Raw genomic sequence first — 115,343 nt, 5'->3', positions numbered from 1 at the left:
GTTTCAAAGCAAAACACAACTGACTTTCCTCAATAATAACGATAGCGCCCTCAATACTGGCACAATAAACGCTCAAATTGAGCGTATAAGATAATTTATTGACATCACGCAACAGACAATCACTTAATCCTTTACCCCTATAAATGATAGTTTTATATTCGCTACATAAAAAAGCCACTCATTATTGAGTGGCTTTGCGTTCTTATACAAACTATCTAGTTCCAAATGACTCAATCGTGCTTATTTGATGAGCTCGAGTGGCATAGGCCTATCACCTGCTTGAACTTGATGTTGAACATGGCGCCACCCTTGAGTGAGCTCACTTAGATGTGCTTTTCTCTCGGGGAAATGTGTAGCAAGTTTTTCGATAACATCGATTTGCTTCTTACACAATAATGACCAACGATCTGCATTTGATAAGTACATGGCGTTTTCCTTAACTGAGGGGTTACTTTTCCTTAGCCAGTTAAGTCTAGGCTGGAATCATTTTATTGCCAATTCAAAATTGCGCGTTAGCGCACTGTTAAAACAACTAACTCGGGAGTATCTTGGTTCTATAAACATAAGATAGGAGGCGTTATGACAGCCGATATTTTCAAACTCATTTTTGTCGCTATTGGTATATTTCTCGTTTACAAACTGATATTTGGTGGCAAGAAAGGTCTGACTATTTTTGAAATGCATTTTAAAGATGGCCGTATGACTCAGCATAAGGGCAAGATCCCCGAACGATTCGAACGGGAATGCCGCCAAATCGCTAAAACCGAAAAACTGACTTGTACTGTTAGGGCTGAAAAATCAGGAGATGTACGCTTACACATTTCTGCCAACGTGAGTGACAATGTAAAGCAAAGGATTCGTAATCTGTTTCCGTTTGAATATTATGACAAAAAATCGATAGATAACAGTCGTCAAGCGGGTTAGTTCTTCGCCTCTCCCCTAGCAACCTTAATACTTGCTATTGATAGTTAAGTATTGAGGTTGCAGTGAGTTCCTAACACATTTTCTTATTTAAACTTAACTGGATACCTAGGTTTTAGAAAATCGGATTCTAACTGACCGTCTTTTCTCGCATCTCGAATACGACGTTCATTATCTTGCACCATAGGATCGCTTGCGGGTTGATGAGGATCGACTTGTTTCTCAGAATGATCCTCAAACTTAAAGTCAAAAGATGAACAAGCAGTTAACGACAGACTAAAAAATACTCCCCATAAAACAACGTGTTTATTCATCGACTACCCCCTATCTATTTAGACTTAGACTTAAGCTCAGATTAATTAAATTTTAACAATGGGTTGCAATAACCTTACCCCCATATATCACTTATGCCACTAGCAAAAATGCCTAGCTGCAACTTTGGTTTGACTTCAACACTTTAATGCAGAAAAAAGGGGGTTATTAGCCAAGCTATTCTGTTTAAGCCAATTTAAGTCTTAATCAACATTTAAGCCTTAATCAACAGAGTGAATCCAAGACAAACTGGGGTAAGCCAACTTAACTAAAAATTGCTGAGACTATTTTTGAATAACTAAAGTGACTTTAGCAACTGTGATGCCAAACTTAATAATATCGCTCTGATTTATAATAGTATTATCATTCACTAAGAACATCCAATCGTCGAAATGAACTTGATATTCCTCGCCATCCACGGGTAATAACATATCGTATTTCCAACGTAGCGCACTGCCGCTAGATTGGCCATCGGCAGTCCCGATAATGTCACCTGCAGTTCCTGAGTATCGCCCTTCCCCTAGTGCCTTGATGCGCCACACACGAGTTTGAGTTTCACCATCATCATACACAAACCATTCATTAATGACCCCATCACTTCCCTGCCAACTGGCTTCCATAATGACATTGAATTTGCGGATTACTTTGCCACTAAAATCTTGTACGACCCCAGAGGCTTTTAATGGTCCATTAAAAAATGACTCCAAAACCAATGTCGGATGAGTATCTTTATAATCAGTCACTTCCACCGATGAACAACTCGACAACAGCCCTATCATTATTAAACCTAAAAATAACTTTCGGCCGACAAGCCGTTTCAACAATCGCATGGTTTTTCTCCGAGTAATTGCGCCCGTAAACTCGGACGGCTAGTGTCTTTCGATAACCAAATCGCTAAAAATGCCTCAGCAAAATTAGCATCATTGATAATGTCGAGTGGTTGATGATTAAAGAAAAACTGACTCGTTTGTCCATCTATCACCTTAAAACTTAAATGGTCGCCCTGCTTCACATCGGGCCAAGTCGCATTTAATAAACCCAACCAACGTTGGATATCATTTTCGGCAAACGCTAGATGCTGCCATTGATCTTTTGTCGCTTCGAGCAAATCCTCTGACTCAATATCTCGATAATATTCAATATCTAGCAGCAGAGGATATTGCCCCTGTTGATAACGGCCATTTACCGTCATCAGTCTCGCCTTATACAAACTAAACCACAGCCAATCCATTTCTCCGCGGCCCACTTCCTGAAAAGTCTGCGTCACATCGGCGGCATCATTCAGTTCGATAGTAATGTTTTCAAAATCAGGCGTTTTCGCCTCTAACGCTTTTAAAGGTGCGGCCAATAAACTAAGGGCCAATAGACTTAAGCAGCTTGAATTCAAAAATGAAAAACCAAGATTTGGGCTACGATTACGAACTGACGACATGGGATCCCCCTTTTACTGCATGATGTCTTACAACAGGTACTTAACTAAAAACGGCATAATGACTTAACCGCGATCAATTCCTACAACTCAATAATTAACGCCCAAACACAGTAAAAGAACGCGCTTTAGTGCTTCGATTAAATCCATAGGGATTAGCAAGTTGGATTAAAAATGGCAGCAAGACTAGCCAAACCAAAAATAACACCACAGCAGAAATGACATTACCATAGGGCAAACTCACGGCATTAAATTGTGCGCCAGCCAAATAGCTTAACCCGCCAAAAATGCCCCCGAGTAACGCCTGAAATATCAGCGGTAAAGGTCGCATAAAGGCCAAACTATGATTCAGGGTCAAAGCAAAATGCAGCCACAGGCAACCAAGCCACCAAGGGAAAAGAGCAAACTCAAACACCCCTAAAACAGAGAGTACTGTATCTACGCCTATTCCTAAGGCTGCAACCTTTAGCATCAATAGCAAATCCACTTTGCGATACTCGTGCTTACCTAATGAAGCTAGCAGGATAAAGTGAGCTAATAACAAAGGGATAGTTAACAACAGTGAGGTGTTAAGCCAAAGTACGCTAGACCACCACACAGCCTGAAAACTCAAGGCGTTATAGAGAATAAAGCCCTGATGTTTAAAAGGAACCCGAGAGTTAGCTAACATGGACTTCATCTTTGCCTCACTTTTATCTTGCTGCAAACAAAGCGGCTCATTCCAACGAAAATGGTTATTTCCACTAAAGTGACTGCTTAATCAAAACAAATTAAGTCGCATTAGGGCTATTGCTTGGGAGATGATGGCTAGCAATGCGATAGTCCGGACGCACAGCCACTAAATGCACAGTGCTTGTGGTACGTTCTAAAAATCCACCTTCACAATAACTTAGGTAAAATTTCCACATCCGAATAAAATCATCGCCATAACCTAAAGCTTGGATTTCGCCTATCGCATGATCAAAATTCTCATGCCAATGTTTTAAGGTTTTAGCGTAATCGAGCCCCATATCATTGAGCGACCAGACCACCATGTCCGTCTGTTTGGCAATGTGACCGACCATTTGGCTCACTGAGGGTAAGCAGCCTCCGGGGAAAATATAACGCTGAATAAAATCCACACTTTTGCGATAACTGTCGTAACGTTGATCGGCAATCGTTATCGCCTGTAGCAGCATGCGCCCATTGGGTTTTAACAATGTTTCCAGCTTTTTAAAGAAGCCTGGTAAATACTCATGCCCCACAGCTTCAATCATCTCGATAGAAACAACCCTGTCGTATTCCCCAGTGAGATTGCGATAGTCCTCAGTCAGCAGCGTCACTTTATCGCTTAGCCCTTCGCGTTCGACACGGGCTTTGGTATAGGCGTATTGCGCATCTGAAATCGTTGTTGTTGTCACGTGCACGCCATAATGCTTAGCCGCATATATAGCCAGCGCGCCCCAGCCAGTACCAATCTCAAGCAAGGTTTGACCCGGCTGTAAATCCAGCCGCTCACAAATAGTCATCAGCTTAAACAACTGCGCTTCCTGCAAACTGGCTTCCTCATGGGGATAAAGCGCGCTCGAATACAACATTTCACGGTCGAGGAATTGCTCATACATAGCATTACCCAAATCATAGTGGGCGAGAATATTCCGCTTTGAGCCCTCTTGAGAATTGCGATTCAGCACATGCTTCACACGGTTTATCGTGCCAGTTAACCAAGAGAATTTGGCTTCAATCTTATCGAGTAAGGCTAAATTACGGGCAAACAGTTGTACGACTTTGGTGAGATCAGGGCTCGTCCAATGGCCTTGAATATAACCTTCACCCGCACCAATGGAGCCAGAAAGCATGATTTGACGATAAAAACTCGGGTGTTTAACCACAAGCGTAGCGTGCAAGTCGGTATGACTCTCACCAAAACGATAACTCTTGTCGCCCTCAACCAAGGTCAAGCAGCCATGTGGGAGACTTTCCAGCGCCTTAAGCAATACTTTACGCGCAATACTGTCGGGCAGTTTCCCTGTGGTGACTGAGGTTTGCGAAGCCGTATTTTCCATGTTATTTCTCCATCTGAGCTGGATGCGGCACAAAGGGCACACGTTTAAAAAAGAGTTTTAGCGCTTGCCAATAAATCCCGAAGAAAATCTTGAGAGTCATAAAAGGGAAGCGAAACAAAAGCGTCCGTAAATTAGCCGCCGTGATCGGTTGGCGTTTCATCACTAAATTGGCATTAAACAGTTTTTTGCCATTCTCTTGGATCGATTTGTTTTCAATACCGATGTTTAAGTCTTCACTCGGCGCAGACACATGCCAGAGATAACGCATATCGAGAGTCATAAAGGGAGACACGTGAAACACTTTGTCAGAAGGTTTGGGCGCGGCTAAATCGACTAAATAGCAATGGCGCTGATCCCAAGGCGTGTTACTCACCTCGGCCAACATGTATAAAGGCGTTTGATCTTGATAACAAAAGTAGAAATTTACTGGGCTAAAATACACGCCAAAATGACGGATCTGACCCACAAACAAAACTCGATCGCACAGTTTATCTGCGCCTAACGCTGCCACTTGAGTCAATACGCGACTCTTGAGTGCAGCTGCGCTCGGATCGACAACAGCCACTTCACCGCTGTCATTGGATGTAGTCGTAAAAGAAGTTAAATAGTCTTTAGGATTGAATCTCAGTAAAGCGTGGCGCTGGCTGGCAAAAACTCGCCCCATGGCACTGATCTTATCGACTTCATCTAAATCAATCGCCAACAGCGCCATGGCATAACTAAAACTATGTTTAATCGGCGTAAAACGGCTGTGGGATACAGTGCCGTAATAAATACCGCTATTGAGCTCTGTCATATTTAGACCTGTCACATTTAAACCTGTCATAGGCTGACACCAAAATGGGCACACACATCAAGTGCACTGCGAACGCCATCTTCATGGAAACCATTGTGCCAATAGGCGCCAGCAAAATGGGTATGATTTTGCCCGGATATTTCCTCACGGCGGCCCTGAGCCTTAAGACTGGCTTCGTTAAACACTGGGTGGGCATAATTGAAGCGGCGTATCACTTTCGCCTCATCAATCAACTCTGACTGATTCAAGGTGACACAAAAGGTCGGCGCATTGGCTGGCAACTGTTGCAGTATGTTCATGTTATAAGTCACTGACGCTGGACGTTTTAGGTTACCATCTAACCTATAATTCCAACTCGCCCAAGCGGCTTTTCGCTTCGGTAAAATACGTGTATCCATGTGCAGCACCACATCGTTATTCTGGTAGCTGAGGTCGCCTAAAATGGCGCGTTCTGTTGGCGTAGGATCGTTTAACATCCGCAGTGCTTGGTCACTATGACAGGCTAAAATCACCTCATCAAATTCCAACCATTCACCGTGAACTTGTAACTTCACCCCATTGCCATGGCGCTCAATACCTGTCACGGGTGAGTTAAGGCGGATATTGTCTTTAAAGGGCGCAATAAGATCAGGAATATAGCTACGCGAGCCCCCCTTTAGCACATACCACTGGGGTCTATCACTGACATTTAATAAACCATGGTGCTGGAAGAAACGAATAAAAAACTTCAACGAAAACGCGCGCATATCTTCTATGCTCGAAGACCAAATCGCTGCGCCCATGGGCAAAATGTAATGCTCAGCGAAAAATGGTGAGAAGTGTTCATTGTCTAAATAATCACCTAAGTTACCTTCGGGATAAATATCCTGTTGATAGAGTGCCTTACAGCCTTTATTGAAGCGCAAAATTTCTTTTAAAAAGGCCCAAAAGCGTGGATTCAGGAGGTTACGCTTTTGGGCAAACAAACTACCTAAATTGTGGCCGTTGTATTCAAGCCCAGTCAGCGCATTGTGCACGCTAAAACTCATCTCAGTCGGTAATATGGTGACATTAAGGCGAGCCAATAAACGTTCAAATCGTGGATATGTTCTGTCATTAAACACGATGAAACCTGTGTCTATAGCGTAGGTTTGCCCTTGATGCTCCACATCGACTGTCGCCGTGTGGCCGCCGATATAGTCATTGGCCTCAAACACTGTAACCCTGTGCGACTCACTTAATAGATGGCCACAGGTTAATCCAGAAATGCCGGTGCCGATGATGGCGATATTTTTCATAAACTATTGTCCTTTAGCGGCTTGGCTTGAGTATCGTTTGCAATCATTTTTTGCCACACAAAGGCAGGTAAAAACGACATCAACTTCAATAGATAAGTAAAGCGTCGCGGAAAATGGATCTCGCGCTTGCCACCTTTCAGCCCATTACGTATCGCCTTAGAAGCGGTTTGTACACTCACTTGCATTGGCATAGAAAAATCATTTTTTGCGGTCAGTGGTGTCGCCACAAAACCAGGGCAAATCAAGCTCACGCCTATGTCGTTCTTGGCAAGATCGAGCGCAAGACTCGAGGCTAAATACTGCACGCCGGCTTTAGAGGCGCCGTAAGCTTCAGCGCGAGGGAAAGGTAAATAAATAGCGCTGGAACTCATTAAGCCAATACGTGAACCCCTTGGCATTAAAGGTAAAAATGCCCCGAGGCAATATCCCATTGCAATTAGATTGGTATGGATAACGCGCTCGAACAACACATCATCGAAAGCCTTAGCATCATCAATATATTCACAACTGCCCGCATTCAAAATGACCAAATCGAGCTGAGAATCTGTTTTCGCCAATAGCTCAGCTACATTTTGGCCAGCTTGTTGAACTTGGTCGCGCTGGGATATATCGAAGATAAACAACGTAGCACCGACTAGTTCATTCAAGGCTAACGACTCTAACCTTTCTTGCGATCGGCCACAGGCAATGACATGCCAACCTAAGGCTAAATAATCCTGAGCCAGTCGCAGCCCAATGCCTGAGCTTGCACCCGTAATCAGCACGGTATTTATTTTCAATGGCTTAACAGCGCTCATTATTTTGCCGCCCTATCTTTGAGCAAACGGATAAGCCCGCCCATGCAAGGCAAATGCTCGTACAACATTTGCCCTAAGTCGAAGTAATCCCTGTGAAAATAAATCTTGTCGTCGAACTTAAGTTGACTCATGCCGTCAACACGGATAAGTTCGCCTTTATTCAACTTAGGGTGGCAATATTGCATCTGCCAAAACAGCGCGGCTTGGTTCGCATCCTGCTGCACTTCTTTGATCTCAAACTGAATATGCTTAACATTCTTATATAACTTCGCGAAGTACTGAGTTAACGACGCTAGCCCTGTGATTTGATGCATAGGATCGGTAAAACTAATACTGTCGTCGTAAACCCGACCTAACAGATGCAAGTTATCTTTATTCAAAGCTTGATAAAGCTGAATAAAATCATCAACAAGCGTATTAGTCTCAGTCGTCGCTTGGTTTATCATCTTGTTATTGCTCCTGATCCTATTTATTGGGCCGTGGCCTTTTTCAATACGCCTAATACGGTTAATGCCCTTGCTCTTGCTGCACTGTGCTCGACAATCGCACTTGGATAAGCCGTTTTAGTGTTGAATAACGGCGGTTCAAACAAGGACGGTGTCTGCGCTGTACTGGGTTGATGTAATTGCTTAATTCCCCAAGATGCGAGCTCTGGTAAATACTTACGGATAAAGCTGCCATCTGGATCAAACTTTTCACTCTGGCTTATAGGATTAAAAATACGGAAATAAGGCTGAGCATCGCAGCCACAACCCGCAGACCACTGCCAGCCGCCATTATTCGCGGCTAAGTCACCATCAATCAGTTTTTGGCGGAAATAGCGCTCGCCCCAGCGCCAGTCAATCAGCAGATGTTTAGTCAGGAAACTCGCCACCACCATACGCAGCCGATTGTGCATCCAACCCGTTTGATTGAGTTGGCGCATAGCCGCATCCACAATCGGATAGCCAGTACGACCTTCACACCAAGCAGCAAACTCCTGCGGGTTATTACGCCACTGCACATGGTCGGCTTGACGATTGAAATTGTGATTCTTAGATAAATCGGGAAATGCCACCAGCAAATGACGGTAAAACTCACGCCAAGTAAGCTCATTTAACCAAGTACGAGAAGGGCTAGTGTCGTCGACAATCACCTCAGGGAATTGATGCAGTAGCGCGGCAACGCATTGTCTTGGGCTCACCACACCAATGGCAAGATAAGGTGAAATTGAGCTAGTACCATCAATGGCGGGGAAATCCCTATCTTGCTTATAATCCTGCACTTTCTGCTGAATAAATGCCGAGAGCAAACGCTTTGCCTGCCCTTCTCCCGCAGCCCAAAGTTCACTCGACACTTTAGTGACATTGTTAAACAAAAGCGGCTTTGGCTCGGCCAACACAGGTCCAAGTGGCGCCGGAACAGGAAGCGGCAAAATGGCATAGCGGGCGGCAATTTCTCGCCACTTACGGCTAAAAGGAGTGAAAACCTTGTACATGTCGCCGGACAAATTCAGCACAGTGCCCGGCTTAAGCAAACAATGCTCATCGGTTAACACCAGAGGAATCCCCGATTGAATACAGGCTTGGTCGCGCTGTTGCTCGTTAATCTCAGGCTCGCGACCAGCAAACACTCGACCAATCCCCAGTTGCTGGCAATAGTGACCGATAAACTCAGGTACATCAGCAAAGGTATCTAACTGAATTAACTCGAATCCAATACCAAGACTCGCCAGTCCTTGGGCAAGTAAATTGATATGACGTTCGATAAAATCCAACTGAATGGGCGCAACGTCATGGCGCTGCCACTGAGCTGGCGTAGCAATGTAAATGGCCTTAAGTGCCACGCCATTCTCCCGCGCCCAATCGCAAGCGGCGGTTAATGCCTGATTATCGGCAAGGCGTAAATCTTGGCGAAACCACATCAGCGCATTATTGCCCTGCACTTTTATTGGAATTGAATCTATTGGCATTGAATCGTTAGCTAATGTCATTGTTTTTCTCGCTATTTATCTGCTCGCTTTGATTCACGGTATTCATCTTTCCACTGTACTTAAGGCTTCTATTCACCTTCCCCGCTAAACGAGATGACATTTTTCCAATCAAGTCCGTCGTCGAAGACGCCAAAAAAGCAGATAAAGAGCTTAACGTTGGCGCAAAAGGACCCATAAACCAGCATGGGAAAGTCATTTGTTCCAATACAGTCAGCATTTCAGTCTGTTCAGAACCCGAATGATTTGAGTCGGGAATAAGCAAAAGTGCATCGACGTTAAGCCTGCCTCGCAGCAAAGGTAAACTGCCCATGGCTTGCTCGCCAAGATCAATAACCGATACCCGCAGCGACGCTAACTCGAGCGATAGAAGTAGAGAAAACAAAATGTTAGTGCGGGTGGAATTAAGCGAGGTATGTACCCCACGGGATAGACTCACCACAGCGATTCTCGCCGTCACGGCCTGTCCATTAAAGGCATGACGTCCACCCACTCGGTTAAGTAACTCGCTCTTTAACCAAGCAATAATTAACTCGGCATCAAGCCGCTCATTCACTAAGTCCTCGAGTTGATTAAGCCAAGGTTGTAGCAACTTTTCTTTCACCAATTGGAAAGGATATAAGCCAAATGCATCATCTAATATCTGCTGTAATTTGTGCTGATTGAAATCGAATAATGCCGTATTGAGCGCAGTGACTTGCTCGCACCATAAATCAATGGCTTGAGTTTGAACTATTTCTGTAAATGAAGATTTAGCAGCACTCATCAGCAAAGGTTTAACCTTACTGATCGCAACACCTTTAGCTAGCCATGCATTAATCTCATGGATTTCTTGGATATTTTCGCTCGTATATAATCTGTGTCCCTTGGGTGTACGTGCAGGGATCACTAAACCAAAACGGCGCTGCCATGCCCTTAAGGTCACGGCATTCACGCCCGTTAAGGCCGACACTTCACCGATGGGGAGTAATATCTCACCATTGGGTTCTGTGTGGGCCGTGTTCTCTATAGTTTGTTTCATATTTCAGTAATAACTCACTAAATCAAAAGCTAAAATCAACTGAATGCGATTTGGTAAACGTTAATAGGCATAGCGCAGCTTTAACGCCTCAGGATGAGGGTTTAAGTACACTTGCTCTTCAATATAAGGTGTTGGAAATTCGCGTAAATAATGGTTAATGAGCGTGATAGGTACTAATAACGGCAATAGACCTTGGCGATATTTCATAATCGCTTCAGACAGTTCTATCTTTTGCTCTTTGCTCAAATGCTTTTTAAAGTAACCCTGAATATGCTGCAGCGTACTGGTATGATTTTTACGGGTCGCATTAATTTTCAGCGCCGTCATAAAGCCTTCAAAGTAGCGGGTCGCGCTTTGCTCAAGATCCTCAATATTGGCCACTATCGGCCCAAGCTCGCGATACCATGTCGGGCTGTGTGCCATTAATAGGTATTTATAGCGGGAATGAAACTTCACTAACTTATGCTTAGTCAGCCCTTCATGTTTCATCAGGTGCCAATCGTGATAGGCATAAACGCGGGTGAAAAAGTTCTCCCGCAGCACCATGTCATGCAAGCGGCCTTCTTCTTCCACGGGCAATAGTGGATACCGTTCCATCAACTTGCGAGCAAATACACCAATGCCAGACTTAGAACCATTGTTAGTGCCAATTTTATACTCTGTTACCCGCTCCATGCCGCAGGTTGGCGACTTAGCGCAAAGTAAGTATCCTCCGAGGAAATCGAGCTCTTCAACCTTGTTTTCGCTGTATTCATTGAGCTTATCGGTCACATCTAAGCTACCGTCACCACTCTGAACTAAGATGGTTTCCCCATCACGGACTAGTCGGATACTTTTACGGGGCGCACCTAAGCCAATCGCTATTTCTGGACAGATAGGCACATAATCGAAAAATTGCTTAATCTCTTGATTACAATAGGTCGAATTTTTATGTCCGCCATCAAAACGAACCTTCTCCCCCAATAGACAAGCGCTGATCCCAATCTGAATTCGCTGCGGGTTAAACTTGTACATAAGTAGACTCCTTGTATCACTATGCCTTTAATTACGGACCATAGTTGTACAAGGATCAAGTTTTTGTATAAATATTTTTAAAAGTATCGTTTAACAGTGACTCCTGATAAATCAACCACAAATAAACCTAACTTGGCCTATAACTTGCTAATTCAAATTGCAAAGTTGTCATCAGATAATATTGAAACGTCCAGCAACACCCATTAGTTAACCGCTCAACATTTTAAACCGCTGGTGGCCAAGGGACAGATTCATATATAAAGGAGTCGGATATGAGCACAATTAACCCTAATAGTTATACCAATACCTTTGCGAAAAGTTATGCCAATGTGCCACTCAAGCAAGTCGAGCCGAGCACAAATGGCCTAGGAACTCGTGCAAATTCAATGACGGCGACGAATCTAACATCATCAATAAGCCAAGATACTGTAACGCTCTCCTCTGCAGCATCGGTAACGACTGCCGATACCTATAGCCATCTGGCCCCTAACGCTAAACAAGGCTACACGGGTAATCTGCAAGCCATTGCAGGCACGCCTGAACCAGACAAAAGCATCAACAGGTTGGACAAAGCCATGCAGGCTATTTTAGATAACCGTACAGGAGTCGATAGGGATAAAATTAATAAGATAGATGAAGAAATGGCGAAGGTTGCAGCCGATGAAAATCTATCTGAAGAACAAAAAGCCAAGCAACTAGAATTACTGCAAGCGCAAAAATTGGATCTGATTAAGGAATCATCGGAGAAAAATGAAGAGCGGCAACGTCGTATCGAGCCCGAGGTGTATTACAGCTAACGAAGAAATGACCCGCAAAGGAAAAATTTGGCAGTGAAGGAAGTAACAAGTGGGATACAGAGTGTATTTTCTCGGTGAAATATCAGTCTAATCATTTAAAACTAGACTGATATTTTATAATGTCGCTCAATCTGTTACTAAAGACACCAACGCTTAGGATTGTTTTTCTACCTTATTAATACTGCCCTTATACCCAGTTTCGTCGACAGCCTTAAGCAAACTATCTAGATTAAAATCCTCTGGCACTGTCACTAAGGCTTGCTCAGTTTTTAACGAAGCCTTAGCCTTAATCACCCCATCGGTTTTACGCAGCGCTTTATTCACGACAGTGACACACAGCGGACAAGTCATGCCCTTAACATCTAAGGTGACCAGCACGTTTGCCGCCCAGCTCGACGCTGAACACAGACTTAAGGCGAGAAATAACACTAACTTCATTCAAGCACCTCTAATAACCAAGGTAATACAAAAGGATATGACTGAAATGCCAGCACAACAGGTACAGTTAACCAGTACAGCCACAGCATCTGAGTACGACTCAACGTCGCGGTACACAGTGGCTTTTTAGCAAAATAGAGCCGCCAAAATCCCATCAGAATCAGCCCAGACGACAGTATCAACATGGGTACTTGCAGCCAGCTAAGTTGCTCAATCCCCGATAGACTTGCGGCCGACACCCCGAACACCAGATAAATAAGCGGTGCAATACAGCATAGGCTTGAAGCAACCGCAGCAACCACTGCGGCGGCCATAGTCGCGAAGAGGCCCTTAGCGTTGTTCGGTTGACTGGTAGTCATAGGCAAACACTTTAGGCTCATAATAGTTCACGGGATCGCCATCAACTTCGGCATACGGGTAGCCAAAATTATTCAGTGGTGTCTGTTCGGCTGTAGGGAATAAATCAAAGTCACGGCCATAGTTAAAGCCAACCCAGTTCATTTCCCAATTGCCAAAGAGGTAATCATTCACGGCCTGAACTGCGGGATCGTTGTGTTCCTTTTTCTCCGTCAAACGCATTTTTGTCACATCAGCAGGATCGGCTGGCAACCAACCATAACCCGCTAAATAGAACATAGCGCGACAATGTTGACCACCACTGACATCGGCAACCCCTTTGTCATCGGCACTACCAAAGGCCTTTTTAGAGTATTCGCCCATCTTGATCGCCTGACCTAAGCGAATCCCAAACATCTCACGGGCAGGGATCCCCACTGCGCGCATTAGCGCCACAAATACTGAGTTAATATCAGTACACTTACCGCCTAACTTGCCACTTTCGAGGATACTTGCTACATCACCCGTACCACAGCCAATCACGCTATTATCGCGAAACATATTAGCGCTAACCCAAAGATAAATCAGTCGTGCTTGCTTCAGTGGTTCAGTCTCGCTACCAACGATCTTATCTGCTGTTTGCTTCACAATACCATTAAGCGGCATGTGTTTAGTCGGCAGCAAATAACGTTCAACATCTGCAGGATAATGTATCTGCTCTGGGGTGCGGTAATGGGTTAAGGCACCGCTTTTAACGGGTTCCCAATCTATCGTTTCAATATCAAGCTCAACCGTTATTGTCATGTTCGCTTTGGCATCGGGCCAAGTCGCAAACAGGGTTTTGGCGCCATAACTGTTGTTTGAGCTGATATAGGCGTCTTTAAAACTACCCGTAAAATTCAGCTGACTCACCAATTGGAATTGCGTGTCTTCGGGCAAAGGGATCCACAACTTAACCACACCCTCAGACCCTTCTGGGGCAATAAGATGGTAAGTATTGATTAAGGTAAAACGGCGGCGTCCATCGCTTGAGCCATGTTCAACGACACTCGATTTAGAGGAAGATGCCAGTACTGGCGTGATAAAACCCGCAGTCGACAAAATAGCCGCACTTTTTAAAAAATTGCGTCTTTGCATTATGACATTCCTTTTATTGGATCATGTTTAGGAAGAAGAGAAACTCAACATAAGAGAGCAAGATTATAGGTGCTATAGCACTGTGCAGCAATCAAGCTGCTAACCATACAGTATAAAACCACTACATCGGAGAAAAAGACTCAGTAAAATATGCTACAGCGTTGGCATACACATGAAAATGGAATAAATATCGACGTTGACTTAACAAGCATAATCAATGATAGATTTAGAGCATTTTTATGTAAAAAGCCCAATTTTAGTTTAATAAAAAAGTATCAATTGCGTTATCTTTATAATCTAAAGGCTAAATAACAACCATATTTAGCTTTGGCTAATATTGTTAATAAAAATAATTATCTCACCACTTTTCACTCAAGCTTTGAGTCTCTCATTTAGCAAAATCAGTAATATTCTTTGGCAAATATTACCTAACGCTTTTTACTCATAAGATATCAAACTTATCTTTCAAAATGGGAGTTAGACCACCATGTTGCAAAAATGTTTAATAAAAGTTTGCGTATGTTTATACCTGTTCTAGGCTTAAAAACGAATATACTCACTTAAAGGGCTTTTTTATGAAACATAAGCTTTCATTAGGTCTTTGCTCACTTTTGCTCAGCTCTACCGCTTATGCAGAAGTCAACATTTCAGGTTTTGCCTCAGTTGTTGCAGGTCAAGTTCTCGAAGGTTCGGGCGTTGCAGAGTTTGATTTAGGCCCCACCTTTCTCGCCGACTATCCACTCGTTGGCGCCTATGATGAAGATATTAGTTTCAAACCCGATACCTTATTTGGTATTCAATTCTCAGCGGATTTGCTCGAAGGTTTATCTGCCACTGCACAGGTTGTTTCCCGGGGGGCTGATGACTTTTCGGCAAGTTTTGAATGGGCTTATCTGTCCTATGAGATCAATGAGCATTGGACAGTACAAGGAGGTAAAAAACGCTTACCGCTCTACTATTACAGTGACTTTTTTGATGTTGGATATGCTTATCCTTGGATACGTCCACCCGCAGATAATTACACATGGCAAATATTTAACTACACAGGTGTCAGCGCCTTATATAACTATTTAATTGGCGACTGGACTATGTCTGGACAAGTCTATTACGGTAGCGAAGATAGCGAACCTAATAAGCTTTTATCTGATTTTTTCTTCCTCGAAAATACCCGAGAAGTATGGAAGGATATAGGCGGTATTGTTGTTCAATTCAACAAAGATTGGTTAGATATTCGCCTCACGCATATGCAATACACTAACGAACGTTATATTGGTGGTATTCAGCAGGAATGGAATGGTAGCAACCAACGTACGGGTAAGTTTTATGGCCTATCCGTTAATATAGATTATGAGAATTTCCTTTTTTTATCTGAGCTTAACCGCTTAGATCTCGATGGGAGTAATCTAGATACTTATCTTCTCTCGTTCGGCTATCGTATCGATTCAGTGATGCCTTACATTTCCTATTCAGACTTCAATGATGGTGAAGGCGGTGAAGTTCACCATACAAGTTCTGCAGGTATACGTTGGGATTTCCATCCTTCGGCGGCCTTTAAAATTCAGTATGATGACGTTAAAGATGACGGTGGCCCAGGTATGAAAGTCGCAGGGGATTCGAAATCCATCAGTCTTGGCATTGACTTAGTATTTTAGGAGAGAGAAATGAATAAGTTACTTTGCTTAATCCTACTCAGCTTAGTCTCAATGCCACTATTTGCGGGTGTGGTTGTCATCGTTCATCCCAGTAATGCAGACACTGTCGACCAAAAGGTTATTGAAAATATTTTTCTAGGGAAAACAAAGACCTTTCCTGGTGGAGCGCAAGCCGTGCCGGTCAATCTTGACAGTGCTATGCCCTTAAGGGAAACCTTTGATACTAAAGTGCTGGGCAAGTCATCCAGCCAACTTAAGTCATATTGGTCACAAAAAGTATTTACAGGCAAAGGAACGCCACCCAAGGAAGTCACTAGTGGGGCGGAGATGATAAAATTAGTTGCATCGAACCCCAATATTATTGGCTATATTGATAGTAGTGAGGCCAATGATTCGGTAAAAGTTATTGCCGAGTTTTAGATTGGAGTGCCGAGCTCAAGCTCGGCACAACTTGGGGGCAAGGGATGAATTTCTTTAATGATATTTCTATTTTTAAAAAAGTTATCGCGATATTTATTTTAGCAGTCATCATTTTCGCTTTAAACTTAAGCATTAGTGTCATCTCCATAAATAAAAATCGCACCACACTTAATTATATGGAGCAGCAAGTTTACCAAAGAGTTGAACTCGCCAATCAAAACGTGTTTTTTATCCAACGACTCGATGAACTTTATACTCAATCGGTTTCTTTTGCCGACGAAGACCTGTTAACAAATGCAGGTACTATGTATGAATCTTTACGTAAAAACCTACAACAATTAGATAGTGTCGATCCCTCGCAAGCCAATAAACTCAGTAATCTATCCGCTAAATTAACCCGCTATAACGACATGACGATTAAGCTGGCTAAAGGCATGTTGGCGGGTACGATTGATATGGCAAACATTGGCCAGATCAGCCAAGAAAAATCCCAAGCCTATGAAGCTGTACTTAATGAAATACAAGATTACAAACAAAGCAAAGTACTCGAATTTAAACAATCGATAAAAGAAGCTGGCGACAGATCTGCGCAAAGTTTGTGGCTCACCCTCTCCATCGGCATCGCTTTGCTGATCGTGATGTTGATTGTCACTATTGCCATTGCACGTGCTATCAGCTCATCTGCGCGTAATGTCGCCCAGTCACTGAGTGAGCTGGCCGATGGAAAAGGCGATCTTAGTCATCAGCTCAAAGTATCTGGTAGTGATGAACTCGGCCAAGTATCAAGTAACTTCAATCGATTTCTTCGCTTGCTCGGAGATTCTATTCGAAGGGTGGTGAATGTTACCGATCCCTTGCTTGATAGCTCGCGCTCACTGAAACAGCGCATGGAAGATGCGACGCATGCCACCCAGCGGCAAAGCCATGATGCCAGCGCAGTACAAGTCTCAATGGAAGACATGCGTCACTCTGTCATCGAAATCTCACAAAATGCCCGCCAAGCCGCCAGTGCAGCACAGGTCGCGGAGAAAGAAGCGATGCAAGGTATGACAGTCGTTCAGCGCACAATCGATATTTCACAGCAATTAAATACAGGAATTCAGGCGGCTTCTAACTCGATCAACGAGCTCGCCAGAGATACTGAAAATGTCACTTCTATCTTAAATGTGATTACCTCTATTGCCGAGCAAACCAACCTGTTGGCACTTAATGCCGCCATCGAAGCCGCCCGCGCGGGTGAGCAAGGACGAGGCTTTGCCGTAGTCGCTGATGAGGTCCGCGCTCTCGCCTCTAAAACAGCCGATGCAACCACTGAAATTCGTCATGTGTTACAAAACCTTAAAACGGCGGCCATTTCCTCGGTCAATACCATGAATGTGGCGATGTCGAAGTCATCGGAAAATGAAACCAATGCTCAAAATACAGGGAGTGCACTGAAATCAATTCAACAGCAGATTGTCAGTATCAATAGTATGAATACTCACATCGCCTCGGCAACGGAGGAGCAAGCCTCGGTTGCTTCTCAAGTGGTCGATAACGTCGTCAATATGAACGCTTCATTTGAACAGACATTGCAAATTCTGTCGCAGGTTCGCAATGTTTCTGAGGGATTAGTCGATTTTGCCAATGAACTGAAAAACGCCACATCTCAATTCAAACTTTGACCATAGAGCATTATCGAGATGATGACTTAACACAGAAAACCGGTATTGAGTTTACACTAAATACCGGTTTTTTAATTCCTTAAAGCTTATCTTTTTGTACCACTTTATCCGTGTTAACTAAACGCTAAGAAGGGGGATACACACAGCAATAAGCCTGTGATAATAATGATATACAGCGACACCCCCTTGTACTTATGTAATGCAGGTACTTGGTACACTAAATAAGCGGGTATCAAACAACCGACTAAACCAAAAATTGGACTACAAATCGACGTAAAGCTTAGCACTGGCGCATTCAACACAATCGCGCCCCAAGATAATAGAATGGTAAAAATCATGATGCCGTAACCAACAAGCTTTTTGTTGATACGATCTTCAGGCATATAACGGCGCAGCATGTTCATGGTCAATCCTTGGCAAGCTTCCCTAAAACCAAGATATACGCCAAAGTAAGCCGTCATCACCGCAAAAATATTCAAGGTTAAACTCAGCAATTTCAGTGTTTGTCCCTGCATACCTTGGGCAACCATAGCAAGAGCCGAGATATTTTCTTCCGATGCACGCACAGCCTGATCATGTCCCATTGCTAGGGTGAATGACACAGCATAAAAGAACACCACGACAAACAAGACGCCAAAGGCAATATTCATAGCGCGCATCGCTTTAAAGCGCGCTACCGCAAGGGATTTTTCCCGCGAACGGTATGAAATCACCATAGGGCTTAAACTTTGAATAAACAGAATCGATGTTAGCGTAAAGGGCAGCATAACGACCGCATCTTTTAACCAATCTCCCGTTGCTGGGATAGCGCCGATATTATTGATATCCCATTTATCCACCATCAATAACCCTAGCACGGCGACAACGCCCAACTTAGTCAGTACCATAAAAGTAGAGATCTTAAACAAAAGATTCTCACCGCGGGAGGCTAAAGCAACAAGACCGCAGATCAAGGCTAAACCATAGAAAGGATTTTCTGACAATAACGCTTTAGTGACCCCAAAACTTTGCAAAAATGAAGCACTGTCGTTTGTAATGGCCGTTGAATAAACGAACACCCAAATGACCAGCATGATGAAATACAAACCACCCAACAACATACCCCAGTTTTTACCTAAGTAACCCGAAATCACACTCGGGTAATCCTTACATTCTGGAGATTCTGCTAAGGTATTGATAAACAACCGTTGGAACATATACATGGCAGGATAGCCAATAATGCCAGACAGTAAGAAAACCCATAACCCCATCAAACCGACCTGCACAGGCAAGAATACGATCCCCGCGCCAATCGCCATTCCTATACTCATGATAATCCAGCCCCAATCCGTACTATCGAAGCGGGTATCTGCTTTCCACTGTGCAGCAGTAATTGTTGCATCCATCATTTCACCTTTACCTAGTTGGTATTATTTTGTGCAAATATATTTGAACAAAACAAACTCAGCAATCAAAATACTCAACTTTTGTTGAACAAAGAGTTAAAGCTCACAACTTGACTGAAAACGAGATAAATAGCGCACAAACTGCAGTGACAAATGAAATTCATTAAAAAATAATTGCAATAAAACATAAAAATACAAATAATGTTGCACATACGCCGACCTAGGCATTCAATTTTATTTGCAAGTTGGAGAGACTATGAAAACCATTATTCACGCAGAACGTGCACCCGCGGCCATTGGCCCTTATTCCCATGGCACAGCCTATGGCAACCTCATTTTTACCTCTGGCCAACTCCCAGTTTGTAAAAAGAAAGGCAGCGTAGTTGACGGTGGGATTACTGAGCAATCGATTCAATCATTAGAGAATCTCAAATACGTACTCGAAGCGGGTGGTGGCAGCTTAGAAACGATTCTTAAAACCACTTGTTATCTTGCAGAGATCAATGACTTTGCCGCCTTTAACGAAGTGTATAAAACCTATTTTAAAACCGACTGCCCAGCTCGTAGCTGTTTTGCAGTGAAGGACCTTCCGCTGGGCGTTAAAGTAGAAGTTGAAGCGATAGCACACGTTAAAATCTAAGCATTAACATAAGGTTGTAAGCTCATGAAACCCCAATGGCAGCAGTATATTCAAATCATTAAACAAGTGGTTAAGCCCGCATTAGGCTGCACAGAGCCCATCGCCGCCGCTTACGCCGCCGCCGTCGCCCGCGCCTTGCTGGGTGTTGAACCCGATTCAATTGCAGTACAAGTGTCTGACAATCTTTATAAAAACTCTATGGGCGTGTTTGTGCCTGGCACAGGCAAAATCGGTCTGGCAATTGCCGCTGCAGCAGGCGCCATTGCGGGTAATCCTGATGCGGGCTTAGAAGTATTGGCCGTGATCACGCCAGAACAAGTCGCCAGAGCACAGGCATTGATTGATGCAGGCAAAGTGACGGTCGAGCGCACCGAAACAGCAGAATTTATCTATTGTTGTGTCATCGCGAAAAAAGGCGACCGCGAAGCCTTAGTGAAAATCTGCGGCGGCCATACGCTTATTGCCGAGAAGCGCCTCAATGGCGAATCCGTCTTCAGTGTCGATAGCACGCAAGCCAAAGCCACTGGTTCCATCTGTGAAGGGGTGGACATCACGATCGAATCCATTTATCGCTTCGCCGAAGACGTCCCCTTCGAAGAGATTAAATTCATTCTTGAAGCCTCTGAGTTAAATGGCAAATTATCCGATGAAGGCATGGCGAATCCCTATGGGCTGGAAGTCGGCCGCACCATGAAAAGCGGCATAGCCGCGGGCATTATCGGTGAAGACTTACTGAATAAAATCGTCATGTTAACTGCTGCAGCATCCGATGCTCGCATGGGCGGGGCAAACTTGCCCGCCATGAGTAATCTTGGCAGTGGTAATCAAGGCATAGCGGCAACTATTCCTGTGGTATTGACGGCACAATGTTATAAGGTTTCGGAAGAAAAACTCGCCCGCGCCTTGATTATGAGCCATCTAGGGGCGATTTATATCAAGTCCCATTATCCACCACTGTCGGCATTTTGTGGCAATACCGTCACCAGCGCAGCCGCTTCTATGGCCATGGTGTATTTAGCCGGTGGCTCGTTCGAACAATCCTGTTTCGCGATTCAAAACGTGATCAGCGACAGCTCTGGTATGGTATGTGACGGCGCTAAAGCGTCCTGCGCCATGAAGGTTAGCACTTCATCCAGTGCGGCCGTGCGCTCATTTTTGATGGCGCTCAGTAGTCACAATGTCTCAGGCCAAGGTATTATTGCTACCGATGTAGAGAAAACCATTAAAAACATTGGCAAAATGATCCTCAATGGCATGTCATCCACAGATGTCACTATTATCGATATTATGTCGGCATGATGATTTTAACCCGCTGAATATTTGCGGGTTAATAACTAAAGGTTGAAATTGTGAAACTGCAAGATTTAACGCAAAGTGATCTGGATATTCTGAAATCCATCGAAAATATCGTCGATGGCATCGCTGCCATGTATGGTCAACACACAGAAGTGGTATTGCACAGCCTAGATGCGAAACATCCGTCTGTGGTCAAAATTGCCAATGGCCATGTCACAGGCCGTGAAGTGGGTGCTCCAATAACCAACCTTGCCTTGCTCAAGCTCAAAACCGGTCAGGATATTTCCAACTCTTACCTGACTAAATGTGCCAATGGTAAGACGCTAAGATCAATTACGACGGTGATCCGTAACAGTAAAAATCAACCCATAGGGTTACTGTGTATTAACAGCGACATGGATGCACCACTGCAATCAGTACTGCGCACTATGATGCCAGAGCAACTCCTTGGCAGCGAACTGACCAGCTCGCCCGAAGTGTTTGCCCGCAATATCGATGAAGCGCTCCATAGCACTATCGACAGTGTGAACCATGAGGTTCGCGCGAATCCCGCGATTTCACCTTCACAAAAGAGTCGCGAAATCGTCAATCAATTGCATGAGTTAGGGATTTTCGAACTCAAGGACAGTGCCCAAGTCGCGGCCACTCGATTGGGGATTTCAGTGCATTCGATTTATCGCTATCTGCGGGAAATCAAAGCCAATCAAGCTTAAAGCGAGAAAAAACTCGCCTAAATAGAAAGGGCTAAGGTGTAAATAACCTTAGCCCTTTGGTTTTATTATTTTTGCACTTGTGATTGCGCTTGTTATTGCGCAGCTTGTCCGCTAAAGCCCATCATATTCCATGCCTGCACTGTGCCATCGGCCATTAAGGCAATGGCATCGAGCAAATTGCTGCGAATGTCGCGCATTTGGCTCAAATCAACGGCTTGTTTATCTAATGTTAACGCAGCCTCGCCTCCCATCCACACCGCAATCGAACCATCTTGGCGTTTAACCGTAAACCCTAAGCCTGTCGGGAAAATATCCGTTGCTTGGGTAATTTCAGTTTTGGGTCCAGAGTGGCCATCAACCACAGTGCCATCCTGTTTTAAAAAGGCAAACTCCCGCTCATAGGTCACCACTTTGCTCACCTGAGTGACTTCTTGATAACGTGGTTGCTTGTCTACCAAGTCCCAACCTTCCCAAGCAATGGCCGTATTATCCTTGCGTAGCGCGACAAACCCCTCCTCAAAGGGATAAACCTTGTGCACTTTTTGCAACTTATCCTGTAGGACTGATGTATCGGCACCATTGAATTTACTGCCCCATACGTGCAGTTGACGACTGATGGTTAAGGCGGCAAATGCGCCACGATTTGCATAAATATCAATCACTTTATTGGCGCGTTTTGTAGTAGATAAACGAGCTGGAAACGCGACGTGATGCTCAGTCAATTCGCCCTCACCCCAGGTATATACGCTGCCATCCGCCAGCAGCGCCGCAAACCCATGATCCGTGTTGACAACTTTCACTGCAGGCGCTAATTGGCTGAGTTTTGCCAGTTGTTCGCGGCCTTTTTGATCATCGCTGACCCCGCCCCAAGACACTAATTTTCCCGTCGCCGTCCTCGCGGTAAAAGCATTATTGTTGGCATAGAGCAGATCAACATGGTTAAGCTCAGAGGCCACGTGGCGACTATCGCCACCATAAGCGGCATCGCCCCAAGTCACTACTGCTCCCCCCAGCTTTAAAGCAGCAAAGGCACCTTTATTAATCAACACAAAATCAATATTGGTCATCGCAGGCGCAGCATATTGACCCGAGAGCAGTTCGGCTGGTGTTGAATCCAGATTAGACCAACTGACTACACTACCATCTTGTTTGATGGCCGCATAAAGCCCTTCTGCCAACACAAAAGAACGAACGCCTGTCAGCACTTGCTTCATCCCCATCCCCCAAGGGATAAGTTTGTCATCACGGGTTAAGGCCGCAAAACCACAGGTATTCTCCGCCGCATATAACTCTTTTACATTGACCAGAGGCTCTGCGGCATTATTGATATCGCCACCACATTCAGCATCGCCCCATGCCACCACAGTACCGTCTTGCTTGAGTGCCGCAAATGCACTGAGATTACTGTAGATTTGACTCACTTGGGCTAACTGGGCAGGCATAGGGATTTTGGTAGAATCGTCGGCCACCTCAAGATTGCTCGGGATGGACGTTAATGAATTATTCGCGGTGGATGGTGATCTGTGAGCCAAGATCGTGTCAGAAATTTGCTGTTTTAATTCGGGCGATATATCAGAATCCTGTTTATCTATGAGTAAGTTAACCACATGACCCAAAGCAAAAATCGCCAGCGCTACACCGCCCCACGAGACCTGTTTTTTATCCACAAGTATATCCTTATCGTAACTGCAAACTCTCACTGAGTTTAAACTGGAACATAACGTCGACTGAGTACGCTAAATGTGAACTGTGATTGTAACCAAAACAGGGCTAAAATGACATTGCCCTAAAGTCGAAAGCTGACCTGATTCAAGTAAGATGAGCATATGAGCAAAAAAATAAAAGCAGCGTATCTCGCTGCTTTTATTGAATATGATGTTGAGGTAACAAAGGGCTAATCTCTTTTGCCCACTTTCTCTAACCCCCAAACCAGTGCAATCGCCGCTAACATACACACAATGGCTAACATCAGTTGTGAAGGCTGACCCGTTACTTGCTCAAAATTAAGCGGGGAAATATTTTGCTCCAGCAAAGGTACTTGTTCGCCGTGGGAGTTGGTCCGCCAAGTTAAGATTTCTTTCCATGGCCAAATTTTACCTAAGGTACCTAACATTAATCCGGTTAGAAACACGATAGTGGCATCATGGTATTTACGCAGCAGCGCCGACAATAAATGGCTGAACGTCAATAATCCCATCACGGCACCAGCAGCAAAACAGGCCAAAATATCCAGCTGAATATTTTTAGCGGCAGCGAGGACCACAGGATATAACCCTAACAATAATAAGATGAAACTGCCTGAAATTCCTGGCAATACCATAGCGCAAATCGCAATCGCGCCGCCGAAAAAGATATTCATGTAACTGGCTTCTACCGCGACCGGATTCAGCACAGTAATCGCCCATGCAGCCAGCACACCAAGCGCAAATAAACCTAAACGTGCTACAGTGAAACCACTCACTTGCTTAAGCATATGCACGACAGAGATAAGAATAAGCCCAAAAAAGAACGACCAGATCGGGATGGGATGTACCGCCAACAACCAAGAAATCAGCTTCGCAAAGGTAAAAATACTGGTCAGGATCCCCGCCAGCAGACTCACTAAAAAGCCACCATTAATATGGGCAAATGCCCCTTTTATGCCCTGCGACTTGATTACGCCCCAAAGGGAAGGATTAATGCGTTTTACACTATCGAGCAAAGTATCGAGAATACCGGTAATAAACGCTATGGTGCCGCCCGAAACGCCAGGCACAACATCAGCAGCGCCCATGGCCATTCCCTTAAAATACGTCAGCAAATATTTCACTGTGAGTCCTTGTAGTTAAATCAACATGCCATTGCCGCTACACGACAAATTGGCCGCAATTATACGGTGTTACACTTAAAACCGCGAAATGAAGTTTACTTAATTAAGCCGACTGGTATTTGTTGTTATCCTAATGTTACACTCATCCGACCAGAGCAACCCAAGCTCAACTTGGAACAGGCTCAAGATAACAACACCCCTTTGCACCATTATTAAGGATGACCATGAGCCAGACAGACTCTTCTAGCACTGCAGAACAAAAACCTAATAAAGTGCTCGCGCTCTACCACAAAACTCGCCGTTATCCCTTCGGCCAAAAACTGTTTTCAATCATGGTTTCACGCATGGCGCCCTATTTCGGCACCATCAAACCACTGATCACTGAATTACGCCTTAATCATTGCGCCTGTTTAATTAAAAAACGCCATGCCGTTCATAATCATATAAAAACTGTGCATGTGATTGCGATTTGTAATGGTCTAGAAATGGCCATGGGCGTGATGGCCGAAGCCTCTATTCCAAAACATTTACGTTGGATACCTAAGGGCATGAGTTTGGATTATACGGCTAAAGCAGGCAGCGATATTTTATGTGTCGCCGAAGTGACCCCAGAGCAATGGACTCCTGGCGATATGCTGGTCCCCGTTACCGCCTACGACACCCAAGGAGTGGTTGTGGTGAAAGGACATATCAAATTGTGGATTTCAGAAAAACCGCAAAAATAAACGCTTTGAATCAAGACTTACACTTAATGTCAGCATTTAAAAAAGGGAGCTTCGCTCCCTTTACTTTTTAACCTCCCGCCGTATTTCGCAAAAACATTCGGAGAACTGAATTGTGCGGCGCCTTGCTCGCTCACGTTTAAGTACGAACTGTTAGATACGAGCTTTTAAAATCGCAGCCCTATCGCAATATAGCAGCACAGTTATGCAAAATATTAAGCAAAATGGCTTGCAGTAAAACGCTCAATTAAACGGATAAAGTCGGCTTCAGCAAGCTTGGCACATTTTAAGGTTTGTTCATGGGATAACTGCACGTCCCCCAACCCTTCTGCCATATTGGTAATGGCGCACACAGCCAACACGGGCAAACCACAATGCGCCGCCGAAATCACCTCTGGCACCACGGACATTCCCACTACATCGCCACCGATGATTTGCATCATGCGGATTTCAGCCGCGGTTTCAAAACACGGGCCAGAGTAAGACACAAAGACCCCTTGATTCACTTCAATGCCGGCGGCTTTTGCGACACTTAAGGCTTCTGATCTCAGGTCTTTATCATAAGCATTGGCTAGGCTAAAAAAGCGTGGGCCGTAGCTATCATCATTCGCGCCCGTCATGGGCGTACCCGGCATAGTGTTGATGTGATCGCTGAAAATAACTAATGATCCCACGCCGATCCGCTCTGGCCGTAATGACCCCGCAGCGTTAGTCACGAGTAACAATTCACACCCTAAACGTTTGAAAGTACGCACAGGCGTCGTCATCACCTTCATACTTTGGTGCTCGTAAAAATGCCCGCGGCCTTTCATGCACACTATATCGATGCCATGTAAGCTGCCGAGCACAAGCTCTCCAGAGTGGCCGACGACGGTACTCACAGGAAAACCGTCTAACTCTTCATAGGGGATCACTACTTTGTTATCTAAATTATCGGCAAACGCGCCAAGCCCTGAGCCCAAAATCATAGCAGCACGGGGAGAGAAATTCGGTTTACAGGCTCGAATCGTCGCAAGGGCATTAATAACAGGATCATGGCTCATACAAGGTACCTCATAGCAAAAGAATGAAAGAGTAAGCGACCCTCAGTATAAGCGGGCTTAGGATTGCAAATAATCGCGATTAACCGCACTATTGTGCTGATAAAAAGGACAATAGCTGAAAATAGTGAGCCTAAAATGAGCACGATAAACGCATCAGAACTCGTCACCTTGAAGATGCTGCGGTATTTTCATCGAGTGGCTGAAGTGAAAAACTTTACCGCTGCCGCCGAACAACTGCATCTATCGAAATCTCCGCTGAGCGCACAAATCAAAGAGTTAGAATCGCTCCTTGGCGTTGAGCTGTTCACCCGCAGCACTCGTCAGGTCGAGCTCACGCCCTATGGCCAATTGTTAAGAGAGAAGTGCGAACAAATATTCGAGCTGGTGAATACCTCATTGGAACAAGTGGCTCAGCTTGGGCGACTCGATAGAAACCATATTCGGATTGGCATCATGAGCTCGCTGTTTTGGATGGGATTTGGTGACATACTGAAAAGCTTTCGCAAGCAACGCCCTGATAATGAGCTGATATTTCAAGAGTTATCACCTGAAACTCAAAAAGTCGCCTTAGCACATCAAGAAATCGATTTTGGCCTAGTGCGCTACGCCGACACCTTAAATTTGCCGCACCTTCTCGCCGAAACCATCACCAGCGAACCTATGGTGTTAGCACTGGCAAGTAAGCATCCCTTAGCCAGACGTAAAAGCATCGACTTGAGTGAACTCAAAGATGAGCCTTTTACCTTACTCAGCCGTGCCAATTCCGCCTCTAGCGATTTGATTATCGCCAGCTGTCAGGCCGCAGGATTTATGCCGCAATTAGTACAGGAAATGGTCGAGCCCAATAGCTTGATGGCTATCATCGCTGGCGATAACAGGGTATCCATAGTGCCGCAAAGTTATGCTTCACAACCTTGGCCTAGGGTAAAGTTTATTAAGTTAAAACAAACCATCTCCGCCGATATCTGCCTGATTTATCGGCCAGAAATGGCTTCGCTGCCAATTCTCGATAGCCTGAGGGACTTATTGAAGCAACAAATCAAAACCATCTAGATTGTCTCCCAAACGAGTGCTATGCTGAGTTCAATACTCAGGGTTCATATTTTAAGGATATCAAGATGGATGAATTTTTAGCGGCAGCCATTGAAGAAGCTAAGCAAGGACTCGCCGAGGGCGGCATCCCCATTGGTTCGGTATTAGTGATCGATGGCAAAATCGTCGGGCGCGGCCACAATAAACGGGTACAAAAAGGCAGTTCAGTACTGCATGCCGAAATGGATTGTCTCGAAAATGCCGGCCGATTTAGCGCCGCCGAGTACCAAAGGGCGACCTTGTATTCCACCCTATCGCCCTGCGATATGTGCAGCGGCGCAGTATTACTTTATGGCATACCAAAAGTCATCGTCGGTGAAAACGCTACCTTCCAAGGGCCAGAAGCCTATGTAAAATCCCGCGGCGTGGATGTCACTGTGGTCGATAATGCCGAGTGCAAACAATTGATGCAGGACTTTATCGCCAGTAATCCCACACTCTGGAACGAAGATATCGGCGAGTAATGGTTCGACAGTCTTCTCAATCCGTTTCTGCATTTTTGTATTTCACTTTTTACATTGGCGCTAATTCACTTTCTACCTTTCCTGTATTTTACTTTTTGTGTTGGCTGTATTTCATTGGAGGCTAGCGCCTGCTAGGCTAGCCCTCCCAAATTCCAGTGAAAAGTGGAACATGTCTACTAGCGAAAGGAACTCAGCTAACGTGTCAGCAAACTTACCTAAAGACCCTTGGTCAAGATCAGACTCCACGCAGCCTGTTGTAATGACGATACCCGCACAGCGTAATGCCAACCTCGATGCTATTCGCGGCTTAGCCGTGTTGGGGATATTTTTTATGAATATCTATTTTATGGGCATTACTTTTTTTGGCTATGCGCCCCATGAAACACAGCCGCTGTCGGATCACATTATCAAAGTGTTCAGTAACTTTTTCATCGAGGCACGCTTTATCAGTCTGTTTTCCATCTTGTTTGGTGTCGGGCTTTTTATTCAATATCAGCGATTTAGCGCCAAAGGCCTAGAAGCTTATTCCCTACTGCGATCACGTTTAAAATGGTTAATTGTATTTGGCCTACTCCACGGCATTTTTATTTGGTCAGGTGATATTTTATTCACCTATGGCATCAGCGGATTTTTAGCTTTGTGTTACAAAGATTTAAGTGTTGAAGCCCTTAAGCGCAAAGCGAATATTTTTATTTTAAGCGCCTTAGTTATCATTACGCTGGTTAGCCTTACGGGCAGCGATGAACCTTTCACTCGAGAATCGAGTCTATTTGCAGAGCAATACAGTGCATGGACCTCTGGCTATGCCGACCAACTATTACTGCAATTGATGCAAGTTGGCTATATGGCACTGGTGATCCCTTTTACCATAATGTGGTTTACGGCTGGCTTGATGTTGCTCGGAATGGCTTTGTATCAACAAGGGACTTTTGAGCAAGGTTTTAGTAAATCGGTACTGGTAAAGTTAGTGCTAGCAAGCGTAACGCTATCACTGCTTGATACCATCTTAAGTTTAACGAAAAATACTATTCTCGTTGCGTTTTCAGATGTGTTAATCATGCTAAGTGCTATTCCTATGGCGCTGATTTACATCCACATTATAGTTAAGGTTTGCCAGAATAATCCTAATATACTGACTTCGTTGCAAAATGTAGGCAAACTCGCGTTTAGTCTCTATATTCTGCAATCCATCATTGGCGTGTTAGTGTTTAGACACTTAGCTCCCGAATTGCTATTGAGCTTAGATAGATGGGGATACATGGCCATGGCGCTGGTTTATTCAGTAGTGCAATTACTGTTAGCCAGCCTGTACTTACGCTATTTCAAGCAAGGGCCGCTGGAGAAACTGTGGCGCCACCTCGTGTTAAAAAAATACACGGCATCACAAGAACACAAGCAAGCTTAAAAACACTGACACGAGATTGATACCAGATAATGACAAACAAAAAAACTACCAAAACGGGCAACAGCGCTTCACCTCAAACCAATCGCCCGCAAAAGAGTCGAGCACAAAGCGGTCGCACACAGAACAATCGCGCCCAAAGTAGCCGCACTCAAAAATCCAATACAGCAGCTTCAGGCTCAAGCCTTATGCCGCTGTTATTGGTGGTAATTTTTCTTGCTGGCTTAATCGGCGCAGCGCAGCAACATATGCTGCCAGTCGGGATTGCGGGTATATACCTCACGCTAAGCCTGCTCACCTTTATCGCCTATGCCATCGATAAATCCGCCGCTAAACGTAATAAATGGCGCACTAAAGAAAGCACATTACATCTGCTCGCTCTCATGGGCGGTTGGCCCGGCGCTCTATTTGCCCAAAACCTGTTAAGACACAAGTCCATTAAAGCCTCATTTAGAAACGTCTTTTGGCTCACCGTTGTCGCCAACTTAGCCGTGCTGGGTTATGGCATAAAAACTGGCGCCGTAGATATGTTTATCTAGCAAGCAATGGATTCTATGAAAATCAAAAGTTTGTCACTAAAACGCTTTAACTTATTTTAATATAAAAACAAAAGGTTAAATTATGAAAAAATTTTTAGTTGCAGTTTTGGGTGTTGCAATACTATCGGGTTGTGCCGCACCTCGCTATACAGCAAAACCAATAGAAACAAATACTAACAATGTAGAAATAGTCATTATTAAGGATAAAGAAACACGTGACGGCTTCCAAGAAACAATGGAGACATGGCTAAAAGCAAATAATTACACCTACACAGTGCAGCCTGATGGTTCTAAACATGATTTAAATAAACTCACATTAGAATATGAAGGTAATTGGACTTGGGACTTGGCATTATATTTAAAAAGCGCTGAAATTAACGCATTTCAGAATGGCCAAAGAGTTGGCAGTGTTAAGTTTCAAGTACCCTATACTGCGAACCCGAGTAAGTTTGGTAATGCTGCGAATCGTATTAGCTATATGATGTCAGCTCTATTTGGTCAAATCACCGCTGATGAAGCAACAAAAAAAGTAAATGGTTCAAGCGATTAATATCATTGAAACCTTAACTAAAAAACAGGGTAATCATTGAATTACCCTGTTTAGTTTTGCACTGTTTATTATCTTTAAAACCAGCTCAACGCGATACTGATAATCACGCCAGTGATCATCAATTGCATTAAACAAAAACCCATAATATCCCGTGCTTTTAAGCCTGCAATCGCCAGCACAGGCAGTGCCCAGAAAGGTTGAATCAAATTAGTCCACGCATCTCCCCAAGCAACGGCCATTGCGACCCGAGCGACATCTGCACCTAAAGCCTGTGCGGCGGGTAACATAATCGGTGCCTGCACGGCCCATTGGCCACCTCCCGATGGCACAAAAATATTCACAATTCCTGCACTGATAAAGCTCCAAAATGGCAGGCTCTCGGCGCTAGCGATGGCCACAAAACCTTCCGAAATACTTTGGGCTAAACCCGATTGCACCATCACAGCCATAATGCCCGCATAAAAGGGAAATTGGATAACAATCCCTGCGCCGCCCTTAATGGCCTCATTCAAGCTGGTTAATAAACTGCGTGGTGTTTGATGTAACAGTATGGCGAGGAACAGAAATAAGAAATTCACTAAATTGAGATTTAAGCTGCCGCCCTGCACCCAAAAGTAATAACCTAAATATACAAGCCCAGCGCCACCTACACTCCAGCCGAGTAAACGGCTATTTTCTAACTTATCCGCAGGACGGCTTTCAGGCTGACGATCACTCACATTTGCAGAGTTAAGCTCTAACGCCAAAGCATCAAGTTCAGCGCCTTTGTCATCAAGGGCGCTTGGGTCGACATAAACACTGTCTTTTTCTTCTGGCAACATAAAGCGATTTACTAAGGGCATGACCACAAACAGAATTGCCACTAACAATAAATTATAACTCGCGAAAATGGTGTCACTGGTGGGGATGATACCGATTTGCGATTCAGAGAAATGCCCCACCGTCGCTATGGTTAATGGGATCGAACCCGCAAGCCCACCATGCCAAACCACAAAGCCGGAATAGGCGCTGGCGACCAGCAGTCGATAATCCACTTTCACTTTGCGAGCTAAGGCTTTGGCAAATAACGCGCCCACCACTAGCCCAAAACCCCAGTTAATCCAACTGGCGGCCAGTGACACCAAAGTCACTAAAATAATGGCTTGTGGTGCCGACTTAGCCAATCCAGCAATGGCATCGAGCAGCTTTTTAATCGGCGGCGAGCTTGCCAACATAAATCCTGCCACCAGCACTAACAGCATCTGCATCGAAAAACTTAACAGCGTCCAAAAGCCATCGCCCCAATAATTGATGACTTCCAGCGGGGTTTTATGTTCGGCGACCACAGCAGCAATTAATACGACTAAGGTAAGTAAAAGCACGAAAATATAGGGATCGGGTAGATATCGGTCGACGAGTTTGACCAAAGGTTTTGCCGCTTTGTTTAACATAGACTTTCCTTGTTTATTATCTGAACTAAAACGTCAACACGCCCTAGTTCTTATTTGTTTTTATTGAATTTTTATTGAGTCTTAAGCCCACAGATTAAGCGATCTCTAAAGCAGGATAAAGTCTTGAGGGAGTTTTTAACGGTTTGAACTGGTAGCACCAGATATCCCGCTCAACGCACACGCGAGTGCCGATAGCATCTGATGCTAAAAAACTGATAATATGGCAAAAATTAACTAAGGTGCTCTTTATATGAAAATGTTACTTGCCGTTGTGGTGATTGCTGGGGTGATTTTTTACTTCTTTACCTCGATGAACGGCCAAAAAGCCGCCCAAGAAAATATCCGTTTAGGCAATGAGTTTTTAACACAAAACAAAACCAAAGAAGGTGTGATCACCACAGCTTCAGGTTTGCAATATCAAGTATTAACTCAGGGCGATGGCACAGTTCATCCTAAAGCCAGCGATACAGTGACAGTCCATTACCATGGCACTTTGATTGACGGTACTGTGTTTGACAGTTCGGTTGATCGCGGCGAACCCATCGCATTTCCGCTTAATAGGGTGATTAAAGGTTGGACCGAGGGCGTACAGCTTATGGTTGTTGGCGATAAAATGCGTTTTTTTATTCCCAGTGAACTCGCCTACGGTAACCGTAGTACGGGCAAGATTGGTGGTGGTTCTGTGTTAATTTTTGATGTGGAACTGCTTAAGATTGATTAAATCAGTCTTCAATGAGTCTGTCTTAACGCATTCGGCTGTATTCATAAAAAAACCTAACGCTTAATAAAGAAAAAAGCCCTGAATCTTCGCAGGGCTTTATTTTTTAACCAATAATATCAAAGTTTTGGATGATTACTGGCAGGTTGCCGCGCCAATATCAACCCATACCGCCGCAACGCCCGGTACATCACCTTTAGTCCAGTAACTCGCCTTCCATACACGACCGTTATAGCTGGTGGTTTGACCGCCATTATACACCACACCCGCATCCCAACCGAGATCAACTTGGCTGAGTAGCTGCCATTGGTCTGCGATGCGAGATGGCGTATTACCCTGCGTCCAATACTTTGCTTTCCATACCAACTGACTATGACTCACAGTATCGCCCGTGTTATACACCACACTGGTTTGCCAAGCAGGATAGTTACCGGCATTGGGATCGGTTGCATCGCACCCACCACCTACCACTTTTGGCGTCACGGTCAGATTCGTCGATGCACTCGCATCTAAGGCACCATCGGAAACCAGCACGCTCAAACCATAGAGGGTCGCTTCGGTAACATTGGGGCCAGTAACGACTAACGTGGCACTATTTGGTCCGATTGCCGACACGCCTGCGGGCACAGTCCAAGCGTAGGTTAAGGCATCACCATCTGCATCGAAGGCATTCGCCACTATACTGACGGTTTTACCCGCTTCAACTGTCGCAGTCGGAGCCAGAGTCACTACAGGTGCTTGATTAGGCGTATCAGCCTTGTTCGTCACCAGCACAGTATCGCTGGCAAATAGCCCTTCAGGATCGGTGACTTTAAGGCTAAAACCATAGGCGACATCGGTTTGGGTTGCTCCCAGTTGAATAGTCGCATTCGCCATATCCGCATTCGCGATGGTAATTGTTGGGCCAGACACTTGCGTCCAAAAATACGTCAGCGCGCTATTCTCAGGATCGCGCGAACCGCTACCATTGAGCGTCACATCGGCGGGACCGGTGACATTCACATCCGCGCCAGCATTGGCAATGGGCGCTTTATTCACTGGCGGAGTGGTGCCTTCACCATGGCCTAAACCTTCGTGCATGGCATTCAGAATGTCACCATTATCGGCATCAAGTTCCCACGCAAAAAGCCCACCAAGTTGATTAGAAAGCACATATTGCCCTTTAGCTTTAACTGAACGAGCATCATCGAAAGTGATTAAATCGCCAGTAGATGCCTTGAACAAAGATGGCGCCTCGGCCGTTTCGTCATAGCTGTAAGTCCAACCACTTCCCATGTAATCGTTCGCTATCTGACGATAATCCACCACACCAGCTTCCCAAGTACCTTTTACTTTGCCCGTTGCCGTCCCCGTGAAAGGATTATTACCACTGTAGCCATTCACACCTGTCCAGCCGCGGCCATACATAGCGGCACCGACCACAATTTTCCCTGGGGTCACACCTTGGCCTAACAGCGCATTAACGCCATTAGCTGTGGTGTAACGAGTATTGGGATCCCAACTCGCTTCATACAGATTGGTTTGATGGCCGAGTTCAGTATTAGTCCAACCACCATTAAAGTCGTAACTCATCAAGAAGATGTAATCCATGTACTGCTGAGCAGCCTGATAATCGACTTTTTGAATTTTATCGTCACCTGCGCTAATAGCAGAGGTCAGCTCATAGGTACGACCCGTTTCGGCGCTTAGTTCATCAAGCATTGCCCGCAGTTCACGCATCAGAGTCACATAGGTTTCACCGTCATTGGCATTACCTAAATTTGGGTTAGCGCCATTCCCCCCTGGAAATTCCCAGTCGATATCAACGCCATCGAAGAATTTCCATGTCTGTAGAAACTCTTTCACCGAAGCGACAAAGATATCGCGCTTGGTTTTATCACCAAAGAAAAAGAAGGGATCCGAGAGGGTCCAACCACCGACCGAAGGTAAAATCTTCAAATCTGGATGTGCTTGCTTAAGTGCCATCAATTGACCGAAGTTACCTTTGTAAGGATCTGAATGCTCACTCACTCCCGCCTGCGGTATTTGAATCGCCGCCCAAGGATCGTGAATCGCAACTTTAAAATCACCACGACCACTACAAGCACGTTGCAACGCTTCGAAACTGCCTTCGATTTCTTTCAAGCTATCATTGATGCCATCACCACCACAAATTGGGGTAAAGCCATATAAAATATGGGTTAAGTTTTGCGCAGGTATCTTATCGACCGGAAATTTACGGCCGTATACGCCCCATTCGACAAAGTAACCTCCCACCACTTTGCCTGATTTATTAGCATAGGGACGGTTGTTTTCTTTTAGGGGAGCATTGAGTGGCACTAAATGGCTGCCGTCAGTATCAGCCACGAGGATTTGTTTAGCATCACTCGCCGTACAACCATCGCTGTTACACAGTTGTACTTGCATCTGATAACGGCCGCCCTTGTTCACCTTAAAGTTAGCGGTTCCCGACGCGCCAGATGGGCCTTCCCAAACCACATTGCCGTTGAGCAACACTTGGGCTTTATTGCCCACATCGCCACTCCAAAGGTTCCAACTGACGGAGACGTCGGCGGCATCTTTCACCGTAACTAATTGATTGTAAGCGGTAGCCGCTTGATTCACTTCAATAATAGCGAACTTAGTTTCGCCCCAACCTAAAGTCGGTTTACCGGGCGCTGCTGCAAAAACGCTGGCACTGATGGTAGATGCCAGCGCTGATGCCACTAGCAAGGCTGATGTTGAAATTTGAGTCTTGAACATGAGATATCCCTATTGAATTTTTATATGAATCAATAAGGCAAACAAAGCGTAAACAGGAAACAACACTCTCTTAAAACCATGCAAAACGACTGACAACTGCACGAAGAAAAACCTGTGGTATCCCCGCTATCATAGGTACAGACGAACCCTTAGACCGGAGGCTTTGCGTCCCAGTTTTTCAACTGGTTTGCCTTTTACACACAATGACAACGTTGTCATTGCAAATATCAGCATAAGCGTAAGCGCAATAAAATTGCAACAAAATATTATCAACTGTGTTATTGGCTAAAATCGTAAATAGAACTAGGCATCTGATAGGAAAGGAATTATGCAAATTAAACTATCGCTAATATTTACTTTGGATAATGAGGATTATCTGAATACTTTAAGAATAAAAAAAACAGGACTCGATATGCCAAAGGCATCATAAGTCCTGCTTTATATTTCACAATTTACGTCGCTTATGCAGCTAAACCTCAATCACTAAACATTCATGGCGCAAACCATTGTCGAGCAACATTATGATCCTTATGCGCGGGGCATTTATTATTCTTATGCGCGGGGGTAGTCCCTTGCGAGCATCACAGATAAACCGCGGCAAACCAAGGTTTCCATATCATCGACACGATTGATTTTCATCTCTGCTAAGGGCGCGCTCAATGCCATTTTCTTTAAGCTTTCGAGACAGCCTTTGTAGTAAGGAGCGCTATTCATCATACCGCCAGCGAGCCAAATTCGATTGGGATTAAATAAATTAACCGCCCACGCTAATCCCATGCCGAGATAACTGCCCGCGCGATATAAATCATCCTGAGTGGAGATTTTGCGGCTGCGCACTGAATCGCCACTGGCCAGTTGCTCTAAACTAAACTCGCCAGATTCGGTCATCACGCGACAAGGCCCCAACTCCCCCGCCACGCCCGTCGCTCCCGTAAAGACTTGTCCATTAAAGGCAATAGACATACCGATCCCAGTGCCGCACATGACCAATAACTCACAGGCATATTTGGCATCACAAGTCGCTTGCATACCCGCATCGATATCGTTGCAGATAAACTTAAGCTCACCCTGGGTTTTGACTGTATCGAAGCTCAATCCATTGAGTCCAGGTAAAGATTTACAAGAAACCAAACGATTATTTTGTACCAGTCCAGGTACGGCAATCGCTAGTTGGTAATGCTGTAAATCATAATCACGTTCAAACGCCGCGATTTGATTATTTAACTCTTCAATTTTAAAACCTTCACCTGTGGGGATTTTATATTGTTCTGTATGTCCCGCGAGATGAAGTTCGAACAGGGCTTTGGTACCGCCCACATCTATTGTTAGTATTTGCATCGCTTACTCCACTGATACATGTGCCCCACTCTGACCCCGAGTAGAGATGGCAAATGTTAGCATAGGGTCCAAATGTTAGCGATTGAATAAAACTTAAGTTGCTAATTTTTAAGGAACAAGTCCTAATTAAAACATGACCAACCTTTTATTTAATTCACTTTTCATGCTCAAAATCACATAAATAAATTAACAATAAACTCCATAACCTCAAGCGTCTTACCTGCACAAATTCACGATTGTATACAAAATCCTTTATTCGCTACCCTTGCATCTAGCGCGCTAGACTTGCGATAATCCGAGCCGGTTAAAACTCAAATCAACATAAACCTACTCATCCTTAGGCGATCTTCGCCTACCGACTCGCATAGCATGCCAGTCTTAATTGGAGCCCTTATGTCACAATCAATCGCTAACCGTCTCGGTGCTATTCGTAACGAATTAACATCTGCTAATCTCGATGCTTTTATTATTCCCCGTGCCGACGAATATCTGGGCGAATATGTGCCGGCACATAACGAACGTTTGTACTGGGCAACCAACTTTACCGGTTCGGCGGGTATGGCTATCGTATTGAAAGATAAAGCCGCAATATTTACCGATGGCCGCTATACGGTTCAAGTTCGTTTGCAAGTCGATGCCACACTTTTCAGTTATGAAAGCCTAACCGATACACCACAAATTGAGTGGTTATGTGACACGCTACCAGCAGGGTCTCGCGTTGGTTTCGATGCGCGCTTACACACCTTAGCTTGGTATGACAATGCCAAAGCAACCTTAAATAAATCCCAAATCGAATTAGTTGCAGTTGAACAAAACCCTATCGATTTGCATTGGCAGAATCGGCCAGCACAGTCGAACGCGCCTATCACTTTGTTTAGCAACGAGAGTGCTGGTAAAACCAGCCTGCAAAAACGCATTGAAATTGGTGCATTAGTAAAAAAAGCCGGTGGTGATGTCGCCTTAATCGCCGCCTTAGATTCTTTCTGCTGGCTACTCAATATTCGCGGCAATGATGTACCACGCCTGCCCGTTGTACTCGGCAGTGCCCTGCTCCACGCCAATGGCGATATGCAGCTTTTCACCGATTTAAGCAAACTCCCAGAGGGCATTGAGGAGCATGTTGGTGCTGGCGTAAGCTTTAAGGACGAGGCATCTCTTGCCGATACACTCGCCAGCATGCAGGATGTAAAACTACTTGCCGATCCGAATTCTGCAAACGCTTGGGCACAAAACATTGCCCGTGAGGCAGGAGCAAAATTAATTGCTGGAATCGATCCTGTCGCTTTACCTAAAGCGCAGAAAAACGCCGCAGAACTGGCCGGCATGCGTGCCTGTCATATCCGCGATGGCGTCGCAGTGAGTCGATTCCTTGCATGGCTCGATGCCGAAGTGGCAGCCAATCGTATGCACGATGAAGGCACCCTTGCGGATAAATTGGAAAGCTTTCGCCTAGAAGATGAGCGTTACCGCGAGCCAAGTTTCGACACGATTTCAGCTGCCGGTCCTAATGCCGCTATGTGCCATTACAATCACAACAATGGCACACCAGCCATGATGACAATGGACAGCATCTACTTAGTGGATTCTGGCGCTCAGTATATTGATGGCACGACAGATGTGACCCGTACCATTGCGATAGGTGAAGTGACCGATGAGCATAAAAAAATGGTTACGCTGGTGCTAAAAGGTCATATTGCCCTCGACCAAGCTCGCTTCCCGAAAGGCACCTCAGGCCAGCAGCTCGATGCATTCGCCCGCCAATATTTATGGCAACATGGTTTTGATTACGATCACGGCACAGGCCATGGCGTGGGTCACTTTTTAAGTGTGCACGAAGGTCCGCAGCGCATAGGTAAAAATGTCAACGGTATCGCATTGATGCCCGGCATGGTGCTTTCCAACGAGCCGGGTTACTACCGCACCGACGATTTCGGTATTCGCCTAGAAAACCTCGTCGTAGTGCAACACTGTGAAGCACTTAAAGGGGCTGAGCGTGAAATGTATGAATTCGATGCGTTGACTATGATCCCTATGGATGCGCGCCTTATTGATAAGAGCCTGTTAACGCAAGGGGAAATAGACTGGTTTAATGCTTATCATCAGCAAGTATTCAATACACTTTCTCCGTTGATGTCAGGGGATGAATTGGCTTGGTTAACTCAAGTGACTAAAGCAATTTAGCACTCCGCTGATAAGTAGCAATTTAAGTCGTTATTTTAGTCACTTACGCGCTATAAAATAGAACGCCCAAGGCAATTAGCATTGGGCGTTTTTTTAGCGCTATCTGTGTGTTTTAAAACCCACGTCTTATTTCAAAACCATGATTTCAAAACACGATTTCAAAACACGATTTAAAAACATGAGTCGCTAAACCATAGTAGGTTGTGCCATCGGCTGATAAGCATCATCCAGCGATGCTTTAGACAACACTTCAAAGTCCTGATGAATTTCAATAAAACAATCGACTAATTCAGGGTCGAAATGCTGACCTTTGCCTTCAATAATTAAGTCGATAGCCTCTTGGTGGCTAAAGGGCCGCTTATAACATCGGGGAGAAGTCAGCGCGTCATAAACATCAACTAGGGCCACTATCCTCGCCGAAAGCGGAATATCTTCACCTTTCAAACCAAGGGGATAACCACTACCATCCCACTTTTCATGGTGACCCGAAGCAATATCGCGGCCCATCTGAATAAAAGTACATTGGGGCGCATATTCCAACAAACTGCGTAGCACTTGTCCCCCGATCACAGGATGAGCTTTAATTTGTTCAAACTCCTGCGGCGTTAGTTTACCCGGTTTAAGCAAAATCGCATCGGCAATACCGACCTTACCTATATCGTGCAAAATGGCCGACAAACTAATGTCTTGAATATAATCTTCGTTCAATTCTGCAGGAGGATTGGCGGCCAGTAGTCGCTGCGACGCGAGCATTTTCGAATACTGCCGCATACGTAGCAAATGCGCGCCCGTTTCGTTATCTCTGTATTCGGCGAGTTTAGCTAAGCCTAATACGGTAGCTTGGCGTGATGCTAAGGTTGAATCGAGTGCGTCAGCCAACTTACCTAATAAATAAGTAATAGTTAACGTCAACATGGCATTGGTCACGATAAAATTGACCACCACAACGGCCCAAATACCGACGCTATAACCTTGGGTTTCAGGCCAATTGAGCCAATTAAAATGATAGGCAAAACCAATCAATACCAAACTTAGCCCATTCAAACACTGGGCATATAAGCTGGCTCGATTTCCTAAAAATATACCGACTAACGGCGGGAAAATAAATAACCAGAAAAAACCTGCTCCCGAAGGGCCAATCGCAATTAAAAAACCGATGCCAATTGCATAACCCAGCAAGCAGCCACAGCCAAAACGCGTACTATCAGCAAGCTTAGGAAAATACAGTAAAAGCAGTAAAAACAGATAAGCCAGCGTATCAAATACCACCATAAACCAGAGATCGGCGATGACGCATAAATACACACTAGTGATGTATACAGGCACGCAGAGAATCGCTAGAAAGCCAAATAAACGTTCAAAAATCAAACGTCGCCAATGTGGCAGTGCCGCCGCTGTTCCCAAGGACGCTGTGGCTAATTTAGTTACACCACGCCTAAGTGATATCGCCATGGGAAGTTCCTCTTATGTAGCATTCCCGCTGTGAGCTAATAAACTAGAAGAGCAAAATCAAGATACACCACTGAAGCAAGGAAAAATAAACCATCTTTTGTTGCCCATTAAAGAATAGACTAAGGCCAATAAAGCGCTCCATGAATACTGCGATATCAAGCCGAATCAACGACATTAGTCCAATATCATCGAACATAATTTATATTTAAGATGAATGACAAATACCCACTCAAGACATAAAAGAATAACCCTATACAAAATACTAGAATTAACGATTTAACAGGATAAACGCTCGTTTAACTCCACATTCTCGCTACTTAAAAACTTTATATATTGCAATAGCTTATAAATACGACGAACGATTGATTTTCACCAGTCAGCCATGAGAAACCGCTCTCCTATACCCACACAAAAATGATACTCTTATCACATAACAAGCTTACTCCGATGAGAGTCAGCACAATAAAATTCGCGCCTAACACCGCGTCCTGAACCCTAATGAACCACATCGGCCCTGAATGGACACACTAAATGAGCCAGAGTAACGCCTCAGCAAATAAAATAGTTAATACACAGAGATCAGATCAAGAAATCCGCTTAACACCACAAGATGAACTCATTTCCACCACTGATACTCGCGGTATCATCACTTACGTCAATGCCCGCTTTGCCGAAGTATCAGGCTATAGCGATCAAGAATTAATTGGCAGTGCCCATAATATGGTGCGCCATCCGGATATGCCGAGCGCCGCCTTTAAAGAAATGTGGGAAAAACTTAAGTCAGGCCAATCTTGGCGCGGCATAGTCAAAAACCGCTGTAAAAATGGTGGCTTCTATTGGGTCGATGCCTTTGTTTCGCCCTTGTTTGAAAACGGCACTATTGTCGGTTACCAATCGGTGCGCATTCAGCCTCAAGCCGCCTACGTCACGAAAGCTAATGAGATTTACCAAAGACTCAAATTAGACAAATCCATTCCTAAACCCTTAAGTTTAATGCAAAAACGTATCGTATCTGCGGTTGTCGCCTCCACAGGTTTACTGATCGCTGGCTACTTTTGGGGCTGGGGCGTGATTATCGCAGGGGCGATTCTGATGAGTTTAAACCTCGCCATTTTCTACGATGAGGCTTTTCGTATTCCCGCTAAACTGATTGAAATGCAAACCAAATATGACTCTATCAGTCGTTACATTTACTCGGGTGCAGATACCTCTTCTATTCTCGATTTCCAGCTCATCATGCTACAGGCCAAAATGAATGGCGTACTTGGGCGCACCCAAGATCAAGCCAATCAATTACATGCCATTGCCGATCAATTAGTGGTCGCGACCGAGCAAACCTATGTCAGCCTAGATCAAGAGAAAAGTCAGCTAGAACAGCTCTCTGGCGCGATGGAAGAAATGAGTTCAACCATCACAGAAGTGGCGCAGAATACACATCTCACGTCCACCAGCATCAATACCGCCTATGATCTCTGCCTTAAAAGCAGTGCCAACATGAAGGCCAACACTCAAAAAATGGAGCAACTGGCAAAGTCTGTTGCCGATGCCACCAACAATGCCCATCAATTAAATAAAGAAGCCGAGCAAGTCGCTAATGCGATGGGCGAAATTGACTCTATTGCCGAGCAAACGAATCTCCTCGCCCTCAATGCCGCGATTGAAGCTGCCCGTGCGGGTGAACAAGGCCGTGGATTTGCCGTGGTTGCCGATGAGGTTCGCGCGCTATCGAGCAGAACCCAGCTATCAACGAACAGTATTTCTAAGAGTGTCGATAAGATGTTCACTATGCTCAACGCATGGGCCAAAGAAATGGAACAAAGCCGTCAACATGCGGAGCGTTGTGCCAGCGATATTCAGCTGTCCGCCGACAATGTAAACACCATTTACCAAGAAGTGAGTGACATCCACACCTTTGCCCAACAAAATGCAGTGGCAGCCGATCAACAGCGTCAAGTGGTCAATGAGATCGCCAGTAATATTCACTCCATCACCCATGCCAGCGCCGAGAACTTAGCTGCAACCCATCTGATTGGTGATGCCGCCCATCTTCTTAAACACAATGCCGAAAAAGCCCTTGGCCTGAGGCGCACCTTCGGTTAAACATAAATGCAAGATCCAAAATACCGCAGCCTAGGTTGCGGTATTTTCTAATATAGCGAGCTTTAATCCGTATTGTTGAGTCCATATTTTACTCAACCCTTGTATAGATCAATAAGACCTAGCCCACCTGAACCAGTACCAAGCCTTTTATCCCCTCCTGATGAAATGATGCAGATAAAATGCCAAAACACTAAAAAGTACAGGTTTTAACCGAAATTTTTGCTATACTCCGCGCCCGCCATTTTTCTTATAAAATCTGTGTGGAAGAATGAGCCAGCCGGTACACCTCTCTCCTTTAGACGAGTGATAAAGAGGCTAGTGGCGCTTGAATGTTTGAATAAGTGAACGATAGGAATCCAAAATGAGATTTGAATCTTTTAGTTTTTCCCCCGAGATTTTGCGCGCTATCTCAGATTGCGGTTATCAACAAATGACGCCTATTCAGCAGCAAGCGATACCTGCTATCCGCCGCGGCCAAGATGTCTTAGCCAGTGCCCAAACCGGTACGGGTAAAACCGCCGCTTTCGCGCTGCCGATCCTGCAAAAGATGGTTGAAAAGCCAAGCGAAACGCTAAAGTCGAATGCCCGCGTATTGATCCTTACGCCGACCCGTGAGCTTGCAGCTCAAGTGGCTGACAACGTTACGGCTTACTGCAAATACTTAAACTTTAGCGTATTAACCATTTACGGTGGCGTAAAGATTGAGACTCAAGCGCAAAAGCTGAAACGCGGCGCCGATGTGATTGTTGCCACCCCTGGTCGTTTACTTGAGCACCTTACCGCCTGTAACTTAAGCCTGTCGAACGTCGACTTTTTAGTGCTAGACGAAGCCGATCGCATGCTCGACATGGGCTTTAGCGCCGATATCCAAAAAATCCTTCAAGCGGTAAATAAGAAACGTCAAAACTTGTTATTCTCGGCCACTTTCTCAAGTGCGGTGAAAAAACTCGCCAACGACATGATGGTTAAACCGCAAGTAATCAGCGTTGATAAACAAAACACTACAGCCGACACCGTTAGCCAAGTAGTTTATCCGGTTGAACAACGCCGTAAACGCGAACTGCTTTCTGAGCTTATCGGCAAGAAAAACTGGCAACAGGTATTGGTATTTACTGCGACCCGTGAAGCCGCCGATACGCTAGTCAAAGAATTAAACTTAGATGGTATCCCATCTGAAGTGGTCCACGGTGAAAAAGGCCAAGGCAGTCGTCGCCGCGCACTGCGTGAGTTTGTGGCGGGTGATGTTCGGGTGCTGGTTGCCACCGAAGTCGCCGCCCGTGGTCTGGATATTCCAAGCCTTGAATACGTAGTCAACTATGACTTACCTTTCCTCGCCGAAGATTATGTACACCGTATCGGTCGTACAGGCCGTGCAGGTAAAACTGGCGTAGCCATTTCATTTGTGAGCCGCGAAGAAGAGCGCACCTTAGCCGATATCGAAAAATTGATTGGTCAACAGATTCGCCGCGTCACTGTGCCAGGTTATGAAGTTGGCAGCCGCGAATTGCTATTAAAGCAATTGCAAACCCGCCGCAGTTTTGCCAAAAAGCAACAAAGAACCGACAACGTCGGCGCTCAAGTTGCTGCTGAGAAAAACATGCAGGGCCGCCGCGTAAAAATGAAGGTGGGTCAAGCACCGAGCAAAGCGAAAAAGCTGAAATAAACAACTAACATAGGCAATGCACCTCGCCTATCAGTCTCGTTATTAAAGCAAAAAGCGTCCCAAGGGACGCTTTTTTATTGAGCCGAATTAATGAGCTATAAACCATAGGCTATAAGAGTGACTCGCTCTCAAAGATGGCTTATCTCAGTCCGAACTCTGTGACGAAGTCAATACTTAGCCTACATAACTGAGGCCGATCACTTATTCGAAAAAACCACCAAATAACTGTTTAAGCCTTTGCTCATCAATGGGATTTTCGCCGCGCCAACCCGCTAGCGGTAAGATGATGTCAGAGCGGATACTGCCCGAGTATTTGATATTGCAGATCGCTTCAAATGGCGTAAATGCTTCATAAAGCGGCGTAACATAGGAATTTGGCATGATGCCAAGCTCAGCTAACACCGTCAGTTGGCCACGGAAACTGTACTTTTTAAATTGAGGAATAATCTTGGCTTTCTTCACCCTTTGCTCGAGTTTTCCGGGTGTTTCATCTAAAGGAGCCTGACGGATAGCTTCAATTAATGCACTGAAGATGGCCACATCCTCTATACTGGGTTTACAAGGCGATAGCGTACAAAACTCTTGTAATTCTATGAGATTGTGCGCCCAGCGCTCGTTCCACACACTGCCAGCGTAACAGGAAAAGATTTCTTGTCCCTGCTCAATCCAGTTAACGCGCTTGATGGAACACACAGGACAAATGTCACTATCGGTTGCCATCGAATGTTCTGGTAGCGCCTTAGCAAACAAATAACTGAGAATGGGTTGACGACCGCGAGGGAAGCTTGAAAAACCACATAAATAGGCCGCCAGTAAATTCTCCAGCGCAAGATTCGGCTGCTTTAGTATCGCTTTATAGCCGAGCACCACATCATCATGACTCAGCTTAACTCGGTCGTTGACCGGATAGCCACTCTGTTCAATCAATGCGATTTCAGCATCAGATAGGCCTTGATAGGAGTAGATATAAGTTCCCGTATCGACATCAAACACATCGCCATTATCGATTCTTTGTTGATAACCATGCTCGTCTTTGCGGTACGACTTTTTATAATAGACTTTCTTTAACGCCTTAAATAATCCCTTATCCATTTACCACTTTCCTATTGAAAAAATTACCAAACATCACTTCAACCTTTCAAGGCTGTGGCAATACTATCACTTTCGCGTTCAGCGCCCCACCTTATCTCAGTTAATTAGCAGACTCGATTAGCTTACTCAATTAGCCCATGTTATCGGCTCACACCATTGACTCATATGAGACTAAAACGAGCTTTTGGGTGATTGAGCAATCATTGCTTTAAAAACACCACGATATCTGGATACACACTGCAATAAATTGCAGCATTCGCCGTTCTTATAGCTGTCATCCCCATTCACGACCCAACAAGCGTACAAACCAGAGCCAATCGCTTGAATTGATAGAATAACCCATAACTAAGAGAGATTACTTATGCCGTCCCTACTACAGCGCTTTTTATTGACCACCAGCCTACTGCTTGGCAGTTTTACCACGCTAGCTCAACCTATCGCTAAGGATGAATATTCGGTTAGCCCACTGCTCAATGGCGAACAAATTCCCGCAATTACCTTACAAGATATGAATGGCCAAAGCGTTGATTTAGCAAAATTAACCGCACAAAAACCAACCATTTTCTTTTTTTACCGTGGCGGCTGGTGCCCCTTTTGCAACAACCAAATGGGGCAACTAAAAGCCATCGAACCTAAACTTATCGACATGGGCTTTCAACTGGTGGGGATTTCCACTGATACACCCGCACAGCTAAAGGCATCGGCCGCTAAAAACGAACTCAAATATCAGCTACTTTCCGATGAAAAAATGCAGGCATCGCAAGCCTTTGGTCTTGCCTTTTACACTAGCAAACAAGTCACTGATACTTATCTGAGTCGCTTAAAACTGGATAACCCACTGTGGACAACGCCCGAAGGCGATAAACGCTTAGTTCTGCCAGTGCCGGCAATTTATATTGCTGATACTCAAGGATTAATCCACTTCCAATATGTGAATCCCAACTATAAGGTGAGACCCGCACCTAAATTGATTCTGACGGCTGCCAGCCTCGTCGGTGCACCAGAATAATCCATCCCTCATCAAAGCAGCCGTTAAGAATCGTTATCGATTTAGCGGCCGCTTTGCTAAACTAGCTCCGCCGCAATCAATATCGTCCAAGTTCAAATAGATAACATCACTTCAGCCCGCGGCGGAGTCATAATGAATTCTCAAACCTATAACCAAGCTGTGCTCGAACTCGCCCTTGCGGGTCTTGCCGATTTAACCGCTTCAGCACAGACCAAGAAAGCCCAGCGCACCTCTGCGCAGGAAAGTCATTTTTTGTGTAATTGGATGGTCGAGTCCTTAAAGGAAAAACGCTTTTCTAAACTGGTAGCCGACGATCTCACGGCTTGGATACGTTTGGCTCGCAGCCAAGGTGCGGGCGCCGAACTCAAGCGTTTACTAGAAAGGATAGTGTATCAATATCAATCAATTGAGACATCTGAGCCCGCTTTAGGCACGGCATTAAATGCCATGATAGAAACCTTAAAACAAGCCGATTGGTTAGTCTTTACTGACACTGAAATCAGTGCCAAGCTGAAACTCGATGGTGATGGTCAATCTAGCTTAGTGATTGATGCCAAAGAATTTAATCAACATATTAAAGACAATCAGCTGATCAAGCCAATCAACTTATATGTCCGCGCCGATGAACAGACACTAACGCGTATCGCCCTGTCCCATGGGTTATTGCTCAGTCAAGGCAATAAAAAAACTAGCTTGATTAAGCACCATAAAACCTATCAAATTTTCCCTAATAATCAGCAACCAGCTTTGTGTCAGCTATTGGCTTAAGGTAATACCAATCGTATTAAATATCTGTTCATTCAGCGGGAGTTCAACGCGCTTTAGATAAGGCGAAGGCTTTCGGCATAGTGGTGCTCTGCCGAAAGCCTTAAACGCAGTATAAAGCGCGTTGCCATGTAGTGAACATCAGCCGCCCTTCGGGAGCCACACAGGCATCCCACTCCGGTGTTGCATTGACTTAAAAGGGAATAACCATTTCTGCGTCAATGCGCCTTGGATTGAGATGCCTGTGAGGCTCTGAACTGATTAGATATTTAATGTGATTGGTATAACAGCGAAAAGCAGAAAATAGCTTGAATATGGCGGATGTGACTGATTGTGATCCAATAAACAATTCATTCACATAGTTTAGGTAGAATGGCCATCGGATAGGCCTTGGCTAAAGCAGAGATAACAAGGATAAAAGCAATATGGTTAAGCGATGTTTGCAGTATAAACACTTAGTTCGATTTGCCTTGTTCACCCTTTGCTTGACTCAACAGCACGCCTTTGCGGAACAGCTCAAATACAATATCACTGGCTCCTATTCTTGGTATCCGTATTTTATCGGTGATCAAGCCGAGGCGCCGGGGATGATCACTGAGCTTATTCCGATGATTTTATCTATGGCTGAAATCAAAGGTGAAATCCTCGCCCTGCCGCCCAAGCGCACCAATAATGCGCTAGAAACCGGTCAACTCGACTTTGATATCGTCAGCCCCAGTTGGTTTGAAAAGCAGGATTTAGGGCCGCTGTTTGTCAAATCGGCCCCCATAATGCAAATCACTGAATATGTGGTCACATTACCAGAGAATGTCAGTAAATATAAAGATATCAGCCAGATAAAAGGCCAAGAAATAGGTACAGTGCGCGGTTATTTATATCACGACGATAAAGATTTTATCCGCGCAGACTTTACCTCAGAGCAGGAGCTGATCAAAGCCTTAGATAAACACAGAGTCAATGCCGTTATTGCTGGTAATTACCCGGCGTTGTATTGGTCGACTCAGTTGCGGATCCCAGTTGCACTGGCGGCAGTGCATTCTGATGGTGACTTAGTGTTTAGGTTGCGAAAAGAACATGCCGATTTGCTTCCTGCCATCAATCAAGCCATAGCGACACTGAAGGCCAATGGTAAAATTGACGAAATCATCAAAAAGTACACTCAAACGCTGGCAAGCTAATTTCACGCTAGCTATATGAGATATTTGCGATAAAAAAGCGCCCGAAGGCGCTTAATCAATATCAATAAGGTAGCAGAATCTCAGTTTGACCATTCACAAGGATCATAATTAGCGAGTACGGCCGCATAACTGTGACTCAATCCCAGAGTCGAGTAGTAATAACCTTTCCCCTGATTGTCCACTGCATAATGGATATCCTCGGCCCCAAGCTGTTGCGGCAATTGCTCACGCACATTGGCTAATGTAGGCTCATCATAAAGATAGGGGGCAAACGTCAGTACACTCTCCAGATAGACCTCAGTATGGCGGCAGCTATTGCGACGGATCTGGGCAATAATGGCCTCAAACGCTTCACCCCGCTCCAATGCTAACCATTGCTCAGCGTAACGTTCAACTATGCTTCTGTCGGAATAGAAGAAATACCGCTTATCCGACAAACGCATCTGCACATCCTTGTAAGCCTCATTGAGGATTAGGCGAATATAACTGTTAACCGTTTGCTCACTATCCCACTCGAGCCCTGCCACGGCGGCGATTTGCTCCGCCGTGACTAAGCGTCCGTGTTGGCTAAATACCCTGATATAACCGACAAGTTCAATCATAGTGTCCAACTATAGTGTTCAACTGGGTAACAGGCCTCGCGCCGCCAATCTATCGGCAACAAAACCTAGGCTAAACTTGTCGAGCGTGGCCCGAGTTGGCGCACCGGTTTGAATATCCCAACCAAAGGCTTCATAGAACATGTCCAGCGCCGTTTGCATGTCTGCGCGGTCCATCTTGATGGTGCCCTCTTGACCGAAGTTTTTATCTGGATTCAAATCATAAACCCAGTCACTGAGCACATCATGCTCTTCGCGCATATTGCTTTCATTCATTTGCAATACGGTTAAGGCACGGTGTAAATGCAGCACTCTTTCCGCCTTAAAGTCCAATTCCGTTTCTGTGGTTTCAATCCCAGTCACTAAACTGAACATCTGCGATTCAATAGTGCTATCGCCTTCATAGTTGCGATTTTTATCCGGTGATGCCAACAATGGGAACATCCAGTTACACAGTGTCAGAGAGTCATGTAATACGTTTTTCACCAGCGACCATTTTGCAAAACGGATCTTAGCCGCATTGATTGGGGTATACCAATTCACCTTATCGAATGCACCTTCACCCCATTTTTTCTCGGCAATCGCCACTGTCATATCGTGTGGCAAACCACTGTTAACTATGTTGATGTGGGAATGGCACTGAGCATCACGATTAAAGACGACGTTGATTAACGTACCCACCTGGCCCGCGGTTTCACTGGCATGGTGCACGGCAGCATTGGTTTTCTTGTTGAATACCTTAGTGGCACTTTCTTTATGAATATCCCAATGACCTAACTTGGGATTGGTTCCATCTAAACCCCAGCGTTTGATCAAATCATATAAGCCGTCGGCCATATGGGAAATTTCACCTTCTTTAAACGCCACTCGGCGATAAAAATCAAGTAAGAAAGCGGGATCTTGGTTATCCCAGAGCGCCCAAGGAATACTGTTAAATTCATCTTCAGGTAATAAATGCTTAAACATATCCTTTGTTTTTAGGAATTTAAATAGATGAGAAATGGAGCCATAGTTACACCAAATACCATAGTCATCGAGAATATGAGCCCCTAAAGCACCCGCCATCGCATGTGCTTCTGTACCATTTTTGGTGCCCATTAAATACTGTGGTACGAGGAATCCCATACAGACGTTAGATATATGTTCGGTTTTACGACCGTATTTGCTTTTCAATTCAGGGACTTTTAGCTCGCAGAAGCAACGTATTGGGCATGAATGACAGCCTCCCGTACGCTTCATCCACTTATTGGCATATTCCACACCTATGTAGCTTTCTGCCATTGAAGTTCGAAACCCAATACGATTGCGTTCATTCCATGGCACTTCGCCTAAATCAATTTCTTGATCGGCAGCGCCCCACTTCAAACCGGGCCGAGATTTCCAGCGGCTGATGGGTGCTGAGTACTCAGCCCAAGATTGCGGCGTTGAAGGAACGACACCATTATTATTGGCACCGATAATACCTAAAATATGGTCATCTAAGGCACGCATCTTTTCATTATTGGCGGCGATTTTAACGGCGCCAGTGCCGATAATGCCGATCCCTTTACAATTTTTGGACCCCATTACCGAGCCATGACCACCTGCTGAATGCCCGCCCTGAGTCATAATGACAGAAAGAGGCACTTGGTTTTCACCCGCTTGGCCAATCGCAGCGACTTGTGCATTGGGTCCCATCATTTGCGCGATCATAGCGTGGGTATCAAATATACCTTTACCCCATAGGGCGTCAGCAGGTTCAATCGTGACCTTATCATCCACAATTTTAAGCCACACAGGACTGCTCGCTTTGCCTTCTATTGCAATCGCATCGAACCCCGCAAATTTCATTGCGGGTGAAAAATGCCCACCAAAGTGACCATCGGCAATCAGATGTTTTTCAATTACGGGACTACGGGAAGTAATGGTTGTTCGTCCAGTACAAATAACGCCTGAACCCGTTAATGGTCCGGCAGAAAAGACAATAATATTATCTGGGTCGATTGCTGTAATATTATCCTTATGATCATCCCACAATATTTTATAACCAATCCCCATACCACCGATATAGTCATAATATTTATTGATTGGCTCATACCATATATGATTAGTTGTTAAATTAATTCTGAGGACTTTACCCGCCCAACCACCTATTTTATCACTCATATTATTTCTCCTGAATTTAAGAAACTAAGCCGGTATATTTTTCGTATTGTTCTAATGCAGCTTCAGCCTCTTCCCAGTTATAAAATTTAATTGCACCTGTAGGACAAACTTGCGCGCAGGCAGGTTTACCGTTACATAAATCACATTTGACGGCTTTCATTTTACTGCGAACAACTTTAATGACTTGCTGAGGACACTTATCTGCACAATAACCACATCCGACACAACGTTCTTCATCAATCACTTTGGCGCCAGTCTGTTCATTCGTTGAAATAGCTTGCTGTGGACAAACTTCAGTGCAAACTTCGCAGTGGCGACAAGTAGAAGGAACAACGGTTTTATCGCCGCATTCTCCTCGTTGTATTTCATAGTCAAATTGCACACCATGTGGGCCATAGTTCATATTTCTTTCTACTTTGACGCGGGCAAGTGTCGGACTGCTATCCCCTTCATGGTTCCAACCACAGGCAATTTCACAGCGTCTACAGCTAACACAAACCGTAGGGTTCACCACCATGAGTCCACCAGGCATGACCTCTACTATCTCTTGGCTATTACTGTCACTGCCACAACCGGTCAGAAAACTTATTAATGTTCCGCTATAAACTGTACCGACAGCAACGCCCATACCGCCTTTAAGCATTCCTCTTCTGGTAATCATATTTGATCCTTTATTAGTCAAAGCAATATAATTAAAATATGCATACACTTTGATTCCCGACAATTTATGCTAAAGTAATTATGTCTTTGATTTTTAACCTGCGTCACAATTACCCATATTGGGGCATTATTAGATCAAGTTACACGACATGCGTCAGAGTAACGTTTTCAAGAATTAACAATTCAACATCTAGCAAATTTAAATAATGCCTCACATCAAATTACCTTAATATAATTAACAAATAACTTTTAAATTTGGTTAATTAAGTGCAACTCGACTCATAACTAAGTTAATATCTATACCGCATACATTCCGATTAGAGTCCCGACAGAATCTAATTAAAAAGGAATGGAAAATGATGAAAACGAATACCCGTTCTCAATGGAAAATCTTTACGCCAATGGCAGTCGCAGTCTGTCTGATGACAGCCTGTTCCGATGGTGACGATGGGAAAGAAGGTCCACCAGGGATTGTGAGTATCAGCATTGAACAAGCGGATACACTCAAAGCGACAATAGAAAATGTGGTTATCGATGCGCAAACCCATGTACAGGTCGATTTCTTCCTCAGCAATGCCAATGGTATTGCGGTCACAGGGCTAGAAAACCTGAAGGAGCTAGATACCTTAGGTGTCGGTATTGCCAAATTAGCACCGCCGCAGGAGCACTATCAAATCACCCAAGCCGCGGCGAATGCTATGGCAACAACTGGCACAGAAGTCACTAACTCTGCAGCAAGCGCGACAGATGCTGCGTTGCAATGGACCAGTTACATCAATAATCAAGTAGAACCTGCCACAAATGCCCAAGCGAATGCACAGACTCAGTGGCAAGCAGGCATTGAAAGCAACTGTAAAACGGCGTGTCTAACCTCCTTAGGCGCGGGCCAATACCGTTACACTTTGAGTAAACCACTCACGGGTTACTCCCAATTTACGGGGATAGATACCCAGTACTCGCCTGAGCTCACCCACAGGATTTACCTAGAGTTAAAACCGTTCGCAAATAGCCCAATCGACACTCAGTTGATCAACAGCGTGTACGATTTTGTGCCCGCCACAGGACAGACAGTCGCGGCGGATATGAGCCGTAAAGTGATCGCGCCGGAACAAGCCTGTTTTCGTTGTCATAACTCAGACTTAGCCAATACCGATACTCGCCTTTTGATGCACGGCAATAAACGTTTTGCCTTTGAGGGCTGCGTTGTCTGTCACACGACTTACTCTGGCGATCCTGAAACGGGTAATAGCCTTGATATGGCGACATTGACACACCAGATCCACCAAGCCAAATATCAAATTGTAGGTTACAAGGGACAGCTATATGACTACGCCAATGTGACCTTTCCCGGTGATATGACCCAATGTCAGCAATGCCATATTCCCGGCGCAACGGCGCAAAGTGGCAATAGTAATATCCCCAGTAAAACCGCGTGTCTTGACTGTCACAAAGCGCAAATCCCCGCAGATTGGAATGGTACTGTAGCGGGTTTATTCCACAACAGGGAAATTTTTGCCAACCCATGGGCACTGGGCTGTAGCGGCTGCCACCCTGATAGCACTAATCCTGAAGGTGTCGGGCTTTTCCACAATGCCGCCATGAAAACAGCCACTAAGCTGGTGAGCGATTACCAAGTTAAGTTACTGAGTTCGCAGCTAAGCGTTGAAGCTAAGACCCTTGCGGTGACATTGCAAGTGCAGCAAATGGAGCAACTGCCCGCCAGTCAACCTATGATAAAATCCTTCTGGTTGATTGCCACAGGTGAAACAAATAGCGCGAACATGCCAATCAATAACGGCCAGCGTAAAGTGTGGGATTTATTAGCAAACACGAGCGACGTCGCCTTAAAAATTACCTCGCCCAATCAGCTAACCGTCACTATATCTAACCTGTCGGCTGCCGATTTTGGCGATCTGAGTCAGTCAAAACTCTACAGTAAACTGGTGCTCTGTGCCGATAAAAATACCGGCTTTGCCGTTAACTGTAATATCGCAAATCAAGAGGTGAGTCTCAGTGCCATTAATTCGCTAAGCCTGCAAGGTCAAGCTGTTACGGCAAAAGCTAAGGTCGATGAACAGGCCTGTCGCCAATGTCATGATCAAGGATTAGAAGATAGAGTTCTGTCAGCGCATCAAATGAAAGGAATTTTTGAACCCAATAGCAGCTGTGGCACCTGTCATGCACCGCAAACAGCAACCGCACTGACCGATGGGCAATGTCAAAGTTGCCACAGTAATGATGCAATTATGTATCTCAATGCCAATGTGATGCATACTCCTGGGGCCAGCCAAATCAAGCCCTATCGCACCATCAACAATACTTTGAGCTACAGGGAAATGGTGCATTCACTGCATGCGGGAACCCGCACTGTAGTGGGTTTTGATAATCCACGTCCCGAACTCACTTACCCTAATGCAAAAAATAACTGTAGTGTTTGCCATAGCGCAGGACAGCTCAGTCTCGAGGGGCTAAGTGCACAGCAATCCCTGTTAGTTGCGACACCCGATGCAGCCAACATAGGGCAAATTGCCGAGTACTCACCAACCTTAGCAACCTGCACGGCATGTCACACGCTTATCGATAGTTTAGTCGTCCATGCACGCAGCTTTGGCGGAGTTTACCAAAGTGATGCCAGCGGTGGTCGAATTTACCAATCAGGACAGGAATCATGCGCAACCTGTCATGCCGAAGGTCGCTCATCGGGGGTCGACAAGGTACACAAATAAGCCGTTAGATTTGATTTAATACCCCAAAAAAAACCGCTCACCATACATAATAGTGAGCGGTTTTATTTCATTCGTCCTATTTATCAATCTTTTATCCGCACAAGGCTCAAAAGAGCAACGGCGAGTGCTTTACTTGATTTGACTTAGTTTAATGTCGTTGAGATTAAGGCTTTAGCACACTTTGGCTCTCTACTACCTGCGTTTGGCTATAGTCCTTAGGTCTAGAGTTCGACAAGGTCACACCACTTAAGGCTTCGGCGGTTAAGGTGTTATTACCGTTCAATAAATCATTCAAGGTTCCAGAGTCGCCATTCACTAACCCTAACTCCCTGAGCATGGCATCGATAACAGGCGCATTGGCGCGATAGTTTAACGCTGCACTGGTCACTTGCTCTGCGATGCCACCTTGATGGTGAGCACCTTCGCCACCCGCAGCAAATTGATGACCTGCACCATAACCTTGAAGAATCTTAATACCTTCGATGTTTTCTAACGGCTTAACGGCTTGGGCCACAATTTCAGGCAAGGCCTTCAAAATGGCGAGGGATTTTTGCAGGGCGATCTGCTCATCACTCAAGACGTTTTCTGCTTCATAAAGTGCTTGTTTACCTGCAGCTTCAACGGCATAGACTTTTTCATCCGCTTCAGCCTGCAGTTTTTTCGCATCGGCACTGGCGCGCGCTTCAATCAGAATCGCACTCGATCTGTCTTCAGCGGCACGTTTCTCAGCTTCGGCCTGCACTGTTACGCCGACTGCATCACGCTCAGCTTCCTTACGAGCATCAATCACTTCAATCTCTTTGCGACGATTAGCTTCTGCCACTTGGCGCGCTGTGATTACCGCTTCTTCTTTTTCAACTTTCAGTTTTTCGGCTTCAGCTGCACGGGCACGAGCTGCTGATTCTTCTTCAGATTTGGCCGCAACCGCAATGCGTTTTTCCTGCTCAGAAACTTCGATATCCCTTTGCTGTTGAATGCGCGATTGCTCAATCGACTTATACTTTTCAATCTCACGGGTTTCGATATCTTTGGTCTTTTCGATTTCAGCGGTTTCAATGGCGCGCTCTTTGGCAATCTCGGCTTCGCGTTCTTCACGGGCCTTGTTTTCTTTCTGCTTAATAATCTCCGCTTTTTGATCGGCGCGTTTAAATTCTAACGACTGTTGCTGGATCAGGCGCGCTTCTTCTTCCGACTTTTCAATCTCTAAGGATTCCTTTTCAGCTTCGAGGTTACGCTGCTCGATCTTAATGCGGTTTTCCTGCTGAATATCGTTGGTTTCTTTGCGTTTCTCTTCGATAATCTTCGCCAGACGCGCACGACCTTCGGCGTCAAATGCGTTGTTTTCATTAAAAAACTGCAAATCAGTTTGATCGAAACCCGTTAATGAAACCGATTCGAGTTCGAGACCGTTTTTCTCCAGATCGTTGGCGACGTTATTTTGCACCCGTTGCACAAAATCGGCACGCTGCTCATGCATTTCTGTCATGGTCATTTCGGCGGCCACGGCACGCAGCACGTCAACAAACTTAGACTCCATCAGCTTTTTAAGCTCTTCAACACGGTTTGTACGCGTGCCTAAGGTTTGAGCTGCCATTGAAATACCATCGGAATGTGGGGCTACACGCAAGTAAAAATCGGCCTTCACATCGACACGCATTCTGTCCTTAGTGATTAGCGCATCTTTCTGGGTTTTCTCCACTTCGATACGCAGAGTGTTCATGTTTACCGAGATGGTTTCATGTAATACAGGCAACACAATAGCGCCGCCATCTTTAATGATTTTCTCACCACCAAAGCCGGTACGCACAAAGGCCATTTCTTTGGTTGCACGTTTATATAGCTTGGCGAAAATTAACCCGATCACAATCAGGCCGAGTAGCACCATACCCGCAACGAGCAAAATAAAACTACCGGATGAACCTACGTTTGTTAACACATCCATTTGATTTCCTTTCAATTGATTTATGGCTTGGGAAGATTAATTATCAAAACGCGTAGCAGACCAGACTCGGCCTTCTCGCTTAAGCAGCACGACTTGAGTGCCTGAGGCAAACTCGATATCCGAAGTTTCGGGCTCGACTAAAACGTAATGTTTTTGTTGATGTTTATCACGAACGACGGCTTCAGAGGGCATGCCTTTAATTGCGCAACCTAAAGTAATAGTGCCGACATAGCCGCTAAGATCATCTAGCGAGATCGCACTCGATTCATTTTTAGGTAAATGATCAGCAAGCACTCGGCCAAAATAACGGCAAGAAAATGCACTGGCGACAATAGCAATAGGTAAAGTAAACAGTTGCGGCAATAAAAAACCGGCAAGACTAACACTGATAAAATTGACGATATAACCCGCAATCGCAAAACTGGTCAGCGCAAGCACAAACCAAATAAGTAATGGGAGTCTATTTAGACACAGCCAACCGGCAATGCCCGTGAGTCCACCCGCGCCCACATCAGCATCATATTCCACATCAGCAGGCACCCATTGGTCTAACGCACTTAACATGCTTAAACCTATGAATAATGCGAAGACTTCAAACACACCAAGGGCCAGTACGCAGGCAAAAGCTATGGTGTAAGGTAAATTAGGCTGTTCAACTAAAAACGCCCACATAGTCATCTCCTTTAACAATACAGCATTCCATTTATTTCACTGTAATTATCGACTTAACCACAACAGAATAGCAAGGCAAGCACAATTTCCAAACTAAAAATTGTCCCTAAAATAGATTTTGACTATCACTCTGCTGCGCCAAAATCGCGTGGCCATCTTCGCTACGAGTACCCTATCGAAAACCACTTTAACACTGCAACTCTCTTTTTAACTTAGCCCGCTAGCGCTGCAAATAGCCGTAATCGCCATATATGGCGTGGATGCCATTTATTCAGGAGCAATAAATGGCCTTGCCTCAAGTGCGTTACTATAGCGTTAATATCAGCCCACTGAGTCCTGCATCTTCAGGTTGTTTGAGTATACTGTTGACGTCATTGTATTATCATCCTGTTATTGTTATTTATTCGCGCAGAATTTGATGCGCCAGAAGGGAAATTCCATGGACTCACCCAAGAGCAAAGTACCAACACCAAGTTACGATAAACTGACAGCACATTTTCAAAAAATTTCTCACTTTGAACATTTCAGCGCTCTTGGTGACTGGGATCAAGCAGCCATGATGCCTATGGGCGGTAATAGCGATCGCGGCGATGCAATGGCTGAACTGGCGCGACATATCCACACACTCAAAACCTCAACCATATTAGCTGAACACTTACACGGCGCGACGGACGAATCTCTCACAACGGAACAACAAGCTAACCTGCGGGAAATGCAGTACCAATATCAACAGGCAAATTTAGTGCCCGGCGATCTCGTGCAAGCCAAAACTAAAATGGCCTATCAATGTGAGAATGCGTGGCGTGAACAACGTAAAAATAATGACTGGCAAGGCTTTAAACCAAACCTTAAAGCCGTAATTGCACTTGCTAAGGAAGAAGCGCAGATCCGCGGCGAAGCCCAGAATATTTCCCCCTATGATGCCCTGCTCAATAAATTTGAGCCGGGAATGACCTCGGCAAAGCTGGAGCAAACCTTTGGCGGACTGAAAGATTGGCTACCGGCACTCATCCAAGAAGTGCTGGCTAAACAGGCAAACGAGCCTAAGTTAACGCTAAATGGTCCCTTCGATGTTAGCGCGCAGCAAGCCCTTGGCCGAGACGTAATGGATTTTCTGGGGTTTGACTTTAATCACGGTAGGCTGGATATCAGCAGCCATCCATTCTGTGGCGGCGTGCCAAGCGATGTACGGATAACGACTCGCTACAATGAGGCTGATTTCAGTAGTGCAATCATGGGCATAGTTCATGAAACAGGCCATGCCAGATACGAGCAAGGTTTACCTCAAGCGTGGCGCGGACAACCTGCGGGACTGGCGCGTTCTATGGGTATCCACGAGAGCCAGAGTCTATTCTGCGAAATGCAACTCGGGGCAAATCCGGCATTTTTACGCCAATTGCAGCCTAAAATTGCGCAACATCTTCATTGTCATTTTAGCGCCCAAGAATTAGCACAGCATTACACCCGCGTAGCGCCGGGACTTATCCGTGTAGATGCTGATGAAGTCACCTATCCTTGCCACATTTTACTGCGCTTTGAGGCAGAAAAAGCCTTTATCGACGGCAGCTTAACCGTAGATGATTTACCTGATTTTTGGTCGACGCAGATGCAACAACTACTGGGGATTAATACCGATGGCAACTACCGAGACGGTTGCATGCAGGATATCCATTGGGCCGTTGGTGAACTAGGGTATTTTCCCAGCTATACCTTAGGCGCCATGTATGCCGCCCAATGCCGTTTTGCGATGGAAAAAGCCTTAGGGCCAATTGAAACCCTGATCGATGCAGGCAAGTTGAACTCTGTATTCCAATGGTTGAGTGAACACATTTGGTCTAAGGGATCTTTGCTCACAACCGATGAACTGATACGCCAAGCAACGGGCGAAACCCTAAATGGTCAATATCTTGAGCGTCACCTGCGCCAACGATATCTGGGTATTTAACCGCTGCTAATGCTTATACCCAAGCTACCTGAAGAGTCGAGTTTCAGAGCGCCTAGGGTGCATCAATTCAAGGCGCATCAATGACAGAATGTCGGCCACCTTTTGAATTGATGCAACACGGAAGTGAAGTGCCCTAGGCGCTCCGTCCCGGCGGGTTTTAACGCACTTTATGCTGCGTTGGTTATTTTTAACTTAGCCCACTAGGTCTGCAAATAACCGCCTTGCCTAAAGTGCGTTAAATTACCGCTGAATCCTGCATCTTCAGGTTGTTTGGGTATACAAGCACTGAAAGCTCAGTTTATACGGGTTTTAAAGCGCTTTATATTACCGCTGGAGCCTGCATTTTAACGCTGCTTGAGGTTATAATGCCGAGCTTATTTGAATCAGGACTCTTTCCACGGAGTTCCTTCAACAGGACTCTTGAAACAGGATAAATGTCGGCCATGTTACTGCGTGCAATCACCCCAGAGGATTGGGATGCCATTTTAGCGATCCAAGACGAGTGTTACTCACAACTGGATCCTGAGCCACTGCACGTACTGCAAAGTAAATGGCAGGTATCACCTCAGTCCTGTTTTGTGTTCGAAGTGGATAAGTCGGTTGTCGGTTATTGCTTGGCTCACCCATGGACCGCCAATATGCCGCCCGCGCTATATCAGCCCATCACCCATTTACCCAAGGCTGATACCTTATACCTACACGATATTGCGATTTCAGCCAAAGCCCAAGGTTTAGGCGCTGGCGCTAAGGCGCTGACCCGCCTAACACTACTGGCTGATCGCTATAATCTCAATTCCTTATCCCTCGTAGCCGTACAAGGTGCCGACAGCTATTGGCTTAAAATGGGTTTTAAACCTAAGGCAATCGATAAATGCCTTGGCAGCTATACTGACGATGCTATGTATATGATTTATAAATTTAATCATAGAGATGAAAAATGAATCCAACCCTAACCACTATCGGTTTACTTTGCTTAAGTAATATTTTTATGACCTTTGCTTGGTACGGGCATTTGAAAACGCTAGGCTCAAAACCTTGGATTATTGCGGCCTTAGTGAGCTGGGGTATCGCCCTATTTGAATACTTGCTGCAAGTGCCTGCTAACCGTATCGGCTACACAGTAATGAATGTCGGCCAGTTAAAAATTTTACAAGAAGTCATCACCTTAAGTTTGTTTGTCCCCTTTGCCTATTTCTATATGAAAGAACCATTGAAGCTCGATTATCTGTGGGCAGGACTGTGCATCTTAGGTGCTGTGTATTTTATTTTTAGAAGTGAATTTAATTAATTTCAGACTTATTTCAGGAGAGCTCCCCCATGGCCCGTCAAGTCACTTATACCTTCAAAGGTAAGACTAAAACTATCGCCTTTAGCTACGACAAACACCATGATTTATATGAAGCTGTGGCCGAAGCCGAGGGCATAGATCTGACCAAATTTTTGGCTATGGAACAACAAGTCGCCATGACATCTCGTAAAGGTGCCAAGGCTGAAAAAGAATTCAGGAAAGTAGAGTTTGCCCGCTTTGGTTTTAGCAATATCCACTTTGTCAGAGATGAAGAACCTGAAGCCTAGGCTAATGTATTAATTGTTTTTTGTATTAGCTGTAAGCACTTCAATAACAGGACACTGTAATGCTCAATACCGAACATGCTAACTTTCCCCGCGCAGGATTCTTCCGCCGCCTAGGCGCTGCAATTTACGATTCGATGTTAGCCGTGGCCGTCTATATGGTTGCGGGCGCAATGGGCTTTGGGATTTTCTACGGCCTCACCGCTTCAGGACTGGCTGGCATGAATGGCTTTGAACATGTCTCAGATGCACTCAATGGCACGCCGGTTTATCAGGGAATTTATCAACTCTGGCTTGCCTTGTGTGTCGGCACTTTCTACGCATTATTCTGGAGTAAGGGCGGTCAAACCTTAGGGATGCGCGCTTGGCGGCTTAAAATTCAACATCCTAATGGCCAAAACTTAAGCCTGATCACTGCCTATGCTCGCATCATTTGGTCACTGCTCGGCATTGGCAATTTATGGATTTTAATCAATGATGATAAACGCGCACTGCAGGATATGATGACTCGCTCAGAAGTGGTCGTGCTGTCTAAAGAAGCCAACCAAATGCGTAACTGGCATGGGGCATAAGTTTATTCTTAAGTAAATCCGAAATACAAAAAACGACGCAACAGCGTCGTTTTTTATGGGCTATTTTTAATTGACGGAATCCGGAGTAAGGAGTAATAAGCTGCGTATCATCGCCGGATAAAGTAGAAGGCAACGCCAGTAAACAACAAGCTTGGCGTAACAGCCCCCACATAAGCGGGTAGCTCATACACTATACTCATGGGGCCAAAAATCTCATTACTGATATAAAAGCTAAAACCTGCTACGACCCCAAGTAATACGCGCGCGCCCATAGTCACAGTCCGCAGCGGACCAAATACAAACGACAGTGCCACTAACATCATCACTGCGACCGTCACGGGTTGCATCACCTTGCGCCATAAAGCAAGCTCATAACGGCTGGGATCTTGACTGTTAGTTTTAAGGTAATCAAGATAACCGACCAGACCACGTATAGATAACGCCTCGGGTTTAATCGAAACCACACTGAGCTTATCTGGCGTTAAACTCGACTGCCATTGGTCTTCTTCAAGATACTCAAGCACGACTTTTTCATAGCTTAAATCAGTACGTTTAACGTCAAATAAACGCCAGCGATCTTGGGAAAATACCGCTCGGTCTGCGTGAACCACGTTGGTGAGCTTAAGTTCGCTATTGAATTTATAAAGCGTGATATTGCTGAGTTTATTGATGTTTTCAACTTCACCAATATTAACGAACAAATCACCATCCTTTGCCCAAATTCCACGATGGGACTTAATTAAACTCCCGCCAGAGAGTTTAACAGCTTGTAACTCATTCGCTTTTTGCTCAGCAATCGGTGCGCCCCACTCCCCTAAAACCATCACCAATAACATCAAAGGCACAGCAGTTTTCATCGCCGACATAGTGATCTGCAAACGTGACATGCCAGAAGCTTGCATCACCACAAGTTCGGAATTCGATGCCAACATTCCCATACCAATCAAAGCGCCTAGCAAGACGGCCATAGGGAAAAACATTTCAATATCCCGTGGCACTAAAAATAAAACATAGATGCCAGCATCCATCATGCTGTAGGTGCCACGGCCAACTAAACGCAGCTGATCAACCCATTTGATAATCCCTGATAAACCAGTCAACACCAGCAAACAAAGCGCTGAAGTGCTTAACAATATTCTGGCGATATAAAGGTCTAATATCTTCATGCTGCCACCTTCTTATTGGCAAACAAGGACGATATACGACTGAAAATAGGCCTATCTTTGCCGAGCAAGAATAACCCCATCAAGAGCGCAGAAACATGGATCCACCACATACCTAAATACAGTGGAATAATCCCATCTTGCAATGCCTTACGTCCCGCGACCATTAGTCCAAAATAGCCAAGGTACAAAAGAACTGCCGGGAACATCTTAGCAAACTTACCTTGGCGCACATTCACCCGCGCTAACGGCACAGCAATCAGTGTCATAATTGGAATCGCGAGTGGGATAGCAAGACGCCAATGGAATTCAGCCGCGGCTTCAGCACCTTCAATTTTCACGAGTTCATCAACGGGCAGTGCAGATAACTTACGGCGACGCTCATCAACTTGCTGCTCTTTAATTTGCATTTTATAACCACCAAATTCGATCATTTGGTAGTCCTTTGCCTTCGGGCTGCCTTGATAACGCACGCCGTCATTCAAGTTCAATTGTTGAGCACCTGAACTATCTTCCTGTACTCGTCCACCTTTAGCCACCACGACATTGGTCACGCCAGTTTCATCATCAGGATCTGGCAACTGGGCTACAAACACTTTATCTAACTCGTTATCTTTACCAATACGCTCAACAAATAATACCGCGCGACCATTGGGACTCGCCTGAAAACGCCCTTGGATTAAGGCAGCAAGACCCGCTTCGGACTGGGCTTTTTCGAGCACTTGGTTTTGCTGTTCTTCTGCCCAGGGGGCAACATAAAGGGATAAATAGCCAGTAAACAGCATATTGATCACGGCGAGGATCAGCGTCACGCGGGTGACATACCACTCACTAACCCCAACACCGTGGAGAATGACCATTTCATTTTCGGAATACATACGGCCGTGGGCCAGTAAAATACCCAAGAACAAACTTAGCGGCAGCACTAAGATCACCAGATAAGGCAAGTTAAGCCCAATCAGAGTCATGATTAAAGAGGCGGGAAAATCGCCGTCGGAGGCATCGGCCAGTATACGCACGAAATGCTGGCTAATAAAAATAGTTAACAGCACTAAAAGTACCGCAATTTGTGCCTTTAAAACTTCTCGAATAAGGTATTTAAATACAATCACAGGCAGGATCCGGTCTCTAAACTTATCTTTTTGCTGGTAACAGACTAACTTTCATGTAAACTGTTTACTTTTGATAGTTTTCTGACCAGCTTCAGGGGTTCTTGGTAAACTTAACGTCACGAAATGCGTGACTCAAGCGCCGAGAATAAATCACCTTTGGAGTAATAACTTAGGCCCTTTTCGGGACAAGCAGACATTATCCAATAAATATAAAAATTTGTCTTTAAGAATCTAGGAGTGCTCATGGAGTTTAGCGTAAAGAGCGGTAGCCCCGAAAAACAACGCTCAGCCTGTATCGTGGTCGGTGTTTATGAACCCCGTCGTCTGTCGGGTATCGCGGAGCAATTAGATAAAATTAGCGAAGGTTATATCAGTAACCTACTGCGTCGCGGCGATCTGGAAGGTAAACCTGGCCAGATGTTATTGCTGCACCATGTTCCTAACGTATTGAGTGAACGTGTATTATTAGTAGGTTGTGGCAAAGAACGAGAATTAGACGAACGCCAATACAAACAAATCATCACTAAGACAATCAACACCCTTAACGAAACGGGTTCAATGGAAGCCGTTTGCTTCTTAACTGAACTGCACGTGAAAGGACGCGATACGTATTGGAAAGTACGTCAAGCGGTTGAAACCACTAATAGCAGTCTTTATAGCTTTGATGCCCTGAAGACCCGCAAAGGTGAAACTCGCCGTCCACTGCGTAAATTAGTATTCAATGTCCCGACTCGCCGTGAATTAACCTTAGGTGAGCGCGCCATCGAGCATGGTATGGCAGTATCTGCTGGCATGCATTTATGTCGCGATGTAGCAAACATGCCACCGAACATCTGTAATCCAGCCTATTTAGCTTCTCAAGCTCGCCAAATGGCTGAAATACACGACACTCTGCATGTCACCACTATCGGTGAAGAGCAAATGGCCAAACTGGGCATGAACTCATACCTTGCAGTCGGTCGCGCCAGTGCCAATGAATCCATCATGACTGTGATGGAATACAAGGGCGCTGTCGATAGCACAGAAAAACCCATCGTATTAGTCGGTAAAGGGTTAACCTTCGACTCGGGTGGTATTTCATTGAAGCCTGGCGAAGCCATGGACGAAATGAAGTACGACATGGGCGGCGCAGCAGGTGTTATCGGCACCATGAAAGCCATCTGTGATATGAAGTTACCTATCAACGTTGTGGGTATTCTGGCTGGCTGTGAAAACATGCCATCGGGTAATGCTTACCGTCCAGGTGACATTCTGACCACTATGTCAGGTCAAACCGTTGAAGTGTTAAATACCGATGCGGAAGGCCGTCTAGTCCTATGTGACGTATTAACCTATGTTGAGCGTTTCGATCCTGAATTAGTTATCGATACTGCAACCCTGACTGGTGCGTGTGTGATTGCCCTTGGTAAACACGCATCGGGTCTGTTCTCATCCCATAACCCTCTGGCACACGAGCTATTAAGTGCCGGTGAGCAAAGTGGTGACCGCGCATGGCGCATGCCATTGTGGGATGAGTATCAAGATATGCTCGACAGCCCATTTGCTGACATGACCAACTTAGGTGGCCGTCCTGCTGGAGCTATCACAGCAGCATGTTTCCTTTCGCGCTTTGCTAAAAAGTACAACTGGGCTCACTTAGACGTTGCAGGCACAGCTTGGAATAGCGGTGCTAACAAAGGTTCTACGGGCCGTCCAGTGCCACTATTGACTCAGTTCCTGATCAATCGTGCTGGCGTCGAACTCGGCGAATAACCAACTATCCGGCCTTAGTGTGTTAAAGGCTCGATAAATGAAAGGCGAAGATGAAAATCTTCGCCTTTTTTATTTTCTTAATTTAATCAGAAAATCGATTTCCTGAATAAATTAAGAAAATAAAAAAACTGAACAACTAATGGTTTTAGAATCATTTTTCAAAGAGTTATAGTTCTACCCTCTTCATCTCCAACGGTTTTAAAGCATCCCATTAAGTCCCGCCAGACAGTGATAGATAAAACCTCACCGTAAGGTTTGCCCTAAGCATTAACCCATACTGACTTTTAGTGTAAACTGCTGCTCTCGTTCGCCACTAAAACAAGTGAAGCAAGGCATTGAAATCATGACTCAAGTGCTGTTTTATCTTATGCCGCCAGTGGCATCGCCTGCCAAAACCAAGGCTGATTCCCCTGTTGCAACCGCGAATGCGAACCCTGCACTTTGCGAGATGCATCTTCTGGCATGCCAACTGGCGCAGCAGGCTTTTGTGAAGCAACAATGGGTCTATATCCATTGCCAAGATAAACAGCAAGCCCATGCAATTGATGAACTTTTATGGCAGTTTGAGCCAAGTGCCTTTGTACCCCATAACCTCAAAGGTGAAGGCCCGATGACGGGATCGCCGGTTGAAATCGGTTTTGATCGCCTCGGCGCCAACAAAAGTCGCCAAGTTCTGATTAATCTTGCAGACCAAGCGCCCCCATTTGCGGTAAACTTTGGCCACATTATCGATTTTGTTGCCAATGACGATCAGCATAAAGCGGTCGCTCGCGAACGTTATCGACAGTATCGCGGCTTAGGGGTCAATTTACAGACCCAAGACTTAGCAACACATCCACTTAATTAGTTTGAGACAGACACGTTCCCATGGAAAAAACATACGATCCGCAGTCCATCGAGCAAACGCTTTACCAAAACTGGGAAGAGCAAGGTTACTTCAAGCCACACGGCGATGAATCCAAAGGCAATTATTGCATTATGATCCCGCCACCTAACGTGACGGGCAGCTTGCACATGGGCCACGCCTTCCAAGACACCATTATGGATACCTTAACCCGTTACCAACGGATGAAAGGCAAAAATACCCTATGGCAAGTCGGTACTGACCATGCGGGTATCGCCACCCAAATGTTGGTTGAGCGTAAGCTTGAAGCCGAAGAAGGCAAAAATCGCCATGACCTAGGTCGCGATGCCTTTATGGATAAAGTGTGGGAATGGAAAGCGCAATCGGGCGGCACTATCACTAAGCAGCTACGTCGTATGGGCGCTTCTGTTGATTGGGACCGCGAGCGTTTCACTATGGACGAAGGCTTGTCCAAGGCCGTGCAAGAAGTGTTTGTACGTCTGTACGAAGACGAGTTGATTTATCGCGGTAAGCGTTTGGTCAACTGGGATCCAAAGCTGCACACGGCTATCTCTGATTTAGAAGTGGAAAGCAAAGAAAAACAGGGCCATATGTGGCACCTGCGTTATCCACTGGCCGACGGTGAACTGACGGCCGATGGTAAAGACTATTTAGAAGTCGCTACCACGCGCCCAGAAACCATGCTCGGCGACAGTGCGGTTGCAGTGCATCCCGATGATGAACGCTATCAAGCGCTGGTCGGTAAGTTTATTCTGTTGCCGATTGTTAACCGCCGCATTCCTATCGTGGCCGACGATTACGTCGACATGTCCTTTGGTACAGGTTGCGTGAAGATCACCCCGGCCCATGACTTTAACGACTATGAAGTCGGTAAACGTCACAACCTACCCATGTTCAACGTGCTGACCTTAGATGCCGCCATTCGTGCAAGCGCCGAAGTGGTGAACTCTGACGGTACCTTTAACAAAACGCTCGATGGCAGCCTGCCTGAACGCTTTGCCGGACTTGACCGTTTTAAAGCCCGCGATGCTATCGTCGCTGAATTTGACACTTTAGGGCTGCTCGAAAAAATCGCGCCTCACGCCTTGAAAGTGCCTTACGGTGATCGCTCCGGTGTGGTTATCGAGCCGATGCTGACCGACCAATGGTATGTAGCTGTTGCGCCAATGGCGAAAACCGCTATCGAAGCCGTTGAAAATGGCAGCATTAAATTTGTACCACAGCAATATGAGAACATGTACTTCTCGTGGATGCGCGACATTCAAGACTGGTGTATTTCGCGCCAATTGTGGTGGGGTCACCGCATCCCAGCTTGGTACGACGAAAACGGCAAAGTCTATGTCGGCCGCAACGAAGCCGAGGTACGTGCTAAGCACAATATTGCCGACTCAATGACATTACGCCAAGACGAAGACGTACTGGACACTTGGTTCAGCTCAGCCCTGTGGACCTTCTCAACCTTAGGTTGGCCTGACAATTTAGAAGATTTAAAAACCTTCCACCCAACCGACGTGTTGGTGACAGGTTTTGACATCATCTTCTTCTGGGTTGCCCGTATGATCATGATGACCATGCACTTCATCAAAGATGAAGACGGTAAACCACAAGTCCCGTTCAAAACCGTCTACGTAACCGGTCTTATCCGCGATGAAGCGGGTAACAAGATGTCAAAATCTAAGGGCAACGTACTCGATCCATTAGACATGATCGACGGTATCTGCCTTGAAGATTTAGTTGAAAAACGTACCGGTAATATGATGCAGCCACAACTGGCCGCCAAGATTGAAAAGAGCACTCGCAAAGAGTTTGCCGACGGTATCGAAGCCCACGGCACAGATGCACTGCGCTTTACGCTTGCGGCCATGGCATCAACGGGTCGTGACATCAACTGGGATATGAAGCGCTTAGACGGTTACCGTAGCTTCTGTAACAAGTTGTGGAACGCCTCACGCTACGTGCTGATGAACACAGAAGATCAAGATTGCGGCCCTGGCTCACCAGAGCACAAAGGTGGCGAGATGGAGCTGTCGTTAGCCGACCGCTGGATTATCGGCTTGTTCAATCAAACCGTTAAGACCTTTGACGATCACATGGCAGCCTACCGTTTCGACTTAGCGGCCAATACCCTGTATGAGTTCACTTGGAACCAGTTCTGTGACTGGTACTTAGAGTTAACCAAACCGGTATTGCAAAACGGCAGCGAAACGCAAATGCGCGGCACCCGTCACACCTTAGTGACAGTGCTCGAAGCGATGCAACGCCTGATGCATCCTATGATGCCGTATATCACTGAAACCATCTGGCAGCGCGTTAAACCGTTAGCTGGTGTCGCTGGTGATACCATCATGCTGGCACCGTTCCCAACATTTGATGCCGCTAAAGTCGATAGCGCAGCAATGGCCGATTTAGAATGGGTTAAGCAAGTGATTGTCGCAGTTCGTAACATTCGCGCCGAACTGAACATTGCCCCATCTAAGCCGCTAAATGCCCTACTTCGTGGTGTTAGCGCGCAGGATAAAGCCCGTGTAGAAGCAAACCAAACCTTCTTCACTACGCTTGCCCGCTTAGAAAGCATGACTATTTTAGCCGATGGCGAAACTGCGCCTATGTCGACTACAGGTTTGATTGGCGAAATGGAGCTGCTGATCCCTATGGCAGGCTTAATCGATGTCGCCGCCGAAATGGCCCGTATCGACAAACAGCTTGAAAAGCTCGGCCAAGAGATCGCTCGCATCGAAGGCAAATTGTCGAACCAAGGTTTCGTGGCAAAAGCCCCTGCCGACGTTATCGACAAAGAGCGCACCAAGATGGCCGATCTCAAGCGTGATATGGACAAGCTCAACGAGCAAAAATCTGAGTTCGCTAAGTTAGAAGCTTAAGCTTCTCATTTACTCTGATTCACTTGTTATGATTGGTTCTAACTGAATGAAGGGCAGCCACTTGGCTGCCCTTCTTGTATCTAGATCGCTGCAATCTATGAGCAATTATGAGCCTTAATCTACGCTCTTGGGCCAGATGCCGCATTGAACCCGAGTCAATTCTAAACACTGCCATTTAACCTACGGCACAGTATTGAAACCACCTCACCATTCATCCTCATCATTCCCCGTGATCTATCGCTCATGAGCTCACACGTAGCCGATCACTGTCGACATAAGTAAACACCACTATATAGACTAAAGAACAGCTAATACCTCTAGAGACAGCACTGAGAGACTGACATGGGTATCCAATGTCGTCATAGACTCTCAACACAGGCAAAAGCAGATTCTTCAGTGAGTTGAACCTAAGAAAGAGAAGTGTTTAAAACGAAATGGCTAAAGATAGCGACACCGAAGATAGCTAAGGTAAAGCAAAAGATGATGATGCAAAGTTAAGGTTAAACCTAAGCGGGTAAAAATATAATGAGTTAAACCATTACAGATTAAAAAATAAAAAAGCCCTGCAATTGCTTGCAGGGCTTATCTATATGGTGCGCGTGGAAGGAGTCGAACCTCCGACCGCCTGGTTCGTAGCCAGGTACTCTATCCAGCTGAGCTACACGCGCAAACTCGTTTTTGTACTTCTAAGATTCAATTAAGATTGAGTCTAGGATAAGCACTTTTATCTAGCAAATTTATTCTATTCTTCTCGACTAAAAGAATAGAATGGCGGAGAAGGAGGGATTCGAACCCTCGATGGGAGTTAAAGCCCATACTCCCTTAGCAGGGGAGCGCCTTCGGCCACTCGGCCACCTCTCCGCGTTTAACGCTTTAAATCAACAAGACGTATCTCGTTAACTATATTGGTGCGCGTGGAAGGAGTCGAACCTCCGACCGCCTGGTTCGTAGCCAGGTACTCTATCCAGCTGAGCTACACGCGCATGTTAAACGGTAAAACAYTAATACGAYYTAAATCATATTAATTTAAATTGGTGCGCGTGGAAGGAGTCGAACCTCCGACCGCCTGGTTCGTAGCCAGGTACTCTATCCAGCTGAGCTACACGCGCATTTTAACTCTTTGCTATAAGCAATTATCTACAAAATTTCTTATGAAATTCAAAACTGATGAGTTAAAGATTAACTAATGCAGAGATGGTGCGCGTGGAAGGAGTCGAACCTCCGACCGCCTGGTTCGTAGCCAGGTACTCTATCCAGCTGAGCTACACGCGCGACTTGTATCTAAATTTACTTTTACATCAAACACTAATAAAAAATGGTGCGCGTGGAAGGAGTCGAACCTCCGACCGCCTGGTTCGTAGCCAGGTACTCTATCCAGCTGAGCTACACGCGCACTGTTTTCTATCTTTAAGAAATGGCGGAGAAGGAGGGATTCGAACCCTCGATGGGAGTTAAAGCCCATACTCCCTTAGCAGGGGAGCGCCTTCGGCCACTCGGCCACCTCTCCGTTTTCTTGGCGCACATATTACTGTTTGACGAAAATAAGTCAAACCCTTTTTCCGAAACAGATTCCATTTGAACTGTTTTTAATCACATTGCTGTTATATCAAGCCAATGTATTGATTTACGCCAATCTTTCGGTCTGAAAAATAAAAAAGCCAGTTAAAAAACTGACTCTTCTGTTGCCGTAGTACGCTTGCCAAAACAAGGTACTAAAAGTTACCACCTTCCGATGGTGTACCTGATTTTTCAGATTGAATGCGTTGGTAGATTTCTTCGCGATGAACAGAAACCTCTTTTGGTGCATTCACACCAATACGCACTTGATTGCCTTTTACCCCTAGCACTGTAACTGTGACTTCATCACCAATCATCAGTGTTTCGCCAACACGACGAGTCAAAATCAGCATTCGATAGCTCCTTTATTTCTTAATTCAGCTTACACACGGCACTCATCCGGTAGATGGGCTTATTATAAGGTCAGCTTAGTACAAATTAATAGTATTCAATACTCAAACGGTTATTTAATTACACCTTATTTAGCTCGAAAGCGTGATGTAACGCCCGAACCGCCTTGTGTAAGTCCCTTTCATCGATAACGGTTGATAATTTACTCTCTGACGTCGTGAGTAACTTAGCATGAATAGTTTCATTACCCAAGACTTCTAACATCTTAGTCAATAATCCCATTTTTGCCTGTAAACCTTTGCCAACTAAAGATACTTTTGCACGTTGACGTTCGATAATCAATGGCCCGAGTGCGAGGCTTTCACTTAAGCCTTCGAGCTCATTAAGTAGAGTATCGACCTTAGCCTCAGCGAGCATAAAACTGACGCGACCCGAAGGATCATCCTCATGGATCCTCAATGGAGAAATAAATTCCACATCGATTTCCAATCGAGTTAAGCAGCCTAACAACGCTTGATAGCGTTCACTGGTGGTAAACAGCCCTTCAATCGTCAGCGTTGCCAGTGCCTTATTAATCGCGATACCTTGCACTAACGAGGCAATCGTTAATTCCGACTCGTCGCCAAACTGGATTAACGTCCCCTGCCCAGCTTCAAAGCTCGACAATACTCGCAGCGGTACGCGAAAACGCTCGGCGTATTCAACAGAATCGGGATGCAATACTTTAGCGCCGAGCTTTGCCATTTCGAGCATCACATCAAACCCAATCACATCGAGGCGACGTGCACTGCTATCAATATTCGGATCTGTGGTAAATACCCCAGCCACATCGGTAAAAATCTGGCATTCATCGGCTTCTAACGCTGCCGCTAAGGCTACTGCAGTGGTATCTGAACCACCGCGTCCTAAGGTGGTCACTTCGCCTTGAGGATCGATGCCCTGAAACCCTGCAACGATCGGCACAACACCATCGGCAAGCAAAGACTGCAAATATTCAGTATCAACTCGCTCAATGCTGGCGCGGCCAAATTGACTATTTGTATGAATTTGCACTTGATCGCCCGTAAGGGATTTTGCTTTTATGCCGCGACGTTGTAGCGCCATCGACATCAAAGCAATACTCACTTGCTCACCCGTCGATACTAGCATGTCTAACTCGCGCGCCGAGGCGCGCGGATTAATTTGTGCTGCAAGTGCAAACAGGCGATTCGTCTCACCCGCCATCGCGGATAAAACTAAGACTTGCTGCTCACCATTGTGAGCTGACTTTGTAATCTGCTCAGCGACCGCTTCGATACGTTCAATAGAACCCACCGAAGTGCCGCCGAACTTTTTCACAAAAAGCTTGCTACCACTAAGCTTTCGTTTTTGGGGCACAGCAACCTCTTAAGCTAGACGCTCAGTAATCCAAGGTAATACTTGAGCCAATGCCGCATCCAGATTTTCTGGCTGGCTACCGCCCGCTTGAGCCATATCAGGACGACCACCGCCTTTACCGCCCACTTGTGCAGCGACCATAGCGACGAGCTCACCCGCTTTGACTTTACCGATCAGATCGTTACTCACACCCGCGATCAGGTTAACTTTCCCTTCCTGCGCAGTGCCAAGCACGATAATGGCCGATTTCAATTTCTGTTTTAATTCATCTTGCAAGCCGCGTAGTGAACTTGCCTCAACGCCGTCTAATTTTTTGATCAGTACGTTAACACCATTAACTACAACGGCATCGCCCACTAAGTCTGCACTCGCTGCCGCCGCGAGCTTATCTTTCAGCTGCGCCATTTCTTTTTCGAGTTGCTTCATCTTATCGAGCTGCGCTTTTAACTTAGCCACCACTGAGTTGGCATCGCCTTTCAATAAGGCTGCAGCTTCTTCCAGTTCAGCTTGTTGCTGCGCCACATAAGCCATAGCTGCAGCACCAGTCACGGCTTCGATGCGACGTACACCCGCTGCAATACCCGCTTCAGAGGTGATTTTAAATAAGCCGATATCGCCAGTGCGACCGACATGTGTACCGCCACACAATTCGATAGAGAAATCGCCCATAGTCACAACACGCACTTGTGAATCATATTTCTCACCAAAGAGTGCCATAGCGCCTTTCTCTTTAGCTTCATCTATGCCCATTTCAGCGGTTTTTAGCTCATGGTTACGACGAATTTGAGTGTTAACTAATTCTTCAACTTCTTTTAATTCAGCAGCTTTTACACCTTCGAAATGGGAGAAGTCAAAACGTAAACGCTCAGGATCAACCAAAGAACCTTTTTGCGAAACATGAGTACCGAGCACTTGACGCAGTGCGGCATGCAGTAAATGCGTAACAGAATGGTTTAACTGAGTACGGTGACGCAGTTTTTTGTCCACTTTCGCTTCAACAACTTGGCCAACACTCAAGCTACCAGTAGCCAAAACACCTTGATGGCCCGTTGCTTGACCATACTTTTGCGTATCGTTTACCGTAAACTCAATACCGTTCGCAACCAATTGGCCCTTATCGCCTACTTGACCGCCAGATTCCGCGTAGAAAGGGGTTACATCGAGCACGACAACGGCTTCATCACCCGCTTTGATCGCCGTCACTGACTCACCATTTTGATAAATCGCGGTGACCTTAGCTTGACCCGCTAATTCGGTGTAACCACTAAATGCAGTTTCAGCATCAATTTTCAGCGCAGCGTTATAATCTGCACCAAAGTTACCGGCAGCTTGTGCGCGGCTACGTTGCTCAGCCATGGCGACTTCAAAACCTGCTTCATCGACAATGATGTTGCGCTCACGGCAGACATCAGCGGTCAAATCCATTGGGAAGCCATAGGTGTCATACAGCTTAAATACGGTTTCACCGTCTAAGGTGTCACCTTTCAACTCGTTTAAGGCAGTATCTAAAATGCCTAAACCACGTTCAAGCGTACGAGCAAATTGCTCTTCTTCCGCTTTCAGTGCTTTTTCAACAATCGCTTGAGTCTCAGCTAACCCTTTTGCTGCATCGCCCATCACCGCAATCAAAGACGGAACCAGCTTGTAGAAGAAAGCTTCGGTCGCACCTAACTTGTTACCATGGCGAACTGCGCGGCGAATAATACGGCGCAGCACATAACCACGGCCTTCGTTCGACGGCATAACGCCATCGGCAATTAAAAATGCACATGAACGGATATGATCGGCAATGACTCGCAGCGACTTTTCAGATAAGTCACTAACACCAATGACCTCTGCGGCTTTAGCAATCAAAGTACGGAAAATATCGATTTCGTAGTTAGAATGTACGCCCTGCATAATCGCAGCAATACGCTCAATCCCCATGCCTGTATCAACCGAGGGCTTAGGCAAAGGTAACATTTCACCCGATGCTTGACGGTTGTACTGCATGAAAACGATGTTCCAGATTTCGATGAAACGGTCGCCATCTTCTTCAGGACTGCCTGGACGTCCGCCCCAAATATGATCACCATGGTCATAAAAAATCTCAGTACATGGACCACAAGGACCGGTATCACCCATTTGCCAGAAGTTATCTGACGCAAAGGCAGCACCTTTATTGTCACCGATACGTATGATGTTCTCGGCAGCGACACCAATTTTTTTATTCCAGATTTCAAAGGCTTCATCATCTGTCTGATAAATAGTGACGCACAGACGTTCCTTCGGCAGCTTTAACGTTTCAGTTAAAAAAGTCCAACCCAAACGAATCGCTTCTTCTTTGAAATAATCTCCAAAACTGAAGTTACCTAGCATTTCGAAAAAGGTGTGATGACGTGCTGTGTAGCCAACGTTATCCAAATCGTTATGTTTACCACCGGCGCGTACACAACGTTGAGCAGTGGTCGCACGCGTATAATTGCGTTTGTCCATGCCAAGAAACACGTCCTTGAACTGGTTCATGCCTGCATTGGTAAATAAAAGTGTGGGATCGTTGCCTGGCACTAATGAACTACTGTCCACAACTTGATGACCATTGCTGCGGAAAAATTCGAGGAAAGCGCTTCTGAGCTCTGCTGTAGTTTGATACATGAAATCATCCTGAATTGGGTAAGCATTACCAGCTACGCCTTAGGCTAGCCGTATTTCTATTTGCCCAGCATTATAAGCAGACTAAGGAAGGACGACCAGTCTTGATTGGTGATATACACATCAGGAATTTAATATTTTAGCGTGAATCGCCCACACCTGAGTCACTAGAAGCAAAACGATAGGATAAAGCACAAATAAAGACGGCGTAAGTTTATCGCGGAATGGACAATATTTAAGCAAGCTTGAGTCTAATGTGAAGTACGAAATGGACAAGACTCATTGATGATATTTAGATGAGCTTTTACAGTATTAGCTTCAAATTTAATAATCTTCATCGAGATCATTGGGATCTGAATCTAGTGCGTAAGTGATTTGATCGTAGCTAAAGCCTTGGCCCATTAAAAAACGCACTCGTTTGGCCTTTTCCTTTGCGATGAGATCCCGAGCTTTAGAGCCCTTCACTTCTGTCACACGGGGAACGCCATACTTTTTGGTGGCTTTATCTTTTGCTAGCTCAAACCAGTCACAATCACAATTAACCAAAGCGGCTTCAATACAATCTTTAGATAAGCCTTTCTGTGCGATTGCTTGGCGGATGCGTATTGCACCGTGACCTCGACTGATGTGGCTACGCACTAACAGTTCGGCATAACGAGCATCATTAATAAAACCGGAGGATTCGCAAGCATCGAGTACAGGTTCGATATCGTTAAGTTCGACACCTTTTTCGAGCAATTTATCGCGGATTTGTAAACGGGAATAATCGCGGCGCGCTAACAGCGCGACCGCAATTTGATGGGCTGACTGACTCAGAATACTTCGCCTGTCTCTAAATCAATATTATCCTCAATGCTATCATCAGCTTTGGCAGCCAAGGCACTAGGATTGCTCAAAAGCAACTCACGTAGCGTCTTGTCAATTTCAGCAGCAATAGCTGGGTTTTCAGTCAGATATTTGCCAGCATTAGCACGACCTTGGCCGATTTTATCACCTTTATAGCTGTACCAAGCGCCCGCTTTTTCAATCAACTTATGGGCTACGCCTAAGTCTACTAACTCACCAGTACGGTTAATACCTTGGCCATAAAGGATTTGGAACTCAGCCTGCTTAAACGGCGCTGCAACCTTGTTTTTCACCACTTTAACGCGAGTTTCGTTACCGACCACTTCATCGCCGTCTTTAATGGCACCAGTGCGGCGAATGTCTAAACGAACAGAAGCATAAAACTTCAGCGCGTTACCACCGGTTGTAGTTTCTGGGTTACCGAACATCACACCAATCTTCATCCGGATTTGGTTGATGAAGATAAGTAAGGTGTTAGATTGCTTTAAGTTACCCGCAAGTTTACGCATGGCTTGGCTCATCATACGCGCCGCTAGGCCCATGTGAGAATCACCAATTTCGCCTTCGATTTCAGCTTTAGGCGTTAATGCCGCCACGGAGTCGACTACGATAACGTCAACAGCGCCTGAACGAGTTAAAGCATCACAAATCTCAAGCGCTTGCTCGCCGGTATCCGGTTGCGAACACAGCAGGTTATCAATATCTACGCCCAATTTTTTAGCATAAATAGGGTCTAGTGCATGCTCTGCATCGATAAAGGCACAGGTTTTGCCTTCACGTTGCGCTGCCGCAATCACTTCTAAAGTCAGTGTTGTTTTACCTGATGATTCAGGACCATAGATCTCAACGATACGACCCATTGGCAAACCGCCAGCACCTAAAGCAACGTCCAGAGACAGAGAACCGGTAGAAATGGTCTCAACATCCATAGAGCGATCTTCGCCCAGCTTCATGATGGAGCCTTTACCAAATTGTTTCTCAATTTGGATCAATACCGCAGCAAGTGCTTTCTCTTTATTTGGATCGACCTTCATTCCTGTTCCCTCATCAAGACAAGCATTAAGCTGTCAAAAGTGATATTCAATTTACAAACGGGTAATTCAAAAAGCCGCGCTTTTTGTCTTAATTCTGCTGACTAGTATACTGTACAATCATACAGTATCAAGACCTGTGACTGAATTATTTTTAGCTGATAGGATTTTTAATATGGCCAAGGTTTTAGCGAAGATCAAATCAGATAATAGCTCCCTTTGATCAATATCCATCGTTAAGGGCTCAATTTTCGCTAAATTATTGCTAAGATTGGCGCAACAAATTTTGCGTGGTCTTTTTAGCTGAAAATTGTACAGCAGTCTTCCGCTTCCATAGCGCTTAATCACCCTTAACCACACAAACTGTATCGCCTTTAGGCAGTCACAACGGACGATAACGATTTAATGAATGTAATTGATACCGATGATTTAGAAAAACATACTCCTATGATGCGTCAGTACTTGACGATGAAAGCAGAACATCACGATATGTTGCTGTTTTATCGCATGGGTGACTTCTACGAGTTGTTTTATGACGATGCTAAACGCGCTTCTGAGCTGTTAGGCATTTCACTCACTGCGCGCGGTAAAAGTGGTGGCGATCCTATTCCGATGGCGGGACTTCCTTACCATGCTGTGGAAGGCTATCTTGCAAAATTAGTTCAAATTGGTCAATCAGTTGCGATTTGCGAACAGATTGGCGATCCCGCGACATCTAAAGGGCCCGTAGAACGTAAAGTGGTGCGAATTGTCACACCTGGCACCTTAACCGACGAAGCGTTGCTACAAGAACGCCAAGACAATCTGTTAGCCGCGGTTTATCAAGGTAAAGTCGGTTTTGGTTATGCCACATTAGATGTTTCATCCGGACGTTTTGTGATTGCAGAGCTCGACACCCGAGAGTCATTAGAAGCGGAATTGCAACGCACTAATCCCGTTGAAATTCTCTACAGTGAAGACTTTGGTGAACTTGGGCTACTTAACGGTTTTAAAGGCAAACGCCGTCGCCCCGAGTGGGAATTTGATTACGATACGAGTATCAAGTTACTACTGGCCCAGTTTGGCACGAAAGACTTACATGGTTTTGGCATCGCAGATGCACGTTTATCACTGCAGGCTGCGGGTTGCTTGATGCAATATGTCAAAGACACACAGCGCACGGCACTGCCTCATATCAATGCCATTATCCGCTTCAATCAAACCGATAGCATAGTACTCGATGCGGCAACTCGCCGTAATTTAGAATTAACTCAAAACCTTGCCGGTGGCCGCGATAATACCTTAGCCGCAGTATTAGATAACACGGCAACGCCTATGGGCAGTCGTATGTTACAACGCTGGATCCATCAGCCTCTGCGAGATCCTAAGCAAATCAAGGCGCGCCAACAGGCGGTGACTGAACTCCTCGATACCGCTGCCCACGAAGATTTGCATGAGCAGTTAAAGGCACTTGGCGATATCGAACGTATCATGGCAAGACTCGCGCTGCGTACCGCTCGCCCAAGAGACTTTGCCCGTTTACGTCAAGCTCTGGGCTTATTGCCTGAATTACAACAGAGTTTAAGTACACTGAGCGCGCCGCACACGACTCAATTGCGTCAACACTTAGGCGAGTTCCCCGCTGAGCAAGCCCTACTTGAGCGCGCGATAGTCGATAATCCTCCCATGCTTATCCGCGATGGCGGAGTGATCCGTGAAGGCTACAACAGCGAACTAGATGAATGGCGCGGCCTGAGCGAAGGAGCGAGTGATTACTTAGTACAACTTGAAGCCAGAGAAAAAGAACGTACTGGCATCAATACACTTAAAGTTGGCTATAACCGCGTACACGGCTATTACATCGAAGTGAGCCGTCTGCAATCCTCACAAGTACCGCTCAATTATCAACGACGCCAAACACTTAAGAATATGGAGCGTTATATCACGCCCGAACTTAAGGAATACGAAGAAAAAGTCCTCTCGAGCCAAGGTAAAGCGCTGGCACTCGAAAAGCAGTTATGGGAACAGTTGTTCGATCTTATTCTGCCCAAATTGCATGAGTTACAAGCCTTTGCTAGAGCTGCGGCTGAACTTGATGTACTGAGTAACTTTGCCGAGCGTGCCGAGACCTTAGGCTATACTTGTCCAGAGCTGAGCCAAGATATCGGCGTACAAATAGACGCAGGTCGCCATCCAGTGGTGGAGCGTGTTAGCCAAACGCCGTTTATCGCTAACCCAGTAATCTTACATAATCAAAGACGTATGTTGATTGTGACTGGACCTAACATGGGCGGTAAATCGACCTATATGCGTCAAGTCGCCTTGATTACACTGATGGCCCATATTGGTTGTTTTGTTCCAGCAGATCGCGCCCTGATTGGCCCGATTGATCGTATCTTTACCCGTATTGGCGCAGCAGACGATCTGGCCTCTGGCCGCTCAACCTTTATGGTAGAAATGACTGAAACTGCCAACATTCTGCACAATGCCACTGCCAGTAGTTTAGTGTTAATGGATGAAATCGGCCGTGGAACATCCACCTATGATGGTTTATCGCTAGCTTGGTCGGCAGCAGAGTATTTAGCCCAGCAAGTCGGGGCTATGACCCTATTCGCCACCCATTATTTTGAGCTAACTCAATTACCTGACTTAATGGCAGGTGTTTACAATGTGCACCTTGATGCCATAGAGCACGATGATACCATCGCCTTTATGCATGCAGTACAAGAAGGCGCCGCCAGTAAAAGCTACGGCTTACAAGTTGCGGCGCTTGCCGGCGTGCCAAACAAAGTGATTAAAGCAGCGAAACATAAATTGCAGCAATTGGAGAGTCGCGATCACCAACCAGAAGGAACGAGGACGCCCATTCAAAGCTTACTCGCTTTACCTGAACCGGTTGAAAATCCAGCTTTGACTAAATTAAGTAGCATTAATCCCGATAACTTAACGCCAAAACAGGCGCTTGATTTGCTCTATGAACTAAAACGCTTGAGCTAGACATCAGGTGATCTAAATAAAAGCCTAAAAATAACAACGCCCACTCTATAGTGGGCGTTTTACTTTATGACGTGATCTCACACTAAGTACATTTTCTGGATAGCTTCTCTGAAAGACACCAGAAGACCGATATTAGTTTCTAAATAAAGCTTCAACAGATAAACCTTGAGAACCCAATAAATCACGTAAGCGTTTTAATGCTTCCACTTGGATTTGACGAACACGTTCACGGGTTAAACCAATTTCAGCCCCCACATCTTCAAGCGTAGAAGGTTCATAACCTAACAAACCAAAACGACGGGCTAATACTTCTCTTTGTTTTGTGTTCAACTCGTTAAGCCATTTCACCACCGAGTTAGAGATGTCTTCATCTTGCACTTTATAGTCAGGGCCAACACTATCATCATCGGCCAGTACATCTAATAATGCTTTCTCGTTATCGCCCCCCAAAGGCGTATCAACAGAGGTAATTTTTTCATTCAGCTTAAGCATGCGGCTCACATCAGAGCTAGAAACTTGCAGTTTTTCAGCAATTTCTTCCGCTGTAGGTTCATGATCCAGTTTTTGTGCTAATTCGCGGGCTGTGCGCAAGTATACGTTGAGTTCTTTAACAACATGAATCGGCAAACGAATAGTACGAGTTTGATTCATGATAGCGCGTTCAATCGTCTGTCTGATCCACCAAGTCGCATAGGTTGAAAAACGGAACCCCCTTTCTGGGTCAAACTTTTCTACGGCACGAATTAGACCTAAATTACCCTCTTCGATAAGATCGAGCAGTGCTAAGCCGCGGTTATTGTAACGACGTGCAATTTTTACGACGAGACGTAAATTACTTTCGATCATGCGATTACGGGATTTTGCACAACCTTTTAAGGCCTTACGGGAAAAGTAAACTTCTTCTTCTGCGCTAAGCAGTGGGGAAAAACCAATCTCACCTAGATAAAGTTGAGTGGCATCAAGATTTTTTTGCAGGTCATCTTGGACCTGTTGTTCTATTCCTAGCTCTTGGACTAGATCGGTGGCAACTTCTTCTTTTTCAAGATCAAAGTCTACGGTTTCTACGGAAAAATCTACTAGTGCTTCTGCGGCAGTGCTATTTATGCGGCTCATGATCAAATCTCCCAAACCTAATTAAACTGCTGAATTAGTGCAATTTCCTATCCTCCATTTGCCAACAAGGCCCCAAACAATCATTGTTTAGGTAAATAAGTAAGTGGGTTTACAGACTGTCCATGGTAACGAATTTCAAAATGTAACATTACCCGATTGGCACCTGTATTGCCCATTTTTGCAACAGTCTGCCCTGCGAGGACATGTTGCTTTTCTTTGACTAAGATCTTGTCCGTATGAGCATAAGCACTAAGGTAATCGTCACTATGTTTAATAATCACTAAATTACCGTAACCCCTAAGAGCACTTCCTGCGTATACCACCCGCCCATCTGCAGCAGCTTTGATGATATCTCCCCGATTTCCCGCGATCTTAATACCTTTATTTCCCTGCTCATTGGCAGAATAAGTTCCGATTAACTTCCCTCTTACTGGCCACTGCCACTGACTCACACTGGCTGGCAGTGTTGAGGTGGGTGGAACCATTGGTTGGTTAATGTTTTGTTGGGAACTTGTTACAAGGTACGCGGGCTTAGCTTTCTGATCAAGTGTTTTTTTCATATCGTTACTTGACTTAGCATTAGACTGATAAAGCTTATCATCTAATTGTTTTTTATCACTTTTACTTGAGTTTGCATCTGAATTACCCGTTATATTTCCATCTAAAGTCGTAGATTTTGATTGGTTACTAGATTTAGCATTAGTTAAATATAAAATCTGTCCAGGGTAAATTGTATAAGGGTTATCTAATTGATTAAGTTTAGCTATTTCAGAAAAGTCTTTCCCTGCAGCCCAAGAAATTGAGTAGAGAGTGTCGCCTTTTTTAACTTTATATGAATTCGATTTAATGTGGCCTTTGCTATTTTTAGAGTAGCTATGGGAAATATTTTCGACGGGTGCGGGTCTGCTGGCCTGAAAGCTACAGCCTACAAGCAGAAATATAAAACAAAGGTTTAAGAGTAAACCCGCATTCAACAATAAAAACTCCTTGGTAAGGTTGTATTACTGTTTATGATGAGAAAATGACGCCTTCTGTGCAAAACAAGCACTTCGCTTAACACAGTAGCACAACACAAGGTTAAGCTAACTCTCCATTAATTAAAGGTACAAATTTAACCGTTTCAATGGTTTCAGAACTAAAGCGGTCAGCAGTGCGCGTAATACGCATCAATTGCTGAGTATCCTCTCCCACAGGTAAGACTAACACCCCTCCATCAGCCAACTGAGACAGCAAAGCTTCTGGTATAGTCGCCGCCGCCGCAGTCACCATAATGGCATCGAACGGACTACGATTAGCCCATCCCAACCAACCATCACCATATTTAAACGACACATTATGCAAATCTAATCGTTTTAAACGCTGTCTTGCTTGAATTTGTAAACCTTTGATCCGTTCAATAGTACAAAGCTGAGGCACCAATTGAGCCAAAATGGCTGCCTGATAGCCCGATCCAGTCCCCACTTCTAACACTCGCTGTGGCATCTTGTGCAGTAAGAGTTCGCTCATACGGGCAACGATATAAGGCTGCGAAATGGTTTGCCCTTGTCCAATTGGCAGAGCCGTATTTTCATAGGCTTTATGGGCTAGCGCATTATCAAGAAACATTTCTCGCGGCGTATGCGATATCGCCTTTAACACGGCTTGATTACGGATCCCCGCATCTTGAAGCTTTTTAGCTAAATTCACCGCCGATGTTAAGGCAACTCGAGTCATATTTTATCTACCCAATTTTGCAATGCCGTTAGTTGTCCGTAGGCGGTTAAATCAACCGTCAAGGGCGTAATTGAAACATAGCCATTGGCAATAGCATGAAAATCAGTGCCCTCTGTGGCATCCTGCTCTTGTCCCGGTGGACCAAGCCAGAAGATTTCACGTCCGGCAGGATCTTGCGTTCGCACTATGCCTTCGGCCTTATGACGAGCGCCGAGGCGAGTCACTTTGATGCCTTTAATTTGATCAAGTGGCAAGTCAGGCACATTCACATTTAAGATCTGATCTTTTGCCAAAGGCTGGGCCAACAAACCTTGAACTATCCGCCGAGCATAAACAGCAGCCGATTGATAATGTTCGAATTTACGGCCATTAAGCGAAATCGCTATTGCAGGAAAACCTAAAAAGCGTCCTTCCATCGCGGCGGCAACTGTCCCCGAATATAAGGTGTCATCACCCATATTTGCCCCCGCATTGATGCCAGACACCACCATATCAGGTTCGCCATCACATAATTCTCGGATAGCCAAATGAACGCAATCTGTCGGTGTACCGTGAACGGAAATATAGCCATTATCTAACCTATTAATTCTTAATGGATTAGTCAAGGTTAATGAGTTGCTCGCACCAGAGCAATTTCGATCCGGCCCAACAGTCAGCACAGTCGCTATTTCAGCCAAAGCCTCAGATAAGGCTTTGATACCTGGAGCATTAATCCCATCGTCATTGCTAACAAGGATACGGATCATGACTCTGCTTCAGTCTTAACAGTATCAGTGTTAGCCACTACGTTAGCGTTAATTACCTCAAGCGCAGGCTCCTGCACCAATGTCGCTTGCCATTGCTGCTCTTTAACATCTTGATAATTAACCAACTCTCTCAATAACGATGTTGCAAAACTGCCCGCAGGCAACACAAACTCCAGCACTAAGCCATCGGCGGTTTGTTCGTATTTAAGGCCTTGGGGCTCAAGCAATAACGGACGGCGTTCTTGCTCTAATCCGGCGTGCTCTAAACCATAGCAATCGTCAGCTAACTCACTCATAGCTAAGGTTTCCACCGCAGCAGCTTCACCTTGGGGTAACATCATGCCGCGCCCCCACAATGGTGCAGAAAGTTGAATGTCTTTTTCAATCAAACGCTTCAATACGATGAGATCCCATTCAGGCGTCACGAAGAAGCTTTTGCTGCCCGCTAACATCACACAATCACCCGCTAAAGGCTTAGTGCCATGGTTGGCTAAACGATATGACACCACAGTGTTAAACAGATTTGAGCGCACGGCAGACAAATACATGCTGCGCTTATTTCTGTCTTTGACTTTTTTACCCGCCATCATTTGGCGACCAAAGACTAAGTTTTTGCCATCGTGACCAAAGCGCTGCTCACCAAAGTAATTGGGCACGCCCACTTGAGCGACCTTTTCGATACGACTGATAATGTCTTCCACTTGGGTGACATTTCTCAGGGTAAGAATAAAGCGGTTACCGACTAAGGCACCAATTCGCAGTTTCTTGCTGTGGCGGCTGCTCGACAATATGGTCAAACGATCGCTATTGAGCTCCTTCCAAGTAGGCGTTTCTTTACCAGGAATACGCACACCGAACCATTGTTCTGTGATGGCATTTTTATCTTTTTGCCCAGCGTAGGTCACTTCCTTTGGATGCACCTTAGCAAACTTAGCGATCATTTCAGCGACTTGTACTGTATTTAGCCCTTCTTTGCGTACATGCAGCATATGATGTTCACCTTCACCCGTCGGGCTAAAAGGCAAAATCTCTTTCACGATAAAATCGCTATTTTGGGTTCTTAGATCTGCTGTACCTAAAGGCTTACCATACAGATAATGTAATTCGCTCATGGGACTTTTTTACTCTTAAGTTAATCGTGTTTGCGGGCCATAAGTACCACGGCTTCTACCGCAATACCTTCTTTACGCCCGGTAAATCCAAGTTGTTCAGTCGTGGTCGCTTTGACATTAATATCGTCAAGTTCCGCGGTTAAATCAGCGGCTAATATCTGGCGCATTGCCTCTATGTGCGGTGCCATTTTAGGAGCTTGGGCTATGATAGTGACGTCAAGATTGCCGAGCAAAAAGCCTTTCTCCCTCGCTAAAGCATAGCAATGACGCAGCAATACGCGGCTATCGGCACCCTTATAGGCGGCATCGGTATCGGGGAAATGTTTTCCTATGTCACCGAGCGCTAAAGCACCGAGGATGGCATCGGAAATCGCATGCAGTACCACATCACCATCTGAATGTGCGACTAGGCCTGTTTCATAGGGTACTTCCACGCCACAAAGGATCAATGGCCGCGCCGCACCAAATTTATGCACATCGAAACCATGGCCGATACGGATTTTCATTTAATATTCCTAACGTATTATTTTACTTTGATTATGACTATTTAACGGCACGCATCAAAAACAGTTCGGCTAGCCCTAAATCGTCGGGATGCGTTACTTTTATATTATCAGCACGGCCCGAAACGAGTCCGGGTGATATCCCCGCCCATTCCATCGCCGAAGCCTCATCTGTGACTACCGCACCTGCAGCCAGAGCCGCATTGAGGTAATTTTTTAATTGCTGCGCTGGAAATAACTGCGGCGTCAATGCATGCCATAAATTATCGCGACACACAGTGGCACTGATTTCACCCTGTTTATTCGCGCGCTTCATGGTATCGCGTACAGGCATTGCCAAAATAGCACCTTGGGGAAATTGCACTCTGGATGCGAGTAACTTGTCGATATCTGTCGCGGTTAAACAAGGTCTTGCCGCATCATGCACTAAGGCCCAACTGTGCTCGGGCGCAATTTGCAGCGCCGCCAACACAGAATCAGCGCGCTCACCGCCACCTAATACTGTAATCAATTTGGGGTGCACGGCCTGTGGCAAGGTATCGAAGATAGTATCGTTCGAATGTAAGGCGACGATCACTTGAGAAATGTGCGGATGGGACAAGAGCTTATCTAAGGTATGAGCAAGAATACTCTGGCCGCACACCTCAAGATATTGCTTAGGTCTGTCGGCGCCCATACGGCTACCTATGCCCGCAGCTGGAACGATGGCAACCACAGCTTGAGTGACATGCTCAGCTTGGCGCTGCAATTCAATTTGTGTTACCAGATCAGATTGGCTATCGGGATTGGATTGTTCATTTAATCCAAGATCTAAATGTCCTAGCTCTGTCATCCTAACTCCATATTACTGAGATGGACTCGATACCGAGCGCTCACCACCCACGACGCGATAGAAGGTCTCGCCTTCTTTAACCATGCCAAGTTCGTTACGTGCGCGCTCTTCGATGGCTTCTGTACCACTTTTCAGATCGATGATTTCTTCCTTCAGCACTTGGTTACGCTCATTGAGTTTGGCGTTACCTTCTTGCTGGGCGGCAATTTGTTTTTGCAGAACGAAATATTCAGGAAGACTATTACCTCCCGACCAAAGACGGAATTGCAGTACACCGAGTAGCACTATGAGTGCAATGACAAAAAATTTCATGGAGGAATTAGCGTCAGTATCTTGGATTAAAAAAATATACAGCAGATAGTACAACAAAAAAGGCCACCAAGTGGTGGCCTTTTTACATCAAATATTAAATTACGCCTGACCTTTGATCTCTTTCAAACCACGGTATGGGGCTTTTTCACCTAATTGCTCTTCGATGCGCAGCAATTGGTTGTATTTAGCGACACGGTCAGAACGACACAGTGAACCGGTTTTGATTTGACCAGCAGCAGTACCCACGGCTAAGTCAGCAATGGTTGAATCTTCAGTCTCACCACTACGGTGTGAAATCACGGCGGTATAACCCGCTTCTTTCGCCATACGAATAGCCGCTAAAGTCTCAGTCAATGAACCAATTTGGTTAAACTTGATAAGGATTGAGTTAGCAATACCGTTTTCAATACCACGGGTTAAGATTTTAGTGTTAGTAACGAATAAATCGTCGCCCACTAATTGGATCTTGTCGCCCATGATTTGAGTTTGGTAAGCCCAACCATCCCAATCTGATTCGTCTAAGCCATCTTCGATAGACACGATTGGGTATTGGTCAGCCAATGATTTTAAGAAATCAGAGAAACCATTCGAGTCGAAGACTTTGCCTTCGCCCGCTAAATCGTATTTGCCGTCTTTGTAGAATTCAGATGCAGCGCAATCCAGCGCTAACGTCACATCAGTACCTAACTTGTAACCAGCCAGTTCAACCGCTTCTTTGATAATGGCTAACGCATCAGCGTTTGACGCTAAGTTAGGTGCAAAACCACCTTCGTCACCCACAGAAGTGCTTAGGCCTTTGTCGTGCAATACTTTTTTCAGCGTATGGAAAATTTCAGCGCCCATGCGCAGTGCTTCACGGAAAGTTTTCGCGCCAACAGGTTGCACCATGAATTCTTGGATATCAACGTTGTTATCCGCGTGCTCGCCACCGTTTAAGATGTTCATCATAGGCACAGGCATAGAATATTGGCCTGGTGTACCGTTTAATTCAGCGATATGCGCGTATAAAGGAATACCTTTAGATGCTGCAGCTGCTTTAGCAGCCGCTAAAGACACAGCCAGAATCGCGTTTGCGCCTAACTTGTCTTTGTTTTCTGTGCCATCTAAGTCGATCATGATTTGATCAAGCTCAGCTTGTGCCGTCGCATCTTTGCCTAATAATGCAGCGCGGATGACACCGTTTACGTTAGCAACAGCGGTTAATACGCCTTTGCCTAAATAACGGCTCTTATCGCCATCACGTAATTCTAACGCTTCGCGGCTACCGGTAGATGCGCCAGAAGGCGCCGCAGCCATACCCACAAAACCACCTTCTAAATGCACTTCGGCTTCAACAGTTGGGTTACCACGAGAATCCATAATCTCGCGACCAATCACGTTAATAATCTTAGCCATAACACCCTCGATTTAAGTTTAAAGATAAAAGAAAAAACCAATACCTATGGGAATAAATGGAAGTCACATACCGCGGAAAATAACAAAATTCCATTTACGGTTTGCGTCCATACAGATGCAACTAGTACGCATGCTGTTTATACCCAGAGGTATTAAGTTCTTATGTTTCAAGTCTGATGAGTGTAACAAAAGGCCGGCCCCACTGTCGCGGGTCCGGCCTCAAATATTCTTACTTCAGATCACGTTTTTGATGCGCACTTGCCGCAGCAATAAACCCTTCGAACAATGGGTGACCATCGCGCGGAGTTGAGGTGAATTCAGGATGGAATTGACCTGCAACAAACCATGGGTGATCTTTTAATTCGATCATTTCCACCAGTTTACGATCAGAAGACAAACCGCTGAAGATCATGCCAGCTTGCTCTAAACGCTCTCTGTATTTGTTGTTCACTTCGTAACGGTGACGGTGACGTTCTACACAGCTGTTGCCTTTGTAGGCTTGAGCCGCTTTTGAACCCTCGAGTAAATGACACAATTGAGCGCCTAAACGCATAGTGCCACCTAAGTCAGACGCCTCATGGCGCTGCTCAACATTACCTTCTTCGTCAATCCATTCAGTGATCAAACCCACCACTGGGAACGGTGTTTCTTTATTGAATTCAGTTGAATGTGCATCAGCCATACCTGCAACATTACGCGCAAATTCAATCAAGGCAACTTGCATACCTAAACAAATACCGAAATACGGTAAATTGTTTTCACGGGCAAATTTTGCCGCCAGTATCTTACCTTCAACACCACGCTCGCCAAAACCGCCTGGTACTAAGATACCGTCTAAGCCCTGTAAGACTTCTTCGCCTTTAGCTTCTACGGTTTGTGAATCAATATACTTGATGGTCACTGATACGCGGTTTTTAAGGCCTGCGTGTTTTAATGCTTCGTTGACTGACTTATAGGCATCTGGCAGTTCAATGTATTTACCCACCATACCAATAACGACTTCGCCGTTTGGATTAGCTTCTTGATAAATAACATTTTCCCACTCAGACAGATCCGCTTCACGGCATTCTAAACCGAAACGCTTAACCACTAAGTCATCCAAACCTTGTGAACGTAACAAAGCTGGGATTTTATAAATACTATCAACATCTTTTAATGAAATAACCGCACGCTCTTCGACGTTACAGAACAGCGAGATTTTGGCTTTTTCATTAGCAGGAATCGCACGGTCACCACGGCAAACCAACACATCTGGTGCAATACCGATAGAACGCAGCTCTTTCACTGAGTGTTGAGTTGGCTTAGTTTTCACTTCGCCAGCAGCACCTAAGAAAGGCACTAAGGTTAAATGCATGAAAAGAGTACGATCACGACCCAGCTCAACACCGAGCTGACGGATAGACTCTAGGAACGGCAAGGATTCGATATCACCCACAGTACCGCCGATTTCGACGATAGCGACATCATGGCCTTCGCCACCGGCTAATACTTTTTCTTTAATCGCATTAGTGATGTGTGGGATAACCTGAATGGTTGCGCCCAAATAATCGCCACGACGTTCTTTACGTAATACTTCTTCGTAAATACGACCGGTAGTGAAGTTGTTACGACGATTCATCTTAGTACGAATGAAACGCTCGTAGTGACCCAAGTCGAGATCTGTTTCTGCACCGTCTTCAGTAACAAATACTTCGCCATGTTGGGTTGGGCTCATGGTACCCGGATCAACGTTAATGTAAGGGTCCAGTTTCATGATGGTTACATTGAGACCGCGGGCCTCTAAAATTGCAGCTAATGATGCTGCTGCAATGCCTTTACCTAGTGATGAAACAACGCCACCAGTAACGAAGATATACCTTGTAGTCATGCTGAACCTGAGAAAATGAGTTTGAAAATACGTGCTTGTAAGAAAGCACTAGGACGGGGCAGTAGTATACCAAAGGCGGCGCGATTCGACAAACACCAATCGGGATAATTTGCCGTTTATCTCGTCTCCATCACTTTTACTTGGTCCCAATAGGCATCGAGCTCCATTAATGTGTGCTCTTCCATGCTTTTACCGCTGTCACTCGCCAACTGTTCTACACCGCGAAAACGGCGTTCAAATTTAAGGTTAGCTTGGCGCAACGCTTGTTCTGGATCGACCTTAAGATGGCGAGCTAAATTCACCACGGCAAACAGCAAGTCGCCCATTTCGGACTGCACTTTAGCTTGGTCTTGCTCGTCTTGATTCACTTCATGCAAGACTTCATCGATTTCTTCATGGATTTTAGCGACCACAGGTTCAAGTTCGGCCCAATCGAAACCGACTCGCGCCACCCTTTGCTGAATTTTGATTGAGCGCGACAGCGCAGGTTGGGTACGCGGAATATTGTCTAACGCAGAAACCACTGTATCAGTTTGGGTTTTACCCGCCACTTGCTGGGCCTTTTGTTCACGCTCAGTCGCTTTTATCGCCTCCCAATTGGCTTTCATTGCTTGGGCGCTATCGCCTATTTGCGGATTTTGTTCGCCAAACACATGGGGATGACGGCGGGTCAACTTGTCGCTGATTTTCTCAATCACTGTGGCAAAATCAAACAGCCCCTGCTCTTTACCGAGCTGACAATAAAATACGATTTGAAATAATAAATCCCCAAGTTCATCGGGCAACTCATCCCAGGCTAAACGCTCTATGGTATCGGCAACTTCATAGGCTTCCTCTAAAGTAAAAGGCACTATGGTTTGAAAGGTTTGTGCTTTATCCCACGGGCAACCCGTGTGCGGATCACGCAGTTTTTCCATAATGTTAAGCAGCGGCTCAACATCTGTTATAGAAAATCCCGTTGTAGAAGGTTCCGTGGTTGAAAATGAAGTTAATGGCGCAGTGTGGGAAGTCATGCTTACCTCCTTTAAAGATAAATGCTAAAACAGGCTAAATACTGAGGATGAACAAAAAGAATACGCCTCAGCAGTGCTTGTTAGTAAAAGGCTATAATAACGCGATGATAAGCGAGGTAAAATAAAAGCGCTATTTTGATGCTGAGATCAGATCTTAGGGTTCTTATTTAATAGGTCTTATTTTAACTAAAAGTGCATTCGCGCCATGTAGTGGTGAAATTCACCCAAAGAGCAATAAATCGACGATTTAACGACCCAATAAATTCTCATCTATGTCCTGCATACAAGTATTTAGCGCAAGCCATCTTAAATGATAAGATACGCAGCAATATTTCAATGAAGCTAAAACTCACTGAGTGAAGACCTAACAATTTCGGCCTAACTATACATGTGATGAATGCATGTGATAAATGCTCGTAATGAGCGCAGCGTGATAAATACGGTCATTCGATTTATTTGATTATGTTAGGTGTATTTCTATTCTGTCGCCCAAAATGGGGCGTACTCCCTTATAGATTTGAGCATTACTGGAGACAAAATTCATGACAAACGCGAATGTGGATGCCACGCCGTTAACGACTAAGCCATCACAAGATGGTTTTTATATGCCCGCCGAATGGGCGGCGCAGCAAGCCGTATGGATGATTTGGCCATATCGTCCCGATAATTGGCGCTCTGCTGGGGCTTATGCTCAAGCAACCTTTGCTAAAGTGGCCGATGCCATTGGTGGTGCAACGCCCGTGTATATGGGTGTACCTAAAGCCTTTTTAGCTGAAGCTCAAAAAGTGATGCCATCGCACGTCACCTTGGTTGAAATGGACAGTAACGATTGCTGGGCTCGCGATACAGGGCCAACCGTAGTTGTGAATGATAATGGCGAATGCCGTGGTGTTGACTGGGGTTTTAATGCTTGGGGCGGCCATAACGGTGGTTTGTACTTCCCATGGGATAAGGACGAGCAAGTCGCGCAGCAAATGCTTGCGCAGCATGGTTTTGCCCGTTACAGCGCGCCGCTGATCCTCGAAGGTGGCTCCATCCATGTCGATGGTGAAGGCACCTGTATGACGAGTGCAGAATGTTTACTCAATGCCAACCGTAACCCTGAACTGACAAAAGAACAGATTGAAGACTTACTGCGTGACTATTTGAATGTTAAGCAGTTTATCTGGTTGCAAGATGGCGTGTATATGGATGAGACCGATGGTCATATCGACAATATGTGCTGTTTTGCCCGTCCTGGTGAAGTCATTCTGCACTGGACCGATGATGAGACTGATCCACAATATCCACGCTCAAAAGCGGCGCTAGAGGTCTTGCAAAATACCGTGGATGCCAAAGGCCGTAAGTTAAAAATCCATCTATTGCCACAACCGGGGCCGCTGTATTGCACCGAAGAAGAATCAAAAGGTGTGACCGAAGGCACTGGCGTGCCACGCACGGCGGGTGAGCGTTTAGCCGGTTCTTATGTGAACTTTTTAATCACCAATAATCGCATCGTGTTCCCACTGCTTGACCCTGCAACCGATGATATCGCCGCCCAAAAACTGCAGGAAATCTTCCCAGAGCATGAGATTGTGGGTGTGCCAACCCGTGAGATTTTATTAGGTGGCGGCAATATCCATTGTATTACTCAGCAAATCCCTGCTGGAAAGTAACCCAAGGAGAACAGCATGACGATTGATGTCACTGTTATTACACCACAATTGGCTTTCTGCGGGAGGGCGCAAGATGTTTGAAGTCACTGAAGTTTCCATTGCCGAGCTGCGTGCTGCGCTCGAATCTGGCCACACCACCGCAGTGGAGTTGGTTAAGTCGTATCTCGCGCGGGTTGAGGCGTATGACGGCCCTGCGACAAAGACTAAGCTCAATGCGTTAGTGGTACACAATCCCGATGCGCTGAAAGAAGCCGAAGCCTCAGATGCGCGCCGCGCCCGTGGTGAAACCTTAAGCCCACTTGAGGGTATTCCGTATACCGCCAAAGATAGCTATTTGGTGAAGGGGCTGACGGCGGCGTCTGGCAGCCCAGCATTTAAAGATTTAGTGGCCCAGTACGATGCCTTTGCCGTTGAGCGCCTACGCGCCGCGGGTGCCATTTGCCTAGGCAAAACCAATATGCCACCCATGGCAAATGGCGGCATGCAGCGAGGTCACTATGGCCGCGCTGAAAGCCCATACAATGCTGAGTATCTTACTGCACCATTCGCTTCGGGCTCTTCCAATGGGGCGGGCACAGGCACGGCGGCAAGTTATTCGGCTTTCGGTCTTGCCGAAGAAACTTGGTCAAGCGGTCGAGGTCCTGCGTCCAATAACGGTTTGTGTGCTTACACTCCGTCTCGCGGCGTGATTTCCGTGCGCGGTAACTGGCCGTTAACGCCGACCATGGATGTCGTCGTGCCCTATACTCGCACTATGGCGGATATGCTTGAAGTGCTGGATGTGATTGTGGCCGACGATCCTATCACCCGTGGCGATCTCTGGCGTCTGCAACCTTGGGTACAAATCCCTAAAGCATCGACAGTTCGCCCAGAATCTTATCTGGCGCTGGCCGCTAGCGCAGACACACTTAAGGGTAAGCGTTTTGGTGTGCCGCGCATGTACATCAATAAAGATGAATTGGCGGGCACCAGCGAAAATCCGGGCATTGGCGGCCCAACGGGTCAACGTATTCATACCCGCCAATCGGTTATCGATCTATGGGAAGCGGCTCGTAAAGCCTTAGAAGCCGCTGGCGCCGAAGTGATTGAAGTGGATTTCCCGCTGGTATCAAATTGTGAAGGCGACCGCCCAGGTGCGCCGACAGTGTTTAACCGCGGTATCGTCACGCCTCAATTCCTCCATGATGAATTATGGGAACTCTCAGGTTGGGCATTCGATGAATTCCTGCGTGCTAACAATGACCCTAAACTCAACAAGCTTGAAGATGTTAACGGCTATCTGATTTTCCCCCACGACTTGGGCACCTTGCCTAACCGTGAAGGTGACTTAGCGGCAGGCATGGAAGAGTACGTCAACATGGCTAAGCGTGGTCTTAAATCCTATGACCAGATCGACAGTATTCCCGATGGTCTGCGTGGCTTAGAGAAGACGCGTAAGCTAGATCTCGAAGACTGGATGGACGGGCTAAAGCTTGATGCCGTGCTGTTCCCAACCGTGGCAGATGTGGGCCCTGCCGATGCCCATGTGAATCCGGCTTCAGCCGATATAGCTTGGAGCAACGGAGTTTGGGTCGCTAACGGAAACCTTGCGATTCGCCATTTAGGCGTGCCGACTGTGACTGTGCCTATGGGCGTGATGGCCGATATTGGCATGCCAGTCGGTTTGACCTTCGCCGGTCGCGCCTATGACGATAATAACCTGCTTAAATTTGCAGGTGCATTTGAGTCAACAGGTGACAGGCGCATGATCCCGCCACGTACACCAAAGCTTGGCGAATAAGCGCTAAGCCCAAGCACTAAATGCATGAGCTTAAAAATGAAAACGGGATTGGCATCAATTTGCCAATCCCGTTTTTTTTAATACCGACGTCGATACCCTTTCAACAAAGCTGGATTCATGCTGCTATAAAACATGCTGCTGTAAAAAAGACAGCAACACTTAACACGTCTTATCTTAATGCCAAGAGTTCTTTTCTGACGATCTCTGCGCCTGCACTTAAGGCGTTGAGTTTGCCTCTTGCGATTTGATGAGATAAAGGCGTCATACCACAGTTGGTACAAGGATAAAGCTTGTCGGCATCGACAAATTTAAGGGCTTTTCGTAGGGTGTCAGCGACTTCCTCTGCGGTTTCAATCGTGTCGGTGGCAACATCAATCGCGCCGACCATGACTTTCTTACCGCGAATGAGTTCAAGTAGCTCCATTGGCACATGGGAGTTGTGACATTCTAGCGAGATAATATCGATATTCGATTTTTGCAGTTTAGGAAACACTTCTTCATATTGGCGCCACTCTGAGCCCAAGGTTTTTTTCCAATCTGTATTGGCTTTGATGCCATAACCATAACAAATATGTACCGCAGTTTCGCATTTAAGCCCTTCAATGGCTCTTTCTAAACACGCAATGCCCCAATCGTTTACCTCATCAAAAAACACATTAAAAGCAGGCTCATCAAATTGGATAATATCAACACCCGCCGCTTCTAATTCTTTGGCTTCCTCATTAAGAATTTTGGCAAATTCCCAAGCGAGCTTTTCGCGACTTTTATAATGGTCATCATAAAGCGTATCTATCATGGTCATTGGGCCAGGCAGCGCCCATTTAATCGGTTGCGTGGTTTGCTTGCGTAAAAATTTGGCATCTTCAACAAACACCGACTTTTGGCGGCTCACTGGGCCGACAACCGTGGGCACGCTTGCATCATAGCGATCACGAATTTTAACGATTTTACGTTTTGAAAAATCAACGCCGTTGAAGTGCTCAATAAAGGTAGTGACAAAATGTTGCCGCGTTTGCTCGCCATCACTGACAATATCAATCCCCGCTAGCTGTTGATCCTGTAATGACAAACGCAGTGCATCGTGTTTACCGGTAATTAATTCCTCTCCTTGCAATTTCCATGGAGACCAAAGTGTTTCAGGCTCTGCAAGCCATAAAGGTTTAGGCAAACTGCCCGCAGTTGAAGTCGGTAACAGTGTCTGGTTAAGCGATGTTTTATTAAGTCGTGTTTTCATGATAATGATGCCGTATTGGGTTGATTATTGAGCGACTAAAGGTAATTAGCAGACCATTGTTCAAAAAACGTTTGGTAGGGCTTGATAAAGTGCTCCGCTGCAAATTTGCCTTGCTCATTCGCCAATTGGCTACGTTCAGCTCGATCATAAACAATTTGAGTCAGTGAATGATCTAGGTTTTTCAAATTAGGTTGATAGCATTTTCCTGCAACAGCATTAGCATTATAAATCTCAGGGCGATAGATTTTTTGAAAAGTTCCCATAGTGCTGATGGTGCTTATCAACTCAAGATGGGTGTAATCATTGAGTAAATCACCAAAGAAATAAAAAGCTAAAGGCGCCACACTATTTGGCGGCATAAAATAGCGCATCTGTAAGCCCATTTTTTTGAAATATTGCTCAGTTAAAGACGATTCATTTGGCTGATATTCAACCCCTAATACGGGATGCTGATTCTCAATTCTATGGTAGGTTTTATTATCCGACACACTGAGGCAGATAACCGGTGGCTTATTAAAATTCTGTTTGTAAGCATCAGAATTAACAAAAGACTGAAAGAGCTTGCCATGCAGACCACCAAAATCATCCGGAATACTAAATTTTGCTTGGCCCTTATTATGCTCTGCCAGTAATACGCTAAAGTCATAATCGCGTACGTAAGATGAAAAGTTATTACCTACAATGCCTTCAATACGTTTATTGGTTTTATGATCAACAATATTGGTTTTCAATACTTCAATCGATGGGAAGGTTTGACCGCTGCCGTCAATATCCAAATTAACGGAGATAATTTCAAGTTCGACAGTATAACGATCGCCTTTAGGGTTATCCCAATGCGCTAAGGCATTAAAACTGTTATCAATCATCTTTAACGCGTTGCGTAAGTTCGCTTGGCGATGACTGCCTCTGGCCAAATTAGCAAAGTTGGTCGTGATACGCGTCTTGTCTGAGGGATGATAATTTTCATCAAGACAAATGCTGTTAATCGTAAATGTAAAATGCTTATTCATAGTGATCCAGTATCCCATTGTCTGATTTCAAACCTGAGTTTATGCCCTGATCTTCTAGCTTCTAGACCCGACTCTTATAGACATTATTCGTGTTCTGTCTGAGGTTCTATTTAACTTAAGTGCCGATGACTTAAGTCCTGATAGCTTAGCTAGTGTGCAACTTCAAGCTTGTCTAATATTTCGCTTGGAGTCATTTATACGTGGTTCGACACATGAACAAAAACGGTTTTATTTCACATAGAACATGAGCCGTATTCATGATCAATTAGCATAGCGTTGTTGGTTAAATCATTCCGTAGCGCGTAATAACTCCTCGGAGGCTGGCCGATTAGATAATTTGCTTGCAAAAGGGAATACCCAGAATTGCTGGAGCACATTTTTCCTAATTATTCATAAGTTGAGCAGTAATCTCATGGCGAATAGCACCATCAACTTTAGCTAATTTCGTTAAATTTATTAACGACCAATAAAAGCAATATACGCCCACTCACTTTCTGCACGACTTGTTCTTATCATTCTAATAATTCGCAAGATTGCTTTTAGAAACAACCGTTGATATGGTAGATTTTTAAACAACGCCACCAGCAAAACCTAGTGAAAACTATTGCTGTTCAGCATATCTCGGAGATGGATTTTTATGGTTGTTGAGCAGCAACTGGAACGTGCGCGTCTGGAATTACTTGATATGGGTCTTAGATCCAACCCTCTGCTGAATTACCGCAGTGGTAGTAAAGCCCTCGACATTATTGATGAGCAATCTGCCAAGATATTTGAAATGCTCGTTGAGCAAGAAAACACACTCAGCTTTTTACCACTGCCAGAAGCTTATCAGCAAAAAATTGCCGACAGTGAAGATGAAGGATCATTCTTTCAGACCGACGATGATTTGGAATTGCCACCTCTTGATTTATACCTCGAACAGAAAAAGGGAGTGGCCCGCTTCACCGACAAATACCTACAAACCGGATTAGTGCCCGCCAAGCTGGATAAAGCCCTGCTGAAACTGGAAACCGAAGCCCATACAATGCTGCAAGAACAAGGTGTTGAGGTTCTGTATTTAGCACTTGGTTTTTTACAGTGGAATGAGCCAACAAACTCATCTGTTTCAAGATATGCACCTTTAATTCTGATCCCAGTTCAACTAATGCGATCATCAGCCAGAGATAGCTTCAAATTGCGCTACACCGGCGAAGAGCTGGGTTCAAACCTGACCTTAGCTGCAAAACTAAGGACTGAATTTAAGTTAATGCTTCCCGCTTATTCTGATGAGATGGTCATCACAGATTATTATCAGGCGGTATCAGATGCGATTACAGTGCAACCTTCATGGCGAGTGCATCAGGATAAAATTGGTTTAGGGCTGTTCTCTTTTGGCAAGTTTCAAATGTACATGGACTTGGACCCTACAGGCTGGCCGGAAGGAAAAAAACCATCACAGTTACCTTTAATTGGCCGCTTATTTCGTGATGGCTTTCCCCACGATGCAGAGATCAATCCTGCAGATCTGAATCATCCAGAAAAACTCCACTTGGTAAAAGACGCCGATTCTAGCCAGATTGAAGCAATCTTGGCGATGAAATCTGGCGCGGACCTGATCATTCAAGGGCCACCAGGTACAGGTAAATCCCAAACTATCACCAACATTATTGCCGAAGCGGTTGCGCTGGGTAAAAAGGTGCTGTTTGTTGCACAAAAAATGGCAGCACTTGAGGTGGTGAAAAAACGCCTTGATGAAACTCATATGGGCTACGCCGTACTCGAACTACATAGTCACAAAAGTACCAAGAAATCTGTGCTTGGTTCTATTGCTGAGTCACTTGAGCAAGGTCGGCCACAAACAGCAAACCGGGAGCAAGAGTTTTCAGATTTAGCGGAATCAAAAGCCTCGCTGGATGCTTATGTGCATGCCATCCGAGCCACTATTCTGCGTAGCGGTATCAATTACATTGAAGCGTTGGGCTCATTGCTGCAATTGAAGACAAAGGATCCCGACAACTCCTTACCAGCCCTCCCCTTTAGCTACTTCGAACAATGGACAGCTGAGGAATACAGCAATGCCAGAAAACTGGTTACGGAATTAGTACAGCAACTAGCACGCATTGGCATACCTGCAGCGCATCCATTTGCGATGTCTGGTCGCACTGACTTTTCACCTGCATTGCAGCAGGCATTAACCTCTACTTTGGTAGAAATAAGCCAGTTGCTTAGCCAACTTGATACGCAAACTCAAACCGTCAGTGTTTTTCTGCAGCTTGATAAACCACAAAGCTTGCAACAAGTCGCACCGCTGATTTCAACAACGAGCTGGCTATCCGAAGTGCCTGATCTTAAAAGCGTTAAAGTAAATAACCCCATATGGGCTTTAGAAAAAAAGCGGATCGATAACGGCCTGACCTGCCTAGCTAATTTCTTATCACTCAAAGCCAGCTGCGAACAGCACTTTATCACGCAGGCGCTGGATGCCGATTTACTGAGTATCCGCCAAGGCTTGATTGGCAAAACAGATAAATGGTGGCGTTTCCTGTCGTCCAGCTATCGCCAAGCCAAAGCACAGCTAGCAGGGCTTTGGCTTGGCGCTCTGCCCGCTTCGTCTACCGACTGGCTTACTGCATTAGATACTGCTTTAACTTACCAAAGCACGAAAAAAGAGCTAACTAGCTACCACCCCCTGTTATCTGAAGCTTTTGGCGCGCAGTGGCAAGGCGAATTTTCGGAGCACAATGAATTAACGCAAATTCACAGCTGGATAAACACCTTTTATGCAAAGGTAAACCGTGTTGAATTGTCGCAGTCATTGGCTGAACTGATTGATACGGGCCTTGATAAAAAGCTGCTGCGTAACCAGACGAACTCACTGACAGCGCTTTGTAACGCTATTGCAGTGCAGGCACAAACGCTGCAAGAGCTGATACAAATCCCCGACAGCAATCCAAACCATGACTTAGCAGCAATGCAATTTACGCAACTAAATGTCTGGTTAGAAGGCTGGAAAAACTCTGCCCTACTTTACGATTTTGCACGCTACAACCAGATTATTAAGGCGTTTGAGCCTTATAACATCAAGGACTTCACTAAACATGCTTACTCATGGCATGCAGCCCCAGACTTGCTAATGACGGTATTCGAACTTAGCTATTATTCTGGTCTGGTTAACTATGCCTATGACAGCTCAGAAGCAATACGGCACTTTGACCGCAATAAACATGAACAAAACCTACGCGACTTTAAACGTATTGATGGTAACAGTTTGTTTTTCGCTCAAGAATTTTTAGTAAACAGCCTGTACGAGCGCTTGCCAAAGAAAACAGCTAAAGGTGAAATGGAATTAGTACTGCGTGAGTTAGGTAAGAAAAAACGCCATATTCCTATTAGGAAATTGCTGGCTGAAGCAGGTAACGTGATCCAGCAAGTAAAACCTATTTTTATGATGAGCCCTATGTCCATCGCCACCTACCTAAAACAAGGTGCGTTAGATTTTGACCTGGTGATTTTTGACGAAGCAAGTCAAATTCCAGCACCCGATGCCTTAGGCGCAATGCTGCGCGGGCGGCAAGTGATTGTGGTAGGTGACAGTAAGCAAATGCCACCAAGCAACCTATTTGGTAAAGCTGTTGAACTGGAAGAGGAAGAACTGGAAAACAGCGCCACCGCAGAAATGGAAAGTATTCTGGCATTAATGGAAGCCCGTGGTGCGGCAAGTAAAATGCTGCGCTGGCACTACCGTTCTCGCCACGATTCACTGATCGCAGTGTCCAACGACCAGTTTTATAAAAACAAGTTAGTGGCCTTTCCAAGCCCAGGCTTTCACCCCGATGCAACAGGACTGAAGTTTCATTATTTACCTGAAACGCATTACGACAAAGGCAGCTCTCGCACTAATACTGGCGAAGTAAAAGCTGTTGTAGCAGCTGTACTGAATCACGCTTTAACTAAACCTCACCTATCGTTAGGCGTGGTTGCATTTAGCCTTTCGCAGCGAGATGCTATCTTGCTTGAGCTGGAAAAAGTGCGCCGCCTACAACCAGAAACCGACGAATTCTTTGCACGCCATGCAGGTGGCGATGAATTTTTTGTAAAGAACTTGGAGAACGTGCAGGGCGACGAACGCGACGTTATTTTGATCAGCATTTGTTACGGAAAAACCAGCACAGGCCAGCTGAGCCAGAATTTTGGCCTTCTGAACAAACCGGGCGGCGAACGGCGATTAAACGTATTGATTTCACGTGCACGATTGGCAATGGAAGTGTTTGCCAACTTCAAAGGTGATGAACTGAAAGTTGGCGCAGACAGCCCTTTTGGTGTGCGTTCACTGCAAATCTTTTTGCAGTTTGCCGAATCTGGCCAGTTGAACAAAGCCTATGAAAAACAGCAGGAACAAAACTTTGCTTTTGGCGCCCTGCTGCATCAGGCAATACAGCGTTTGGGGTATCAGGTAGCCCCCCGAGTCGGCAGTCAGGGTTATTACATCGACTTAGCCATCAAGCATCCTGAAGACCCAAGTAAATTTGTATTGGCGCTGGAATATGACGGCGCAGGCTATTATGGAGCTACTTCGGCACGCGACCGCGAAAGGTTGCGGCAAAGTGTACTGGAAGGCCTTGGCTGGAGCTTTGAACGCATTTGGTCTACTGACTGGTTTCGAGATCCAGAGGCAGAGTTACATCGCCTGAAAGTACTCATAGACAAAGCCATAACCCAACATGACGAACTGATGGTAACTATGGCTGCACAAGCCACTAGCACCAGACAAGTGAAACACAAAGTTGCTGCGCCAGAGGCCATTGCAACGCCAATAATACGGGTTGAAGAAGAACAACCAGAATTTGAAGCCTGCACTACGCCCTATAAAAAAGCCGATGTATCTAAGCTCAATATTCCGCATGTCGATGATTTCAGCGCCATTCCTTTAAGTATGTTGGTGTATGCGGTTGAACGTATTGTTGAAACCGAATACCCAATATTCGCCAGCCTAGTTGCTACTCGTTTAGCCAACGCCGCAGGCCTGACAAGGGTTGGCGCCAAAATTAAGCGCACTGTAGACCAAGCCATTACAGGCGCTGTTGCCAAAGGATTAATCCAGCTAGATAGCGATGAAGTGTTATGGCCGCATGGCCGCAGTACAGTCAAGTTAAGAAACTGGAACAGCGTCGACACAGCCACCCGTAAGCTGGAAAACGTCTGTGATGCCGATCTCACAAACGCCTTATTGCTGACAGTGCAAGACGCCCACGCTATCAGCGTAACGGACGCAGCATCAGCTGCTTTGGGCTTATTGGGTTTCCAACGTGCCACAGCTCAGGCGGCAGAACGGATGGCGAAGTTAGCGCAGATTCAGTGTGATAAAAATGTGTTGGTTTGTGAGAATGAGCGGTTGAAAATATCAATCAATAAATCAGGCAACCAATAAATCAGGCCATATATGGCCTGATTTTCTCTGCTTAATAAGCACTTGTCAGTCTCATCTATCGGATAACAGGCCATATATGGCCCGTTAATCCTCTGAAATGAAAGCGTACAAAGGCGATCTTGAGAAGCATATCTTCGATTGGTAGGTGGGGATCTTCAACGCCCAGCGCAATCACATTAGCGCCTTCGCAGCTATCATATCTGTTGCATACCGTACAGACGGATACCTATGGTCAAGTCCAGACTGGCATAGGTTGGCAGTATAAGTCGTCTCAATTTGCCCAATCATTAGTGTCGAAAATGAAACCCTTCTTGAGCAATTTTGATATTTAGGAGACACACCATGATTGAAAAAATCGCAACTATCCAATGGCAAGGTCAAGGTAAGAAAGGCCAAGGTAAAATAAGTACCGAGACCGGTGCACTGAAGCAATATCCTTACGGCTTCGGTAGCCGCTTCGAGGATGACCGTCGTGGCACGAACCCTGAAGAGATACTAGCTGCCGCCCATGCCGCGTGTTTTACGATGGCGTTTTCATTCGCCTGCGACAAGGCAGGGTTTATCACCGCCAATATCGACACCAAGGCCAGTGTACGTCTCGCTAAACAAGGCGAAGGTTTCGTTATAGACCGCATCGCATTGACTATGATCGCAGAGATTGCGGACATCGACGAAGCGAAATTCCAGGAGATTGCGGCTGCGGCAAAGTGTGACTGCCCTGTATCGAAGGCCCTTGCTGGTGTTAAAGAGATTACTCTGCAAGCGACACTGAAATAACTCATCTCCTAAGACGCAGTATCAGCCAGCGCTATGTGGCTAAGCGGTACTAACACCAGCGCCAGATCTGCCGCTAAAATTCATTTTTTAATTGGTGTGTTCATATCGCCCGCTAAAAATGTTTCCCACAGCCCTTAACATTACCGATTGTCTTTCTATGGTGAATGACCAGCGGTCTGGTGTCAGTGCGTTCACGCACCCACTAATAGTTTGGATTTGGCTGCGAACTCGGCGACTTAGGCATCTGGCAGTTCGTCACTTCCCAAAAATGATACTTACGTTAGACAGCGTCGCCGCTTTTGCATACTACATAGGTAATCGACCCTCTAGGAAAACAAACATGCGAAGGAGACAGTGCTTATGTTACGCACAGTTAAGAATATGGAGGACTATGTCATCAGTGCTACAGACGGCAACATTGGTCATGTTAAAGATGTCTATTTCGATGACGAAACTTGGTGCATTCGCTATCTCGTTGTTGACACTGGCACTTGGCTTTCCAGTAGAAAAGTACTGATTTCGCCTATCTCGATAGGCCAAGCTAACTGGGCGGACAAGCTGTTGCCCGTCTCTATCACAAAAGTTCAAGTCGAGAACAGCCCCGATATCAGCACCCAAAAACCTGTCTCTCGACAGCAAGAAATTCGCTTACTTGAGTACTACGGCTATCCCTATTATTGGGGCGGTGACGGGATGTGGGGCGGGGGTGTGTATCCGAATATGATGTTAACGGGCTACGTCGGCTTAGCGTCTACACCTGATGTCGAACATCCAGAAGTGGCTAAGACTAATGCACAAACTAAAGCCGAGCAGCACCAAGATGACGACATTCATCTGCGTAGTTGTCAGGCAGTAATCGACTACCGCATTCATGCGACCGATGGTGACATTGGCCACATACAGGACCTGCTTATCGATGAAGAGACTTGGGCCATTCGATACCTGATAGTGAATACGAGTAACTGGTGGCTAGGTCATCAAGTGCTGATTCCTGCTGATTGGATCGAAGATGTGAGTTGGCCCGATGCCAAGGCGTCTGTCAATCTGACACGACAGGCAGTGAAAGACGCTCCGCCGTATAACCCAACGGTGCCAGTGGATCGTAAGACGGAAATGCATATTTACCATCATTATCGTCGCCCCAGTTATTGGCTGGATGACAAGAAACATGAAAGCATAAAATCCCCCCTAAAAGCACGTTAGACACAAACGACGATAATGTTAAGAGGTGCTAAATGTTAGTTGAAGCTATCTCTACATCCACAGAGTCATCCACAGAAGCGAAAAGTGTCGCTATTTTTGGTGGTGGTATTGCCGGACTAACGGCAGCGCATGAATTTGCAAAACTTGGGTATAAAGTCAAGGTATTCGAGGCGAATGCGGATGCGGGTGGTTTTTTTAGAAGTGCCAGAAGGAAAGAAGATCAGGGTATGCCTTCTGAATACTCTTGGCATGGAATGGGCCCTTGGTATAACAATTTTTTCGAACTCATCAAGGAGATCCCCTTTGATGAGCATTCCAGTCTCTATGACAATATTCTTTCTCGGCCAGTGGTATTCGGCTTGGCGCCTAATTCAGGTTCAGCTCACTTTGGTGACTCTCACTCCAGCAATGTCGATTTGGAAAACCTGTTTAGTATGACGACCAAAGAAAAATGGCTTTGGTGTTGGCTAATGGGAAAAGCATGGTGTTCAAATACCCGAAGTAGCAAAAAGTACAGCAATATCAATGCGAAAGAAGCTTGGCGACCTTATTTAGCCGCTTCGACCCTGAGCACCTGGAGTTCCACTTTTGGCCCTTGGGTTGGCTCTGACTGGTGTCATGTTTCTTTCCATCATGTGGCGCATTTTTTCCGTAAGCAATTGGTCACTAAGTATTGTTATCATCATCAAGCAGACAGTGAAGGCGGGCCGTGGGAACACAAGGCCCGTATGGGATGGTTGCTGCTTAACGGGCCCAGCAGTGAAGTTTGGTTTGATAAATGGGTCGATTATCTGAAGAAAAAGCAGGTCGAGTTTCATTGGCAGACCTCACTTCATCGTTTGTGTTTTGAGAATAACAGCATCACAGCGGCAGAGCTCGCCAATGGCGAAACCGTTCAGGCTGATATCTATGTCCTCGCACTCAATCCCTTTTCTGCGGCAGATGTTCTAGACAGAACCCCGCTGCTTCAAAATAAACCGCAACTCAATCTTTTTAAACCCTTGGTACAACAGGGGCCGCACACCCAAGTATCCTTCAGAATTGGCTTCAAAGAACCAATGTCTTGGCCGAGAAAACGATGCGCGCTGGTTATTTCAGACTCCGCCTTTAACCTGACACTGTTTTCTCAAGAACAAGCGTGGGGAGAGTCGAGTTCTCTGGGGGAAGAGATTCAATCACTGTGGACGGTTACTGCTTGCGTTTCAAAAGTCCCAGGCCCTGTTCATGGCCTTTGTTTGGAACAATGCACTGAGGAGCAATTCCTTGATGAAGTGTTATTTCAATTAAAGCAGTGTGATGCCCTAGATGAACTGGTGAAAAAGGCTAACGGCGGCAAAAGCTGGCAAGATTTTTCCATCGTAAAAATCACCGTTTGGCATGAATGGGCGTTTTCTCCCGAAGGCATAACATCGGCGCAGCCCAAATGGGTGAATTCGACCCACACCCAACAATATATGCCACAGCAAAAGACATCAATATCCAACCTTGTTCTGGCAGGCGCTCACACCCAAACGACGGCGGATGTGTGGAGCATTGAAGCCGCGGTCGAGAGTGGCAAGCTTGCGGTAAAGGTTTTTGAGCCGCAGCTTCAGGTCATTCCACAGTCGAACTTTCTGGTGTTGACCATCCTTGGGAAAATTGATGATGTGCTTTATTACTGCAAACTTCCTAACGTGTTGGATGTTGGTTTGGCAGTCATTGTTATCTTGTCGGTGAGCGCCATCGCCTTTGGGATTGCCGGATAAAGAGTGACTGATATAAAAGACAAATAACGCAGGGCGTCTGCATGACCATGAGAATAATGTTGGCTGAAAGCTCGAAGTGAATTGCTCAACAGCGATTCCTGACATTGATTGCGGCCATCGTCATCACCTTTTTCTGCTTATAGACATGGCGATCTATACGTCATCTCCAAGATTAAGTGGGTGCAAGGAGTCCCTTTCTTAATTACTTTGGTTCACTCGAAATATTCGCCCTCCATAGCTCGTTCATAAGCTTAGAATCACTAGGCTTCTATCCACAGTGTCGGAGAGTGAATGCCATGGCACACCTGTATGGGTGATATCAGGCTAACACCAAGAACACCGCAGCTGAACTAACAAGTCATGCAGCTCAATTTCCATAAAAAATAAGCCAAATGAAAAGGCGGCAGGTGAAATTCACCCTGCCGCCCTAATCCTTAATTACTTTCTTTCTAGCTTCTAGATGGCTTCTAGATACTTACTGCTTCGAAAGGCGTTGCAAAACCTAAAGCCGTCTTGCCTCGATCACACTATCGACTTGGGTCAGTTTAGATAACACTCGCGATAAACCATCGAGGTTATAAAGCTCCAGTTCCAACTCAATAGCGGCTGTCTGATTTTTAGTGTCCGATGACGAGCTCATGGCTAATACATTGGATTTTTCGGCCGCCAGCACTGAGGTTAAGTCACGCAATAAGCCGCTGCGATCGTGGGCTAATACCCGCAAACGCATTCGATAACCGCCGGAGTAATTTTCGCCCCAGACCACATCGACACCGCGCTCTGGGTGAACCCGCATTAACTCTTTAACTTGCTCACAATCAGCGCGATGCACAGAAATGCCACGGCCCTTAGTGATAAAACCTAAGATCTCATCACCGGGAACTGGCTGACAACAACGGGCGATATGGTTAAGCAAGTTACCCACACCGTTGACTTCAACCTGACCACGGCCACTGGAGGTCGGCTTATGTTGGCCTTTCTTAACTAATTCTTCGACCGCATCTTCTTCTGACACTTCGTCGAGTCGCAGACGGCTTTGTATATGGTTAACCACTTGATGCAGACGCACATCACCGCCGCCAATGGCCGCCAGTAAGTCATCCATGCTCGCCATATTAAAGCGCTCGACCGCGATGGCCGCGTCTTTAATTTTAAGGCTCACCCGCGCGAGTTCTGACTCGAGCATTTCTTTGCCAGCGACAATATTCTTGTCTCTGTCCTGCTGCTTAAACCAATGCTGGATTTTAGAACGCGCCCGCGAAGTACGGATATAACCTAAATTAGGGTTAAGCCAGTCACGCTTAGGATTGGGCTGTTTCGAGGTGATGATCTCGATACGCTCACCCGTTTCAACCTGATAGGTAAACGGTACAATACGGCCATCGACCTTAGCACCAATACATTTATGTCCCACTTGGGAGTGAATGTAATAGGCAAAGTCGAGCACGGTTGAGCCCAGTGGCAAGTCGACGACTTCACCGCTTGGGGTGAACACATAGACTCTATCTTCAAACACTTGGCTGCGCACTTCTTCAACCAAGTTGCCACTTTCGACCACGTCTTCCTGCCATTGCAGAATTTTACGCAGCCAGTTAATTTTTTCTTCGTAGCCGCTTTGCTTACCGGAATGATTGCCTTCTTTGTATTTCCAGTGCGCGGCTACACCGAGTTCTGCATCTTCATGCATGTCTTGGGTACGAATTTGAATTTCAACGGTTTTGCCCTCAGGCCCCACCACCACGGTATGAATCGATTGATAACCGTTAGGCTTAGGGTTAGCGACATAGTCGTCAAATTCCCGTGGAATATGGTGCCAAAGCGTATGCACAACACCTAATGCACCATAACAATCCTGCAAACGCTCAGTCACGATACGCACGGCGCGCACGTCAAACAACTCATCAAATTTGAGGTGCTTGCCCTTCATCTTGCGCCAAATACTGTAGATATGTTTCGGCCGGCCGTAGACCTTAGCGCGAATTTGGTCTTCATCTAATCTTTGTTGCAACTGACTGACAAACTTGTCGATAAAGACTTCACGATCCAGTCGTTTGCCATCTAATTGCTTAGCGATGTCTTTATAAGTATCTGGATGCAGATAGCGAAAAGAAATATCTTCCAGCTCCCACTTCAATTGTCCAATCCCTAAACGGTTAGCCAGCGGCGCGTAAATATCAGCAATTTCGCGGGCCAGCAGCACGCGAGTTTCTTCGTCGGCATTTTTCACCGCCCGTAGCAAACACACACGCTCGGCAAGCTTGATCACCACGGCGCGCACATCTTCAACCATAGCCAATAACATGCGGCGAATGTTATCGATTTGCGGCTCGGTTGAACGACTATTAGGATTGATTTTCAAGGCGCCGATGGCGTTCATGGTCACGACACTCGCCACTAAACGCGCCAGCGGCTCACCAAATTTCTCTTGGATGGCTTCTTCAGTCAGTAACCCAGCATCGAGCACCACAAACAAAATTGCCGCCTGCAGGGTTTCAATGTCCATGTTTAGCGGTGCGAGGATTTCAATCATCTCTCGAGCACGTTCGAGCAGTTCTCTCTTCGCCGCAGGACTCTTGGCTGGTAAGGCGTCAATCTGCCCTATCAAAGAGAGCAGCATCTGCGCTTCATCGGCATGACCAACATAGCGAGCTACCCAATCTTCTAAGTGAAAATCGGGATCATTAAAGTGCGCTTCGCGAACAGAGACCATCTAATTTATTTCCTTATCCGTGCTCAGAGAGAAAGTGGGCACCACTTCAGCTCTCCTATCTTCAGCATTGGCGCGAACTTGTCAAACCCAACCGACGTAATAATCACATTTTTTACGTTATTCAAACGCTTTGCTTACTTTGCCAGCGCAAATTACTTGGTTAATTCAAACAGTGCCATGGCTTCGATATGGTGTGTTTGTGGGAACATGTCGATAAGTCCCAATTGCTGTAAGCGGTAACCGCGCTCTAACAGTACTGCGCTATCGCGAGCCAAGCTCGCAGGATTACAAGAAACATACACGACTTTGCGTGGCTTCATCTTCTTAAGCCATTGCAAGCTTTCAAATGCCCCCGCACGGGCGGGATCGAGCAGTAATTTATCAATCTTGCCCATCCAAGGCTCAAGGGATAAATCCGCACTCAAGTCGCCGTGGTAAAAGGTCAGTTTATCCAGATTGTTAGCTTTAGCGTTCACCCGTGCCTGAGTCACCATTTCGGCAACCCCTTCGACGCCAATCACATCAGCGCCCATTTTCGCTAAGGGCAAACTGAAATTACCCATGCCGCAGAACAAATCCAAAATGCGCTCATCTGGCGCTGGCGCTAACCAATCCATCGCTTGAGCGACCATGGCCTTGTTAATCTGTCCGTTCACTTGCACAAAGTTACCTGGGGTGAAGCTTAAACTCACCGCATCCGACTCAGCTTTGTCATCTAACAGCTGATAAACAGGTAACACTAACTCGGCGCCGACGCCTTGGAATTGGCCTTCGTTATCCTGCAGACAAATATGGATCTGATGCTGCTCAGCAAAGGCTGACAACTTAGCGAGATCTTTATCGTTTAACGCCTTAGTGATCCGCAGCACAGCGAAATGACCATTATCGGCGGCAATTAACTCAAGATGACCTAAGCTGGCTTTAGCTGACAATTGGTTCAGCAACTTAGCAAAGGGGACAATCAAGTCCGATAACGGCTTAGCTAACACCAGACACTGGCTGATAGGCACCACATTGCTGCTACTGGCGGCGCGAAAGCCTAAACTTAAGTGCTTGGTATTTTTATCAAATAAAGTTGCAAGACGGGCGCGGCGGCGATAATGCCAACCTTCCCCCGTGAGTGCAGGCGATAAAGCACCGCCTTCAGTGCCAGCAAACTTAGCCATAATATCCAGCAACGCGGCTTCTTTATGCTCACGCTGACCCGATAATGACATATGCTGTAAGTCGCAGCCGCCGCAGGTGTGGTAGTGTGGACACTCGGGCTCGACGCGCTCAGGACTTGATGAATCGACTTTAATCAACTTGGCACGGGCATAATTTTTCTTTTGCTCGGTGAGCTGTACCGTCACGGTTTCATCGGGCAAAGCGCCAGGGATAAACACGACTTTACCTTGATGTTGTGCTATACCAGCACCTAAGTGATCGAGCTGTTCTACGCTCAGCGATAACTTAGCCGACAACTGTTTGGAACTATTTGGTTTTGCTTTAAAAAATTGCGCCATTTCGGCCTCTAAATCAATAAAATACTGGCAAAGACCGCCCTCTTTCTGGCAGTCTTATAAAATTATCTTAGTCTCTGTCACAGGAAACACCGCCGCTGCTATGAACCCTGTCAACAACATGACCAAATACAGCCTACGTTCTTGGGTTCTTGTGCTGGCACTCGCGCCAACAATCTTGGTCGGTATCCTTCTGGGCAGCTACTTTACCATAAATCGTTTTTATGAGCTTGAAGATACGCTCGTCGAACAGGGCAGCAATATTATCGAGCCGCTGTCGATTGCCAGTGAAATCGGCTTAGTGGCGAATGATCGCGAAGCGACCAAACGCTTACTCGCGGCGGCGCAGCTCAACAAATCCACCTTAGTAAAATCCATCGCGATTTTCGATGCCAATAATCAACTCTTTGTGACCTCCCACTATCACAAAGACTTTGAGATTATGCGCTACAAAGAAGCCCTCAACACGCTGCATAAAACCGAAATTGAACATGTGGACGACAGCCTTATTTTACGGACGCCCATTTTTGCCACAGGCCCCAGTGCTGCTCCCGCTAATTACGATATCCAGACAGATGATGGTCATCTTTTAGGTTATATCTCGATAATAATCAATAAAGAACGCGCCTTGTTAGAGCAACATAGAGCCGCAGTCGCCGCCTTTATTATCGTGTTGATCGGCGTGCAGTTAAACCTGCTATTTACTTTCCGGCTAGTGAAAAACGTCACTCAGCCCATTACTGAAATGGTGCGCGTCGTCGCTAAAATCCGTGAAGGTAAATTAGACGCCCGCTTAGATGGCAACTTGATTGGTGAGCTGGACTTACTCAAACGCGGTATCAATGCCATGGCGGGGTCGCTATCGGAATACCATGATGAGATGCAGCAAAATATCGACCAAGCTACGTCTGATCTGCGGGAAACCTTAGAGCAGATTGAAATCCAAAACGTCGAGCTGGATTTAGCTAAAAAACGCGCCCTAGAAGCCAGCCGAATTAAATCTGAATTCTTAGCGAATATGTCCCACGAGTTACGTACGCCGCTCAATGGTGTTATCGGTTTTGCGCGGCAATTAGTCAAAACACCATTGCATTCGAGCCAAGTCGATTACATCAAGACCATAGAACGCAGCGCCACTAACCTGCTGGGTATCATCAACGACATTCTCGACTTTTCTAAACTCGAAGCCGGTAAAATGGTGTTAGAAAACATGCCCTTCGGCCTTAGGGAAACCATAAGCGATACGATTACCTTGATCTCCGGCAGCGCTCAGGCCAAAGGCCTAGAACTCGTCGTCGATATCGCCCCCAACGTGCCCGACAATGTCAATGGCGATGCCATGCGCGTATGCCAAATCATCAATAACTTGGTTGGTAACGCGATTAAATTCACTGACTCTGGCAGCGTGATGGTCAAAATCGAACTGCAGAGCCAATCGGATGAACAAGTGGTACTGCGCTGTGATGTGGTCGACACAGGTATCGGCATCGATGAAAGCCAGCAGGACTTTTTATTCCAAGCCTTTGGCCAAGCAGACTCGTCGATTTCGCGTCGCTTTGGTGGCACCGGCTTAGGTTTAGTGATCACTAAGCGTTTAGTGAATCAAATGGGCGGCCAAATCGGCTTTACTTCATCCCCAGAAAAAGGCTCAAACTTCTGGTTCAGTTTGCCGCTCGGCTTAGGTCAATTCCAAATCGGTGACTCACTGCCGCTCGAAAAACTCAAAGACAAAACTATACTGTTTTACGAACCGCGAATACTCACCCACGCAGTATTAAGCCGCCAATTGAATCAATGGGATACAAAAGTCACCCATCATCAGCATATCCCAAGCTTGTTGACTACGCTCACCACGACTGAAGCGCCATACGACTATGTTCTCTTGAGTTGCCATGGGTTTAGCGATTCAGCACAACTGGTGAGTACACTAAACTTAGCGAAGACCAAAACAGATTGCCTTATAGTGCTATACGATTGCCAAGAACAGGATGCCTTAACCCAATTTATTCGCCCGAATGCCGATGTGGTGTTGTCTCTGCCAGTCAGTGAGCATCAGCTTGCGCGCAACTTACTCTATCCACCGATGGAGTACGACATCATAGCCCCTGCGACAATATCAACGCCGGTTGCGCGCCAATCTTTAACTGTGCTCGCGGTAGATGATAACTTTGCCAACTTAAAACTGATTGATACTTTACTCAGCGAATTAGTGACGACAGTGGTTGCCGTCAACAGCGGTGATGAAGCAGTTAAACAGGCGAAGACTCGCACCTTCGACTTGATTTTTATGGATATTCAAATGCCTGGCACAGATGGCATTAGTGCCACGAAGCAAATTCGCCAAGGCTCGATGAACCGCAACACGCCGATAATTGCCGTGACAGCCCATGCCATTGCCGAAGAACGCGAACTGATTTTAGGCAGTGGTATGGACGGATATTTGCCTAAACCTATTGATGAAGCGGCGCTCAAAGATATTATTCATCGCTGGATCACTCGACCTAAGTTCACCCATTTTGACCTGCATACGCTGAACTGGGATTTATGCTTAACCCAAGCCAATCACAAGGCCGATCTCGCCTTAGATATGCTTAGAATGTTGCTCGACTCATTACCGCAAACCGTGGCGACGGTTCAAACGGCGCTAAGTCAAAACGATCACCCTGTCATGCTCAGTACTATCCATAAGCTGCATGGTGCGAGCTGCTACTGCGGCGTGCCCACCACACAAAGGTTATGCCAAGAAATTGAATCGGCACTAAAACGTGAAACATCGGTTGAAGATCTCGAACCCGAAATACTAGAGTTACTTGATGAGTTAACTAAGGTAGAATCTGCGGCAAATCAAGTGATATCACAGCTATCAGCGGAAATAACAGATGACCAAAAAAACGGGCTTCTTTAAACGTCTTAAGGCGTTAACACTGCCACAAAAACAACTCTTTGCCACAGCACTTTGCCAACGTATGTTGCCCAACTATCAACTGTTTTCCGAAGTCTGTGAGTTTGGCGATCCTACTGTGTTGAGTACCGCATTAGAACTATTGTGGCAATCCCAGTACGACTCCAAGCTGAAATTCAATGTCGATGTGCATCTGCAACGCTTGGAAGATAACACCCCAGATCCTGCTGATTTTGAAGCCTATGGCGTCTATCCTGCTATGGACGCAGTGGTCGCAATATCGACCTTACTAGGTGCAATTCAAGGCAAAATTGAAGAAGACATAGTCAATATCAGCAAATTATCATCCAGCACAGTGGCTAACTACATCGAAGCGATCAGCGATGTCGATTTGGTGGATGAAGCATTAGATGATTTCGTTTTCGCCCATGAAGTCATGGAAGAAGAGAAAGAATTACAAAATTCTCTGCTGGAAATTATTGAAGAAAATCCGAAGATCACAGCGGAACTGGTCAAAGGCTTACGCAAAGACATTATCGAAGCTGGCGTATCAAATATCGGTATCAGCGTCGCTTAACTGATGAGGTGCTTGGGGTTACTCAAGCACCTATTATCCATGCAGAATAAGAAAGGGATCATCGTTTTACACCCTCACCAACGAATCCCGTCAAAGATATCCAGTTGCTATAAATAGCATCAATAAAGATTGAGTTATTCCAATGAGAAAGATTGTTTATCAAGGATTTATCTTAACCAATAGCGAAGGACGCACCGACAGTTGGAAACTGACCATCAAAGATCAACAGCGTATCGGTTCTTTATTCGAACTGCGGCGTTTAGTGGGATACTTCTTAGAACTCGGCATACTGCCCGCGACACGCTCCAGCCTGCAAGATGCAAAACAAACTCAAAACACTATGAGCAAAAACACCGTAAAACCTAAAAGACGCTAAAAATCAGTTCTCCTCAATAAATCAACGCATAGAAAATAACTCTGGCGCCTTTGACTGCATAAACTCAATAAAGACTCTTACCTTTAGCGGCTGCTGGCTGCGCTGATGATATAAAATCGAAATTCGCCTCTGTTCGCCAATCCATTCCGGCAGTAATACTTTAAGTTTCCCCTCTTTAATCTGCTGTTTTACAAATAGTTCAGGACCATACAAGATCCCGCCATGGCCTAAAGTAGCCTGAATCGCTCCGTGTAAGTCCGTGAGGGTGAGCTTAGTCGGGCCATTAAAATAAAAAGACTCGCCGCTTGGATGCTTTAAATGCCAATTAAACAGCGGCCAGACTTTTATCAGTTGATGGGCTTCAAGATCATCGGGATGCTCAAGTTTAGGTGCCTGAGCCAAGTATTCTGGCGTGGCAAACAGGCAATAGTCGAGCTCGCCTAAGGTACTCGACACCCAAGAAGAATCAGGCTGAGCCCCGCCAACAATCGCCACATCTATGCCTTTATCGATCAAATCGACTAACTCATTACTCTGGGAAATGTGCAAACGGATATCAGGATACAAACGGCCAAACTCATTCAATGCTTGAATAAACACGATGGAAATAATCGAAATCGGCGCGGCGATGCGTAAGGTTCCCTCGGGTTTATCGCTGCCTAACCCACTCAGCTCATCGAATTGAGCAACCACGCTCTGGTAACGTTGAAAGAGCGCCAGCCCTTCCTCTGTCAGTCGCAACTTGCGGGTACTGCGCATAAAAAGCTGTTTATCGAGCTTCTCTTCCAACTTCGCTAACTTGCGGCTCACAGTGGCGATGGGCATATCGAGCTCTTTCGCCGCCTGCGAAAAACTGCCCGCATTGACTAAATGCACAAAAAGATAGACAAGTTGTAGTTCAGCGCTTAAATCATCACTCATTGCATGTCCTAATTCTGTTCTAGCTGCCCACTTTAGGCACTATATAAAGTCATCAACAATCACAGAGTACGCTAAGTCATTGTGTTTTAAACATCAATTAATCCACTTATACGACCATAGCGCAATAGCCTTAGACTGAAATGATATGTTATTTTGTGGCGAGTTTTACTGCGCTGGCGCTAGTTCTGGTTCTAACGTGACATAAAAAAGGCAAGCGCCCACCCAAAATCATAGTGATAGTAGAAATAACGGTGGTGGCTGAGTTTATTCAAATTTAATCGTAAGGATGAGTGAGGGAAATGACCATTTTAACCCCTCTGTTTGCCGTCTTCGGGATCATGTTGCTCGGCACACTAGTGCAAAAATTAAAACTCTTGCCCGTCAATACGGATCAAGTGCTAAACCAGTATGTGTACTATATTGCGTTCCCTGCGATCATGCTTATCGCCCTCGCCCAGCAGCCGATTGATGAAATTTTGCAATGGGGATTCATTGCGGGCTACAGCACGGCTATGGTGATTACTTATCTTGTCTGCCTTGGGCTCTCGCTGCTTGCTAACCCTAAACAGCATGCGGTTGCCGCTATTCGAGCCCTCAATGCCACCTTTGGTAATACGGCATTTATTGGTATTCCACTGCTTATCATCTTATTCCCGCAGCAGCAAAGTGCCTTAGTTGCCGCCGCGATTGCCAGCTTATTATCCGTGCTGATGTTTGCCGTCGCCTTAGTCTCGATGGAACTGGCCACTAACACCCAAAGACAACACCACGCCTTAGTCATAATGATGATGGCGGTCGGTAAAAACCCTATCGTTATTGGTAGCTTGATTGGCGTCGGCATTTCAGCGCTAGAGATAAAACTGCCCTCTGGGCTGGCGCTAATGATCCAGCAAATAGGCAATACCTCAAGCCCCTGCGCCCTATTTGCTATCGGCATGGTACTCGCCAAAGCGATGCGCTACCAGAAAGATAGCAGCGTATTTAGCCCCAAGAATTTTATCGAACTGAGCCTTATCAACCTCTTCAAGTTAGCTATCCAACCTGCACTCGTCTACTTTATGCTTAACCGTTTTGGAGTAAGTGGTGACTACCTGATCATGGGCGTGATCTTGAGCGCACTGCCCACCGCGGCTAGCGTGTACTTACTCGCCCAGCGTTATAACACTCAGGCTTCAACCAGTGCTCAAGGCATTCTATTTGGCACCTTAGTCACTTTC

General features: G+C 45.7%; 94 protein-coding genes, 7 tRNA genes and 1 riboswitch (1 of these 102 only partly in view). Of the genes, 41 read left to right on the top strand and 60 right to left on the bottom strand.

The window, feature by feature from the left end; translation table 11 throughout:
• Positions 1-240: 240 nt before the first annotated feature.
• The gene (locus L5L94_RS06900) at positions 241-426 is read right to left on the bottom strand and encodes a hypothetical protein (protein WP_105251863.1); all 186 of its coding nucleotides are present in this window, start codon (positions 424-426) and stop codon (positions 241-243) included.
• Between the two features lie 153 nt (positions 427-579).
• Here L5L94_RS06900 and L5L94_RS06895 point away from each other — a divergent pair, with 153 nt between their 5' ends.
• Positions 580-924: a DUF3634 family protein gene (locus L5L94_RS06895; protein WP_105251862.1), complete on the top strand. Its 345-nt coding sequence runs from the start codon at positions 580-582 to the stop codon at positions 922-924.
• Positions 925-1,007: 83 nt separating this feature from the next.
• On the opposite strand, the gene L5L94_RS06890 is transcribed toward L5L94_RS06895, so the two are convergent.
• From L5L94_RS06890 to L5L94_RS06835, 12 genes are all read right to left on the bottom strand, one after another.
• Positions 1,008-1,235, bottom strand: coding sequence for a hypothetical protein (locus L5L94_RS06890; RefSeq protein ID WP_131523646.1), 228 nt, complete (start codon positions 1,233-1,235; stop codon positions 1,008-1,010).
• A 282-nt stretch (positions 1,236-1,517) separates the two neighbouring features.
• Positions 1,518-2,063 (bottom strand): DUF3833 domain-containing protein, encoded by a 546-nt coding sequence (locus tag L5L94_RS06885; protein WP_263162114.1) that lies wholly within the window; start codon positions 2,061-2,063, stop codon positions 1,518-1,520.
• Positions 2,051-2,665, bottom strand: a complete 615-nt coding sequence (locus tag L5L94_RS06880; RefSeq protein ID WP_263162111.1) for a chalcone isomerase family protein — start codon at positions 2,663-2,665, stop codon at positions 2,051-2,053. Before L5L94_RS06880 ends, L5L94_RS06885 begins: the two co-directional genes overlap by 13 nt.
• 94 nt (positions 2,666-2,759) lie before the next feature.
• Complete coding sequence (locus L5L94_RS06875) at positions 2,760-3,341, bottom strand: DUF2878 domain-containing protein (RefSeq protein WP_263162108.1); 582 nt, start codon at positions 3,339-3,341, stop codon at positions 2,760-2,762.
• Between the two features lie 91 nt (positions 3,342-3,432).
• Positions 3,433-4,707, bottom strand: a complete 1,275-nt coding sequence (locus L5L94_RS06870) for an SAM-dependent methyltransferase (protein ID WP_263162105.1) — start codon at positions 4,705-4,707, stop codon at positions 3,433-3,435.
• Between the two features lies 1 nt (position 4,708).
• On the bottom strand, positions 4,709-5,533 hold the full coding sequence (locus L5L94_RS06865) for a DUF1365 domain-containing protein (RefSeq protein WP_263162101.1): 825 nt from the start codon (positions 5,531-5,533) through the stop codon (positions 4,709-4,711).
• Complete coding sequence (locus tag L5L94_RS06860) at positions 5,530-6,780, bottom strand: NAD(P)/FAD-dependent oxidoreductase (protein ID WP_173497572.1); 1,251 nt, start codon at positions 6,778-6,780, stop codon at positions 5,530-5,532. Before L5L94_RS06860 ends, L5L94_RS06865 begins: the two co-directional genes overlap by 4 nt.
• Positions 6,777-7,577, bottom strand: coding sequence for an SDR family NAD(P)-dependent oxidoreductase (locus L5L94_RS06855; RefSeq protein WP_173497571.1), 801 nt, complete (start codon positions 7,575-7,577; stop codon positions 6,777-6,779). Before L5L94_RS06855 ends, L5L94_RS06860 begins: the two co-directional genes overlap by 4 nt.
• On the bottom strand, positions 7,577-8,023 hold the full coding sequence (locus tag L5L94_RS06850) for a nuclear transport factor 2 family protein (RefSeq protein ID WP_173243599.1): 447 nt from the start codon (positions 8,021-8,023) through the stop codon (positions 7,577-7,579). The genes L5L94_RS06855 and L5L94_RS06850 overlap by 1 nt, the downstream gene beginning before the upstream one ends.
• A gap of 23 nt (positions 8,024-8,046) precedes the next feature.
• Positions 8,047-9,549 (bottom strand): deoxyribodipyrimidine photo-lyase, encoded by a 1,503-nt coding sequence (gene phrB, locus L5L94_RS06845; RefSeq protein WP_263162097.1) that lies wholly within the window; start codon positions 9,547-9,549, stop codon positions 8,047-8,049.
• Positions 9,536-10,567, bottom strand: a complete 1,032-nt coding sequence (locus L5L94_RS06840) for a MerR family transcriptional regulator (protein WP_198573744.1) — start codon at positions 10,565-10,567, stop codon at positions 9,536-9,538. Before L5L94_RS06840 ends, phrB begins: the two co-directional genes overlap by 14 nt.
• A 60-nt stretch (positions 10,568-10,627) precedes the next feature.
• Positions 10,628-11,581, bottom strand: a complete 954-nt coding sequence (locus L5L94_RS06835) for a YbgA family protein (protein WP_198573745.1) — start codon at positions 11,579-11,581, stop codon at positions 10,628-10,630.
• Between the two features lie 272 nt (positions 11,582-11,853).
• Between L5L94_RS06835 and L5L94_RS06830 the strand changes: the two genes are divergently transcribed.
• On the top strand, positions 11,854-12,378 hold the full coding sequence (locus tag L5L94_RS06830) for a hypothetical protein (RefSeq protein ID WP_131523634.1): 525 nt from the start codon (positions 11,854-11,856) through the stop codon (positions 12,376-12,378).
• Positions 12,379-12,531: 153 nt separating this feature from the next.
• Here the strand turns inward: L5L94_RS06830 and L5L94_RS06825 are convergent, their stop codons facing one another.
• The 3 genes from L5L94_RS06825 to L5L94_RS06815 are packed head-to-tail and all read right to left on the bottom strand — an operon-like array spanning position 12,532 to position 14,289.
• A complete protein-coding gene (locus tag L5L94_RS06825; RefSeq protein WP_028761311.1) occupies positions 12,532-12,816 on the bottom strand; it encodes a heavy-metal-associated domain-containing protein in 285 nt (94 codons plus the stop codon).
• Complete coding sequence (locus tag L5L94_RS06820; RefSeq protein WP_309247085.1) at positions 12,813-13,130, bottom strand: hypothetical protein; 318 nt, start codon at positions 13,128-13,130, stop codon at positions 12,813-12,815. Before L5L94_RS06820 ends, L5L94_RS06825 begins: the two co-directional genes overlap by 4 nt.
• A gap of 16 nt (positions 13,131-13,146) precedes the next feature.
• Complete coding sequence (locus L5L94_RS06815) at positions 13,147-14,289, bottom strand: transglutaminase-like domain-containing protein (protein WP_131523632.1); 1,143 nt, start codon at positions 14,287-14,289, stop codon at positions 13,147-13,149.
• A 575-nt stretch (positions 14,290-14,864) separates the two neighbouring features.
• Here L5L94_RS06815 and L5L94_RS06810 point away from each other — a divergent pair.
• The 3 genes from L5L94_RS06810 to L5L94_RS06800 are packed head-to-tail and all read left to right on the top strand — an operon-like array spanning position 14,865 to position 18,025.
• Positions 14,865-15,941, top strand: coding sequence for a porin (locus tag L5L94_RS06810; RefSeq protein ID WP_263162092.1), 1,077 nt, complete (start codon positions 14,865-14,867; stop codon positions 15,939-15,941).
• A 9-nt stretch (positions 15,942-15,950) separates the two neighbouring features.
• Positions 15,951-16,361 (top strand): phosphate ABC transporter substrate-binding protein, encoded by a 411-nt coding sequence (locus L5L94_RS06805; RefSeq protein WP_105251847.1) that lies wholly within the window; start codon positions 15,951-15,953, stop codon positions 16,359-16,361.
• A 44-nt stretch (positions 16,362-16,405) separates the two neighbouring features.
• On the top strand, positions 16,406-18,025 hold the full coding sequence (locus L5L94_RS06800; protein WP_263142410.1) for a methyl-accepting chemotaxis protein: 1,620 nt from the start codon (positions 16,406-16,408) through the stop codon (positions 18,023-18,025).
• Positions 18,026-18,138: 113 nt separating this feature from the next.
• Here L5L94_RS06800 and L5L94_RS06795 read toward each other — a convergent pair whose 3' ends face one another.
• Positions 18,139-19,410, bottom strand: a complete 1,272-nt coding sequence (locus tag L5L94_RS06795) for an amino acid permease (RefSeq protein ID WP_028761316.1) — start codon at positions 19,408-19,410, stop codon at positions 18,139-18,141.
• Between the two features lie 256 nt (positions 19,411-19,666).
• Here L5L94_RS06795 and L5L94_RS06790 point away from each other — a divergent pair, with 256 nt between their 5' ends.
• The 3 genes from L5L94_RS06790 to L5L94_RS06780 are packed head-to-tail and all read left to right on the top strand — an operon-like array spanning position 19,667 to position 22,059.
• Complete coding sequence (locus tag L5L94_RS06790; protein ID WP_028761317.1) at positions 19,667-20,050, top strand: RidA family protein; 384 nt, start codon at positions 19,667-19,669, stop codon at positions 20,048-20,050.
• Between the two features lie 24 nt (positions 20,051-20,074).
• Positions 20,075-21,349: a serine dehydratase subunit alpha family protein gene (locus L5L94_RS06785; RefSeq protein ID WP_263162089.1), complete on the top strand. Its 1,275-nt coding sequence runs from the start codon at positions 20,075-20,077 to the stop codon at positions 21,347-21,349.
• Between the two features lie 50 nt (positions 21,350-21,399).
• Complete coding sequence (locus L5L94_RS06780) at positions 21,400-22,059, top strand: transcriptional regulator (RefSeq protein ID WP_113939392.1); 660 nt, start codon at positions 21,400-21,402, stop codon at positions 22,057-22,059.
• 92 nt (positions 22,060-22,151) lie between these two features.
• Here the strand turns inward: L5L94_RS06780 and L5L94_RS06775 are convergent, their stop codons facing one another.
• Both L5L94_RS06775 and L5L94_RS06770 read right to left on the bottom strand, forming a co-directional pair.
• Positions 22,152-23,726 (bottom strand): hypothetical protein, encoded by a 1,575-nt coding sequence (locus tag L5L94_RS06775; protein ID WP_173497566.1) that lies wholly within the window; start codon positions 23,724-23,726, stop codon positions 22,152-22,154.
• A gap of 227 nt (positions 23,727-23,953) precedes the next feature.
• Positions 23,954-24,868, bottom strand: a complete 915-nt coding sequence (locus tag L5L94_RS06770; protein ID WP_028761321.1) for a DUF368 domain-containing protein — start codon at positions 24,866-24,868, stop codon at positions 23,954-23,956.
• Positions 24,869-25,092: 224 nt separating this feature from the next.
• Between L5L94_RS06770 and L5L94_RS06765 the strand changes: the two genes are divergently transcribed.
• Positions 25,093-25,593, top strand: coding sequence for a hotdog fold domain-containing protein (locus L5L94_RS06765; RefSeq protein ID WP_198573750.1), 501 nt, complete (start codon positions 25,093-25,095; stop codon positions 25,591-25,593).
• 212 nt (positions 25,594-25,805) lie between these two features.
• Here L5L94_RS06765 and xapA read toward each other — a convergent pair whose 3' ends face one another.
• Positions 25,806-26,633, bottom strand: a complete 828-nt coding sequence (xapA, locus tag L5L94_RS06760) for a xanthosine phosphorylase (RefSeq protein ID WP_263162087.1) — start codon at positions 26,631-26,633, stop codon at positions 25,806-25,808.
• A 135-nt stretch (positions 26,634-26,768) separates the two neighbouring features.
• On the opposite strand from xapA, the gene L5L94_RS06755 reads away from it, so the two are divergent.
• From L5L94_RS06755 to L5L94_RS06735, 5 genes are all read left to right on the top strand, one after another.
• Positions 26,769-27,686 (top strand): LysR family transcriptional regulator, encoded by a 918-nt coding sequence (locus tag L5L94_RS06755; protein ID WP_263162083.1) that lies wholly within the window; start codon positions 26,769-26,771, stop codon positions 27,684-27,686.
• A gap of 65 nt (positions 27,687-27,751) precedes the next feature.
• A complete protein-coding gene (locus L5L94_RS06750) occupies positions 27,752-28,189 on the top strand; it encodes a nucleoside deaminase (protein ID WP_028761325.1) in 438 nt (145 codons plus the stop codon).
• A 199-nt stretch (positions 28,190-28,388) separates the two neighbouring features.
• Positions 28,389-29,594, top strand: a complete 1,206-nt coding sequence (locus L5L94_RS06745) for a DUF418 domain-containing protein (RefSeq protein ID WP_263149049.1) — start codon at positions 28,389-28,391, stop codon at positions 29,592-29,594.
• A gap of 29 nt (positions 29,595-29,623) precedes the next feature.
• Positions 29,624-30,130 (top strand): DUF1294 domain-containing protein, encoded by a 507-nt coding sequence (locus L5L94_RS06740; protein WP_263162080.1) that lies wholly within the window; start codon positions 29,624-29,626, stop codon positions 30,128-30,130.
• An 82-nt stretch (positions 30,131-30,212) separates the two neighbouring features.
• Positions 30,213-30,680, top strand: a complete 468-nt coding sequence (locus tag L5L94_RS06735) for an Sbal_3080 family lipoprotein (protein ID WP_012587132.1) — start codon at positions 30,213-30,215, stop codon at positions 30,678-30,680.
• Between the two features lie 74 nt (positions 30,681-30,754).
• On the opposite strand, the gene L5L94_RS06730 is transcribed toward L5L94_RS06735, so the two are convergent.
• Positions 30,755-32,110, bottom strand: coding sequence for a short-chain fatty acid transporter (locus L5L94_RS06730; protein WP_263162077.1), 1,356 nt, complete (start codon positions 32,108-32,110; stop codon positions 30,755-30,757).
• A gap of 250 nt (positions 32,111-32,360) precedes the next feature.
• On the opposite strand from L5L94_RS06730, the gene L5L94_RS06725 reads away from it, so the two are divergent.
• On the top strand, positions 32,361-32,831 hold the full coding sequence (locus tag L5L94_RS06725) for an FKBP-type peptidyl-prolyl cis-trans isomerase (protein ID WP_028761331.1): 471 nt from the start codon (positions 32,361-32,363) through the stop codon (positions 32,829-32,831).
• Positions 32,832-32,963: 132 nt separating this feature from the next.
• Here the strand turns inward: L5L94_RS06725 and L5L94_RS06720 are convergent, their stop codons facing one another.
• Positions 32,964-35,570, bottom strand: coding sequence for a glycosyl hydrolase family 18 protein (locus L5L94_RS06720; protein ID WP_263162074.1), 2,607 nt, complete (start codon positions 35,568-35,570; stop codon positions 32,964-32,966).
• A gap of 113 nt (positions 35,571-35,683) precedes the next feature.
• Positions 35,684-35,772: riboswitch (cyclic di-GMP riboswitch) on the bottom strand.
• Positions 35,773-36,122: 350 nt separating this feature from the next.
• Positions 36,123-36,908: an ROK family protein gene (locus L5L94_RS06715; RefSeq protein WP_263162071.1), complete on the bottom strand. Its 786-nt coding sequence runs from the start codon at positions 36,906-36,908 to the stop codon at positions 36,123-36,125.
• Between the two features lie 393 nt (positions 36,909-37,301).
• Between L5L94_RS06715 and L5L94_RS06710 the strand changes: the two genes are divergently transcribed.
• Positions 37,302-39,089, top strand: coding sequence for an aminopeptidase P family protein (locus L5L94_RS06710; RefSeq protein ID WP_263162069.1), 1,788 nt, complete (start codon positions 37,302-37,304; stop codon positions 39,087-39,089).
• 186 nt (positions 39,090-39,275) lie between these two features.
• On the opposite strand, the gene L5L94_RS06705 is transcribed toward L5L94_RS06710, so the two are convergent.
• Positions 39,276-40,541, bottom strand: coding sequence for an HD-GYP domain-containing protein (locus L5L94_RS06705; RefSeq protein WP_028761335.1), 1,266 nt, complete (start codon positions 40,539-40,541; stop codon positions 39,276-39,278).
• Between the two features lie 531 nt (positions 40,542-41,072).
• Between L5L94_RS06705 and L5L94_RS06700 the strand changes: the two genes are divergently transcribed.
• Both L5L94_RS06700 and L5L94_RS06695 read left to right on the top strand, forming a co-directional pair.
• The gene (locus L5L94_RS06700) at positions 41,073-42,641 is read left to right on the top strand and encodes a methyl-accepting chemotaxis protein (RefSeq protein WP_263140287.1); all 1,569 of its coding nucleotides are present in this window, start codon (positions 41,073-41,075) and stop codon (positions 42,639-42,641) included.
• A 361-nt stretch (positions 42,642-43,002) separates the two neighbouring features.
• Positions 43,003-44,304, top strand: coding sequence for a DEAD/DEAH box helicase (locus L5L94_RS06695; RefSeq protein ID WP_028761337.1), 1,302 nt, complete (start codon positions 43,003-43,005; stop codon positions 44,302-44,304).
• Positions 44,305-44,505: 201 nt separating this feature from the next.
• Here L5L94_RS06695 and L5L94_RS06690 read toward each other — a convergent pair whose 3' ends face one another.
• Positions 44,506-45,396 (bottom strand): hypothetical protein, encoded by an 891-nt coding sequence (locus L5L94_RS06690; RefSeq protein WP_263162065.1) that lies wholly within the window; start codon positions 45,394-45,396, stop codon positions 44,506-44,508.
• A 361-nt stretch (positions 45,397-45,757) separates the two neighbouring features.
• Here L5L94_RS06690 and L5L94_RS06685 point away from each other — a divergent pair, with 361 nt between their 5' ends.
• From L5L94_RS06685 to L5L94_RS06675, 3 genes are all read left to right on the top strand, one after another.
• Positions 45,758-46,405, top strand: a complete 648-nt coding sequence (locus L5L94_RS06685; protein ID WP_219254075.1) for a peroxiredoxin-like family protein — start codon at positions 45,758-45,760, stop codon at positions 46,403-46,405.
• A 132-nt stretch (positions 46,406-46,537) separates the two neighbouring features.
• The gene (locus L5L94_RS06680) at positions 46,538-47,173 is read left to right on the top strand and encodes a DUF2913 family protein (protein WP_263148865.1); all 636 of its coding nucleotides are present in this window, start codon (positions 46,538-46,540) and stop codon (positions 47,171-47,173) included.
• Between the two features lie 422 nt (positions 47,174-47,595).
• The gene (locus L5L94_RS06675) at positions 47,596-48,348 is read left to right on the top strand and encodes a substrate-binding periplasmic protein (RefSeq protein WP_113939376.1); all 753 of its coding nucleotides are present in this window, start codon (positions 47,596-47,598) and stop codon (positions 48,346-48,348) included.
• A gap of 80 nt (positions 48,349-48,428) precedes the next feature.
• On the opposite strand, the gene L5L94_RS06670 is transcribed toward L5L94_RS06675, so the two are convergent.
• The 3 genes from L5L94_RS06670 to L5L94_RS06660 are packed head-to-tail and all read right to left on the bottom strand — an operon-like array spanning position 48,429 to position 51,753.
• On the bottom strand, positions 48,429-48,950 hold the full coding sequence (locus tag L5L94_RS06670; RefSeq protein WP_028761343.1) for a hypothetical protein: 522 nt from the start codon (positions 48,948-48,950) through the stop codon (positions 48,429-48,431).
• Between the two features lie 18 nt (positions 48,951-48,968).
• Positions 48,969-51,092, bottom strand: coding sequence for an aldehyde ferredoxin oxidoreductase (locus L5L94_RS06665; RefSeq protein WP_263162062.1), 2,124 nt, complete (start codon positions 51,090-51,092; stop codon positions 48,969-48,971).
• Between the two features lie 16 nt (positions 51,093-51,108).
• The gene (locus tag L5L94_RS06660; RefSeq protein WP_105251824.1) at positions 51,109-51,753 is read right to left on the bottom strand and encodes a 4Fe-4S dicluster domain-containing protein; all 645 of its coding nucleotides are present in this window, start codon (positions 51,751-51,753) and stop codon (positions 51,109-51,111) included.
• Positions 51,754-52,108: 355 nt separating this feature from the next.
• Here L5L94_RS06660 and L5L94_RS06655 point away from each other — a divergent pair, with 355 nt between their 5' ends.
• Positions 52,109-54,478 (top strand): OmcA/MtrC family decaheme c-type cytochrome, encoded by a 2,370-nt coding sequence (locus tag L5L94_RS06655; protein WP_263162060.1) that lies wholly within the window; start codon positions 52,109-52,111, stop codon positions 54,476-54,478.
• Between the two features lie 163 nt (positions 54,479-54,641).
• On the opposite strand, the gene L5L94_RS06650 is transcribed toward L5L94_RS06655, so the two are convergent.
• Positions 54,642-56,420 (bottom strand): flotillin family protein, encoded by a 1,779-nt coding sequence (locus L5L94_RS06650; protein ID WP_028761347.1) that lies wholly within the window; start codon positions 56,418-56,420, stop codon positions 54,642-54,644.
• Between the two features lie 36 nt (positions 56,421-56,456).
• A complete protein-coding gene (locus tag L5L94_RS06645; RefSeq protein ID WP_028761348.1) occupies positions 56,457-57,092 on the bottom strand; it encodes a YqiJ family protein in 636 nt (211 codons plus the stop codon).
• 439 nt (positions 57,093-57,531) lie between these two features.
• On the opposite strand from L5L94_RS06645, the gene L5L94_RS06640 reads away from it, so the two are divergent.
• The 5 genes from L5L94_RS06640 (at position 57,532) to L5L94_RS06620 (ending at position 61,181) form a co-directional block, all read left to right on the top strand.
• A complete protein-coding gene (locus L5L94_RS06640; protein ID WP_263162056.1) occupies positions 57,532-59,037 on the top strand; it encodes a carboxypeptidase M32 in 1,506 nt (501 codons plus the stop codon).
• A 443-nt stretch (positions 59,038-59,480) separates the two neighbouring features.
• Positions 59,481-59,978: a GNAT family N-acetyltransferase gene (locus L5L94_RS06635; protein ID WP_113939489.1), complete on the top strand. Its 498-nt coding sequence runs from the start codon at positions 59,481-59,483 to the stop codon at positions 59,976-59,978.
• A complete protein-coding gene (locus L5L94_RS06630; protein WP_006082592.1) occupies positions 59,975-60,325 on the top strand; it encodes a DMT family protein in 351 nt (116 codons plus the stop codon). The genes L5L94_RS06635 and L5L94_RS06630 overlap by 4 nt, the downstream gene beginning before the upstream one ends.
• A gap of 29 nt (positions 60,326-60,354) precedes the next feature.
• Entirely contained in the window at positions 60,355-60,612 is a 258-nt protein-coding gene (locus tag L5L94_RS06625; protein ID WP_006082593.1) for a DUF2960 domain-containing protein, read from the top strand.
• A gap of 59 nt (positions 60,613-60,671) precedes the next feature.
• A complete protein-coding gene (locus tag L5L94_RS06620; RefSeq protein WP_131523600.1) occupies positions 60,672-61,181 on the top strand; it encodes an RDD family protein in 510 nt (169 codons plus the stop codon).
• A 107-nt stretch (positions 61,182-61,288) separates the two neighbouring features.
• Here L5L94_RS06620 and lptG read toward each other — a convergent pair whose 3' ends face one another.
• Positions 61,289-62,347, bottom strand: coding sequence for an LPS export ABC transporter permease LptG (gene lptG, locus L5L94_RS06615; protein WP_263162051.1), 1,059 nt, complete (start codon positions 62,345-62,347; stop codon positions 61,289-61,291).
• Positions 62,344-63,456: an LPS export ABC transporter permease LptF gene (gene lptF, locus L5L94_RS06610; RefSeq protein ID WP_113939369.1), complete on the bottom strand. Its 1,113-nt coding sequence runs from the start codon at positions 63,454-63,456 to the stop codon at positions 62,344-62,346. Before lptF ends, lptG begins: the two co-directional genes overlap by 4 nt.
• A 243-nt stretch (positions 63,457-63,699) precedes the next feature.
• Here lptF and pepA point away from each other — a divergent pair, with 243 nt between their 5' ends.
• The 3 genes from pepA to L5L94_RS06595 all read left to right on the top strand — a co-directional run bounded on the left by pepA (position 63,700) and on the right by L5L94_RS06595 (position 68,952).
• Complete coding sequence (gene pepA, locus L5L94_RS06605) at positions 63,700-65,208, top strand: leucyl aminopeptidase (RefSeq protein ID WP_006082597.1); 1,509 nt, start codon at positions 63,700-63,702, stop codon at positions 65,206-65,208.
• A gap of 343 nt (positions 65,209-65,551) precedes the next feature.
• Positions 65,552-66,055 (top strand): DNA polymerase III subunit chi, encoded by a 504-nt coding sequence (locus L5L94_RS06600; protein WP_263140268.1) that lies wholly within the window; start codon positions 65,552-65,554, stop codon positions 66,053-66,055.
• 20 nt (positions 66,056-66,075) lie between these two features.
• Positions 66,076-68,952 (top strand): valine--tRNA ligase, encoded by a 2,877-nt coding sequence (locus L5L94_RS06595; RefSeq protein WP_263162050.1) that lies wholly within the window; start codon positions 66,076-66,078, stop codon positions 68,950-68,952.
• A gap of 591 nt (positions 68,953-69,543) precedes the next feature.
• On the opposite strand, the gene L5L94_RS06590 is transcribed toward L5L94_RS06595, so the two are convergent.
• From L5L94_RS06590 to recA, 12 genes are all read right to left on the bottom strand, one after another.
• Positions 69,544-69,620, bottom strand: a tRNA-Arg gene (locus L5L94_RS06590).
• 101 nt (positions 69,621-69,721) lie between these two features.
• Positions 69,722-69,813: transfer RNA gene (locus L5L94_RS06585), tRNA-Ser, on the bottom strand.
• A gap of 45 nt (positions 69,814-69,858) precedes the next feature.
• A tRNA-Arg gene (locus L5L94_RS06580) sits at positions 69,859-69,935 on the bottom strand.
• Positions 69,936-69,984: 49 nt separating this feature from the next.
• A tRNA-Arg gene (locus L5L94_RS06575) sits at positions 69,985-70,061 on the bottom strand.
• A gap of 86 nt (positions 70,062-70,147) precedes the next feature.
• Positions 70,148-70,224, bottom strand: a tRNA-Arg gene (locus L5L94_RS06570).
• A gap of 44 nt (positions 70,225-70,268) precedes the next feature.
• Positions 70,269-70,345 (bottom strand) — tRNA-Arg (locus L5L94_RS06565).
• Between the two features lie 22 nt (positions 70,346-70,367).
• Positions 70,368-70,459, bottom strand: a tRNA-Ser gene (locus tag L5L94_RS06560).
• 205 nt (positions 70,460-70,664) lie between these two features.
• Positions 70,665-70,862: a carbon storage regulator CsrA gene (gene csrA, locus L5L94_RS06555; RefSeq protein ID WP_006082602.1), complete on the bottom strand. Its 198-nt coding sequence runs from the start codon at positions 70,860-70,862 to the stop codon at positions 70,665-70,667.
• A 118-nt stretch (positions 70,863-70,980) separates the two neighbouring features.
• Entirely contained in the window at positions 70,981-72,237 is a 1,257-nt protein-coding gene (locus L5L94_RS06550; RefSeq protein ID WP_006082603.1) for an aspartate kinase, read from the bottom strand.
• Between the two features lie 9 nt (positions 72,238-72,246).
• Positions 72,247-74,871: an alanine--tRNA ligase gene (gene alaS, locus L5L94_RS06545; protein ID WP_263162048.1), complete on the bottom strand. Its 2,625-nt coding sequence runs from the start codon at positions 74,869-74,871 to the stop codon at positions 72,247-72,249.
• A gap of 321 nt (positions 74,872-75,192) precedes the next feature.
• Positions 75,193-75,663: a regulatory protein RecX gene (locus L5L94_RS06540; protein ID WP_411568902.1), complete on the bottom strand. Its 471-nt coding sequence runs from the start codon at positions 75,661-75,663 to the stop codon at positions 75,193-75,195.
• Between the two features lie 17 nt (positions 75,664-75,680).
• Positions 75,681-76,748 carry a recombinase RecA gene (recA, locus tag L5L94_RS06535; RefSeq protein ID WP_198572895.1) on the bottom strand — a complete coding sequence of 356 codons (1,068 nt, stop codon included), beginning with the start codon at positions 76,746-76,748 and terminating at the stop codon, positions 75,681-75,683.
• A 402-nt stretch (positions 76,749-77,150) separates the two neighbouring features.
• Between recA and mutS the strand changes: the two genes are divergently transcribed.
• Complete coding sequence (gene mutS, locus L5L94_RS06530; protein WP_263162043.1) at positions 77,151-79,721, top strand: DNA mismatch repair protein MutS; 2,571 nt, start codon at positions 77,151-77,153, stop codon at positions 79,719-79,721.
• Between the two features lie 132 nt (positions 79,722-79,853).
• Here the strand turns inward: mutS and rpoS are convergent, their stop codons facing one another.
• The 11 genes from rpoS to mazG form a co-directional block, all read right to left on the bottom strand.
• Positions 79,854-80,834: an RNA polymerase sigma factor RpoS gene (gene rpoS, locus L5L94_RS06525; protein WP_028761361.1), complete on the bottom strand. Its 981-nt coding sequence runs from the start codon at positions 80,832-80,834 to the stop codon at positions 79,854-79,856.
• 80 nt (positions 80,835-80,914) lie between these two features.
• A complete protein-coding gene (locus tag L5L94_RS06520; protein WP_263162041.1) occupies positions 80,915-81,811 on the bottom strand; it encodes a peptidoglycan DD-metalloendopeptidase family protein in 897 nt (298 codons plus the stop codon).
• Between the two features lie 100 nt (positions 81,812-81,911).
• A complete protein-coding gene (locus L5L94_RS06515) occupies positions 81,912-82,547 on the bottom strand; it encodes a protein-L-isoaspartate(D-aspartate) O-methyltransferase (RefSeq protein WP_028761363.1) in 636 nt (211 codons plus the stop codon).
• Positions 82,544-83,293 (bottom strand): 5'/3'-nucleotidase SurE, encoded by a 750-nt coding sequence (gene surE / locus L5L94_RS06510; RefSeq protein WP_105251808.1) that lies wholly within the window; start codon positions 83,291-83,293, stop codon positions 82,544-82,546. The genes L5L94_RS06515 and surE overlap by 4 nt, the downstream gene beginning before the upstream one ends.
• Complete coding sequence (gene truD, locus L5L94_RS06505; RefSeq protein ID WP_263162039.1) at positions 83,290-84,405, bottom strand: tRNA pseudouridine(13) synthase TruD; 1,116 nt, start codon at positions 84,403-84,405, stop codon at positions 83,290-83,292. Before truD ends, surE begins: the two co-directional genes overlap by 4 nt.
• A 20-nt stretch (positions 84,406-84,425) precedes the next feature.
• Entirely contained in the window at positions 84,426-84,911 is a 486-nt protein-coding gene (gene ispF / locus L5L94_RS06500; RefSeq protein ID WP_263162037.1) for a 2-C-methyl-D-erythritol 2,4-cyclodiphosphate synthase, read from the bottom strand.
• 37 nt (positions 84,912-84,948) lie between these two features.
• Positions 84,949-85,740: a 2-C-methyl-D-erythritol 4-phosphate cytidylyltransferase gene (gene ispD / locus L5L94_RS06495; RefSeq protein ID WP_212601489.1), complete on the bottom strand. Its 792-nt coding sequence runs from the start codon at positions 85,738-85,740 to the stop codon at positions 84,949-84,951.
• Between the two features lie 12 nt (positions 85,741-85,752).
• Positions 85,753-86,052 carry a cell division protein FtsB gene (ftsB, locus tag L5L94_RS06490; RefSeq protein ID WP_105253074.1) on the bottom strand — a complete coding sequence of 100 codons (300 nt, stop codon included), beginning with the start codon at positions 86,050-86,052 and terminating at the stop codon, positions 85,753-85,755.
• Positions 86,053-86,151: 99 nt separating this feature from the next.
• Positions 86,152-87,447 carry a phosphopyruvate hydratase gene (eno, locus tag L5L94_RS06485; protein WP_105251763.1) on the bottom strand — a complete coding sequence of 432 codons (1,296 nt, stop codon included), beginning with the start codon at positions 87,445-87,447 and terminating at the stop codon, positions 86,152-86,154.
• A gap of 229 nt (positions 87,448-87,676) precedes the next feature.
• Entirely contained in the window at positions 87,677-89,314 is a 1,638-nt protein-coding gene (locus L5L94_RS06480) for a CTP synthase (RefSeq protein ID WP_012587102.1), read from the bottom strand.
• A 116-nt stretch (positions 89,315-89,430) separates the two neighbouring features.
• Positions 89,431-90,327: a nucleoside triphosphate pyrophosphohydrolase gene (gene mazG / locus L5L94_RS06475; RefSeq protein ID WP_263162034.1), complete on the bottom strand. Its 897-nt coding sequence runs from the start codon at positions 90,325-90,327 to the stop codon at positions 89,431-89,433.
• Positions 90,328-90,869: 542 nt separating this feature from the next.
• Between mazG and aguA the strand changes: the two genes are divergently transcribed.
• The gene (gene aguA, locus L5L94_RS06470; RefSeq protein WP_263148850.1) at positions 90,870-91,982 is read left to right on the top strand and encodes an agmatine deiminase; all 1,113 of its coding nucleotides are present in this window, start codon (positions 90,870-90,872) and stop codon (positions 91,980-91,982) included.
• A 73-nt stretch (positions 91,983-92,055) separates the two neighbouring features.
• On the top strand, positions 92,056-93,762 hold the full coding sequence (locus L5L94_RS06465; protein WP_263148849.1) for an amidase: 1,707 nt from the start codon (positions 92,056-92,058) through the stop codon (positions 93,760-93,762).
• A gap of 169 nt (positions 93,763-93,931) precedes the next feature.
• Here L5L94_RS06465 and L5L94_RS06460 read toward each other — a convergent pair whose 3' ends face one another.
• Both L5L94_RS06460 and L5L94_RS06455 read right to left on the bottom strand, forming a co-directional pair.
• Positions 93,932-94,996 carry a methionine synthase gene (locus tag L5L94_RS06460; protein WP_263162032.1) on the bottom strand — a complete coding sequence of 355 codons (1,065 nt, stop codon included), beginning with the start codon at positions 94,994-94,996 and terminating at the stop codon, positions 93,932-93,934.
• A 35-nt stretch (positions 94,997-95,031) separates the two neighbouring features.
• Entirely contained in the window at positions 95,032-96,006 is a 975-nt protein-coding gene (locus tag L5L94_RS06455; protein ID WP_263162030.1) for a DUF1852 domain-containing protein, read from the bottom strand.
• 637 nt (positions 96,007-96,643) lie between these two features.
• Here L5L94_RS06455 and L5L94_RS06450 point away from each other — a divergent pair.
• From L5L94_RS06450 to L5L94_RS06435, 4 genes are all read left to right on the top strand, one after another.
• Positions 96,644-101,413: a DUF3320 domain-containing protein gene (locus L5L94_RS06450; RefSeq protein ID WP_263162028.1), complete on the top strand. Its 4,770-nt coding sequence runs from the start codon at positions 96,644-96,646 to the stop codon at positions 101,411-101,413.
• 342 nt (positions 101,414-101,755) lie between these two features.
• Entirely contained in the window at positions 101,756-102,190 is a 435-nt protein-coding gene (locus tag L5L94_RS06445) for an OsmC family peroxiredoxin (protein ID WP_173497545.1), read from the top strand.
• Positions 102,191-102,550: 360 nt separating this feature from the next.
• Entirely contained in the window at positions 102,551-103,393 is an 843-nt protein-coding gene (locus L5L94_RS06440; RefSeq protein WP_263162026.1) for a PRC-barrel domain-containing protein, read from the top strand.
• Positions 103,394-103,425: 32 nt separating this feature from the next.
• Positions 103,426-105,138 (top strand): FAD-dependent oxidoreductase, encoded by a 1,713-nt coding sequence (locus L5L94_RS06435; protein ID WP_263162025.1) that lies wholly within the window; start codon positions 103,426-103,428, stop codon positions 105,136-105,138.
• A gap of 502 nt (positions 105,139-105,640) precedes the next feature.
• Here L5L94_RS06435 and relA read toward each other — a convergent pair.
• Together relA and rlmD are read right to left on the bottom strand one after the other, a co-directional pair.
• A complete protein-coding gene (gene relA / locus L5L94_RS06430) occupies positions 105,641-107,848 on the bottom strand; it encodes a GTP diphosphokinase (protein WP_028761378.1) in 2,208 nt (735 codons plus the stop codon).
• A 152-nt stretch (positions 107,849-108,000) separates the two neighbouring features.
• Complete coding sequence (gene rlmD, locus L5L94_RS06425) at positions 108,001-109,353, bottom strand: 23S rRNA (uracil(1939)-C(5))-methyltransferase RlmD (RefSeq protein ID WP_263162024.1); 1,353 nt, start codon at positions 109,351-109,353, stop codon at positions 108,001-108,003.
• 100 nt (positions 109,354-109,453) lie between these two features.
• Here rlmD and barA point away from each other — a divergent pair, with 100 nt between their 5' ends.
• The 3 genes from barA to L5L94_RS06410 all read left to right on the top strand — a co-directional run bounded on the left by barA (position 109,454) and on the right by L5L94_RS06410 (position 113,205).
• A complete protein-coding gene (gene barA / locus L5L94_RS06420) occupies positions 109,454-112,255 on the top strand; it encodes a two-component sensor histidine kinase BarA (protein WP_263162022.1) in 2,802 nt (933 codons plus the stop codon).
• The gene (locus L5L94_RS06415; RefSeq protein WP_028761381.1) at positions 112,230-112,829 is read left to right on the top strand and encodes a YjaG family protein; all 600 of its coding nucleotides are present in this window, start codon (positions 112,230-112,232) and stop codon (positions 112,827-112,829) included. The genes barA and L5L94_RS06415 overlap by 26 nt, the downstream gene beginning before the upstream one ends.
• Positions 112,830-112,971: 142 nt before the next feature.
• A complete protein-coding gene (locus L5L94_RS06410; RefSeq protein ID WP_131523583.1) occupies positions 112,972-113,205 on the top strand; it encodes a DUF3319 domain-containing protein in 234 nt (77 codons plus the stop codon).
• Between the two features lie 21 nt (positions 113,206-113,226).
• Here L5L94_RS06410 and L5L94_RS06405 read toward each other — a convergent pair whose 3' ends face one another.
• Positions 113,227-114,126, bottom strand: a complete 900-nt coding sequence (locus L5L94_RS06405; RefSeq protein ID WP_263162020.1) for a LysR family transcriptional regulator — start codon at positions 114,124-114,126, stop codon at positions 113,227-113,229.
• 299 nt (positions 114,127-114,425) lie between these two features.
• Here L5L94_RS06405 and L5L94_RS06400 point away from each other — a divergent pair, with 299 nt between their 5' ends.
• Positions 114,426-115,343, top strand: the 5' portion of a protein-coding gene (locus L5L94_RS06400; RefSeq protein WP_263162018.1) for an AEC family transporter. 45 nt of this gene lie beyond the right edge of the window; only the first 918 of its 963 coding nucleotides appear in the window; the start codon lies at positions 114,426-114,428; its stop codon lies beyond the right edge, outside the window.

The organism is Shewanella sp. SM21 (assembly GCF_025654335.1).
Taxonomy (GTDB): domain Bacteria; phylum Pseudomonadota; class Gammaproteobacteria; order Enterobacterales; family Shewanellaceae; genus Shewanella; species Shewanella oncorhynchi.
The sequence above is the reverse complement of the archived record's forward strand: the minus strand, read 5'-3'. Positions and strand labels throughout refer to the sequence as shown.

Excerpts from the sequence above, each read along its gene's own strand:
- L5L94_RS06900 (WP_105251863.1), bottom strand. The coding sequence starts at position 426 with ATGTACTTATCAAATGCAGATCGTTGGTCATTATTGTGTAAGAAGCAA.
- L5L94_RS06895 (WP_105251862.1), top strand. The coding sequence starts at position 580 with ATGACAGCCGATATTTTCAAACTCATTTTTGTCGCTATTGGTATATTT.
- L5L94_RS06890 (WP_131523646.1), bottom strand. The coding sequence starts at position 1,235 with ATGAATAAACACGTTGTTTTATGGGGAGTATTTTTTAGTCTGTCGTTA.
- L5L94_RS06885 (WP_263162114.1), bottom strand. The coding sequence starts at position 2,063 with ATGCGATTGTTGAAACGGCTTGTCGGCCGAAAGTTATTTTTAGGTTTA.
- L5L94_RS06880 (WP_263162111.1), bottom strand. The coding sequence starts at position 2,665 with ATGTCGTCAGTTCGTAATCGTAGCCCAAATCTTGGTTTTTCATTTTTG.
- L5L94_RS06875 (WP_263162108.1), bottom strand. The coding sequence starts at position 3,341 with ATGAAGTCCATGTTAGCTAACTCTCGGGTTCCTTTTAAACATCAGGGC.
- L5L94_RS06870 (WP_263162105.1), bottom strand. The coding sequence starts at position 4,707 with ATGGAAAATACGGCTTCGCAAACCTCAGTCACCACAGGGAAACTGCCC.
- L5L94_RS06865 (WP_263162101.1), bottom strand. The coding sequence starts at position 5,533 with ATGACAGGTTTAAATGTGACAGGTCTAAATATGACAGAGCTCAATAGC.
- L5L94_RS06860 (WP_173497572.1), bottom strand. The coding sequence starts at position 6,780 with ATGAAAAATATCGCCATCATCGGCACCGGCATTTCTGGATTAACCTGT.
- L5L94_RS06855 (WP_173497571.1), bottom strand. The coding sequence starts at position 7,577 with ATGAGCGCTGTTAAGCCATTGAAAATAAATACCGTGCTGATTACGGGT.
- L5L94_RS06850 (WP_173243599.1), bottom strand. The coding sequence starts at position 8,023 with ATGATAAACCAAGCGACGACTGAGACTAATACGCTTGTTGATGATTTT.
- phrB (WP_263162097.1), bottom strand. The coding sequence starts at position 9,549 with ATGACATTAGCTAACGATTCAATGCCAATAGATTCAATTCCAATAAAA.
- L5L94_RS06840 (WP_198573744.1), bottom strand. The coding sequence starts at position 10,567 with ATGAAACAAACTATAGAGAACACGGCCCACACAGAACCCAATGGTGAG.
- L5L94_RS06835 (WP_198573745.1), bottom strand. The coding sequence starts at position 11,581 with ATGTACAAGTTTAACCCGCAGCGAATTCAGATTGGGATCAGCGCTTGT.
- L5L94_RS06830 (WP_131523634.1), top strand. The coding sequence starts at position 11,854 with ATGAGCACAATTAACCCTAATAGTTATACCAATACCTTTGCGAAAAGT.
- L5L94_RS06825 (WP_028761311.1), bottom strand. The coding sequence starts at position 12,816 with ATGAAGTTAGTGTTATTTCTCGCCTTAAGTCTGTGTTCAGCGTCGAGC.
- L5L94_RS06820 (WP_309247085.1), bottom strand. The coding sequence starts at position 13,130 with ATGGCCGCCGCAGTGGTTGCTGCGGTTGCTTCAAGCCTATGCTGTATT.
- L5L94_RS06815 (WP_131523632.1), bottom strand. The coding sequence starts at position 14,289 with ATGCAAAGACGCAATTTTTTAAAAAGTGCGGCTATTTTGTCGACTGCG.
- L5L94_RS06810 (WP_263162092.1), top strand. The coding sequence starts at position 14,865 with ATGAAACATAAGCTTTCATTAGGTCTTTGCTCACTTTTGCTCAGCTCT.
- L5L94_RS06805 (WP_105251847.1), top strand. The coding sequence starts at position 15,951 with ATGAATAAGTTACTTTGCTTAATCCTACTCAGCTTAGTCTCAATGCCA.
- L5L94_RS06800 (WP_263142410.1), top strand. The coding sequence starts at position 16,406 with ATGAATTTCTTTAATGATATTTCTATTTTTAAAAAAGTTATCGCGATA.
- L5L94_RS06795 (WP_028761316.1), bottom strand. The coding sequence starts at position 19,410 with ATGGATGCAACAATTACTGCTGCACAGTGGAAAGCAGATACCCGCTTC.
- L5L94_RS06790 (WP_028761317.1), top strand. The coding sequence starts at position 19,667 with ATGAAAACCATTATTCACGCAGAACGTGCACCCGCGGCCATTGGCCCT.
- L5L94_RS06785 (WP_263162089.1), top strand. The coding sequence starts at position 20,075 with ATGAAACCCCAATGGCAGCAGTATATTCAAATCATTAAACAAGTGGTT.
- L5L94_RS06765 (WP_198573750.1), top strand. The coding sequence starts at position 25,093 with ATGAGCCAGACAGACTCTTCTAGCACTGCAGAACAAAAACCTAATAAA.
- xapA (WP_263162087.1), bottom strand. The coding sequence starts at position 26,633 with ATGAGCCATGATCCTGTTATTAATGCCCTTGCGACGATTCGAGCCTGT.
- L5L94_RS06755 (WP_263162083.1), top strand. The coding sequence starts at position 26,769 with ATGAGCACGATAAACGCATCAGAACTCGTCACCTTGAAGATGCTGCGG.
- L5L94_RS06750 (WP_028761325.1), top strand. The coding sequence starts at position 27,752 with ATGGATGAATTTTTAGCGGCAGCCATTGAAGAAGCTAAGCAAGGACTC.
- L5L94_RS06740 (WP_263162080.1), top strand. The coding sequence starts at position 29,624 with ATGACAAACAAAAAAACTACCAAAACGGGCAACAGCGCTTCACCTCAA.
- L5L94_RS06735 (WP_012587132.1), top strand. The coding sequence starts at position 30,213 with ATGAAAAAATTTTTAGTTGCAGTTTTGGGTGTTGCAATACTATCGGGT.
- L5L94_RS06730 (WP_263162077.1), bottom strand. The coding sequence starts at position 32,110 with ATGTTAAACAAAGCGGCAAAACCTTTGGTCAAACTCGTCGACCGATAT.
- L5L94_RS06725 (WP_028761331.1), top strand. The coding sequence starts at position 32,361 with ATGAAAATGTTACTTGCCGTTGTGGTGATTGCTGGGGTGATTTTTTAC.
- L5L94_RS06720 (WP_263162074.1), bottom strand. The coding sequence starts at position 35,570 with ATGTTCAAGACTCAAATTTCAACATCAGCCTTGCTAGTGGCATCAGCG.
- L5L94_RS06715 (WP_263162071.1), bottom strand. The coding sequence starts at position 36,908 with ATGCAAATACTAACAATAGATGTGGGCGGTACCAAAGCCCTGTTCGAA.
- L5L94_RS06710 (WP_263162069.1), top strand. The coding sequence starts at position 37,302 with ATGTCACAATCAATCGCTAACCGTCTCGGTGCTATTCGTAACGAATTA.
- L5L94_RS06705 (WP_028761335.1), bottom strand. The coding sequence starts at position 40,541 with ATGGCGATATCACTTAGGCGTGGTGTAACTAAATTAGCCACAGCGTCC.
- L5L94_RS06700 (WP_263140287.1), top strand. The coding sequence starts at position 41,073 with ATGAGCCAGAGTAACGCCTCAGCAAATAAAATAGTTAATACACAGAGA.
- L5L94_RS06695 (WP_028761337.1), top strand. The coding sequence starts at position 43,003 with ATGAGATTTGAATCTTTTAGTTTTTCCCCCGAGATTTTGCGCGCTATC.
- L5L94_RS06690 (WP_263162065.1), bottom strand. The coding sequence starts at position 45,396 with ATGGATAAGGGATTATTTAAGGCGTTAAAGAAAGTCTATTATAAAAAG.
- L5L94_RS06685 (WP_219254075.1), top strand. The coding sequence starts at position 45,758 with ATGCCGTCCCTACTACAGCGCTTTTTATTGACCACCAGCCTACTGCTT.
- L5L94_RS06680 (WP_263148865.1), top strand. The coding sequence starts at position 46,538 with ATGAATTCTCAAACCTATAACCAAGCTGTGCTCGAACTCGCCCTTGCG.
- L5L94_RS06675 (WP_113939376.1), top strand. The coding sequence starts at position 47,596 with ATGGTTAAGCGATGTTTGCAGTATAAACACTTAGTTCGATTTGCCTTG.
- L5L94_RS06670 (WP_028761343.1), bottom strand. The coding sequence starts at position 48,950 with ATGATTGAACTTGTCGGTTATATCAGGGTATTTAGCCAACACGGACGC.
- L5L94_RS06665 (WP_263162062.1), bottom strand. The coding sequence starts at position 51,092 with ATGAGTGATAAAATAGGTGGTTGGGCGGGTAAAGTCCTCAGAATTAAT.
- L5L94_RS06660 (WP_105251824.1), bottom strand. The coding sequence starts at position 51,753 with ATGATTACCAGAAGAGGAATGCTTAAAGGCGGTATGGGCGTTGCTGTC.
- L5L94_RS06655 (WP_263162060.1), top strand. The coding sequence starts at position 52,109 with ATGATGAAAACGAATACCCGTTCTCAATGGAAAATCTTTACGCCAATG.
- L5L94_RS06650 (WP_028761347.1), bottom strand. The coding sequence starts at position 56,420 with ATGGATGTGTTAACAAACGTAGGTTCATCCGGTAGTTTTATTTTGCTC.
- L5L94_RS06645 (WP_028761348.1), bottom strand. The coding sequence starts at position 57,092 with ATGTGGGCGTTTTTAGTTGAACAGCCTAATTTACCTTACACCATAGCT.
- L5L94_RS06640 (WP_263162056.1), top strand. The coding sequence starts at position 57,532 with ATGGACTCACCCAAGAGCAAAGTACCAACACCAAGTTACGATAAACTG.
- L5L94_RS06635 (WP_113939489.1), top strand. The coding sequence starts at position 59,481 with ATGTTACTGCGTGCAATCACCCCAGAGGATTGGGATGCCATTTTAGCG.
- L5L94_RS06630 (WP_006082592.1), top strand. The coding sequence starts at position 59,975 with ATGAATCCAACCCTAACCACTATCGGTTTACTTTGCTTAAGTAATATT.
- L5L94_RS06625 (WP_006082593.1), top strand. The coding sequence starts at position 60,355 with ATGGCCCGTCAAGTCACTTATACCTTCAAAGGTAAGACTAAAACTATC.
- L5L94_RS06620 (WP_131523600.1), top strand. The coding sequence starts at position 60,672 with ATGCTCAATACCGAACATGCTAACTTTCCCCGCGCAGGATTCTTCCGC.
- lptG (WP_263162051.1), bottom strand. The coding sequence starts at position 62,347 with ATGAAGATATTAGACCTTTATATCGCCAGAATATTGTTAAGCACTTCA.
- pepA (WP_006082597.1), top strand. The coding sequence starts at position 63,700 with ATGGAGTTTAGCGTAAAGAGCGGTAGCCCCGAAAAACAACGCTCAGCC.
- L5L94_RS06600 (WP_263140268.1), top strand. The coding sequence starts at position 65,552 with ATGACTCAAGTGCTGTTTTATCTTATGCCGCCAGTGGCATCGCCTGCC.
- L5L94_RS06595 (WP_263162050.1), top strand. The coding sequence starts at position 66,076 with ATGGAAAAAACATACGATCCGCAGTCCATCGAGCAAACGCTTTACCAA.
- csrA (WP_006082602.1), bottom strand. The coding sequence starts at position 70,862 with ATGCTGATTTTGACTCGTCGTGTTGGCGAAACACTGATGATTGGTGAT.
- alaS (WP_263162048.1), bottom strand. The coding sequence starts at position 74,871 with ATGTATCAAACTACAGCAGAGCTCAGAAGCGCTTTCCTCGAATTTTTC.
- recA (WP_198572895.1), bottom strand. The coding sequence starts at position 76,748 with ATGAAGGTCGATCCAAATAAAGAGAAAGCACTTGCTGCGGTATTGATC.
- mutS (WP_263162043.1), top strand. The coding sequence starts at position 77,151 with ATGAATGTAATTGATACCGATGATTTAGAAAAACATACTCCTATGATG.
- rpoS (WP_028761361.1), bottom strand. The coding sequence starts at position 80,834 with ATGAGCCGCATAAATAGCACTGCCGCAGAAGCACTAGTAGATTTTTCC.
- L5L94_RS06515 (WP_028761363.1), bottom strand. The coding sequence starts at position 82,547 with ATGACTCGAGTTGCCTTAACATCGGCGGTGAATTTAGCTAAAAAGCTT.
- surE (WP_105251808.1), bottom strand. The coding sequence starts at position 83,293 with ATGATCCGTATCCTTGTTAGCAATGACGATGGGATTAATGCTCCAGGT.
- truD (WP_263162039.1), bottom strand. The coding sequence starts at position 84,405 with ATGAGCGAATTACATTATCTGTATGGTAAGCCTTTAGGTACAGCAGAT.
- ispF (WP_263162037.1), bottom strand. The coding sequence starts at position 84,911 with ATGAAAATCCGTATCGGCCATGGTTTCGATGTGCATAAATTTGGTGCG.
- ispD (WP_212601489.1), bottom strand. The coding sequence starts at position 85,740 with ATGACAGAGCTAGGACATTTAGATCTTGGATTAAATGAACAATCCAAT.
- ftsB (WP_105253074.1), bottom strand. The coding sequence starts at position 86,052 with ATGAAATTTTTTGTCATTGCACTCATAGTGCTACTCGGTGTACTGCAA.
- eno (WP_105251763.1), bottom strand. The coding sequence starts at position 87,447 with ATGGCTAAGATTATTAACGTGATTGGTCGCGAGATTATGGATTCTCGT.
- L5L94_RS06480 (WP_012587102.1), bottom strand. The coding sequence starts at position 89,314 with ATGACTACAAGGTATATCTTCGTTACTGGTGGCGTTGTTTCATCACTA.
- mazG (WP_263162034.1), bottom strand. The coding sequence starts at position 90,327 with ATGACTTCCCACACTGCGCCATTAACTTCATTTTCAACCACGGAACCT.
- aguA (WP_263148850.1), top strand. The coding sequence starts at position 90,870 with ATGACAAACGCGAATGTGGATGCCACGCCGTTAACGACTAAGCCATCA.
- L5L94_RS06465 (WP_263148849.1), top strand. The coding sequence starts at position 92,056 with ATGTTTGAAGTCACTGAAGTTTCCATTGCCGAGCTGCGTGCTGCGCTC.
- L5L94_RS06460 (WP_263162032.1), bottom strand. The coding sequence starts at position 94,996 with ATGAAAACACGACTTAATAAAACATCGCTTAACCAGACACTGTTACCG.
- L5L94_RS06455 (WP_263162030.1), bottom strand. The coding sequence starts at position 96,006 with ATGAATAAGCATTTTACATTTACGATTAACAGCATTTGTCTTGATGAA.
- L5L94_RS06450 (WP_263162028.1), top strand. The coding sequence starts at position 96,644 with ATGGTTGTTGAGCAGCAACTGGAACGTGCGCGTCTGGAATTACTTGAT.
- L5L94_RS06445 (WP_173497545.1), top strand. The coding sequence starts at position 101,756 with ATGATTGAAAAAATCGCAACTATCCAATGGCAAGGTCAAGGTAAGAAA.
- L5L94_RS06440 (WP_263162026.1), top strand. The coding sequence starts at position 102,551 with ATGTTACGCACAGTTAAGAATATGGAGGACTATGTCATCAGTGCTACA.
- L5L94_RS06435 (WP_263162025.1), top strand. The coding sequence starts at position 103,426 with ATGTTAGTTGAAGCTATCTCTACATCCACAGAGTCATCCACAGAAGCG.
- relA (WP_028761378.1), bottom strand. The coding sequence starts at position 107,848 with ATGGTCTCTGTTCGCGAAGCGCACTTTAATGATCCCGATTTTCACTTA.
- rlmD (WP_263162024.1), bottom strand. The coding sequence starts at position 109,353 with ATGGCGCAATTTTTTAAAGCAAAACCAAATAGTTCCAAACAGTTGTCG.
- barA (WP_263162022.1), top strand. The coding sequence starts at position 109,454 with ATGAACCCTGTCAACAACATGACCAAATACAGCCTACGTTCTTGGGTT.
- L5L94_RS06415 (WP_028761381.1), top strand. The coding sequence starts at position 112,230 with ATGACCAAAAAAACGGGCTTCTTTAAACGTCTTAAGGCGTTAACACTG.
- L5L94_RS06410 (WP_131523583.1), top strand. The coding sequence starts at position 112,972 with ATGAGAAAGATTGTTTATCAAGGATTTATCTTAACCAATAGCGAAGGA.
- L5L94_RS06405 (WP_263162020.1), bottom strand. The coding sequence starts at position 114,126 with ATGAGTGATGATTTAAGCGCTGAACTACAACTTGTCTATCTTTTTGTG.